The 115343-nt window shown below is 57.8% G+C and carries 82 protein-coding genes and 6 pseudogenes; 57 read left to right on the top strand and 31 right to left on the bottom strand.

All coding sequences use genetic code 11. From position 1 onward, the window contains the following. Positions 1–16 precede the first annotated feature (16 nt). The 12 genes from GH656_RS16060 to GH656_RS16005 all read left to right on the top strand — a co-directional run bounded on the left by GH656_RS16060 (position 17) and on the right by GH656_RS16005 (position 11062). Positions 17–517 carry a hypothetical protein gene (locus tag GH656_RS16060; protein WP_153077049.1) on the top strand — a complete coding sequence of 167 codons (501 nt, stop codon included), beginning with the start codon at positions 17–19 and terminating at the stop codon, positions 515–517. Between the two features lie 48 nt (positions 518–565). After that, entirely contained in the window at positions 566–979 is a 414-nt protein-coding gene (locus GH656_RS16055; RefSeq protein ID WP_153077048.1) for a hypothetical protein, read from the top strand. Next, complete coding sequence (locus GH656_RS16050; protein ID WP_153077047.1) at positions 979–1437, top strand: ApeI family dehydratase; 459 nt, start codon at positions 979–981, stop codon at positions 1435–1437. Before GH656_RS16055 ends, GH656_RS16050 begins: the two co-directional genes overlap by 1 nt. Positions 1438–1445: 8 nt before the next feature. After that, on the top strand, positions 1446–2174 hold the full coding sequence (locus tag GH656_RS16045) for an SDR family NAD(P)-dependent oxidoreductase (RefSeq protein WP_153077046.1): 729 nt from the start codon (positions 1446–1448) through the stop codon (positions 2172–2174). A gap of 15 nt (positions 2175–2189) precedes the next feature. Beyond that, positions 2190–2576 (top strand): phosphopantetheine-binding protein, encoded by a 387-nt coding sequence (locus GH656_RS16040; protein WP_153077045.1) that lies wholly within the window; start codon positions 2190–2192, stop codon positions 2574–2576. Positions 2577–2702: 126 nt separating this feature from the next. After that, positions 2703–3809 carry a beta-ketoacyl synthase N-terminal-like domain-containing protein gene (locus GH656_RS16035; RefSeq protein ID WP_153077044.1) on the top strand — a complete coding sequence of 369 codons (1107 nt, stop codon included), beginning with the start codon at positions 2703–2705 and terminating at the stop codon, positions 3807–3809. Next, positions 3806–5083: a beta-ketoacyl-[acyl-carrier-protein] synthase family protein gene (locus GH656_RS16030; RefSeq protein WP_153077043.1), complete on the top strand. Its 1278-nt coding sequence runs from the start codon at positions 3806–3808 to the stop codon at positions 5081–5083. The genes GH656_RS16035 and GH656_RS16030 overlap by 4 nt, the downstream gene beginning before the upstream one ends. Further along, complete coding sequence (locus GH656_RS16025) at positions 5083–6732, top strand: class I adenylate-forming enzyme family protein (protein WP_153077042.1); 1650 nt, start codon at positions 5083–5085, stop codon at positions 6730–6732. Before GH656_RS16030 ends, GH656_RS16025 begins: the two co-directional genes overlap by 1 nt. After that, positions 6729–8000 (top strand): phenylacetate--CoA ligase family protein, encoded by a 1272-nt coding sequence (locus GH656_RS16020; protein WP_153077041.1) that lies wholly within the window; start codon positions 6729–6731, stop codon positions 7998–8000. Before GH656_RS16025 ends, GH656_RS16020 begins: the two co-directional genes overlap by 4 nt. Further along, positions 7987–9399: an MATE family efflux transporter gene (locus tag GH656_RS16015; RefSeq protein WP_174769806.1), complete on the top strand. Its 1413-nt coding sequence runs from the start codon at positions 7987–7989 to the stop codon at positions 9397–9399. The genes GH656_RS16020 and GH656_RS16015 overlap by 14 nt, the downstream gene beginning before the upstream one ends. A 110-nt stretch (positions 9400–9509) precedes the next feature. Further along, positions 9510–10451: an SAM-dependent methyltransferase gene (locus GH656_RS16010; RefSeq protein ID WP_246184343.1), complete on the top strand. Its 942-nt coding sequence runs from the start codon at positions 9510–9512 to the stop codon at positions 10449–10451. Beyond that, a complete protein-coding gene (locus tag GH656_RS16005; RefSeq protein ID WP_246184342.1) occupies positions 10451–11062 on the top strand; it encodes a GNAT family N-acetyltransferase in 612 nt (203 codons plus the stop codon). Before GH656_RS16010 ends, GH656_RS16005 begins: the two co-directional genes overlap by 1 nt. A 136-nt stretch (positions 11063–11198) precedes the next feature. Here GH656_RS16005 and GH656_RS16000 read toward each other — a convergent pair whose 3' ends face one another. Beyond that, on the bottom strand, positions 11199–13814 hold the full coding sequence (locus GH656_RS16000) for a hypothetical protein (RefSeq protein WP_153077039.1): 2616 nt from the start codon (positions 13812–13814) through the stop codon (positions 11199–11201). Positions 13815–14546: 732 nt separating this feature from the next. On the opposite strand from GH656_RS16000, the gene GH656_RS15995 reads away from it, so the two are divergent. The 3 genes from GH656_RS15995 to GH656_RS15985 all read left to right on the top strand — a co-directional run bounded on the left by GH656_RS15995 (position 14547) and on the right by GH656_RS15985 (position 17682). After that, positions 14547–16328: a hypothetical protein gene (locus GH656_RS15995; RefSeq protein WP_153077038.1), complete on the top strand. Its 1782-nt coding sequence runs from the start codon at positions 14547–14549 to the stop codon at positions 16326–16328. A 101-nt stretch (positions 16329–16429) separates the two neighbouring features. After that, the gene (locus tag GH656_RS15990; RefSeq protein WP_153077037.1) at positions 16430–16912 is read left to right on the top strand and encodes a hypothetical protein; all 483 of its coding nucleotides are present in this window, start codon (positions 16430–16432) and stop codon (positions 16910–16912) included. Positions 16913–17007: 95 nt separating this feature from the next. Next, on the top strand, positions 17008–17682 hold the full coding sequence (locus GH656_RS15985) for a hypothetical protein (RefSeq protein WP_153077036.1): 675 nt from the start codon (positions 17008–17010) through the stop codon (positions 17680–17682). A gap of 22 nt (positions 17683–17704) precedes the next feature. On the opposite strand, the gene GH656_RS15980 is transcribed toward GH656_RS15985, so the two are convergent. Continuing rightward, positions 17705–18724, bottom strand: a complete 1020-nt coding sequence (locus tag GH656_RS15980; protein ID WP_153077035.1) for a GlxA family transcriptional regulator — start codon at positions 18722–18724, stop codon at positions 17705–17707. A gap of 593 nt (positions 18725–19317) precedes the next feature. Here GH656_RS15980 and GH656_RS15975 point away from each other — a divergent pair. The 10 genes and pseudogenes from GH656_RS15975 (at position 19318) to GH656_RS15935 (ending at position 31034) form a co-directional block, all read left to right on the top strand. Continuing rightward, the gene (locus GH656_RS15975) at positions 19318–20289 is read left to right on the top strand and encodes a dipeptidase (RefSeq protein ID WP_153077034.1); all 972 of its coding nucleotides are present in this window, start codon (positions 19318–19320) and stop codon (positions 20287–20289) included. A gap of 98 nt (positions 20290–20387) precedes the next feature. Then, positions 20388–20933 (top strand): 4-vinyl reductase, encoded by a 546-nt coding sequence (locus GH656_RS15970; protein WP_153077033.1) that lies wholly within the window; start codon positions 20388–20390, stop codon positions 20931–20933. Positions 20934–21031: 98 nt separating this feature from the next. Beyond that, a complete protein-coding gene (locus tag GH656_RS15965; protein ID WP_153077032.1) occupies positions 21032–23095 on the top strand; it encodes an NADH:flavin oxidoreductase in 2064 nt (687 codons plus the stop codon). A gap of 2 nt (positions 23096–23097) precedes the next feature. Continuing rightward, a complete protein-coding gene (locus GH656_RS15960; protein WP_153077031.1) occupies positions 23098–25017 on the top strand; it encodes a (Fe-S)-binding protein in 1920 nt (639 codons plus the stop codon). Between the two features lie 3 nt (positions 25018–25020). After that, the gene (locus GH656_RS15955) at positions 25021–26283 is read left to right on the top strand and encodes an electron transfer flavoprotein subunit alpha/FixB family protein (protein ID WP_153077030.1); all 1263 of its coding nucleotides are present in this window, start codon (positions 25021–25023) and stop codon (positions 26281–26283) included. Further along, positions 26280–26621: pseudogene (locus tag GH656_RS18345) on the top strand (electron transfer flavoprotein subunit beta/FixA family protein); the annotation flags it as partial. The gene GH656_RS15955 and the pseudogene GH656_RS18345, both read left to right, overlap by 4 nt. A 138-nt stretch (positions 26622–26759) precedes the next feature. Further along, a pseudogene (locus tag GH656_RS18340) lies at positions 26760–27140 on the top strand (electron transfer flavoprotein subunit beta/FixA family protein); the annotation flags it as partial. 40 nt (positions 27141–27180) lie between these two features. Beyond that, on the top strand, positions 27181–28530 hold the full coding sequence (locus GH656_RS15945) for an aromatic ring-hydroxylating oxygenase subunit alpha (protein ID WP_153077367.1): 1350 nt from the start codon (positions 27181–27183) through the stop codon (positions 28528–28530). A 250-nt stretch (positions 28531–28780) separates the two neighbouring features. After that, on the top strand, positions 28781–30001 hold the full coding sequence (locus GH656_RS15940; protein WP_153077028.1) for an FAD-binding oxidoreductase: 1221 nt from the start codon (positions 28781–28783) through the stop codon (positions 29999–30001). Positions 30002–30143: 142 nt separating this feature from the next. Continuing rightward, positions 30144–31034, top strand: coding sequence for a glycine betaine ABC transporter substrate-binding protein (locus GH656_RS15935; RefSeq protein WP_153077027.1), 891 nt, complete (start codon positions 30144–30146; stop codon positions 31032–31034). Positions 31035–31106: 72 nt separating this feature from the next. Here GH656_RS15935 and purU read toward each other — a convergent pair whose 3' ends face one another. After that, positions 31107–31985, bottom strand: a complete 879-nt coding sequence (gene purU, locus GH656_RS15930) for a formyltetrahydrofolate deformylase (RefSeq protein WP_153077026.1) — start codon at positions 31983–31985, stop codon at positions 31107–31109. Between the two features lie 381 nt (positions 31986–32366). Between purU and GH656_RS15925 the strand changes: the two genes are divergently transcribed. The 9 genes and pseudogenes from GH656_RS15925 (at position 32367) to GH656_RS15890 (ending at position 57173) form a co-directional block, all read left to right on the top strand. Next, positions 32367–33527 carry a porin gene (locus GH656_RS15925; protein ID WP_425495886.1) on the top strand — a complete coding sequence of 387 codons (1161 nt, stop codon included), beginning with the start codon at positions 32367–32369 and terminating at the stop codon, positions 33525–33527. Positions 33528–33833: 306 nt separating this feature from the next. Continuing rightward, positions 33834–34070 (top strand): annotated as a pseudogene (locus GH656_RS18335) (ESPR domain-containing protein); the annotation flags it as partial. Between the two features lie 9 nt (positions 34071–34079). Next, positions 34080–50675 (top strand): YadA-like family protein, encoded by a 16596-nt coding sequence (locus GH656_RS15920; protein WP_246184341.1) that lies wholly within the window; start codon positions 34080–34082, stop codon positions 50673–50675. 513 nt (positions 50676–51188) lie between these two features. Further along, positions 51189–52136 (top strand): choline ABC transporter substrate-binding protein, encoded by a 948-nt coding sequence (locus tag GH656_RS15915; protein ID WP_153077024.1) that lies wholly within the window; start codon positions 51189–51191, stop codon positions 52134–52136. Between the two features lie 86 nt (positions 52137–52222). Next, positions 52223–53152 carry a 3-dehydrocarnitine:acetyl-CoA trimethylamine transferase CdhC gene (cdhC, locus tag GH656_RS15910; RefSeq protein WP_153077023.1) on the top strand — a complete coding sequence of 310 codons (930 nt, stop codon included), beginning with the start codon at positions 52223–52225 and terminating at the stop codon, positions 53150–53152. A gap of 118 nt (positions 53153–53270) precedes the next feature. Beyond that, a complete protein-coding gene (locus GH656_RS15905; protein ID WP_153077022.1) occupies positions 53271–54236 on the top strand; it encodes an L-carnitine dehydrogenase in 966 nt (321 codons plus the stop codon). A 79-nt stretch (positions 54237–54315) separates the two neighbouring features. Continuing rightward, on the top strand, positions 54316–54843 hold the full coding sequence (locus GH656_RS15900; protein ID WP_153077021.1) for a thioesterase family protein: 528 nt from the start codon (positions 54316–54318) through the stop codon (positions 54841–54843). Positions 54844–54943: 100 nt separating this feature from the next. Further along, the gene (locus GH656_RS15895) at positions 54944–55957 is read left to right on the top strand and encodes an alpha/beta hydrolase (RefSeq protein WP_153077020.1); all 1014 of its coding nucleotides are present in this window, start codon (positions 54944–54946) and stop codon (positions 55955–55957) included. Positions 55958–55982: 25 nt separating this feature from the next. After that, the gene (locus GH656_RS15890; RefSeq protein WP_153077019.1) at positions 55983–57173 is read left to right on the top strand and encodes a TauD/TfdA family dioxygenase; all 1191 of its coding nucleotides are present in this window, start codon (positions 55983–55985) and stop codon (positions 57171–57173) included. Positions 57174–57274: 101 nt separating this feature from the next. Here GH656_RS15890 and GH656_RS15885 read toward each other — a convergent pair whose 3' ends face one another. After that, entirely contained in the window at positions 57275–57574 is a 300-nt protein-coding gene (locus GH656_RS15885; protein WP_153077018.1) for a hypothetical protein, read from the bottom strand. A 119-nt stretch (positions 57575–57693) separates the two neighbouring features. Further along, positions 57694–57984, bottom strand: a complete 291-nt coding sequence (locus GH656_RS15880) for a DUF3331 domain-containing protein (protein WP_153077017.1) — start codon at positions 57982–57984, stop codon at positions 57694–57696. 354 nt (positions 57985–58338) lie between these two features. Here GH656_RS15880 and GH656_RS15875 point away from each other — a divergent pair, with 354 nt between their 5' ends. Further along, complete coding sequence (locus GH656_RS15875) at positions 58339–59418, top strand: AI-2E family transporter (RefSeq protein ID WP_153077016.1); 1080 nt, start codon at positions 58339–58341, stop codon at positions 59416–59418. Between the two features lie 40 nt (positions 59419–59458). On the opposite strand, the gene GH656_RS15870 is transcribed toward GH656_RS15875, so the two are convergent. From GH656_RS15870 to GH656_RS18195, 5 genes are all read right to left on the bottom strand, one after another. Beyond that, positions 59459–60322 carry an alpha/beta hydrolase gene (locus GH656_RS15870; protein ID WP_246184358.1) on the bottom strand — a complete coding sequence of 288 codons (864 nt, stop codon included), beginning with the start codon at positions 60320–60322 and terminating at the stop codon, positions 59459–59461. 110 nt (positions 60323–60432) lie between these two features. Continuing rightward, entirely contained in the window at positions 60433–61530 is a 1098-nt protein-coding gene (locus GH656_RS15865) for an OpgC domain-containing protein (RefSeq protein WP_153077015.1), read from the bottom strand. Between the two features lie 574 nt (positions 61531–62104). Beyond that, entirely contained in the window at positions 62105–62503 is a 399-nt protein-coding gene (locus tag GH656_RS15860; RefSeq protein WP_153077014.1) for a hypothetical protein, read from the bottom strand. Between the two features lie 88 nt (positions 62504–62591). Next, positions 62592–63677, bottom strand: coding sequence for a calcium:cation antiporter (locus GH656_RS15855; protein WP_153077013.1), 1086 nt, complete (start codon positions 63675–63677; stop codon positions 62592–62594). Positions 63678–63769: 92 nt separating this feature from the next. Then, on the bottom strand, positions 63770–63901 hold the full coding sequence (locus GH656_RS18195) for a hypothetical protein (RefSeq protein ID WP_281349675.1): 132 nt from the start codon (positions 63899–63901) through the stop codon (positions 63770–63772). A 122-nt stretch (positions 63902–64023) separates the two neighbouring features. Between GH656_RS18195 and GH656_RS15850 the strand changes: the two genes are divergently transcribed. Further along, a complete protein-coding gene (locus GH656_RS15850; RefSeq protein WP_153077012.1) occupies positions 64024–65178 on the top strand; it encodes an acyl-CoA dehydrogenase family protein in 1155 nt (384 codons plus the stop codon). Between the two features lie 288 nt (positions 65179–65466). After that, complete coding sequence (locus tag GH656_RS15845) at positions 65467–65796, top strand: DUF4148 domain-containing protein (RefSeq protein ID WP_153077011.1); 330 nt, start codon at positions 65467–65469, stop codon at positions 65794–65796. A 237-nt stretch (positions 65797–66033) separates the two neighbouring features. On the opposite strand, the gene GH656_RS15840 is transcribed toward GH656_RS15845, so the two are convergent. Continuing rightward, entirely contained in the window at positions 66034–66477 is a 444-nt protein-coding gene (locus GH656_RS15840; protein ID WP_153077010.1) for a CBS domain-containing protein, read from the bottom strand. A 258-nt stretch (positions 66478–66735) separates the two neighbouring features. Between GH656_RS15840 and ribA the strand changes: the two genes are divergently transcribed. Both ribA and GH656_RS15830 read left to right on the top strand, forming a co-directional pair. Continuing rightward, positions 66736–67389, top strand: coding sequence for a GTP cyclohydrolase II (ribA, locus tag GH656_RS15835; protein WP_153077009.1), 654 nt, complete (start codon positions 66736–66738; stop codon positions 67387–67389). Positions 67390–67751: 362 nt separating this feature from the next. Continuing rightward, positions 67752–67955, top strand: coding sequence for a hypothetical protein (locus GH656_RS15830; RefSeq protein WP_174769804.1), 204 nt, complete (start codon positions 67752–67754; stop codon positions 67953–67955). A 101-nt stretch (positions 67956–68056) separates the two neighbouring features. On the opposite strand, the gene GH656_RS15825 is transcribed toward GH656_RS15830, so the two are convergent. The 3 genes from GH656_RS15825 to GH656_RS17935 all read right to left on the bottom strand — a co-directional run bounded on the left by GH656_RS15825 (position 68057) and on the right by GH656_RS17935 (position 70730). Next, on the bottom strand, positions 68057–69487 hold the full coding sequence (locus GH656_RS15825; RefSeq protein WP_153077007.1) for a tetratricopeptide repeat protein: 1431 nt from the start codon (positions 69485–69487) through the stop codon (positions 68057–68059). A 122-nt stretch (positions 69488–69609) separates the two neighbouring features. After that, complete coding sequence (locus GH656_RS15820) at positions 69610–70428, bottom strand: FkbM family methyltransferase (RefSeq protein ID WP_153077006.1); 819 nt, start codon at positions 70426–70428, stop codon at positions 69610–69612. A gap of 107 nt (positions 70429–70535) precedes the next feature. Further along, the gene (locus GH656_RS17935; RefSeq protein WP_217352302.1) at positions 70536–70730 is read right to left on the bottom strand and encodes a hypothetical protein; all 195 of its coding nucleotides are present in this window, start codon (positions 70728–70730) and stop codon (positions 70536–70538) included. 174 nt (positions 70731–70904) lie between these two features. Here GH656_RS17935 and GH656_RS15815 point away from each other — a divergent pair, with 174 nt between their 5' ends. From GH656_RS15815 to GH656_RS15800, 4 genes are all read left to right on the top strand, one after another. Continuing rightward, the gene (locus GH656_RS15815) at positions 70905–72956 is read left to right on the top strand and encodes a glycoside hydrolase family 3 protein (RefSeq protein ID WP_153077005.1); all 2052 of its coding nucleotides are present in this window, start codon (positions 70905–70907) and stop codon (positions 72954–72956) included. Between the two features lie 210 nt (positions 72957–73166). Next, positions 73167–74096, top strand: coding sequence for a class A beta-lactamase (bla, locus tag GH656_RS15810; protein ID WP_153077004.1), 930 nt, complete (start codon positions 73167–73169; stop codon positions 74094–74096). A 220-nt stretch (positions 74097–74316) separates the two neighbouring features. Beyond that, positions 74317–77376: a hypothetical protein gene (locus GH656_RS15805; protein WP_153077003.1), complete on the top strand. Its 3060-nt coding sequence runs from the start codon at positions 74317–74319 to the stop codon at positions 77374–77376. 525 nt (positions 77377–77901) lie between these two features. Next, the gene (locus tag GH656_RS15800) at positions 77902–78663 is read left to right on the top strand and encodes a DUF4397 domain-containing protein (RefSeq protein ID WP_153077002.1); all 762 of its coding nucleotides are present in this window, start codon (positions 77902–77904) and stop codon (positions 78661–78663) included. A 210-nt stretch (positions 78664–78873) separates the two neighbouring features. Here the strand turns inward: GH656_RS15800 and GH656_RS15795 are convergent, their stop codons facing one another. Then, on the bottom strand, positions 78874–81111 hold the full coding sequence (locus tag GH656_RS15795; RefSeq protein WP_153077001.1) for an amylo-alpha-1,6-glucosidase: 2238 nt from the start codon (positions 81109–81111) through the stop codon (positions 78874–78876). A 311-nt stretch (positions 81112–81422) separates the two neighbouring features. On the opposite strand from GH656_RS15795, the gene GH656_RS15790 reads away from it, so the two are divergent. The 4 genes from GH656_RS15790 to GH656_RS15775 all read left to right on the top strand — a co-directional run bounded on the left by GH656_RS15790 (position 81423) and on the right by GH656_RS15775 (position 84898). Continuing rightward, a complete protein-coding gene (locus GH656_RS15790; RefSeq protein WP_153077000.1) occupies positions 81423–81824 on the top strand; it encodes a hypothetical protein in 402 nt (133 codons plus the stop codon). A 583-nt stretch (positions 81825–82407) separates the two neighbouring features. Further along, a complete protein-coding gene (locus GH656_RS15785; RefSeq protein WP_153076999.1) occupies positions 82408–83709 on the top strand; it encodes an NCS2 family permease in 1302 nt (433 codons plus the stop codon). A 75-nt stretch (positions 83710–83784) separates the two neighbouring features. Then, positions 83785–84318: a cytochrome b gene (locus GH656_RS15780; protein WP_153076998.1), complete on the top strand. Its 534-nt coding sequence runs from the start codon at positions 83785–83787 to the stop codon at positions 84316–84318. A 289-nt stretch (positions 84319–84607) separates the two neighbouring features. After that, positions 84608–84898, top strand: coding sequence for a DUF1488 family protein (locus GH656_RS15775; protein WP_153076997.1), 291 nt, complete (start codon positions 84608–84610; stop codon positions 84896–84898). A 304-nt stretch (positions 84899–85202) separates the two neighbouring features. Here the strand turns inward: GH656_RS15775 and GH656_RS15770 are convergent, their stop codons facing one another. Next, positions 85203–86393, bottom strand: a complete 1191-nt coding sequence (locus GH656_RS15770) for an MFS transporter (protein WP_153077364.1) — start codon at positions 86391–86393, stop codon at positions 85203–85205. A 443-nt stretch (positions 86394–86836) separates the two neighbouring features. Further along, complete coding sequence (locus GH656_RS15765; protein WP_153076996.1) at positions 86837–87031, bottom strand: CsbD family protein; 195 nt, start codon at positions 87029–87031, stop codon at positions 86837–86839. Between the two features lie 782 nt (positions 87032–87813). Between GH656_RS15765 and GH656_RS15760 the strand changes: the two genes are divergently transcribed. From GH656_RS15760 to GH656_RS15750, 3 genes are all read left to right on the top strand, one after another. Next, entirely contained in the window at positions 87814–88083 is a 270-nt protein-coding gene (locus GH656_RS15760; RefSeq protein WP_153076995.1) for a hypothetical protein, read from the top strand. Between the two features lie 115 nt (positions 88084–88198). After that, complete coding sequence (gene infA / locus GH656_RS15755) at positions 88199–88480, top strand: translation initiation factor IF-1 (protein WP_153076994.1); 282 nt, start codon at positions 88199–88201, stop codon at positions 88478–88480. A 447-nt stretch (positions 88481–88927) separates the two neighbouring features. Continuing rightward, positions 88928–90187 carry a cyanate transporter gene (locus GH656_RS15750; protein WP_153076993.1) on the top strand — a complete coding sequence of 420 codons (1260 nt, stop codon included), beginning with the start codon at positions 88928–88930 and terminating at the stop codon, positions 90185–90187. Here the strand turns inward: GH656_RS15750 and GH656_RS15745 are convergent. The 5 genes and pseudogenes from GH656_RS15745 to GH656_RS15725 all read right to left on the bottom strand — a co-directional run. Then, a complete protein-coding gene (locus GH656_RS15745) occupies positions 90160–91209 on the bottom strand; it encodes an RHS repeat domain-containing protein (protein WP_153076992.1) in 1050 nt (349 codons plus the stop codon). The two genes, GH656_RS15750 and GH656_RS15745, sit on opposite strands and share 28 nt — an antisense overlap. A gap of 252 nt (positions 91210–91461) precedes the next feature. Then, the gene (locus tag GH656_RS15740) at positions 91462–92115 is read right to left on the bottom strand and encodes a pentapeptide repeat-containing protein (protein ID WP_153076991.1); all 654 of its coding nucleotides are present in this window, start codon (positions 92113–92115) and stop codon (positions 91462–91464) included. Between the two features lie 9 nt (positions 92116–92124). Next, positions 92125–96855, bottom strand: coding sequence for an RHS repeat-associated core domain-containing protein (locus GH656_RS15735; protein ID WP_153076990.1), 4731 nt, complete (start codon positions 96853–96855; stop codon positions 92125–92127). 30 nt (positions 96856–96885) lie between these two features. Further along, a complete protein-coding gene (locus tag GH656_RS15730) occupies positions 96886–97335 on the bottom strand; it encodes a DcrB-related protein (protein ID WP_174769803.1) in 450 nt (149 codons plus the stop codon). Between the two features lie 241 nt (positions 97336–97576). Further along, positions 97577–98581 (bottom strand): annotated as a pseudogene (locus GH656_RS15725) (type VI secretion system Vgr family protein); the annotation flags it as partial. A 163-nt stretch (positions 98582–98744) separates the two neighbouring features. On the opposite strand from GH656_RS15725, the pseudogene tssM reads away from it, so the two are divergent. Next, positions 98745–101069, top strand: a pseudogene (gene tssM, locus GH656_RS15720) (type VI secretion system membrane subunit TssM); the annotation flags it as partial. Positions 101070–101111: 42 nt separating this feature from the next. Here tssM and GH656_RS15715 read toward each other — a convergent pair. The 3 genes from GH656_RS15715 to GH656_RS15705 all read right to left on the bottom strand — a co-directional run bounded on the left by GH656_RS15715 (position 101112) and on the right by GH656_RS15705 (position 104349). Then, positions 101112–102173, bottom strand: a complete 1062-nt coding sequence (locus tag GH656_RS15715) for a GlxA family transcriptional regulator (protein ID WP_153076987.1) — start codon at positions 102171–102173, stop codon at positions 101112–101114. 111 nt (positions 102174–102284) lie between these two features. After that, complete coding sequence (gene choW / locus GH656_RS15710; RefSeq protein ID WP_153076986.1) at positions 102285–103187, bottom strand: choline ABC transporter permease subunit; 903 nt, start codon at positions 103185–103187, stop codon at positions 102285–102287. Then, on the bottom strand, positions 103180–104349 hold the full coding sequence (locus GH656_RS15705; RefSeq protein WP_153076985.1) for a betaine/proline/choline family ABC transporter ATP-binding protein: 1170 nt from the start codon (positions 104347–104349) through the stop codon (positions 103180–103182). The genes choW and GH656_RS15705 overlap by 8 nt, the downstream gene beginning before the upstream one ends. A 135-nt stretch (positions 104350–104484) precedes the next feature. On the opposite strand from GH656_RS15705, the pseudogene GH656_RS15700 reads away from it, so the two are divergent. After that, positions 104485–104649: pseudogene (locus GH656_RS15700) on the top strand (DUF1993 family protein); the annotation flags it as partial. Positions 104650–104686: 37 nt separating this feature from the next. Here GH656_RS15700 and GH656_RS15695 read toward each other — a convergent pair. Beyond that, positions 104687–105316 (bottom strand): LysE family translocator, encoded by a 630-nt coding sequence (locus GH656_RS15695; RefSeq protein WP_153076984.1) that lies wholly within the window; start codon positions 105314–105316, stop codon positions 104687–104689. Positions 105317–105461: 145 nt separating this feature from the next. Between GH656_RS15695 and GH656_RS15690 the strand changes: the two genes are divergently transcribed. The 4 genes from GH656_RS15690 to GH656_RS15675 all read left to right on the top strand — a co-directional run bounded on the left by GH656_RS15690 (position 105462) and on the right by GH656_RS15675 (position 108044). Next, positions 105462–105926: an Lrp/AsnC family transcriptional regulator gene (locus GH656_RS15690; RefSeq protein ID WP_174769802.1), complete on the top strand. Its 465-nt coding sequence runs from the start codon at positions 105462–105464 to the stop codon at positions 105924–105926. 132 nt (positions 105927–106058) lie between these two features. Then, positions 106059–106292, top strand: a complete 234-nt coding sequence (locus tag GH656_RS15685) for a hypothetical protein (RefSeq protein WP_153076982.1) — start codon at positions 106059–106061, stop codon at positions 106290–106292. Positions 106293–106584: 292 nt separating this feature from the next. Further along, positions 106585–106887 carry an ArsR/SmtB family transcription factor gene (locus GH656_RS15680; RefSeq protein WP_153076981.1) on the top strand — a complete coding sequence of 101 codons (303 nt, stop codon included), beginning with the start codon at positions 106585–106587 and terminating at the stop codon, positions 106885–106887. A 95-nt stretch (positions 106888–106982) separates the two neighbouring features. Continuing rightward, positions 106983–108044, top strand: coding sequence for an alkene reductase (locus tag GH656_RS15675; RefSeq protein ID WP_153076980.1), 1062 nt, complete (start codon positions 106983–106985; stop codon positions 108042–108044). Positions 108045–108117: 73 nt separating this feature from the next. On the opposite strand, the gene GH656_RS15670 is transcribed toward GH656_RS15675, so the two are convergent. The 3 genes from GH656_RS15670 to GH656_RS15660 all read right to left on the bottom strand — a co-directional run bounded on the left by GH656_RS15670 (position 108118) and on the right by GH656_RS15660 (position 109935). Next, positions 108118–108543, bottom strand: coding sequence for a bactofilin family protein (locus GH656_RS15670; RefSeq protein ID WP_153076979.1), 426 nt, complete (start codon positions 108541–108543; stop codon positions 108118–108120). An 83-nt stretch (positions 108544–108626) separates the two neighbouring features. Next, positions 108627–108998, bottom strand: coding sequence for a hypothetical protein (locus GH656_RS15665; protein WP_153076978.1), 372 nt, complete (start codon positions 108996–108998; stop codon positions 108627–108629). Then, positions 108991–109935, bottom strand: coding sequence for a M23 family metallopeptidase (locus GH656_RS15660; protein WP_153076977.1), 945 nt, complete (start codon positions 109933–109935; stop codon positions 108991–108993). The genes GH656_RS15665 and GH656_RS15660 overlap by 8 nt, the downstream gene beginning before the upstream one ends. Before the next feature lie 662 nt (positions 109936–110597). Between GH656_RS15660 and GH656_RS15655 the strand changes: the two genes are divergently transcribed. Next, positions 110598–111212 carry a nucleotidyltransferase family protein gene (locus GH656_RS15655; protein WP_153076976.1) on the top strand — a complete coding sequence of 205 codons (615 nt, stop codon included), beginning with the start codon at positions 110598–110600 and terminating at the stop codon, positions 111210–111212. A gap of 739 nt (positions 111213–111951) precedes the next feature. Here the strand turns inward: GH656_RS15655 and GH656_RS17930 are convergent. Together GH656_RS17930 and aepX are read right to left on the bottom strand one after the other, a co-directional pair. Beyond that, the gene (locus tag GH656_RS17930) at positions 111952–113370 is read right to left on the bottom strand and encodes a thiamine pyrophosphate enzyme family protein (protein ID WP_246184339.1); all 1419 of its coding nucleotides are present in this window, start codon (positions 113368–113370) and stop codon (positions 111952–111954) included. After that, on the bottom strand, positions 113367–115130 hold the full coding sequence (gene aepX, locus GH656_RS15640) for a phosphoenolpyruvate mutase (protein ID WP_153076975.1): 1764 nt from the start codon (positions 115128–115130) through the stop codon (positions 113367–113369). Before aepX ends, GH656_RS17930 begins: the two co-directional genes overlap by 4 nt. Positions 115131–115343: the final 213 nt, after the last annotated feature.

Here is a 115343-nt window from a genome sequence, read left to right as displayed (position 1 = left end):
AGTCAGGAGTCCGGTGATGTCGCATATCCCACCCTATGTGGTCGTTCTATTTGGCGTGCTGGTGTATCTCGGCATCAAGCGCTGCTATGCGCGCCTGGTGCGGCCAGCGCAATTGTTTGTGTTGCCGCTGGTGATGCTGGTGCTGGGCGCGCTGAGCTTGCCGCAGCTTTTCCCGGCTGCTGGCTGGCCGCAGGCAGCGTGTCTGCTGCTGGCACTGGCGCTGGGTGTGCTGGGGGGCTGGGCTCACGCCGCCCGCTGGCCGCTGGAGGTAGATGTGGTCAATGGCGTGGTGCGTGTGCCGGGTGACCCGGTGGTGCTGGCGCTGCTGTTGCTGACCTTCGCCGTGGAGTTTTTCATGCATTACCAGATCGACACCCAGGGGCCGTGGGCGAATAGCGCCTGGCTCGCGCCGCTTTCGTTCGCGGCATGGGGCCTGCTCGGCGGTATGTCGGCGGGCCGCGCGCTGAATGTGCTGGTGCGCTACTGCAAAACGAATGCCGCGTTTTCGGAAAGCTGACTGCGTGTTGCGCCAGACAGTCTGTTTATCCCGCTCAGGAGACCTCGCGTGATACGCCCCACCGATTTGACCTTTCCTCCCGGCACGGACTTCCTGAATGTCTGCGACGTCACGCGCCCGGACCCTCATGCAGGCCGCTTCAATGGCCGTGTTGAAGCGGGCCATTACAGCGCGTATGCCCGCAGCGCACCGCTCGTGCTGCTGTTCGAAGCGCTGCATCAGTTCGCGGTGAAAGCCGCGCGGCAAATGCATGGCAGACCGGCGCTGATGGTGCCCGCGCAACTGCGCAATATTTCGGTGCTGGCCGCAGGGGACCCGCTTGCCGCCTTCAACATTCATGGCGAGGTGACGCGCCATGGCAACGCGTACCGGGTGAGCATCCAGGCGCAGAACGATGCCGGGGAGACGCTTGCCAATGGCTATGTGTTTATTTCTGTGCTGATCTCGGGGGTGCAATCGTGATGCCCGCTACCGCACAGGCCGCGCCTGTCGCGCTGGCTTCAACTACGCCTGGGCTGGCCCTGCTGGGCACGATCAGCGTGGCGCAGCACTCGCCGTTGTTCGAGCAGCATTTTCCTGAGTTCGCGGTGTTGCCTGGTTCGTTAGGGTTGGCGCTGGGTTTGCAGTTGCTGTTCGAGCATCTGGCGCGCGTCAGTCATGGCGTGCATGGCGCACCCGAAGGCGGCGCGCTGCCGCCTTCGGCGATCACCTTGCGACGCGTGGCATTTCTCGCGCCGGTGCGCCCTGGTGACCATCTCACGGTGTTGCTGCATGCCCAGCGCAGCAGCGCGAGCGAATCCTTGATGCGGCTCGAATGGTTGCGTGGCAGCGATTGTGTGCTTAACGCCGTGATCGCGTGGCGTCACGATGCCACCACGCCTGCGCCAAAGCCCACGTCAAATGAGGCACACGCGGCATGAACCCAGTCATGAACCCAGTAGCCATCGTGACAGGCGGAACCCGCGGTATTGGCCGCGCGATTGTCGAGGCGCTGCTGGCGCGCGATTTCGATGTGTTCTTCACTTATCAGCACAGCACTGAGCTGGCGCAGCAGATCGAGGCGCAGCACGGCGCGCGGGTGCGCGGCTTTCAGGTGGATGGCGGCGACTGGCAAGCGGTGCGGGCTTTCGCAGAGAACGTGACGGCGACGCGCGCGGTGGAGGTGCTGGTGAACAACGCTGGGGTCAATGAGGACCAGTTGTTTGTCAGCAGCGAGCTGGAGCGTTACTGGCAAGCGGTGCATTTCAATCTCGGCGCGGTGATGGCGTTTTGCCATGCGTTTGCCCAGCCGATGATGCAGCGCCGCCGTGGCCAGATCATCAATTTGTCGTCACTAGCGGCGGTCAAAGCCAAAGTCGGCAACGGCGCTTACGGCGTCTCGAAGGCCGCGATCGAACGCTTTACCCAAACCCTCGCACTCGAAATGGCGCGCTTTAACGTGCGCGTCAATGCCGTAGCCCCGGGCTTTGTCCGCTCGGATTTGCTGACGCGTTATCTGGCGGGCCGGGACAGCACAGCGTTTTATCGCTCGCTGCCGTTGCGCCAGGTGCTGGAACCAGAAGACGTCGCGCGCGTGGTCGCGCTTTTTGCCTGCGGCGAACTGAGCGCGACGGGCAGTGTGCTGGCGCTGGGCAACGGAGAAAACATCAATGGCTGAACAGGGGCTGGCATCTTGAAACAACAGATCAAAAACATCGTCGCGCAAATTCTGTATCTCGACGATAGCGCTGCGATTGCCGATGACGCATCGCTTTTTCTCGACCTGAACATGAGCTCGATTGATTACGTCGACCTGTGCTTCGAATTGAAAGAGCACCTGCGCGACAGCATCACGCTGGACAACCTATGGCCTTTCAACCGGATGCTGCTGGACCCGCAGCTCTATGCCGAGGCCGCATGGACTGCTCAGGGCTGGCAGGAGGTGTGCCGGGTGATGGGCTGGCGTGAGGAGGAAGCGCAAAAGGAGCAGAAGGCATTGCTGACGGATATGAACGCGCTGTACGCGCACTTTTGCGTGAACTACATCGCACGGCGGATCGAACAACTGGAACACGCCTGATGGGACACGCCTGATACGGGCGCGGAACCGGATACGTACACGGCTTCAGCGCACCGCATCGCTGCAGCGCCACCATCCCGCACGGCGTGTTGCCTCGCCGGCCAGACCAGCCACACAGGAGCCGCGATGTCATACATCACTGGGGTGGGGATTGTCACCCGAGCCTTTGCCGATACCGCAGCGTTGCGCGGCATTGATTTTTCGACACAGCCCGCGCTGCCAGCGGCCAGCGCTATCGGCGATTACTTCACGCGCCAGACTACGTTCCGCCATGCGGCTCGCGTGGCCCGTGAAGATCGCGCGTTGTTAAACGACACCAGTCGCCTCGCGCTCGATGCCACCGCCCAGGCGTTCGATTACGCCAGCGCTCGCGTGCCGTATAGCGCGGCTGAGCGCGAAAGCTGTGAAATCTATACCGGGATCGAAGGTGGGGACTATCGCGTCCCGGCACTGCAAACGCATTTACGAGCCCATGCCGGTGAGGTGCTGGCAAGCCTCGCAGCAATGGGCGAGATCCGCCAGCATCTGAATCCACTCGACATGCTGCGTTTGCTGAGTACTAACACGCTGTATCACCTGTCGAAAGTATTCGGCCTGCGCGGCGAAGGTTATCCGCTGCGGCGCATGTCGCTCAGTGGTTTGTGCGCGCTTGAAGTGGCGCATGCGCAGCTTCAGTCGGGTTCGTTGCAACACGCGCTGGTGGCGGCTGTCGGTGACATGACCACACCTGAAAATCTCGGCGCTTTTCACAAGATGGGCCTGGTGCGGCTGGCCTCGCATCCCGATGGCGTGTTGCCCGCCTATGGCGCTGCCGCGTTGATGCTGGAGCGCGCGCCGCCTGCCGGACGCACGCCGCTGGCCCAGGTGCTTACCGTGCTGTCGCGTTACGTGCCTGACACGCTGGTGCGGGTCAGCGAATGGCGCAACTTGCTGGCCCACGTTGCCATGCACCAGCGCGTGCCGATTCAGCATGTGGTGCTGTACCGCAACGGCGTGGCCGCGCTGGAGCAAGCCGAGCGCGAAGCGTTGCATGCGTTCTGGCCGAACTGCACCGTGCATGCGTACAAGCCGTACACCGGCTACACCGGTCAGGCGAACAACCTGATTGACCTGGTGCTGGCGCTGGCCGATCCCGCGATTGAAACCGGTGCGACGGTGCTGGTGAACGGCGTCGGCATCGGTACCGGGCTGGGTGCGATCGTATTGCGCAAGCTCTCGGGAGCGATCTCGTGAGGGCCGCTTCTGAGTCCATCGTGATTAGCGCGTTCGGCGCGGTGACGCCACTCGGCGGTGACTATCACAGCATTCACCAGGCGCTGCGGCATGGCCGCTCAGGGATTCGCGCGATTGAGAAGTTCGATTGCAGCACGCACATCACGCAGCACGCAGGCGTGCCGGAAGAAGGCAACGCGCTGATTCGCTGGCCGCAGGCACGGCGCGAGCCTGCTGAAGTGCTGTACGCCAGGCTCGCCACCAAACGCTTGTTGCGATACGCGCCACATCTGACGCAGGCATATGCGAACGAGCGTCTGGGCTGCGTGGTGGGGGTGGATGTGCCGGGCACCGATATCCAGAGCGCGCTTGAACTGGTGCGGCGGATGGAGGGCGAAAGCTCGCGCGAAGCATTTATGCAGCAGTTGGTACGGCACTTCCGCATGGCGGATTTCTTCAATCTCGAACCCACTGCGGTGCTGGCGGAGATTTACCGCCAGGTGCCTTTTGCGGGTTTTGCGACGACCCATGTCGGGCTTTGTTCCGCCTCACTCCAGACCATCGGCATGGGTCTTCAGGCATTGCGCCAGCAACGTCTCGACGCGGTGATCGTCGGCGGCATTTCGGGCCGGGTCAATCCGCTCAATCTGGCGCGGCTCGAAGCGCTCGATGTGATTTCCACCGATCTGCTGCTCGCGCCTGAGCAGCGTTCGCGTCCGTTTGACCAGCGCCGTTCTGGTTTCGTGTTGGCGGAAGGCGGGGTGCTGTTGCTGCTTGAGCGCGAAGCGGCAGTGCGCCAGCGTGGTGCGACGCCGCTGCTGCGTATCGCGGGGTATGGCGCGAGCCTTGGTGCAGAACACATCGTGATTCCGCATCAAAACTCGCTCGAAATGACGCTGGCCATGCGCCGCGCGCTCGCTGACGCTGGGCGGCACGCGCGCGACATTGATTACGTGAATGCCCACGGCACCTCGACGATTCTTAACGATCGGCACGAGTCTCAGGCTATCCGCGAGGTGTTTGGTGCGGGTACGACCGTGCCGGTGACGGCGAATAAATCGCTGCACGGGCATCTGATCGCAGCGGCGGGCGCGATGGAAGTGCTGAATACCGCGATTGCGCTACGGGAAGGTTTTATTGCGCCGACCATCAATCTCGACGCGCAAGGTGCGGATTGCGACGTCAATGTCGTGCGCCGGATGACGCCGATGCTCACCACCGGTGGCCGGGTGCTGAAGAACTCATTCGGCATGGGCGGGCTGGCGGCTTCGGTCGTGCTGGAGGGGGTGCGCTGATGAGTACGCGTTTTGCTCACACATTGTTGAACGATCCGCACTGGCGTGTTGTGCATCGCGGCTGGTCAGCGGGGGCGGCTGAACTGCGCGCGTGTCTCGCGGCGGTGACTAGCGCGCTGGCTGAATTCACGCCTGACCTGGCCGCTGGGCGCTGCCTGATTGCGGTTGGCCAGGGCGGGCTGGATTATTTTTTCTTCACGCTGGTGGCTTCCGCGCTGCGCTGCCGGGTGGTGCTGTGTGATCCGAAGCTCTTGAGCCATGCGTTGACGTGCCAGCTGGATGCGGTGGCACTCATCTCGACTCGGCCACTGCTGGGCAAAGCGTTACCGGTGCTGGTGTTCAATTGGCAAGCACTGGCGGCGGGCGATGCGGCCGCGCATGGGGTGCTGCGCTTGCCAGTGGGGCCTGGTTTGACGGCCCCCGCGTTGCGTCCGCTGGACAGTCTCAGGCGCTCAGCCGAGCCGCTCGATGCGCACAAGCCTTATGTGCTCGACGCGCTTGATGCGCCTTATATGCTCAAACCACTCGATGCCGCACTGTCGGCGTCGCCAGAAACAACGGCCGATACCCGCCAGGCGCAACTGGTGTTCATGACCTCGGGCACGACCGGCACCCCCAAGCTGGTGCTGTACGACGAAGCCCCGTTGTGGGCCAACGCGCGCCTCGTGGGCGAGTATCTGGCGATCCAGCCGGGCGAGCGTGTGCTGTGTCTGTTTCCGGTGCATTACATGTACGGCTTTTCGACGGTGATGAGCGGCGTTCTGAGTGGCGCGACGGTGCATCTGGAACGCGCTTCGCTGACACCACAGGAAGTGCTGGCGTATCTCACCGGGCGCAAGGTGCGCTACGTGCCGCTGATCCGCAGCTTGATCGAGCGCTTGTGCGATCTGGTGGAGCGCTCGCCAGGCGCGACGCTGGAACATGCGGTGGTGCTCAATGCTTCGGATCGCTTATATGTGACGCAGATGCGGCGCTTGCTCTCGCTGGGCGCGGTGGTCTGGAACAACTTCGGCCAGACCGAATCCGGGCCACGCCTGTTCGCGCTCAAGTTCACGCCAGCGGATCTGCCACGCCTCGCCCAACTCAGTTGCGATGAAGTGATCGCGCCGGGGCGGCCGGTTGATTCACGCATCAGCATCGAGCTGCTCGACCCCTATGGCCAGCCATGCGCGCCGGGGCAGGCCGGCGTGATGCACTACCGCACGCCTTACGCGATGGCGGGTTATTTGCGCGCGGATGGCTCGCTTGAGCCGCGTCCGCTGATCGACTCAGGCGACCTGATGCTGCGTGGTGACGATGGCGTGCTGTATTGGGTCGGTCGCAAGGACGAAACCCTCAAGGCGAACGGCATGTTCATCAACCCTGGTTTGCTGCACCGTCATTTCGATAGGCTGCCCGGGATTGCGCAGAGCTACTTTCTGGCGGATACGCGTTCGTCTGCGCTCAGCGCGTTTATCGCTCCGGCACCGCATGGGCTGATCGACGATGCCGAATTACGCCGGCAAATCATTCATGAGTATCGCCAGGCATTTCCGCTGTATCCGCGCTTGGTGCAGGTGCACATCATCAGCGCGCTGCCGCTGACGCGAACCGGCAAGGTTTGCCTGGCGCGGCTGCGAGCCTATCTCGCAGGCAAGGAAGCGGCATGAGACCGAAGCCATCAGGCACAGCACTCGCCTCGTTGCAGACCACACGTTTTAACGCCGCGTTAGTCAACCAGGCGCTGCGCTATCACGCCGGTTACGCGCAGCGGCTGCCGTCAGGTGTGGCGGATTACGCCACGTTTTGCCAGCAGGTCGCCTGTGAAACGGCTGTCGATTTAAAGCAGCGCGTGCTGCGCCAGATGCGCAGCGGCGCGTTACGCGGCGTGACCCTGCATGCCACGTCAGGCACCAGCGGCGCGGCCAAGCTGCTGCTGCACGCGGGCGCGGACAAAGACCGCCAGGCTAGCTACGGACGCACGCTGTGCGACACGTTGGGCGGCATGATGTTCGCGCCTGGCGACACAGTGGTGAACCTGTTTACAGCAGGCGGTTTCTCGCTGTTGTTCGATGGCTGCAACCGGATGCTGGAAGCCCTGGGCGCGAACATCATCCCGCTCGGCCGCCTTGATACTTACGGCGCGCAACTGCAAGCGCTGCTTGAATGGCTCGCGCTGGCACAGCCGAACGTGCTGCTCGGCACGCCGACCAGCGTGCTGCATTGCCTCGAAGTAACGCGCGCGCATGGGCTGGTGCTGAACATCGAGAAAATCGTGTTCAGCGGCGAAGCATTCAGCCAGGCGCGGCGCGCCCAAGTGCATGAATGCTGGCCGCAAGCGCGCATCTTCGGCCTGTACGGTCAGACTGAAACCGGCTTCATCGGCTATGCCACGCCCGAATGCGACGCGGCGCATTACCACGTGTTCGATGACTGGTTTTTTCTCGAAGCCTGTGAGCAACAGTTGCTGGTGACGAGCTGGGCCAACACGGCTTTGCCCTTGCTGCGCTATCAGTGCAGCGACCGGGTGCGGCTGCATCTGGCCAGCCGTTGCCGCTGCGGCCGCCCGGGGGCCCGGCTGGTGTTGGGCGGCCGCAGCGACACACGTTTTAACTACGCGGGCAATCTGATTAGCACGGAGGTGCTGGCGGCGCGGATTCAGGCCACGCTGGGCCAGCCGGTGGAATGCCAGTTCGTGCTTAGCACGAGCGCCGGAGGCGGCGAGCAACTATGCGTGGTGCTCGATCTGGACGAAGCCGAACTCGCGCCATGGCGGCAGCAGATCACGCATGCGGTGAGCACGCTGGATGAAGTGCGCGAATGTCTCGACAAAGGGCAAGGCACGGTGCGCGTCGATTCGCGTGCGGCGCTGCATGACAGCAGCCGGCAGAAAACCCCGTTGCTACTCGACTTGCGGGAGTCCCATGGCGTCATCTGAAGTGTCTGCGCCACTCAAAGCCAGGAATGCGCCAGACCCCGTGGCCACCATAACTGCCAACGGCTGGCTGGCCGAATTTCGCGGCGTCTGGCGTTTGCTGTACCCGATGCTTGTGTCGACGCTCGCCAGCTACTGCCTGAACCTGTTCGATTACCACTGGATTCGCCATCTCGGCGCAGCCGATCTTGCGTTGCTCGCACTGATGAATGGCAGCGTGATGAGCTTCATGTTTTTGCTCAGCAAGAGTTTCGAAGAATCCTTCGTCGCGCTCTTCGCCCGGGCCGCACCGCTGCAACAAGGGGTGTTGTTGCAGCAAGCGTTGTGGCTCGCGCTCTGCATTGGCGCTGGCGTGGTGGGGTTGCTGCTTTGGGCTCAGGTGCCGCTGGTGCATTTTTTGTCGGGCGGTGTGCTGAGCGGACGCCATGCCGGATTGTTTTACACGGTGATGGTGGCCACTTTTGCGTTGACGCTGGTGAACACCGTGCTCTCAGCTGCGCTGCGGGTGTATGGCGACGCTAAAACGCCCGCGCGCATCAGCGTGAGTTGTGGCGTGCTCAACAACTTGCTGGACCCGCTGATGATCTTCGGCGTGTTTGGCCACGCGCCCGCCTGGCAGATTTTTGGCCTGGCTGCCGCCTCATGGGGCGCGCGCGTGACGTACCTGCTGCTAAGCAGCGTCAGCTTGCGCAAGCGTCTGAGGCGCGAGCAGGTGTGCTGGCCGCGCCTGCGTCCGGTCTGGCCGTTACAACAGCGGCTGTTGCGGCTATTCGTGCCATCCGCATTGCTCGAAGCGCTGACGTTCTGCGCTAGCGTGATGGTCTACGCCGCCATCGCCACCTATGGCGTGCAGGTGATCGGCGGCTATGGCGTGGGGTTCGAATTGCTGGTGGTCGGTTTCATTCTGGTGAAGGGCTTGAGCATGGTGTTCATGATCCGGCTCGGTCACCGGCTACGCCAAGGCCTGGATCTGCACACCTGTGCGCGCTCGGTGCTGGTGCTAGGGACGATATTCGTCATCCTGATTAGTGCGGGGTACTTCGGTTTGCGCGGCTGGGTGCTGCCGTTTCTCGTCTCGGATCCTGCTGCGAGCGCCATTGCCTTGGCGTGGCTGAATTACGCCCCGATTTTTATCGCCAGCTATTTGCTGAGCAATCTGGTGACTGGCTGCTGCCAGTTGCTGGAGCGGCCCGCATGGGCGTTGTGGCTCGGGCTGTTTTTCAGCTGGGTAGTGAACCTCGGCGCGGTGTCGGCGCTGGTGCAGGCAAGGCGGCCAGTGGCTGAGGTGTTTGCCACGATGGCCAGCATCAGCGCGGCGCGGGCGCTGCTGTACCTGGTGATTTTTCCTTGGCTGGTGCGGCGTCTCGCTGCGCGCGCCAATGGCATGCCGTTGCTGAACTGAGGCTGTGCTGATCCGGGTGCCATGCCGGAAAAAGCAGCCAGCACCGGTTAAGCCCGCGCAACCCGCAGGCGGCTTCCCCCAGCGGTTTAACTGCAACAGGAGAGTGAGAAATGTCCACCTTGCCCGAGACGCATGAGCCCCGTTACACGCACCCGATACATGCCTGGAGTGAAGCAGCGGCCGCGCCTGGTGCAGCAGCGGGAGTGAGTTCAGAGAGCCGCATCGCGTTTGTCCGGCAGCAGATTCACGCCTGGCTTGATGAGCTGCTGGCGTTGCCGGCCAGCGTTGGGTTGCAACAGTCATTCGGCAAGATGCTGACGCTGCGCAACTACATCCTCTCGCCAGTGCTCAACGCCAGCGAGACCGCGCGCTATCTGGAAGACCCTGAAGTGCGCGATTACATGGCGCGCTACCAGGCGCTGTGTGCGCTCAACGAAGTCCGCTTCGAGCGCGAGATGAGCGCGATCCTGCGCGGGCAGAACGAGAGCGAGAAAGAGAACGAAGCGCTGGTGCAGATCATTCGCGGCTATTACGCCGATATCTACAAACTGCTGGCGCGCAGCGAGATTTTCCTGAGCGGGATGAATCCCACTTCGAACGTGGTGATGGTGGGTTCGGGCGGCATGCCGCTGTCGCTGCTTTTCATGCAGAGCTTTAGCGGCGCGCGCGTGACCGGCGTAGAGCGCAGCGCAGCTTCGCTGGCGAGCGGCAGCGAGTACATCGCATTTTTAAGCGGGCAACACCCGGCGCTGTTTCGGCGCGCAGCGATCAGCCAGGTTTGTGCTGATGGCGTCAGCTTCGATTACGGCGAGGCGGACATCGTAGTGCTGTCGATCCATCTGGCAGACAAGCTGTCCATCATCGAACGCATCATCGAGACCACGCCGCGTGAGCGTGCAGTGGTGATCGTAGAGCGCCAGGTGCGCGGGCTTGGGCAGTACTTCTACCGCAACCATGGTTTCGAGCCAGCGGGCTTGCCACTACAACGCATGGGCACGCTGTGTTCGTCATTACTAGAGAGCACGGCCTATCGGCTGGTGCCGCGAGGCTGATGATGCGCGCGACAGATCTGACACTGACGGTGTGTGATGCCACCGGCTTCGCTGCCTGGGAGACGCGTTTCATGGCGCTGTATCTCGAAGCGTTTACGAGCGGCAGCTACCACGGCCATTACCTTGATGAAGCGGCGGAGCGCGCATGGCTGCGGCGGCTCTTCGCGCAACATCGCGCGCGTTGTTACCTGCTGCATGAGGGCACGACGCTCGCGGGGTTCTTGCTGATGGCGGACGCGGCCTATGACCGGAAATTGCCAGCCGACATGCGCCAGCAACTGGCCGGGCAGCAAGTGTGGGCGCTGGCTGAACTGGCCGTGGCCCCGGCATATCAGCGTCAAGGGCTAGCGGCACGCCTGCTGGCGCAATGCCTCGCGGACTGCATCGCGCTGCCACGAGATGACGAGGCAGCGTCTTGCGGCACCACGCTCATCGTGCGCACCCAGGCGGATGCGCTGGGTGCGCACCGTTTATATGAGCGCTATGGCTTTGCGTGGTGGGGTGAGGTCCAGGTGCCCGTTGCGGTGTTACAGCCAGAGGGCCTGCGCTGGCGTCAGGTGAGCAAGCATTACTACCGTTGCGCGATGGTGCGGCTTGAGTGTGTGGTGTGACGTTGAGCGCATCTGGGCATTGCCGGCATGTTCCTTGTGAAAATAATCAGTGCGATTAAGGCAGGCGAGGGGCTTCGATTTATATGAAGCATCATTCCAGCCGCAATTCAATTTGATTAAACAAATGAGGCGGAAATTATTCTGCAAGCTTGCGCAGAATGGCATCCCGGCTATCGGTTTTCCCCATCATTTTTAAAAGCGTAATGACTGGATGAAGATACGACCGCATCCATTGTGCGCGGTCAGGTATTTTTGGCAGAATTTTCGCTAAAAATTGCTCCTGTGCAGCGCTCGAACTCAAGTCCGCCAGGCAAGAAATAAAGGTGTGAATTTCTGACTGCTCTGGATGAGCTATCGCATTGATTTTTGAACTAAGTACGTTGAATAAGCCGGTCAGTTCAGAAAGATTTTTTCGTTCTTTCAAGACCTCTTTTAAGGCATTAAGCAACCAGCTGATATCAGCAAGTCTGAATTTTTCCGCTTGCCCCATTTTTTTCTCTATAGCTTGTAACAGCAGCGCACTTTGTACCGGCAATGGCTCCAATGCATTCAACGTGAAAATGAGCGTGACGATTTTATAGGCAGTCCATGGGCCGGAGCCGGCCATTTGGGTTGTCAGTTCTTGCCACAGTGCTTGCAAGCCGGGCGTATCGCCTAATGTGGCCAGCACAGCAAACAAGTTATTCAGATCATCTGCCGCTAGAGGGGCCAGTGCTTTAATCGGCTCCAGCAAGGCGCTCATCAATGCAGTGCGCAGATTATGCAGCGGCAGTTCCGGCATGAACTGAACGCGTTTTGCATAATCCATGACCACTTCTACCGGCCAGTCTAGCGTCGCGCTAATTTTTGCCGCTAGCCGGTTCAGCAGATCTGTCTGGACAGACAAAGACTGGATCTGCTTCAGCCGCGCTGCAATGCTAAAGATTTCTTCGAACTCCAGATGGTTGAAGTTCGAATGATGGATTGCCGCAACGTTGCTGGTTTCGCTTGTTCCGCTTAACTGGTTGAGACGCTTGCGGATGAGCTCTGCTAACTGCGATTGCAGAGCCTCCGTCATGATTTTTCTCAACGCTTCGCTCTGAATGTTTGCCACCTGTTTGACCAGGCAGTCATTGTCAGATTGGGTCCATGAATGGCTATACCGGATCATGGCTGCCAGCGTCTGCGCGAGGGTCATTTGACAGACATCGTCTGTTACGGTGTCCAGCACGACGGTTATGCGGCTAACGTTCTCTCCGTTGAATCCGGAGACGCCGCGCATGACTAGCGCCAGTGTGGATGCCAGCCGATGATGCGGTTCCAGATCAATTCCAGTCTCCTTCAAGAGCGGCAGCACCTCAATCAACTGTGGCAGCGTCCATCCCGCATCAGGTGCGCCGGGGCACTGCTTCACAAGCAGATTAAGCAACTGCAGCTTTAAAGAAGGATGGACTACCGTTTGCCGCACGCGAAATATCTTCAAATAATCGCCAGGGGTCTGGATCTGGATTTTGCTGATGATGTCTGGCAGCACAGCTTCGATTCTGTGCTTGAACAAAGCATTTGTCTTGGGCTCTGCATGGAACTTGATGAACAGGGATGCGCTTTCGGCAGACCACTCAGAGACGGCCTGAATTCTGTTTTTCAGCGTGTTCTGAAGGTGCTCTCGCACGGTGAACTGGCTGATTTCTTCCAGTATCAGGAACAGTGACAGACAGTCAGTCTCCATCAATTTTTCTAGCGCAGCGAGCGGGGTTGCCAGCTCGACCAACATCGCTTCTTGCCCCGGTGAGCCGTTCAATTGAACTAGCAGTTTCAGCATTCTTTTCAGATCGAGAACACTCCAGCTGGCGAGACTTGCCAGTTTTTTTGCCAAGCTGACTTGCAGGCTACAGAGCGCGGCTTCTGAGGTCGATTCTGGTCCTGTCACAGGCACTTGAGGCAGGTTTTGCAGCACCAGAATCATTTGATACACCCGTTCGATATCCCAACTATCGGATTGCGCTATCGCTGAGTTCAGGATGGAAAGCTGAATCACGTTTTTTGCCAGCAATGCTAGCTGAACAACATGCGCGGCACTTAAGCCAGGTGTGGCAACTGCTTTGTTAAATAGCGCTGATACAAGCGGTACCAGTGCTGAACGTGTGGCGTAAGGCAACAAAAAAGAAGTGAACTGGTCGAGATCATGACCATTGCTGAAATCACTTTTTTCTATTTCGAGTGCCAGCACGGACAACATTTTGTTTTTCCCCGCACCCAGCCGGAGCATGTCTTCTATTAGCAACAAAGCGAGTTCGACATTTTGGCTACCGATTTTCAGCGCACCACTATGCATTAGCCTCAGCCGTATGGCGCGGCGAAGGTTGTCTACCCATTCCTTTTTCAGGGAAATTTTGTGTGAGTCGATAACGGTTTCGATAGCCGTAAAAAAAGTCTTGAATTGATCTTTGTGATCCGGATCAAGCTGCTCAAGGATCGAATAAAAAAATCTGACAACCGGATTCTTGATGTTATTCGCTGCTTGCAGCCTGTGACAAAAGGCCCGTGCAAGCTGAAGTTCTTGCGTAGGTGACAAGTTGAGATCTCTTGCCATGAAGTCATTGAGGCGCAGCAAAAAATCTTCTAGCGTTGGGCTATCAAGTACCTGTTGTAGTACTGGATCGTTGATATTTTTCGTTCGTATTTCTGCCAGGGGTACAAGATTCGTGGCCTTTGTGATCTTCTTGGGTGACGTCTGCTGGACAGATGCGGCGGATTGTCCGATAGGGGTCATCAGCCTTATGCATTGCGACTGTCCCGTGGAGGAGCCGCTAATTGAAGATGAACAACTTGATTGATATAACGGTGAGCCGTTATTAATACGCTCTGTCAAAATGAATCTCCATCTTTATTTAAAAATTCAATAATTTTGAATAGCTAAATAAAGTAATAATATAAAAATCGGGTGGCAAACTGATGTATGAGCGGCTACAGCCATGGGGCACTAAGTAACCGGAGGTAACACTTTGGTTCCATATCAGCAGGAAAAAATTTTGCAGCGAGTTGATTCGATTGACAGAACGCTCACACAGCTTGTCTGCTGGCGTCAAACAAGTGCCTGGCGTTGCGGAAATTTCGGCGAAATCATGCTTGCGTCAGACATATATAACGCTATGTTGCTTTAACACTGCCAACTGGAACTTGTGATGCTAGATGGTTACCTAGTTGCCAGTCTTTAGTTGAAGCTGGAATGAGAAAAATGGCTTAAATAAAGATTTTTTCACTGCGTTTCATGTTTTCTGACGATGTCAGGCAATTGATGAAATATTCAATGAAGCTTTGGGTTGGCACTATTTTGTTATGCGATCCATAGAGTGATCTTGGATAAGTAGCTTTGCTGGAGAATTTGCATAGATGATGTGGCAATTTAACACCTCAAGCGACGCTGCGCTTATACCGTGACGGGCTGACATGCAGGCATGTTTTAGCTAGTGTTTTCAAATTTGAATTTTTTAACGAGATTTTTATGTCATTTACTTCATCTTCCAGCCCTTCTATTGTCGGAGTAAATCGCACCAGCCTGGATTTCAATGATATTTCCCGCTCCGGATCTGGTATCAATGGCGAGGTGCAATCTACTGGAGAGCATCCAAGGCATTCGAAACAGAACACCAGCGATTTGCCGCATGCCAGCACGCTGTCGCAACGGAATATGAGTGTCGATCTGCCAGAAAACCAGGTCACACACTTGCCAAGAGAGCACATCCCAACCAGTAATGAACTTGTGGCGTGCTCGCGTGGCGATGAGTCTGCAGTTTCTTATGCACCCATTGAAAGGATGAGGAACCTCGACTCTGGCCAATTTAATGCGTTAGTAAAGTGGCTTCCCGCACTGAGAGAGCAGGGCTTTTCGGATGAAAGCAGTATCAATATGGCTGCGTGTAATGCAGGCGCTAGAATCCTGGAGACGGTAGTTAAAGTGCAACCTAACCTCAATCTTTTGGGCTATGACAACGCCCAGATTGAGGCTATGGCAATGCAGGATGATGGGGTGAATGTGCTGTCCAGCGTATTGCGCCTGCATCTGGATTTGATGGCAAGGGGCCATACAAACCAGAGTATTTTTCTGATCGCCGTGGGGGACAATGCACTTCAACAATTGAAGCATCACTGTTCCAAAGAGGCTCAAGCGCGACTTGTTGACGGTACTTCACTCGAGTCAATGATGAGGCCAGTGATGGAACTGCAGGAGAATGATTTGTCGTTCATTCGGCACAAAGGTCACAGGGCATTAGCTTTTATCTTGGTTCGGGCTTACGGCTATAAACTGACTCAGTCGCCCTTTAATCTAGATAAGGTTTCTATTCTTAGCATGACGAGTAAGCATAACTCTAGAGCAATTTTCGAAAATCTCCTTAAGATGGGGAAGTGCCTGATCGATGCCGAATATTCGGCGAACGATTTGGTTAGTGTTGTGTCTGGTCCAGATGGAATTAATCGTTTTAAATACCTCGTTACCTTTCATGCAGCACTTAAAGAGTTGAATTTCTCTGTCGGCGATATACTGAAGATGGCTAAGTTAGCTAACTGGAAAGAAAAAGTGGTGTATATCCTGGAGAACAGAATTGCTGGCGATTTATCAGATGCCGGGAGTTTAGTTAAATCAACAGAATATTTATGGCGCAATAAATATGACCCAATGTCGCCATCAAATCAATCTATTAAGCATGTTCCGGTTTCTGCGCCGCGTGATTTTTGGGGTTTGCCGAAGCAATTTTCACCTGAGAATCCGACTATCCAGGATCCAGGCACCAATCCGGCGGAGTCAGGTAACGAGGTGGAATTTAATTCCGATTCCGGATCCTATTCCGATAACGAGCCTGATTCGAGTAATGCCACTACACCATCAGAAACACCGAATTCCGATGGTTTGCCTCGGCCTCAGCGTTATAACAACCTTAAACGCAAGCGTGACGAAGAAACACACACGAATTTGAATCACGGCGTTGTCGTGCCAGCAATCCAGTCACCGCAAAATCCGCCGCTGTTGTCTTCAGATGAACTTGACCCGAAAGAAATTTCAACCCAGCAGCGCTCGCGGGTCAAAAATGAGGGAGGCAGTGAACTTTCTGATTTCTGGCAGTCTGGATATAACTCTGCGAATTTCAATATCGATGATCTTGACTGGCCGGAGCAAACCGTTGAATTGAATCCGGTCAAGCGAAAGCAATCGAATATCGTTCCTGAATCCGATTACGAGATTCTTTCTACTTGGGAAAGACTTTTCCCAAATGGCATTACAGGCTGAGTGTATGCGTTAGCGCTTTTAGCGGCACTGCGTTGAGGCCTTGGCGAGTGCGTTCCAGTGAGTGAGCGCTGTTAACTTTAAATTATTGAATAAGATTTTTTATGTCATCCAAGCCATTTTTCGGAAATACCGTTGGTGTGAATTCGCACAATACCGGTATTCGTTTTGAGCCTTATCCCGTGCAAGGCCCGGTAGTCCAGTTGCCCTCTAGCGGGCAGGATCCCCGGCATCTTCAACAGGGCTCCGGTGTTGTCTCGCGGACTAAAAATCTGACGAGATCAGAGCCGAATTGCAGGCAACCACCGCTTAGTTCACGTCGATCCTCAACGGAGCAAGACACGTGTATATCCAGCGATAAAACTCTGACGAAAACACCGTACTCGGGCAGCAAAGAAATCTGCTCTAAAGCAGAGCTTAATGGTCTAGGCTATGACAACTCCATGATTGATGAGATGGCGGCCCAGTATTCAGGAAGAAAAATTCTGCGGAAGGTATTGACTTATCATCCCAAATTCATGGCGATGGGTCATACAAACCAGACGATCTTTCAGATTGCAGTGGGGGCAACGGGCTTTATGAACTAGGTCGGCAGCTTTCTAACGCACGCGTTAACGGTATTTCACGCAAGCCGGTTTTGATACTGGATCAGGATGAGTTTGCGTCAATCCAGAACCATGCTATGAGGGCAACCGTCATCCAGTTAATCCGGGCTTACGGCTATAAGCTGACTCAGGCACCGTTTAACCTGGAAAGAGCGTTGATCTTCAAACTGGCAAGCGAGAAGACGGTTGAAGCTGATTTCGACAATCTCCTCAAGCTGGGTCCCGTGCTAATCGCCGCCAATTTTCCAGCACAAACACTGATTGAAATTCTGTTGGAGAACGATGGTTTGAAGCATTTCCAATATCTCGCGGACTGGCATGTACCACTTGGTAACTTGAACTACTCTTCAGCCGATATGCTGAAAATTCTCAGGTTGCCGAAGTATGAAAATAGGGTAAATCTAATTCTGAATGGAAAATTTGCTGCTGGTAGCGTTCAATCTGAAGCGCTGGTTAATTCACAGAATTTTTTATGGTGCAGTGAAACATTCCTGACAGAAGAGCTGGAAAACGATGCCTCTTTAGTGCCGGTTTCAGCGACTGATTTATCAGATGTGGCGCTGGCGGAGATTTATCTAGATCAGGAGGGGTTACGCTCACTCGCATCTTCAGAACCAGACCTGAGCCATAACAACGCGATGACGGGCAGTGAGGTTCCCCATCTGCCTGCGTTTGAACAATTCAGTGCGTTAGATCTGGATCAAACCACCAGTAACCCGTTCTATATCTTCGACTGGCAAGAGCCAATCTGAGCCCTCACCACATCACACCAGCTTAAGCCGCCGCGTCCAACGTCTCGCCGGGCTGTGGCTGCGGCGTTTCTTCTAGTGGCGCGGCCTGGCGGCGGCGTTCACGAGTTGGCGCGGAGCCGTATGCATCGCGGTAGCTTTTGCTGAAATGGCACGCCGACTGAAAACCACATGCCATCGTGATGTGCATGATCGACATATCGGTTTGCAGCAGCAATTCACGTGAACGGCGCAGGCGCAACGTCAGGTAGTAATGCGTCGGGGTCATCCCAAGATGCTCGCGGAACAGCCGTTGCAATTGCCGCTGCGACATGCCAGCGAGGCGCGCGAGTTCTTCGCGTGAGAGTGGCTCCTCGATATTGTTTTCCATCAACGCAATCACTTCGAACAGCGACTTGTTGGCACAGCCCAGCCGCGCGACGAGCGGCATGCGTTGCTGCGCATTTGGGTCGCGCACATGTTCGACCACGAACTGTTCGGCAATCTGCGTGATGCGCGCGGTCCCCACGCGTGCTGCGATCAGGTTGAGCATCATGTCGAGCGGTGCGATGCCACCGGTGCAGGTCACCCGGTCACGGTCAATCACAAACAGTTCTTTCAGAAAACGCGTGCCAGGAAATTCTTCCCTGAGCGCCGACAGATTTTCCCAGTGGATCGAACAGGCATAGCCGGACAACAAGCCAGCGCGCGCCAGTGCATAGGTGCCGGTACACAGGCTGCCCAGTGTGATGCCGCTGCGCGAGAAGCGGCGCAGCACCGACAGATGCTGTGGCGTCGTGACGCGCTGCACGTCGATGCCGCCGCAGACAAACACGATATCGGCGGCCGTCACGCTATCAGCGGGGAGGGTATCTACGCTCAGGCCATTACTGGTTCGAACTGGTCCTCCTTCAGGGCTGACCAGGGTCCAGCGATACAACGTTTGGCCACTTAAATAATTCGCCATCCGTAGTACTTCGACGGCGTTGCTAAAAGCAATCAGCGTGAAATTTGGCAGTGGCATGAAAACGAAATGAGACAGTGACGCGGTGCGTTCCGGCGACATAGTGCAGGGCTTCCTTCGAGTGGTGGGGAGCTGCATCAAGCTCGCAGCGAGGGCTATTTTGGGTTTAATAACAAGCGTCAGGCCATACGGCTAAACCCTTATTTTTCAAGCTTCTCGCCTAAATTTTAGTTTTTAAAGGATAAATTTATCCTGTGGTTTTCGCGCTGCCTGTAGCGTTTATCTATCGCGCATGAACTGCCTCTAGGCAGATCACAGCTCATGCGCTAAACGATACTTTCCAGTTCATCTAAAGGTATGCATAACGCACTAGTTTTAATTTGGTGTGGATGGCGGAAAAAGTCAGGAAAGTGTCTGAATTCGCCAACTCAGAATGCTGTCCAAAGACAAAAATAGAGCCTTTGCAGCACCGCTTGCGGCAGGGTCTTGCAGCAGGTTCAGGCAAGTCGAATGGTGCCTATAGCAGCTTGCATATAACGGCACACAACGGAGCAAAGTGCGGAACACAGCGCGGCACATAACGCTGGCTTAGATCCCGGCGCGCGGCCAAAACGGCCCAAGCGGCCCAAGCGGCCCAAACAGGCTGACGTAAAACCGCGTGTCCCCACACGCTCACCGAATGACGGAGCAGCGCAATGAGCACCTTGCATCAGGACAGCATCATCATCGACGGGCTGAATATTTCGAAGTTCGACCGTGCGGTGTTCGAGGACATGCGCACGGGTGGCATCACGGCGGCGAATTGCACGGTCTCGGTGTGGGAGGGCTTTGCAAAGACGGTCGACAACATCGCGCAGATGAAGCGGCTGATCCGCGGCAATAGCGAACATCTGAGCCTCGTGCGCACCACCGCCGATATCTTGCAGGCCAAGCAGGAGAGCCGCACCGGCGTGATCCTCGGGTTCCAGAACGCGCATGCTTTCGAAGACAACCTCGGCTATATCGAAGCCTTCGCTGATATGGGTGTGCGGGTGGTCCAGCTTTGCTACAACACGCAGAACCTGGTGGGCACAGGCTGCTATGAACGCGATGGCGGGTTGTCTGATTTTGGCCGCGAGGTCATCACTGAGATGAACCGTGTCGGGATCATGGTCGATCTGTCGCACGTCGGCGGCAACACTTCAGCCGAAGCCATCGCTTACTCGCAAAAACCCGTGTGCTATTCGCACTGTCTGCCCTCCGGCCTAAAGGACCATCCACGCAATAAATCCGATGCCCAGTTACGCGAGATCGCCGACGCCGGTGGTTTTGTTGGCGTGACGATGTTTGCGCCGTTTCTCAAGCGCGGCAGCGAAGCAACGCTTGATGACTATATCGAGGCGATTGATTACGTCGTGAACCTGATTGGCGAGGACGCGGTAGGCATTGGCACCGATTTCACGCAAGGCTATAGCGTCGATTTCTTCGATTGGCTCACACACGACAAAGGGCGTTACCGGCGTCTGACTGATTTCGGCAAGGTGGTGAATCCGCTTGGGATTCGCACGATCGCTGAGTTTCCTAACCTGACCGCTGCGATGCAGCGCGCCGGATGGCGTGAAACGCGCATCCGCAAAATCATGGGCGAGAACTGGGTCCGGGTGTTTCGCTCGGTGTGGGGCGCATAGCGTCCATGCCGCCGCGCATCTCACGCCGCGTACACCTGGTGCACGACGGCCTTGCGTTCTCATCAAAACAAAACAACTTTGCTAGAGGAGTACCCCTGATGCATCCCCAACTTCCAATCGACGTGGACGCCGACACCGGCGTATGGACCACCGATGCGCTTGCGATGCTGTATGTGCCACGGCATTTCTTCACCAATAACCACCTCGCGGTAGAAGACGCGCTGGGTCAGAGCACGTATGCCGCGATCCTGTATCAGGCGGGTTACAAGTCGGCCTGGCACTGGTGCAACAAGGAAGCAGCGTTGCATGGCATGAGCGGCATGGCGGTGTACGAGCATTATTTGCAGCGTCTGTCGCAACGTGGCTGGGGCCGTTTCTCGCTGGCTGAATCTGATCCAGAACACGCCCGCGCGCGCATCGAGCTGCGTCATTCGTCGTTCGTCCTCGCGCAGCCCGACAAGAAAGGCAAGCTTTGCTACATGTTTTCCGGCTGGTTCGCGGGCGCGATGGATTGGGTCAACGACGCTTTTCTCTCCGCCAACGCGGGCGCAGCCCGGCGTCCCCGATCCTATGCAGCAGAGGTGCGCTGCTGCGCGCAAGGCCACGGCCACTGCGTCTTCGAAGTCAAGCCGATCGCGTCCTGAACGCTTAAACCCAACCTGATTGCTTGACTGCCTGACTCAGCGCGCCAGCAGCACTGGCTGCTGCCCCGCCATTTCGCCCCTCGCACAAGGCCGCCGCGATGCGCTACCCGAATCTCTTCAAACCCCTGACGCTGAATCAGTTGACCCTGCGCAACCGCATCGTCAGCACCGCGCATGCGGAGGTTTATGCCGAACCAGGTGGTTTGCCTGGCGAGCGCTACTTGCGCTACTACGAAGAAAAAGCCAAAGGCGGTGTCGGCCTTGCGATCTGTGGCGGTTCCAGCCCGGTGTCGCTGGATAGCCCGCAAGGCTGGTGGAAATCGGTCAATCTTGCGACCGACCAGATCATTGATCCGCTCGCCCGTCTGACTGAAGCGATGCATCGTCATGGCGCGAAGATCATGATCCAGGCCACGCATATGGGACGCCGCTCCGCATTTCATGGCGAGCACTGGCCGCATCTGGTATCACCTTCCGGCGTGCGTGAGCCGGTGCACCGGGGTAACGCGAAGAGCATTGAGGTCGAGGAAATCCGCCGCATCATCAGCGATTTCGCCGCCGCCGCGAAACGGGTGCAGCAAGCTGGGATGGATGGCATCGAAATCTCAGCGGCACACCAGCATCTGATCGACCAGTTCTGGAGCCCGCGCACCAACTTCCGTCACGATGAATGGGGTGGCTCGTTGCGCAACCGTTTGCGCTTTGGCACCGAGGTGCTGCACGCGGTGCGCGAGGCCGTAGGTCCAGATTTCTGCATCGGGCTGCGCATGTGCGGCGACGAGTTTCATGAGGATGGGCTCGATCACGCGCAGCTCAAGGAGATTGCCCAGGCCATGGCCGAAACCGGCCTGGTTGATTACCTCGGCGTGATTGGCTCCGGTGCCGATACGCACAACACGCTGGCCAACTGTATGCCGCCGATGGCGTTGCCACCTGAGCCATTCGTCCATCTCGCCGCGGGGATCAAATCAGTGGTGAAGCTGCCGGTGATGCACGCGCAAAGCATTCGTGATGCGAGCCAGGCGGAACGCTTGCTGGCCAGCGGCATGGTTGATCTGGTTGGCATGACCCGGGCTCAGATGGCGGACCCGCATCTGGTCATCAAGATCCGCGATGGCCGCGAAGACGAGATCAAACAATGCGTCGGCGCTAATTACTGCATCGACCGTCAGTACAACGGGCTCGATGTGCTGTGCGTGCAAAACGCCGCGACCTCGCGCGAAGCCACGATGCCGCATGTGATTGCCCGTTCAGGCGGGCCAAAGCGCAAAGTCGTGGTGGTGGGCGCGGGGCCCGCAGGCCTTGAGGCGGCACGCGTCGCGCGGTTGCGTGGCCATGACGTGGTGCTGTTCGAAAAAGCGCAGACGGTTGGCGGGCAGATCATGCTCGCGGCCAAAGCACCGCAGCGCGAGCAGATGGCAGGCATCGTGCGCTGGTTCGAGATGGAAACGAAACGCCTTGGCGTGGTGCGCCACCTGGGGGTCGAAGCTAACGCCGCGACGATTCTTGCGCAGAAGCCGGACATCGTGGTGCTGGCCACGGGCGGTTCGAGCTTTATGCAGCAAGTGCCGGGCTGGGGCGTCGAGCAAGGTCTTGCCGTTAGCGCGTGGGACGTACTGGCGGGCAACGTCGAGCTGCAGCCGAACGTGCTGGTGTACGACGGCGTGAGCACTCATGCCGGTGCGGGCGTGGCGGATTACATTGCCAGCCGTGGTTCGCAAGTCGAGATCGTCACGCCCGACGTGAAGGTGGCCGATGACGTTGGCGGCACCACCTTCCCGATTTTTTATCGCCGCCTGTATGCACTCGGTGTGATCCATACGCCTAACTATTGGCTGGACCGGGTCTATGAAGAGGGCGGAAAAAAGATCGCGGTGCTGCGCAATGAATACACCGAAGAACAGGAAGAGCGGGTGGTCGATCAGGTGGTGATCGAAAACGGCAGCACACCCAACGACGCGCTGTACTGGGCGCTCAAGCCCGAAGCGCTGAACCATGGCCAGACCGATGTGCAGGCACTGTTTGCCGCGCAGCCGCAGCCCGCGCTGGCCGAACCCCTTGGCGCTGGCCGCTTCCTGCTGTTCCGGGTTGGCGACTGCATCTCGATGCATAACATCCACGGCGCGATTTACGATGCGCTGCGGCTTTGCAAGGATTTTTAACCATGCAGCCTGCGTTTCTCATCACGCTGCTGTTGTGGCTGTCAGTCGCCAGCCTGGCGTGGGCGGTGGCCCGCCGCGCTGCGTACTGGCGGGCTGGCCGCGCGACCGAACCCGGCATGCTCGGCTGGCGTCATCTACTGACCATCCCCAAACGCTACTTTGTCGATCTGCATCACGTGGTCGCGCGCGAGCCGTTTATCGCCCGCACTCACGTGGCCACCGCAGGCGGAGCGATTGCCGCGTTCGCGCTGGTCTGGATCAATTACGGTTTCGCGCTGTATTCGCCCTGGCTCGACCGGCTGATCTTGCTGGCGGTGCTGGTGATGCTGGTGGGCGTGGCTTGCGTCTGGTATCGCCGTCATGGCACAACAGGCGCTCCGGCGCGGCTGTCGCGCGGGCCATGGAATACCTTGCCGCTGTGGCTGGGCGCATTCGCACTTGGGCTCGGCTTGCTGGTGGCGTTGCCAGCGCAGGTGATGTCCGGCGCGCTGGCGCTGCTGTGTGCGCTGCTGCTCGCAACAGGTGCGTATGCGCTGACTTTCGGCGCGGCGCGCGGCGGGCCGATGAAGCATGCGCTGGCGGGCCTGCTGCATCTGGCATTTCATCCACGTCAGGAGCGCTTTGCCCGGTCGGCGTATTGGCCCGCTAGCGCGACGCCGCCCACCGCGCTGAAAACCCCGGCACTCGCGGCAGGTGAATACGGTGTGGGCCAGCCTGCCGAATTTCGCTGGAACCAACTGCTCAGTTTCGATGCGTGCGTGCAGTGCGGCAAATGCGAAGCGGCTTGCCCTGCATTCGCAGCAGGGCAGCCGCTCAATCCCAAGAAGCTGATTCAGGATCTGGTGAGCGGAATGGTGGGCGGCAGCGACGCCGCCTATGCTGGCAGCCCGACCCCCGGCATCGCGCCAGGCCAGCACCAGGGTGGGCCTGATCGTGCGCTGGTGTCCACGCTGATCGAAGCCGACACGATCTGGTCCTGCACCACCTGCCGCGCGTGCGTGCATGAATGCCCGATGCTGATTGAGCATGTGGATGCAATCGTCGATATGCGCCGCAACCAGACGCTCACGCTCGGCGAGGTGCCAGGCAAGGGGCCACAAGTGCTGGCCAACCTGCGCGAGACCGGCACCGCAGGCGGCTACGACAACGCCGCGCGGTACGACTGGGCCGTGGATCTGCAAGCACCCATCGCGCAACCGGGCAAGCCGGTGGATGTGCTGCTGGTGGCGGGCGAAGGTGCATTCGATCTGCGTTACCAACGCAGCTTGCGCGCGTTGCTCAAGGTGCTGAACCACGCGGGAGTGGATTACGCGCTGCTGGGCAGCGTCGAAAGCGATACCGGGGATCTCGCGCGCCGTCTGGGCGATGAAGCGACGTTTCAGCAGCTCGCCAAACGCCTCGCCAGCACGCTGGCCACGCTCGACTTCAAACGCATCGTGACCGCCGACCCGCACGTGCTGCACAGCCTGCGCCATGAATATCGCGGCCTTGGCTCGCGCTTTAGCGTGCTGCATCACAGCAGCCTGCTCGCCGCGCTGGCAGCCGAAGGGCGGCTCACACCAAAAGCGCTTGATGTCTGGCGCGAGCAGCGCATCACGTATCACGACCCCTGTTACCTCGCGCGCTATAACGACGAGACCGAAGCGCCGCGCGCCTTGCTCAGGCATATCGGTATTCAGGTAAGTGAAATGCCTCGACATGGCCAGCGCGGCCGTTGCTGCGGCGGTGGCGGAGGTGCACCGCTAAGCGATATTCCCGGCAAGCAACGCATCCCGGATATCCGCATCGCCGATGCCCGCGCCATCGGTGCCGAAGTCGTCGTAGTGGGCTGCCCGAACTGCACCGCGATGCTTGAAGGCGTGGTTGGGCCTCGCCCGGAAGTCCTCGATCTCGCTGAACTCGTCGCCGCCGCGCTGGAGTGAATCATGAATGCCCCGCTTAAACGTATCAATCCACGCCGGCCTTATGTGCTCACTTCCGGAGGGCTGCGACGCATCACGTTAGGCGCGCTGTCCAGTGCCGGTGAGCCAGGCACGTATCAAGAGAATCAAGCGCATCAAGCGCATCAAACAAGCCACACCGGTCAACACCCCGCAGCGAAACCACGCCGCACATCTACCGCACCACAGCGCGCGCTTCTGGCCGTGGTGCAGAGCGAACGGGGTGGGCTCGACGAGCACGCCCGCCAGGTTTGCGCCGCAGCGGCGCTGATTGCTGACGCCAGCACTCAAGTGGTTCTACTGGTGTTCGGCGAACTGAAAGACGATGCGGCTGCGCTTGGCGCGGACAAAGTCATCGTGCTGCCAGACTTCGACACTCGCGCGTTCAGGCCCGAGCACGCCTTGCAAACGCTTGTTGCCTGCGTTGCGCAGATCGACCCGGCGCATATCCTGATGCCCGATACGCTGACCGGCACAGGCGATCTTGGCCGCCGCTTCGCGGCTTCGGCGGGGGTGAGCATCGCCTGTCATGTGGTTGAACTGGATGCATCGCACGTGAGTGTTTATGTTCAGGCGCAGCAACATCTGGCGAGCCGTGCATTACCGACTCTGATCCTGCTTGAACCGGGCACGGTCGATACACGTTTGCCGTTTGCTGGCGCGGGCGAGCGCATCGAACTCGCTGGCGTCACGCCACGCGGCACACATCACGCGGCCTATCAGGATCACGGCATCGAAGAGGTGGATGTGGCCCAGCTAGCGCTGGCCGAAGCCGATTTCATCGTCTCCGCGGGCCATGGCGTGACCGACATCAGCAGCTTCGAAGCACTCGCAAGCGCATTCGGCGCGGCCATCGGTGCCAGCCGAGTTGCCGTTGATAACGGCCACTTCAGCCGCGAGCGGCAGATTGGCGCGACGGGCACCACGGTCGAAGCCAGCGTGGTGATCGCATTCGGCATCTCTGGCGCAGTCCAGCATTTGCAGGGCATCAAAGATTGCCGTCATGTGATCGCCGTGAATCTCGACAGCAGCGCACCGATGGTCAAGCGCGCGAACCTGACCATCATCGACGATGCCCAGACGCTGATGGCCGCGCTGCTCGACGCGCTCGCCAGCGCCAAGACCAGGGCGCAAAGCGGACCAACGGCACCGCCCTTGCCTGCAAGCGCTGTGCTTACAGCTACAACTACAGCTACGCCCGCATCTGCGCCAGGACAGGCCAGCGTGCTCGAAGGAGCTGCCGCATGAGCCACGCGCTGCAACACATCGCCGTGCTGGTTTCGCTGGGACGTCACCCGCTCAACGGCACGCAGCGCTATAGCCGCAACGACGCCGCTGCCCTTGAGATCGCCCGCCACCTGGCGCAGCAACACGACGCGCATCTGGATGTGCTGCATGCCGGTGACCCAGCGGACACTGCACTAGAAGACTATCTAGCGCTGGGCGCGGCACGAATCGAAGTGCTGGCCTGCGAGCCATCGTGTTGCGATCTCGCGGCACTGTTCGCCGCACGCGTGCAAGGCTACGACCTGGTATTGACCGGCACCTGTGCCGAAGGCGCATTCGATAGCGGCCTGCTGCCATACCAGCTCGCCACCGCACTCGACTATCCATTACTGAGCGCGGTGGTCGACGTCAGCGTCAGCCATGACCCGGCCAGCCTGAGCCAGATGAGTCAGGTGAGTCAGGTGAGTCAGGTGAGCCGAATGAGCCGTTTGCATGCCCGCCAGTTTTTGCCCAAGGGCCGGCGCCGCGCAATCAGTGTCACGCTGCCCGCCGTCGTGGCCATCCATCCGCTTGCCACGGCCCAGCCGCGTTATGCCTATGCCCGTCTGCGCGCCGGGGTGATCGACGATCATTCGCCGGTGCCAGGCATTTCAGCGAGCATTCTCCCCACCAGCGAAAGCGATGCCTGGACACTCGTTACAGCAGGCCAGAAGCCACGAAAACTGGCCGCACCTGAGAAGCGCTCGGGCCACGCCCGCATGCTGTCCGCGACCACGAGCGAAAGCCGTGGCGGCAGTGTCGTAATAGAAGGCAGTTCAAGCGAAAAAGCACAAGTGATCCTTGATTATTTGCGCGAGCATCAGCTCATTGATTATTAAGTGGAGCCCCATGACGGCCCCCGCCCACCCGGAGCAACCGATGAATTTGCCCGCTGAGATTCACTCTCTGGTTGAACGACGCCAGCCTGGTTACAGCCTCGAAGCGCCGTTCTATTTAAGCGAAGCGATTTTCGCGCTAGATATGCAGGCGATCTTCCAGCAGCATTGGATCCAGGTGGCCGTCGAGCCGGATATCCCCGAAGCCGGTGATTACATCACCGTCGAATTAGGCCAGGACTCGATCCTGATCGTGCGCGACGATGACCTGCAAATCCGCGCGTTCCATAACGTCTGCCGCCATCGCGGTGCGCGTCTGTGCAACGAAGAGCGCGGCTCGCTGGGCAATATCGTGTGCCCTTATCACAGCTGGACCTACGGTCTGAACGGCGAGCTGATGTTTGCCGAGCACATGGGCGAACACTTTGAGCGCTGCAAGCACAGCCTGAAAACCGTCCACGTCGAAAACCTCGCTGGGCTGATTTTTGTCTGCCTCGCTGAACACCCCCCAACTGATTTCGCGCAAATGCGCCGTGCGATGGAGCCTTATCTCTTGCCGCACGATCTGGCGAACTGCAAGATCGCCGCCACGGTTGATCTCATCGAAGACGGCAACTGGAAGCTGACGATGGAGAACAACCGCGAGTGCTATCACTGCGTGGCCAATCATCCCGAACTCACGATCTCGCTCTACGAATACGGCTTCGGCTATCAGCCCACCGCAGCGAATGCCGAAGGCCTCGCCGCGTTTAAACGCACTTGTGCTACGCGCAGCGCGCAATGGCATCTGCTGAATCTGCCCTCAGCCGAGATCGAACATCTGTCTGACATCACCGGCTTTCGCACCCAGCGTCTGCCGCTTGACCGCAGCGGCGAATCACAAACGCTCGACGCGAAGATCGCCTCGAAAAAACTGCTGGGCCAGTTCAGCAATGCCGATCTTGGCGGCTTGTCGTTCTGGACGCAGCCAAATTCCTGGCATCACTTCATGAGTGACCACATCGTCTCGTTCTCAGTCTTGCCACTGTCAGCAGGAAAAACGCTGGTGCGCACCAAATGGCTGGTGCACCGCGACGCGAAAGAAGGCATTGATTACGACGTCAAACACTTGACCGCCGTGTGGCATGCAACCAATGACCAGGACCGGACGCTGGTTGAATATTCGCAGCGCGGTGTAGCGAGCAGCGCATATCAACCGGGCCCGTATTCGCCGTACACCGAAGGGCTGGTTGAAAAATTCAGCGCCTGGTATATCGCTCGTCTCGCGGCGTATCTGGAGCAGGGCCCGACGCATCACGCCAATCACGCGCATCACGTGAATCAGCCCCCGCTTGAAGGGCCACCCAGTGCCGCCCGCCACGTGCGGCACCACCTCAGCGTCGTGCCGCAATGACGCGTTGACTGACCCGCGCGGCGCAGTCATGCCGCGCGCGAAGCCATGCTCAATCCGCTCCGCGCAGGTTTAACCCCGGAGCCTGAACGCAACAAGCACCAGCACCAGGACCAGCACCAGGACCAGGACCAGCACCAGGACCAGCACCAGCACCAGCACCCAACCCCCGGCGAGACAGGCTGCCCTGCACCGTGAGCAGGCTGCGAGCCAGCCTCACAACGCGAAGCCATAACGGCAAGTGGAGCAAACGATGATGCGCGATGCGGCAGATGCGGCGAGCTTCGCCGGCCTGTTTGAACCGTTTCATAGCCGCGTGACCCAGGTGCGCTTCTGGGACACGCTGCCCGCACGCTGGAGCAGTGACGACGAAGAAAGCCTGGTGTGCTGCCAGGTGCGGCAGGAAACCCACGACGTCAAAAGTTTCTTTTTCCGCTCGCCGCAAGGCCGGGCGTTTGTGTTCGAACCGGGCCAGTTCATCACGCTTGAGCTTGAAATCGACGGCGTGACCCTCAACCGCTGTTACACGATTTCATCGTCACCGACTCGGCCCCATACGCTCTCGATCACGGTGAAGCGTGTGCCAGGCGGGCGCGTATCGAACTGGCTGCACGACAACTTGCAAACAGGCGTCAGCGTGCGCGTGCTTGGTCCAGCGGGGGATTTCACCTGCGCCCGGCATCCGGCGCGCAAGTATTTGTTTCTCTCGGCGGGCTCTGGCATTACTCCGCTGATGTCGATGAGCCGCGCGCATCACGAACTCAGCGAAGACCGCGACATCGTTTTCGTGCACAGCGCGCGCACGCCCGACGACATCATCTTTGCCCGCGAACTCGACCTGATCGCCGCGAACCAGAGCCAGTTCCGCACCTCATTCGTGTGCGAACGGCTGGGGCAGCGCACCAACTGGCCTGGCGTGACGGGCTTCCTGAGCTTGCCGCTGCTTAAGCTGATCGCCCCGGATTTTGCTGAGCGTGAAGTGTTCGTTTGCGGCCCCGCGCCATACCGGCAAGCCGTGCGTGCGCTGCTGGAGGAGGGCGGGCTCGATACCCGGCAGTATCACGAAGAAAGTTTTTCGTTTGAAACGCTGAGCGCCACCGCGACGGCTTCACCGCTCGCACCTGAGCTAGATAGCACCGCAGGCATTGCGGGCACCACCGAAACCACCACCGCCAGCACGACCGCCAGCACGACCGCCAGCACCACCATCGCCACATTTGCCGTGAGCTTCACCCGCAGCCACCGCGAGATCGTCTGCGCCAGCGGCCAGGCCGTGCTGGACGCCGCACGTCAAGCCGGTCTGCGCTTGCCCGCGTCGTGCACCCAGGGCATGTGCGGCACCTGCAAGGTGAAACTGGTTTCAGGCGAAGTCGAGATGAAGCACCAGGGCGGTATCCGCCAGCGCGAGATAGATCAGGGGATGGTGCTGCTGTGCTGCAGTACGCCACGCTCTGATCTGGTGATCGACAAATAAGCTAAGCATCGCCATCTCAGGAAAGCGTCGGGATTAGACAAACCCGCGTCGCAAAACCAACTCAGCGCCGGATTCTGGCTAGCGATCCTAAGTGCTTACCGTCGCGGCATGAGCCACGAAGGGGTCTTTCAGGAGCGCGATCATGAACCGATGGAGACGCTGGCTTTGCCTTGGCGCAACCGCAAACGCCCTGCTGGCTTCAGCCGCTGCGCTAGCGCAGACGTCTGCTGCAGCACCCGCCCGGCCGACGATCAAGATTGGCTACGTCGAAGGCTGGGACGACAGCGTGGCGACCTCGAACATCGCCGCGCGAGTGATCGAGAAACGTCTGGGCTACCCGGTGCAGCTCGTACCTGTCGCAGCAGGAATCATGTGGCAGGGCGTGGCCCGGGGCGATCTCGATGCCACGCTGTCCGCATGGCTGCCCGTCACCCAGGGCGCGTACTGGGCCCAGTTTCAGCACAAAGTCAAAAACCTCGGCGCGAATTTCCCCAACGCGCGCATCGGCCTGGTTGTCCCCGTCACCGCAACAGAAAAAAGCATCGCTGATCTAGCCGCCAGCAAAGCCGCGTATGGCAGCCGGATCGTCGGCATAGATGCCGGTGCGGGCGTCATGCAAAAAGCCAGCGAAGCCATCAATACCTATCAGCTCGGCTATCAGTTGATGCCTAGCTCAGGCAGCGCAATGACCATCGAACTGGCACGCGCGCTGCAAGCGCACAAGCCGGTAGTGGTCACCGGCTGGGCACCGCACTGGATGTTCGCCAAATGGCAACTGAAGTTTCTCGATGATCCGAAACAGGTGTTTGGCGCAGCGGAGCACGTCGATAACGTGATCCATCCCGGGCTGGAGAACAAGGCACCGCCAGTGGTCGCCTTTCTTAAACGGTTTCAGTGGAAACCCGGCGAGATCGAACAGGTGATGCTCGCCAGCGAGAACGGCGTCAAGCCCGCTGTCGCCGCTGAAGCCTGGCTCACGACACATCCCGAACGGTTAAAAGACTGGCTGGCAGGCGTAACGCCGCGCCCCTGACTGCTGACTTGAGCAGGCCTGGCCGGGTGTCGTGAGGTAACGCACGAGTTACGGCACGAGTCACAGTACGAGTCACAGCACCACGGTACGCTCACCGTTGATAAACACCCGGCGCTCGACAAACGCCTTCACCGCCCGCGCGAGCGTGATGCATTCAACATCGCGCCCCACCGCCAGCAAGCGCTCCGGGCCATACGCATGATCGACCCGCTCGACGGTTTGCTCGATGATTGGCCCCTCATCGAGATCGTCGGTGACGAAATGCGCGGTTGCGCCAATCAGCTTGACGCCTCGCGCATGCGCCTGGTGATAAGGCCTCGCCCCCTTGAAACCTGGCAGGAACGAATGATGGATATTGATCGCGCGCCCCACCAGCTTGCGGCTGGTGGCATCCGACAAGATCTGCATGTAGCGCGCCAGAATCATCAGCTCCGCACCGCTGGATTCGAAGGCATCGAGTAACTGCGCCTCCTGCCGCGCGCGAGTCTCGGCGCTCACAGGCAGATAACAGAACGGCAAGCCATGCTGCTGCGCTAACGGCTCAAGATCCCGGTGATTCGAGCCGATGCCAGCAATCTCCATCTTCAGCTCACCCATACGCCAGCGAAACAATAGATCGGCCAGACAATGCTCCAGCTTCGACACCATGATCCAGACCCTGGGCCGCGCCGCGACGTCGTGCATTGCCCAGTCCATGCTGAACGCAGCCGCGACTGGCGCGAACTCACGGCGCAACACGTCGATTTGCCAAGGCGTATCCGCACCGTGGCTCACACCATGGAACACACAGCGCAGGAAAAAACGCCGGCTGATCTCGTCATCGAACACCGTCAGCTCGGCGATATAGCCATGACGCTCATGCAAAAAGCTCACCACAGCAGCCACCTGGCCCGCAGCGGCAGGGCATGACACGGTCAGGACGAACGGGTGAGGGCGGTCGGTCTCAAGCATGGGCATCGGTCTCGAAGAAGGCGGCCCGCACGGCGGCGGGGCAGAACATAAATGACGTCATGCACGGCGGCTGGCCAGAAAAATAAATCTTCTAGACACACATCAATCGCACAGGAAACCTGAGTAAATCAGGCGAGGGTGCCGCGCGGATAGAACTCACACGCCATCGCGCTGGATGGATTACGACACCACACCACACCACGCCGCACCAAACCCCACCGCACCGCACCACGCCTGGCGATCCAGATGAGCACTGGGTAGCGCCAGCCACGGGTCAGCCAGGATGTCGCAATTCATCCAGCATGCGTCGCATCAGCCAGCGTGAAACTCAATATGGATTTGTACCGTGCCTCCACCGTTGACTAACAGCCTGGAGGCCCAATGATGAAACTGACATTCCCAGCGCTTGTTTTCCCCGGCGCAGCGCGCGCGCTAGCGTTCCTGCTGGCCACATGGCCTGCCAGCAGCGATGCCCAGAGCAGCGTGACGTTCTACGGCGTCCTCGATGCAGGCGTGACGTATGTCAGTAATACCGGCGGCGCATCCGTCGTGAAGTTTGACGATGGCGTGTCGTATGGCAACCGCTGGGGCATCAAAGGCCGCGAAGACCTGGGCGGCGGCATGGCAGCAGTATTCGCGCTGGAAAGCGGCTTTCGCCTCGGCAACGGCAAGCTCGGTTTTGGCGGCGCGCAGTTTGGCCGTCAGGCGTATGCCGGGTTGAGCCACCCATGGGGCACGGTGTCGTTTGGCAACCAGCTCGACATGACACAAGAAATGGTCTCGTCCTACAACATCTCCGCCTGGGCTAGCGGCTACGCGATTCACCAGGGCGACCTCGACCGCTTCAATGGCGACCGGATGCCGCACGCGCTGAAGTTTCTATCGAACGAGTTCGCAGGTTTCAAGTTCGGCGGGATGTTTTCGTTTGGCGGCATCGCTGGCGATTTTCAGCGCAATAGCGCGTATAGCTTTGGCGCGCACTACGCCAACGGGCCGTTCACCGTTGGCGCGGCTTATACCCAGCTAAACCCGCCGCACGGCATCTATGCCTTTGATCCTTACGCGATGCTTGGCACAGCGACATTTTCTGGCAAGCCGGTAATCAGCATTGATCCCGCGAGCGGAACCGTGACTGATCTTTACGCCAGCAAGCCGTTTCCGGTAGAGCGGCAAGCCACATTCGGCGCAGGTTCGAGCTATCAGATCGGGGACGTCACGTTGATGGGCAATTTCTCGTTGACGACGATCCACGCGTTGGATGTGTCATCACAGATGACGGTGCTGGAGGGCGGTGCGCTCTGGCAGATCACACCTGCGTTGAGCGCGATTGGCGGCTATCAGCACAGCCGTTTTGAAGGCCATCACTGGAACCAGGGCTCGCTAGGTCTGCACTATTTGTTATCGAAACGGACAGAGATGTATGTCTCCGGCGATTACCTGAAAGCCTCGGCTGGGGTGAATGCGGTGACCGGCTACAGCTTCACACCGTCATCCACCGCCTCTCAGGCGAATGCGCGGCTCGGTGTACGGCATTCGTTCTAGTAACTATTTAATTCGTATAGCAAGGAGGTCCCCCGGCGAGGTATTTATTCGCCGGGGCGATTTTTATTTTGACAAATAATAAAAAATTTACCCGCAATAAGAATTTTCCTAAATATTCTTCATACGATACAGAAATAAATAAAATTCTTCGTTTTGCCTTTTATCTGTGTGCGACATGCTTAAAATTTGCCAGTCAATAGAAAATAATTTCAAAAATATTATTTTCAGGATGCCACATTCGATCCGTCAAGGAAGTGTTTTTAATTTTTGAACTTAAAATAATAATTTAGTAAGCAAAAATTCTTAATGAATTATCAACAGTTCAAAAATATTAAGAGAAGTCTTATTCATTCTCTTTTAGAGAGAGGCGATATTCGTTCGCACAAGATTAACCTCCTCTTCTGTCTGGAATTAAACATGAACATCGTTTACCGAATTGTCTGGAACACGAGCACTGGAAATTGGGCTGTTGCGTCCGAGCTGGCGCGCGGGAAAGGCAAAAGTAAAAGTAGCCGGACAGGCATTAAGAGAAGGTTATTGATAGCAGCGGTTATGGCCGGGGCGGGGGGCATGGGGCCGGTGAGCGAAGCGCTGGCGGCGGCTCCGGTGAATTCTTTCACGGCTGGGATTTTGAGTCAGTACGCCGGGGAGTCAAGCTGCATTAACAGTGCGAAGCTCACCGGACTCTCAACGGACACGACTAATTGCTATTCAGGTGCTGGTAATCGGCAGGTTGCACTGGTGTCTTATACCGACAAGGGCGCATGGGGTGGGTACATAACGATTACCGATCCTAATACCGTCAGGCTGGGTGCAGCTGGAGCTGACAAGCTGAAAATCACAAGCACCGGGTTGTCCGTGCTTGACACCCTTGACATGGGTAGCAAAAAAATCACGGCGCTGGCGGAGGGCATGGCTGCTACTGATGCGGTGAACAAGGGGCAACTGGATGCCGCGTTTAAATACATCAAGGTTAACAACAATGTTACCGATGCGGAAGCAAGCGCAACTGGTACGCGTGACATTGCGCTAGGCGCGAACGCAGTGGCGGATACGACTGATGCACCGGGCCGTGGGTCGAGCGATTACGGAGTGGCTTTAGGCTCGTCTAGCCAGGCTTACGGTAGCGGTTCGATGGCCTTGGGCAGCGGAGCCTTGGCAGGCACTGTCGCGCTAAAGAAAACTGTGATGAGGGCTACGGCCGTGGGTTCGGGGGCAACGGTAACGGCTGCTAATGCCACGGCTCTGGGATCCGGTGCAGTCGCGGACCGGGCCAACACGGTATCAGTAGGCCGAGCCGAGGTGAAGGACGCCAAGGGCACGGTGACGACCACGGCATTGTTCCGCCAGATTGCAAACCTGGCGGACGGTACAGATGACCATGATGCGGTGAACCTGAGTCAGTTGAAGGCCCTTGGTTTGGCGACGGACACGGATGGCAAGGTAACGAATGCGTTCGTGGCTTATGACGGCACATCGAAAACGAAGGTCACGCTGGGCGGAACAGGCGCGACAACGGCTGTGACGCTGTCGAACGTGGCAGCAGGTGTCTCCAGCACCGATGCAGTGAACAAAGGCCAACTGGATACGGCGCTCAAATACATTGCGGTGAGCCCGGCAGGTGCAGGTGCAGGGGCAACGGCTACTTCTGAAAACGCTATTGCAATCGGATCGGGTGCGAACGCCAATAATTACATCGTGGGTATTCCCAGTGGTGGCATTGCAATTGGTACGAAAGCCGTGGCGAATTATGGAAAGAACATCGCACTTGGTGATGGCGCAGCGGCAAAAGGTGGAGCGTACGAAGGTGGCTATAACATTGCGATCGGGGCGGGTGCATCGGCTGAACAAACTACTTCTGGTTACGGGCATAACACGGCTCTTGGTGCGAACTCATTTTCCAAGGCATACCAGGGAACGGCACTGGGTGCTGGTGCAACGACAACAGCACTTTATTCCACGGCTCTGGGAGCCGGTTCAGTCGCAGACCGAGCCAACACGGTATCAGTAGGCCGAGCCGAGGTAAAAGACGACAAGGGCAAGGTGACGACCACGGCATTGTTCCGCCAGATTGCAAACTTGGCGGACGGTACAGAAGCCCATGATGCTGTGAACAAAAGTCAGCTAGACGCTGTGCGCAGTGCTGTAACGGAAGCGAAGGCAGCGGCTGATACGGCGAACAAATATGTGGTGGTGAATTCGACGGGCGCAGGAGCGACAGCATCGGGTACGGATGCGATAGCGATAGGTCAGTCTGCGACTGCGAATGGTGATAATTCGAATGCGTTTGGCAACTTGAGTGTTGCTAGTTCGATGGGCTCGAATGCCTTTGGTAATGCCGCGAACGCGACGGGTGCTTCAGCGACCGCATTGGGGCATCTTGCTACAGCAAGTGGAAATAATTCGAACGCAGTGGGTGCGGTGAGTTTTGCTGGCGGGACAGGTGCCAATGCCTTTGGTAATGCGGCGAGCGCGACGGGTGCCAAGGCGAGCGCATTGGGGCATCTTGCTACAGCGGGTGGGAACAGTTCGGTAGCGCTGGGCGACAGCTCGACAGCTACGGGTCTGGAGAGCCTTGCATTGGGTCATGGTGCCACCGCCAGTGGCAAATACTCGCTGGCAGTGGGTTCGTCTGCGGTAGCGGACCGTGATGACGTGGTGTCGTTTGGTTCGTCCGCCTATCAGCGAAAACTGATTAACGTAGCGGCGGGTACAGCGGACACCGATGCGGTGAACTTGGGTCAGTTGAGGGCCCTTGGCCTGACGGTGGACACGAGTGGCAAAGCCACGAACGCGTTCGTGGCTTATGACGGCACGTCGAAGGACAAGGTGACGCTGGGCGGAGTAGGCGCGACAACGGTCGTGACGCTGTCGAACGTGGCAGCAGGTACATCTAGCACCGATGCGGTGAACAAGGGGCAACTGGATGCCGCGTTTAAATACATCAAGGTTAACTACGGTGTTACCGATGCGGAAGCAAGCGCAACTGGTACGCGTGACATTGCGCTAGGCGCGAACGCAGTGGCGGATACGACTGATGCACCGGGCCGTGGGTCGAGCGATTACGGAGTGGCTTTAGGCTCGTCTAGCCAGGCTTACGGTAGAGGTTCGATGGCCTTGGGCAGCGGAGCCTTGGCAGGCACTGTCGCGCTAAAGAAAACTGCGATGAGGGCTACGGCCGTGGGTTCGGGGGCAACGGTAACGGCTGCTAATGCCACGGCTCTGGGATCCGGTGCAGTCGCGGACCGGGCCAACACGGTATCAGTAGGCCGAGCCGAGGTGAAGGACGACAAGGGCAAGGTGACGACCACGGCAGTGTTCCGCCAGATTGCAAACCTGGCGGACGGTACAGATGACCATGATGCGGTGAACCTGAGTCAGTTGAAGGCCCTTGGTTTGGCGACGGACACGGATGGCAAGGTAACGAACGCGTTTGTGGCTTATGACAGCACGTCGAAGACAAAAGTGACGCTGGGCGGAACAGGCGCGACAAAGGCCGTGATGCTGTCGAACGTGGCAGATGGTGTATCCACCAGCGATGCAGTGAACGTGGGCCAGTTGAAGGCGCTGGGTCTGACGATGGGTTCGGACGGTAAGGTCACGAACGCGTTCGTGGCTTATGACGACACGTCGAAGACGAAGGTAACGCTGGGCGGAACAGGCGCGACAACAGCAGTGACGCTGTCGAACGTGGCCGCAGGCGTATCGGGCACGGATGCGGTGAACGTGAGCCAGTTGAAGGATCTTGGCCTGACGACAGACACGAGCGGGAAGATAACGAACGCGTTCGTGTCATACGACGGCACATCGAAGGACAAGGTAACGCTGGGCGGCAAGGATGGCACGACGATCACGAATGTGAAGGCTGGAACACTGTCGTCATCGAGCACGGACGCAGTGAATGGCAGCCAGCTGTTTGCCACAAACACGAACGTGACGAAAGCACAGGCAGCAGCAGACGCGGCAGGTACAGCGCTGACAGCACTGTCGGATGTGGCGGTGAAGTACAACGACACGTCGAAGACAAAGGTAACGCTGGGCGGAACAGGCGCGACAACAGCAGTGAAGCTGTCGAACGTGGCCGCAGGCGTATCGGGCACGGATGCGGTGAACGTGAGCCAGTTGAAAGACCTTGGCCTGACGACAGACACGAGCGGGAAGATAACGAACGCGTTCGTGTCATACGACGGCACATCGAAGGACACGGTGACGCTGGGCGGCAAGGATGGCACGACGATCACGAATGTGAAGGCTGGAACACTGTCGTCATCGAGCACGGACGCAGTGAATGGCAGCCAGCTGTTTACTGTGAGCGATATCGCCACGAAAGCGAAGGCAGCGGCCGATACGGCGAATAAATATGTGGTGCTGGGTACGACGACGGGTCCAGGGGCGAAAGCGGAGGGTGCTAACGCCATTGCAATCGGATCGGGCGCGAACGCTGCTCTCGCCACTGGCGGTGGTGATGGCGGCATTGCAATTGGTACGAATGCCGTGGCGAATTATGGAAAAAACCTCGCGCTTGGTGATGGCGCAGCGGCAAAAGGTGGAGCGTACGGCACTGGCTATAACACGGCGATTGGGGCGGAGGCATTCGCTGAAAAGGGTACTGGATATGACTGGGGATTCAATACGGCTATTGGTGGGAAAGCGTACGTCAAGGCAGGAAGTGGAACGGCATTGGGTGCTAGTGCAACGGTAACAGCAAATGGTTCCACTGCGCTGGGAGCCGATACGATTGCAAACCGGGCCGACACAGTATCAGTAGGTCGAGCCGAGGTGAAGGACGCTACAGGCAAGGTGACGACCAAGGCATTGTTCCGCCAGATTGTGAATATGGCGGACGGTAAAGAGGACCATGATGCGGTGAACCTGGGTCAGTTGAAGGCACTGGGCCTGACGACGGACACGAGCGGCAAGGCCACGAACGCGTTCGTGTCATACGACGGCACATCGAAGGACAAGGTAACGCTGGGCGGCAAGGATGGCACGACGATCACGAATGTGAAGGCTGGAACACTGTCGTCATCGAGCACGGATGCAGTGAATGGCAGCCAGCTGTTCGCCACAAACACGAACGTGACGAAAGCACAGGCGACAGCAGACGCGGCAGGTACAGCGCTGACAGCACTGTCGGATGTGGCGGTGAAGTACGACGACACGTCGAAGACAAAGGTAACGCTGGGCGGAACAGGCGCGACAACGGCAGTGACGCTGTCGAACGTGGCCGCAGGCGTATCGGGCACGGATGCGGTGAACGTGAGCCAGTTGAAAGACCTTGGCCTGACGACAGACACGAGCGGGAAGATAACGAACGCGTTCGTGTCATACGACGGCACATCGAAGGACAAGGTGACGCTGGGCGGCAAGGATGGCACGACGATCACGAATGTGAAGGCTGGAACACTGTCGTCATCGAGCATGGACGCGGTGAATGGCAGCCAGTTGTTTACTGTGAGCGATATCGCCACGAAAGCGAAGGCGGCGGCCGATACGGCGAATAAATATGTGGTGGTGAATTCGACGGGTGCAGGGGCAACGGCTTCTTCTACCAATGCTATTGCAATCGGATCGGGTGCGATCTCTAATGGTCCCGGCAGCGATGGTGGTGGCATCGCAATTGGTACGAATGCTGTGTCGACTTATGGAAAGAACCTCGCGCTTGGTGATGCCGCATCGGCAAAAGGTGGTGCGTACTCTGGTGGCTACAACACTTCGATCGGGGCGGAAGCATTTACTGAAACGCTTTCCGGTGGCTCTGGATACAACACGGCTCTTGGTGGGAAAGCGACTGTCAGCGCAGACTTTGGGACGGCATTGGGTGCTGAGGCAAAGGTAATAGGAAATAATTCGAATGCGGTGGGTCGTTTGAGTTTTGCTGGCGCAACAGGCGCAAATGCATTTGGTAATAACGCGACAGTTAGTGGTCTGGAGGGCATTGCATTTGGTCACGGCGCTAAATCGAGCGGCAAGTACTCGGTTGCGGTGGGTTCGTCTGCGGTAGCGGATCGTGATAGCGCGGTGTCGTTTGGCTCGTCAAGTTTTAAGCGCCAACTGATTAACGTAGCGGCGGGTACAGCGGACACCGACGCGGTGAACCTGGGTCAGTTGAAGGCCTATGGCCTGACGACGGATACAAGCGGGAAGGCAACAAACGCGTTCGTGGCATACGACAGCACATCGAAAGACAAGGTAACGCTGGGCGGAGCAGGCGCGACAACAGCAGTGAAGCTGTCGAACGTGGCCGCAGGCGTATCGGGCACGGATGCGGTGAACGTGAGCCAGTTGAAGGACCTTGGCCTGACGACAGACACGAGCGGGAAGATAACGAACGCGTTCGTGTCGTACGACAGCACATCGAAGGACAAGGTGACGCTGGGCGGCAAGGATGGCACGACGATCACGAATGTGAAGGCTGGAACACTGTCGTCATCGAGCACGGATGCAGTGAATGGCAGCCAGCTGTTTGCCACAAACACGAACGTGACGAAAGCACAGGCGACAGCAGACGCGGCAGGTACAGCGCTGACATCACTGTCGGATGTGGCGGTGAAGTACGACGACACGTCGAAGACAAAGGTAACGCTGGGCGGAACAGGCGCGACAACAGCAGTGAAGCTGTCGAACGTGGCCGCAGGCGTATCGGGCACGGATGCGGTGAACGTGAGCCAGTTGAAGGACCTTGGCCTGACGACAGACACGAGCGGGAAGATAACGAACGCGTTCGTGTCATACGACGGCACATCGAAGGACACGGTGACGCTGGGCGGCAAGGATGGCACGACGATCACGAATGTGAAGGCTGGAACACTGTCGTCATCGAGCACGGATGCAGTGAATGGCAGCCAGCTGTTCGCCACAAACACGAACGTGACGAAAGCACAGGCAGCAGCAGACGCAGCGGCCCTGGCGACGACAACGCTGTCAGGCGTGACGGTGAAGTACGACGACACGTCGAAGACAAAGGTAACGCTGGGCGGAACAGGCGCGACAACAGCAGTGAAGCTGTCGAACGTGGCCGCAGGCGTATCGGGCACGGATGCGGTGAACGTGAGCCAGTTGAAGGACCTTGGCCTGACGACAGACACGAGCGGGAAGATAACGAACGCGTTCGTGTCATACGACGGCACATCGAAGGACACGGTGACGCTGGGCGGCAAGGATGGCACGACGATCACGAATGTGAAGGCTGGAACACTGTCGTCATCGAGCACGGATGCAGTGAATGGCAGCCAGCTGTTCGCCACAAACACGAACGTGACGAAAGCACAGGCAGCAGCAGACGCAGCGGCCCTGGCGACGACAACGCTGTCAGGCGTGACGGTGAAGTACGACGACACGTCGAAGACAAAGGTAACGCTGGGCGGAACAGGCGCGACAACAGCAGTGAAGCTGTCGAACGTGGCCGCAGGCGTATCGGGCACGGATGCGGTGAACGTGAGCCAGTTGAAGGACCTTGGCCTGACGACAGACACGAGCGGGAAGATAACGAACGCGTTCGTGTCATACGACGGCACATCGAAGGACACGGTGACGCTGGGCGGCAAGGATGGCACGACGATCACGAATGTGAAGGCTGGAACACTGTCGTCATCGAGCACGGATGCAGTGAATGGCAGCCAGCTGTTTGCCACAAACACGAACGTGACGAAAGCACAGGCAGCAGCAGACGCAGCGGCCCTGGCGACGACAACGCTGTCAGGCGTGACGGTGAAGTACGACGACACGTCGAAGACAAAGGTGACACTGGGCGGAACAGGCGCGACAACGGCAGTGAAGCTGTCGAACGTGGCCGCAGGCGTATCGGGCACGGATGCGGTGAACGTGAGCCAGTTGAAGGACCTTGGCCTGACGACAGACACGAGCGGGAAGATAACAAACGCGTTCGTGTCATACGACGGCACATCGAAGGACACGGTGACGCTGGGCGGCAAGGATGGCACGACGATCACGAATGTGAAGGCCGGAACACTGTCGTCATCGAGCACAGACGCGGTGAATGGCAGCCAGTTGTTTACTGTGAGCGATATCGCCACGAAAGCGAAGGCAGCGGCCGATACGGCGAATAAATATGTGGTGGTGAATTCGACGGGTGCAGGAGCGACAGCACCGGGTTCGAATGCGATCGCGCTGGGTGACAGCACGACTGCTAGTGGTCTGGAGAGCCTTGCATTGGGTCACAACGCTAAATCGAGCGGCAAGTACTCGGTTGCGGTGGGTTCTTCATCAGTGGCGGATCGTGATGATGCGGTGTCGTTTGGCTCGTCCTCCTATCAGCGGAAACTGATTAACGTAGCGGCGGGTACAGCGGACACCGATGCGGTGAACTTGGGTCAGTTGAGGGCCCTTGGCCTGACGGTGGACACGAGTGGCAAGGCCACGAACGCGTTCGTGGCTTATGACGGTGCGTCGAAGGACAAGGTGACGCTGGGCGGAGTAGGCGCGACAACGGTCGTGACGCTGTCGAACGTGGCAGCAGGTACATCTAGCACCGATGCGGTGAACAAGGGGCAACTGGATGCCGCGTTTAAATACATCAAGGTTAACAACAGTGTTGCCGATGCGGGAGCAAGCGCAACTGGTACGCGTGACATTGCGCTAGGCGCGAACGCAGTGGCGGATGCGGCGGATGCACCGGGCCATGGGTTGAGCGATTACGGGATAGCTATAGGCTCGTCTAGCCAGGCTTACGGTAGCGGTTCGATGGCCTTGGGCAGCGGAGCCTTGGCAGGCACTGTCGCGCTAAAGAAAACTGCGATGAGGGCTACGGCCGTGGGTTCGGGGGCAACGGTAACGGCTGCTAATGCCACGGCTCTGGGATCCGGTGCAGTCGCGGACCGGGCCAACACGGTATCAGTAGGCCGAGCCGAGGTGAAGGACGACAAGGGCAAGGTGACGACCACGGCAGTGTTCCGCCAGATTGCAAACCTGGCGGACGGTACAGATGACCATGATGCGGTGAACCTGAGTCAGTTGAAGGCCCTTGGTTTGGCGACGGACACGGATGGCAAGGTAACGAACGCGTTTGTGGCTTATGACAGCACGTCGAAGACAAAAGTGACGCTGGGCGGAACAGGCGCGACAAAGGCCGTGATGCTGTCGAACGTGGCAGATGGTGTATCCACCAGCGATGCAGTGAACGTGGGCCAGTTGAAGGCGCTGGGTCTGACGATGGGTTCGGACGGTAAGGTCACGAACGCGTTCGTGGCTTATGACGACACGTCGAAGACGAAGGTAACGCTGGGCGGAACAGGCGCGACAACAGCAGTGAAGCTGTCGAACGTAGCAGCAGGCGTATCGGGCACGGATGCGGTGAACGTGAGCCAGTTGAAAGACCTTGGCCTGACGACAGACACGAGCGGGAAGATAACGAACGCGTTCGTGTCATACGACGGCACATCGAAGGACACGGTGACGCTGGGCGGCAAGGATGGCACGACGATCACGAATGTGAAGGCCGGAACACTGTCGTCATCGAGCACGGACGCAGTGAATGGCAGCCAGTTGTTTGCCACAAACACGAACGTGACGAAAGCACAGGCAGCAGCAGACGCAGCGGCCCTGGCGACGACAACGCTGTCAGGCGTGACGGTGAAGTACGACGACACGTCGAAGACAAAGGTAACGCTGGGCGGAACAGGCGCGACAACGGCAGTGAAGCTGTCGAACGTAGCAGCAGGCGTATCGGGCACGGATGCGGTGAACGTGAGCCAGTTGAAAGACCTTGGCCTGACGACAGACACGAGCGGGAAGATAACGAACGCGTTCGTGTCATACGACGGCACATCGAAGGACAAGGTGACGCTGGGCGGCAAGGATGGCACGACGATCACGAATGTGAAGGCTGGAACACTGTCGTCATCGAGCACGGACGCAGTGAATGGCAGCCAGCTGTTCGCCACAAACACGAACGTGACGAAAGCACAGGCAGCAGCAGACGCGGCAGGTACAGCGCTGACAGCACTGTCGGATGTGGCGGTGAAGTACGACGACACGTCGAAGACAAAGGTGACGCTGGGCGGAACAGGCGCGACAAAGGCCGTGATGCTGTCGAACGTGGCAGATGGTGTATCCACCAGCGATGCAGTGAACGTGGGCCAGTTGAAGGCGCTGGGTCTGACGATGGGCTCGGACGGCAAGGCCACAAACGCGTTCGTGGCATACGACAGCACATCGAAAGACAAGGTGACGCTGGGCGGAACAGGCGCGACAAAGGCCGTGATGCTGTCGAACGTGGCAGATGGTGTATCCACCAGCGATGCAGTGAACGTGGGCCAGTTGAAGGCGCTGGGTCTGACGATGGGTTCGGACGGTAAGGTCACGAACGCGTTCGTGGCTTATGACGACACGTCGAAGACGAAGGTAACGCTGGGCGGAACAGGCGCGACAACAGCAGTGAAGCTGTCGAACGTAGCAGCAGGCGTATCGGGCACGGATGCGGTGAACGTGAGCCAGTTGAAAGACCTTGGCCTGACGACAGACACGAGCGGGAAGATAACGAACGCGTTCGTGTCATACGACGGCACATCGAAGGACACGGTAACGCTGGGCGGCAAGGATGGCACGACGATCACGAATGTGAAGGCCGGAACACTGTCGTCATCGAGCACGGATGCAGTGAATGGCAGCCAGCTGTTTGCCACAAACACGAACGTGACGAAAGCACAGGCAGCAGCAGACGCAGCGGCCCTGGCGACGACAACGCTGTCAGGCGTGACGGTGAAGTACGACGACACGTCGAAGACAAAGGTGACACTGGGCGGAACAGGCGCGACAACGGCAGTGAAGCTGTCGAACGTGGCCGCAGGCGTATCGGGCACGGATGCGGTGAACGTGAGCCAGTTGAAAGACCTTGGCCTGACGACAGACACGAGCGGGAAGATAACAAACGCGTTCGTGTCATACGACGGCACATCGAAGGACACGGTAACGCTGGGCGGCAAGGATGGCACGACGATCACGAATGTGAAGGCTGGAACACTGTCGTCATCGAGCACGGATGCAGTGAATGGCAGCCAGCTGTTCGCCACAAACACGAACGTGACGAAAGCACAGGCGGCAGCAGACGCAGCGGCCCTGGCGACGACAACGCTGTCAGGCGTGACGGTGAAGTACGACGACACGTCGAAGACAAAGGTAACGCTGGGCGGAACAGGCGCGACAACAGCAGTGAAGCTGTCGAACGTGGCCGCAGGCGTATCGGGCACGGATGCGGTGAACGTGAGCCAGTTGAAAGACCTTGGCCTGACGACAGACACGAGCGGGAAGATAACGAACGCGTTCGTGTCATACGACGGCACATCGAAGGACAAGGTGACGCTGGGCGGCAAGGATGGCACGACGATCACGAATGTGAAGGCTGGAACACTGTCGTCATCGAGCACGGACGCAGTGAATGGCAGCCAGCTGTTCGCCACAAACACGAACGTGACGAAAGCACAGGCAGCAGCAGACGCGGCAGGTACAGCGCTGACAGCACTGTCGGATGTGGCGGTGAAGTACGACGACACGTCGAAGACAAAGGTGACGCTGGGCGGAACAGGCGCGACAAAGGCCGTGATGCTGTCGAACGTGGCAGATGGTGTATCCACCAGCGATGCAGTGAACGTGGGCCAGTTGAAGGCGCTGGGTCTGACGATGGGCTCGGACGGCAAGGCCACAAACGCGTTCGTGGCATACGACAGCACATCGAAAGACAAGGTGACGCTGGGCGGAACAGGCGCGACAAAGGCCGTGATGCTGTCGAACGTGGCAGATGGTGTATCCACCAGCGATGCAGTGAACGTGGGCCAGTTGAAGGCGCTGGGTCTGACGATGGGTTCGGACGGTAAGGTCACGAACGCGTTCGTGGCTTATGACGACACGTCGAAGACGAAGGTAACGCTGGGCGGAACAGGCGCGACAACAGCAGTGAAGCTGTCGAACGTGGCCGCAGGCGTATCGGGCACGGATGCGGTGAACGTGAGCCAGTTGAAAGACCTTGGCCTGACGACAGACACGAGCGGGAAGATAACGAACGCGTTCGTGTCATACGACGGCACATCGAAGGACACGGTGACGCTGGGCGGCAAGGATGGCACGACGATCACGAATGTGAAGGCTGGAACACTGTCGTCATCGAGCACGGACGCAGTGAATGGCAGCCAGCTGTTTGCCACAAACACGAACGTGACGAAAGCACAGGCGGCAGCAGACGCAGCGGCCCTGGCGACGACAACGCTGTCAGGCGTGACGGTGAAGTACGACGACACGTCGAAGACAAAGGTAACGCTGGGCGGAACAGGCGCGACAACAGCAGTGAAGCTGTCGAACGTGGCCGCAGGCGTATCGGGCACGGATGCGGTGAACGTGAGCCAGTTGAAAGACCTTGGCCTGACGACAGACACGAGCGGGAAGATAACGAACGCGTTCGTGTCATACGACGGCACATCGAAGGACAAGGTGACGCTGGGCGGCAAGGATGGCACGACGATCACGAATGTGAAGGCTGGAACACTGTCGTCATCGAGCACGGACGCAGTGAATGGCAGCCAGCTGTTCGCCACAAACACGAACGTGACGAAAGCACAGGCAGCAGCAGACGCGGCAGGTACAGCGCTGACAGCACTGTCGGATGTGGCGGTGAAGTACGACGACACGTCGAAGACAAAGGTGACGCTGGGCGGAACAGGCGCGACAAAGGCCGTGATGCTGTCGAACGTGGCAGATGGTGTATCCACCAGCGATGCAGTGAACGTGGGCCAGTTGAAGGCGCTGGGTCTGACGATGGGCTCGGACGGCAAGGCCACAAACGCGTTCGTGGCATACGACAGCACATCGAAAGACAAGGTGACGCTGGGCGGAACAGGCGCGACAAAGGCCGTGATGCTGTCGAACGTGGCAGATGGTGTATCCACCAGCGATGCAGTGAACGTGGGCCAGTTGAAGGCGCTGGGTCTGACGATGGGCTCGGACGGCAAGGCCACAAACGCGTTCGTGGCATACGACAGCACATCGAAAGACAAGGTGACGCTGGGCGGAACAGGCGCGACAAAGGCCGTGATGCTGTCGAACGTGGCAGATGGTGTATCCACCAGCGATGCAGTGAACGTGGGCCAGTTGAAGGCGCTGGGTCTGACGATGGGTTCGGACGGTAAGGTCACGAACGCGTTCGTGGCTTATGACGACACGTCGAAGACGAAGGTAACGCTGGGCGGAACAGGCGCGACAACAGCAGTGAAGCTGTCGAACGTGGCCGCAGGCGTATCGGGCACGGATGCGGTGAACGTGAGCCAGTTGAAAGACCTTGGCCTGACGACAGACACGAGCGGGAAGATAACGAACGCGTTCGTGTCATACGACGGCACATCGAAGGACACGGTGACGCTGGGCGGCAAGGATGGCACGACGATCACGAATGTGAAGGCTGGAACACTGTCGTCATCGAGCACAGACGCGGTGAATGGCAGCCAGCTGTTTGCCACAAACACGAACGTGACGAAAGCACAGGCGACAGCAGACGCGGCAGGTACAGCGCTGACAGCACTGTCGGATGTGGCGGTGAAGTACGACGACACGTCGAAGACAAAGGTGACGCTGGGCGGAACAGGCGCGACAAAGGCCGTGATGCTGTCGAACGTGGCAGATGGTGTATCCACCAGCGATGCAGTGAACGTGGGCCAGTTGAAGGCGCTGGGTCTGACGATGGGTTCGGACGGTAAGGTCACGAACGCGTTCGTGGCTTATGACGACACGTCGAAGACGAAGGTAACGCTGGGCGGAACAGGCGCGACAACGGCAGTGAAGCTGTCGAACGTGGCCGCAGGCGTATCGGGCACGGATGCGGTGAACGTGAGCCAGTTGAAGGACCTTGGCCTGACGACAGACACGAGCGGGAAGATAACGAACGCGTTCGTGTCATACGACGGCACATCGAAAGACAAGGTGACGCTGGGCGGCAAGGATGGCACGACGATCACGAATGTGAAGGCTGGAACACTGTCGTCATCGAGCACGGACGCAGTGAATGGCAGCCAGCTGTTCGCCACAAACACGAACGTGACGAAAGCACAGGCGACAGCAGACGCGGCAGGTACAGCGCTGACAGCACTGTCGGATGTGGCGGTGAAGTACGACGACACGTCGAAGACAAAAGTGACGCTGGGCGGAACAGGCGCGACAAAGGCCGTGATGCTGTCGAACGTGGCAGATGGTGTATCCACCAGCGATGCAGTGAACGTGGGCCAGTTGAAGGCGCTGGGTCTGACGATGGGTTCGGACGGTAAGGTCACGAACGCGTTCGTGGCTTATGACGACACGTCGAAGACGAAGGTAACGCTGGGCGGAACAGGCGCGACAACGGCAGTGAAACTGTCGAACGTGGCCGCAGGCGTATCGGGCACGGATGCGGTGAACGTGAGCCAGTTGAAAGACCTTGGCCTGACGACAGACACGAGCGGGAAGATAACGAACGCGTTCGTGTCATACGACGGCACATCGAAGGACACGGTGACGCTGGGCGGCAAGGATGGCACGACGATCACGAATGTGAAGGCTGGAACACTGTCGTCATCGAGCACGGATGCAGTGAATGGCAGCCAGCTGTTTGCCACAAACACGAACGTGACGAAAGCACAGGCGACAGCAGACGCGGCAGGTACAGCGCTGACAGCACTGTCGGATGTGGCGGTGAAGTACGACGACACGTCGAAGACAAAGGTGACGCTGGGCGGAACAGGCGCGACAAAGGCCGTGATGCTGTCGAACGTGGCAGATGGTGTATCCACCAGCGATGCAGTGAACGTGGGCCAGTTGAAGGCGCTGGGTCTGACGATGGGTTCGGACGGTAAGGTCACGAACGCGTTCGTGGCTTATGACGACACGTCGAAGACGAAGGTAACGCTGGGCGGAACAGGCGCGACAACGGCAGTGAAACTGTCGAACGTGGCCGCAGGCGTATCGGGCACGGATGCGGTGAACGTGAGCCAGTTGAAGGACCTTGGACTGACGACAGACACGAGCGGGAAGATAACGAACGCGTTCGTGTCATATGACGGCACATCGAAGGACACGGTGACGCTGGGCGGCAAGGATGGCACGACGATCACGAATGTGAAGGCCGGAACACTGTCGTCATCGAGCACGGACGCAGTGAATGGCAGCCAGCTGTTTGCCACAAACACGAACGTGACGAAAGCACAGGCGACAGCAGACGCGGCAGGTAAAGCGCTGACAGCACTGTCGGATGTGGCGGTGAAGTACAACGACACGTCGAAGACAAAGGTAACGCTGGGTGGCTCAGCTTCAGCAAGCGCAGTGATGCTGTCGAACGTGGCCGCAGGCGTATCGGGCACGGATGCGGTGAACGTGAGCCAGTTGAAAGACCTTGGCCTGACGACAGACACGAGCGGGAAGATAACGAACGCGTTCGTGGCATACGACAGCACGTCGAAGGACACGGTGACGCTGGGCGGCAAGGATGGCACGACGATCACGAATGTGAAGGCCGGAACACTGGCGTCATCGAGCACGGACGCGGTGAATGGCAGCCAGTTGTTCGCCACGAACGAGAACGTGAAGCAGAACACCACAGATATCGCCAGGCATGCCGGTGACATCTCCAAAGCACAGGCAACCGCTGACGCAGCAAATACAGCGCTGACAGCACTGTCGGATGTGGCGGTGAAGTACGACGACACGTCGAAGACGAAAGTGACGCTGGGTGGTTCAGCCAGAGCAGGCGCAGTAACGCTGTCGAACGTTGCAGCAGGTGTCGCCGACACGGATGCGGTGAACGTGGAGCAACTGAAGGATCTCGGCCTGACGACGGGGTCGGACGGCAAGGCAACGAACGCATTTGTGTCGTACGACAGCATGACGAAGAACACGGTGACGCTGAGCGGCAAGGATGGCACGACGATCACGAATGTGAAGGCCGGAGAGCTGTCGGCATCAAGCATGGATGCCGTCAATGGCGCGCAGTTGCACAACGTCGCAAGCAGTACGGCCAGCGCGTTGGGTGGCGGCTCTACCGTTAATGCCGATGGCACAGTCAGCATGCCGGTATATACGGTCGATGGTGCCAAAGTGAATGGAGTGGGTGCAGCGATTTCGAAACTGGACGAACGTGCTTCGAATAACTCGACTCAGATCACCCAGATCACCAATGACATCAAGACAGGTGCGTTAGGGCTGGTCACGCAAGACAGCAAGAGCGGCAACATCCTGGTGGCGAGTGCTGTTGGTGGGGGGATGGTCAACATGGCTGGCACGGATGGCCCACGTGTGATCTCGGGTGTAGCAAATGGCACGGCTAATTCAGATGCCGTTACGGTCGCACAGCTGAAAGCGGTGGGCCTGATTGATCCGAGTGGCAAAGCCATGGGTGCGGTGGTCTATGACGACCTCAGCCTGAAACGTGCAACGTTGGGCGGTGCCGGTGGCACGGTACTCGATCACGTTGCCGACGGGCGGATCGCTTCTGGCAGCCTGGAGGCCGTGAACGGTGGCCAGTTGAACACGTTGAAGGAAGATTTCCAGAGCAAGTACGACACGCTTAACGGCAAAGTGGTTGATCTGAATACCCGCGTTGAGAACTCTGCCAGTGGTGGCGGTGGCAGCGGTGGAACGGGGGGTAATAAGGCCGACAACGGTGGCATGATCGCCCCGGGTACAGGCACCAATAGCGTGGTGATCGGACCAAACTCCCAGGCACCTGGCGCAAGCAGCATGGCAATGGGCCCGAACGCAACCGCCAACGGTAACAATTCGATAGCGATTGGCCAGGATTCGGTCGCTGATCGGGATAACACGGTGTCGGTGGGGTCCGAAAACCACGAGCGTCAGATCACCAATGTGGCAGGTGGCACAGCGCCTACCGATGCGGTGAACGTTCAGCAATTGCGTGGTGTACAAGGACAGGTCAACGATGTCGCTCGCCGGGCTTACACAGGTGTTGCCATGGCCATGGCGATGTCGGGCACCTACTTGCCGCAGTTGGCACCGGGTGAGAAAACGCTGGGGGTTGGCGTGGGTGGTTATAAAGGCTACGGCGCGCTTGCCGTGAACTTTAAAGCGCTGACTACTAGCGGCCGTCTCTCGTGGGGTGCGGGTGTGTCATCCAGTGGTCATGACGTTGGCTTTAACGCAGGTGCTGGATGGAAGTGGTAAGAGCAGAACGGGTTTTGCCTTTGTCACGCTAACCATGGCAAACGTGGAACCCCAACTGCCCAGCTACATCAACTGAAGTCGAAGTCGAAGTCGAAGTCGAAGTCGAAGTCGAAGTCGAAGTCGAAGCGCTGAGCGTTTCTTGCATCACCTGAAGCGGAGTGTCCGGGCAACCGGCACTCCGCTTTTTTTTATGCCACCCGGTTGTTGCTTCGCTACTCAACTGCCATAGCGCTAGCCAGAAAATGGCGCTGCCCTAGACGGCGGATATTGGCTGTGATCCGGGCTAAGACTTACGCCAGGATAGAGAAGCAATGGTGGTTTTCCCTTGTGGTCGCCCTAAAGCAAGAACGAGTCGCTAATGGTCGCGTGAGACGGGATCAGAGGTTGTAACTTTGACCCACTGCCAGCCGGATTGAGCAAGCAGTTAACCGGGTCGTCAGGACTGCATCCTGATCGGCCAAGGCCGGCAAAGCAGCAGGCTGTGCTTTGCCTCACGTGTTCGAAGGGGGTGCAATGAAGTTTTCCGTCAAGGCCCAACTGGTTTGTGGTGCGCTGTTGTCGTCCTGGGTATCTGCCCCGATGGCCCAGGAGCCTGCTGCTTGTCAGGCGGTGCGCTTTGCTGATATTGGCTGGGCCGATATCACATCGACCACCGCCATTGCATCGGTCATTCTCGATGGTCTTGGATACAAGCCAACCAGCACGCTGGTGTCGGTGCCTATCTCGTTCGCCGGGCTCAAAAGTCGCCAGATCGACGTCTCGCTGGGCTACTGGTGGCCCATTCAGGAAAAAGCCATTGCGCCATTTCTGGAAGCCAAAACCATCCATCTGATGGAGCCAGCCAATCTAACGGGTGCTAAAGCCACGTTGGCAGTGCCAGCCTATGTGTATCAGGCAGGCCTGCGCTCATTTGCCGATATCGCCAAGCATCGCACTGAACTCGACGGCAAGATTTACGGCATCGAACCCGGCAGCAGCGCTAACGCTGCCATTCAAAAAATGATTGCCACCAACCAGTTTGGTCTGGGCGGTTTCAAGCTGGTTGAATCGAGCGAGGCGGGGATGCTGGTGACGGTCGATCGTGCGATCCGCGACAAAAAATGGGTCTTGTTTCTCGGTTGGGAGCCACACCCGATGAATCTCCAGATCGACATGAAATACCTCTCCGGCAGCGATAACGCTTTCGGCCCTAACGATGGTGAAGCGCGGGTTTATACGCTGACGTCCCAAGGCTATGCAGGGCGTTGCCCTAACGTCGGCAAGCTGCTGGCCAATCTGAAATTCACCACGCAGATCGAAAACCACATGATGCAGTCCGTGATGAAACGGCAAAAACCCACGGATGCCGCCCGCGCCTATCTGAAGAGCAATCCACAGGTTCTGGATGCCTGGCTGGCAGGCGTGAAGACGTATGACGGCGGGGACGGCTTGCCTGCTGTCAGGCGTCAACTCGGCCTTTAATTATCTATAGCGACCCCTAGCCCTGGCTGTGCAAATTTGCCACGGCTCAACTTACTCAAACCAACCAGAAACAGGAATTCGCACACATGAACCACGAAGTGATCGTGACCTGCGCCGTTACTGGGGCAGGCGATACGGTAGGCAAACATCCGTCCATTCCGGTGACTCCCAGGCAGATTGCCGACGCTGCGATCGAAGCGGCGAAAGCGGGTGCGACCGTCGCACACTGTCACGTAAGAGACCCCAAAACCGGGCGTGGCAGCCGTGATCCCAACCTGTACCGTGAAGTCGTAGACCGCATTCGCTCATCAGACACCGACGTCATCATCAATCTCACCGCTGGCATGGGCGGCGATCTTGAGATTGGGCCAGGCGAAGACCCTATGCGCTTTGGTGCCGGAACCGATCTGGTGGGGGGGCTGACACGCCTCGCGCATGTCGAGGAGCTGTTGCCAGAAATTTGCACGCTGGATTGCGGCACGCTCAATTTTGGCGATGGCGACTACATCTATGTCTCCACACCCGCTCAACTCCGGGCTGGCGCTAGGCGTATTCAGGAACTTGGAATCAAACCTGAGCTGGAAATTTTCGATACCGGTCATCTATGGTTTGCCAAACAAATGCTCAAAGAAGGGCTGCTCGATGCCCCCCCGTTGTTTCAGATTTGCCTCGGCATCCCTTGGGGGGCTCCCGCTGACACAACAACGATGAAGGCGATGGCCGATAACCTGCCGCCTGGCGCGCAATGGGCTGGCTTTGGTATTGGCCGGATGCAAATGCCGATGGTGGCGCAAGCGATGCTGCTTGGCGGCCATGTGCGTGTGGGCCTGGAAGACAACCTCTGGCTTGATCGCGGCGTTGCGGCAACCAACGGCACGCTGGTGCAACGTGCGCGCGAAATCATTGAGCGTCTGGGTGGCCGCGTGTTAACGCCCGCCGAAGGCCGCCAGAAGCTGGGCTTGCCCGTGCTGGGCAAACGCTTGCTTGAGCGCCGTGTGCTTGAGCAAATCGCCTGATTGATCCGGCTGACTGCTGATGTCTCATCGCTAACTGCTAATTGCTAATTGCTAATTGCTGATTGCCAGTCCGTTGCAAGACATCGGCTCATTCAAGACTATTTGAGGGCTCTCTGATATGGCGTATCTCGTCGATCTCAAAACATTCGCTGCCATTGGCGTGGGTGTAATCGGTAGTGGCTGGGTCTCACGGGCACTGGCGCATGGGCTGGATGTCGTTGCGTGGGACCCGGCACCAGGCGCTGAAGCGCAATTACGCGCGAACGTCGCAAATGCGTGGCCAGCCCTTGAACGAGTCGGGTTGGCCCCGGGTGCTGACCCGAGCCGGCTGCGCTTTGTCAGCACGATTGAAGCGTGTGTGGAGCATGCCGATTTCATCCAGGAAAGCGCACCAGAGCGCGAAACCCTAAAACGCGCATTGCACGACCAGATCAGTCACGCGGCCAAACCTGAGGCAATCATCGCGTCCTCCACCTCTGGTTTGTTACCGAGTGATTTTTATGCGCAGGCGTTGCATCCGGGGCGGTGCCTGGTCGGGCATCCATTCAACCCGGTTTATCTGCTACCGCTGGTTGAGGTGGTGGGCGGCACTCAGACCGCACCCGCTGCAATCGAGGCCGCGTTGCAGATTTATCGCGCGCTGGATATGCGGCCGTTGCATGTCCGCAAAGAAGTGCCGGGTTTTATCGCGGATCGCCTGCTTGAAGCGCTGTGGCGTGAAGCGTTGCATCTCGTCAACGATGGGGTCGCTACGACGGGCGAAATAGACGACGCGATTCGTTTCGGTGCTGGCATTCGCTGGTCGTTTATGGGGACGTTTCTGACCTATACGCTCGCTGGGGGTGACGCTGGCATGCGACATTTCATGCAGCAGTTTGGTCCGGCGCTCGAATTGCCATGGACCCGGCTCGTCGCGCCCCGGTTGACCGATGAACTGATTAACCGTGTGGTAGAGGGGACGGCTGAGCAGGTTGGGCCACGCACGATCAAGGAACTGGAGCGGTATCGGGACGACTGCATTACCAGCGTGCTGACGGCCATCGAAGAGACCAAAGCACGTCACGGGATGCAAGCCGGCGACTGATACTGTGCCGGGTTAGTGCGCTGGCACGATGGCGCGTTGTGCGTCACTAGCCAATCCGATCTTTTATCCAGGAGTGCCCATGCAATCAGATTCACCGTTTCTGCACTATCACGACACTGTTGCAAGCGAGTGGGTGGACTACAACGGGCACTTGCGCGATGCGTACTACATGCTGCTTTTTAGTTTCGCCACCGATGCGCTTATCGAACATATTGGTCTTGACGCAGTGACGCGCCAGACGCGTAAGCGTTCGATCTACACGCTAGAGGCGCATATCAATTACCTGGATGAGATTAAACAGGGCGCACGGGTTCGAGTTGAAACACGGCTGCTGGCCCACGACAAAAAGCGTTTGCATATTTATCTTGAGATGTTCGCTGACACCCACGAGCAGCCGGTCGCAGCAGGCGAGCAGATGCTGCTGCATGTTGCGACCCGGGGCGCTGATGGTCAAAGCGAATCGGCTCAGTCAGCGATTTTCGATCCAGATGTGTATGAGAAGGTGCAGCAGCTAGCTGCGGCACATGCGGTAGAGGCCTCCGCCACCTATGCTGGCCGGAAGATTGGTTTGCCGCCGCTGCTGTCACTGGTCAAGCATCCAGCGTGAGCTAAGCAGCTTGTCTAAACGCCGCGCCTGGCGTCTTACATAAGGTTGCTACCCAGTCACTTACCTGGGCACTTATCCCAATCTGAGAGATAGCACCGTCATGCTTGAGCCTGAGATCGTGGAATTTATTGCGGCGACATCGGCGGTTTATCCGGCCGATGCCGCGTTGCTGCCGGTGGCGCAGCAACGCCAGCACTACGATCATCTGAGCGCCACGCTGACGTCTTCAGCGTTACCCGCTGGGGTGCGGGCTGAGGATGCGTTATTCACGGCCGAGGCTGGCCACAAGATTGCCTTGCGTGCGTATCGTCGTGGCGATACGACTGATACCACCGGGGTCGTGCTGTACTTTCATGGCGGTGGTTTTGTGCTTGGCTCGCTGGAGAGCCATCAGTTCATCACCGCCCGTCTGGCAGCGGACACGGGCTTATGCATCGTCGCCGTTGCTTACCGTCTCGCACCTGAACACCCGGCACCCGCCGCGCACGAAGACTGCGTTGAAATTACGCTGGCCGCACTCGATGGCCGCTTGTCATTGGTGCCGCCGCTGCACGCCTCGCTGCAACTGGCGGGCGATAGCGCAGGTGGCACGCTGGCCGCGAGCGTCGCGCTGCAATTGCGGGACCTGGGATACGGCGGGGTGCAAGGCCTCGCTTTGATCTATCCGATGCTGGGCGCTGAGCCGCAATTGCCCGCGCGTGAGTCTGAAGCGCATGCACCGTTGCTCACGCTCGCCGATGTCTACGCCTTTCGCCGGTACTACTGGGGCGATACATGGCCACCCGCATGGGCGACCCCCCTGGACACCACCGACCTCAGCAACTTGCCTGCCACGCTGGCGATAGGCGTCGAACACGACCCGTTGCGTGACGATGCGCTGGTATTTGCCCAGCGCATCCAGGCGGCAGGCGGACAAGCTGAGGCGTGGCTGGGCGAAGGGCTGGTGCATGGCTGCTGGCGTGCGCTGCAGACGAGCCCAGGGGTGCAGCGGCTGCACGGCAACGTGTGCCGTTTTTTACGTGAGATCGACGTTGCCGCACGTTCACCTGCTGCGGTGATGGCGGTGCCTCAGCATGAAAACCTGGCTGCACATGCACCATCTGCTGCCACCTGATCCATCTGCCACAAGGAGACTGGCCATGCAACTTGCTGAACCGATGATCGAAGACTGGCGCGCATTTACGACGCACGTTTCGCTAGATGACGCGGTAATTGCTCAGGATGCCGTGACGCTCACGTGGAGCGACCGGCGCGTGTCGCTGTTTCATTTCGCCTGGCTGCGCGACAACTGCGCGTGCAGCCAGTGCGTTCATCCGCTCACGCGCGAGCAGGTGTTTGAGATTGCTGACATGCCCGACGATCTCCGCATTCAGGCGGCATCCATCGACCATAACGGCGCACTGAACACGCAATGGACGGATGGGCACCGTAGTGTCTATGGTCCAGGCTGGCTGCGAGCGCATGCGTACGACGAAACCTCCCGGGCTGAACGGCGTGGCGGCGACCAGGTCCAGCCGTGGTGCTCCGAATATGGCGCGGCGCTGACCGCTTTCGACTGGCACGAGATTCGTCATGACGACACGGCGCTGCTGGCATGGCTCGTCGCGCTGCGCCGCACTGGCCTGACCTTGCTGCGGGGCGTGCCCTCCACGCCTGACACGGTGGCCGAGGTCGCACAGCGTATTTCGTTTATCCGCGAGAGCAACTTTGGCGTGCTGTTCGACGTGGTGTCCAAACCTACGCCCGATAGCAACGCGTACACCTCGATCAATCTGCCGCCGCACACGGATTTACCCACGCGTGAATTGCAGCCGGGTCTGCAGTTTTTGCATTGCCTCATCAACGAGGCATCAGGCGGCGACAGCATTTTTATTGATGGCTTTGCGCTGGCCGCTCATTTGCGGCAGCACGAACCAGAGGTGTTCGCCACGCTGACTTCCGTGCCATTCGAGTTCTGGAACAAGAGTGCGACCAGTGATTACCGTGCTTCGGCTCCCGTGATTGCGCTAGATGGCGCTGGCGAAGTGAGTGAAGTACGTCACGCGAATTTTTTGCGTGGGCCAGTCAGCGCGAGATCTGAGCTTATGCCCGAGATTTATCACGCATACCGGCGTTTTATCCAGCTTGGGCGTGACCCGCGCTTTCGGGTGCAACGCAGGTTGGCTGCGGGCGAGATGTGGGCGTTTGATAACCGCCGGGTGCTGCATGCACGTACCGAATTCGATCCGCAAACTGGCGCACGTCACCTGCAAGGCTGCTATATCGACCGTGACGAACTGCTGTCCCGTATTCGGGTGCTGGAGCGAGCGGTTGGAGCGAAGGCACGCTAGCAAATAAAAAGAGGTGGCGCAGCCGCCGCTGCGTCACCTCTGGTTTGATTTGGGCGTTGAGCTTGACTTGGCAACAAGCCACAACACTTAAACCATGATGCCTATGCCACGATATTCAGGGCTTTGCGGGCCTGGGCATTTCTCTGTTCGTCATCGGCCAGTACATATCCTTTATCTACCAGCATCCGCGTCATGTATTGCCGGTTATACAGAAACGCGACCACCAACTGCCACAGGCCGCAGGTCACCACCGTGAACAGTAAATGAAGCGCGGCGACCATCAGTTCGCCGCGAAAAAAAGGGACCAGAAAACCAAAAAACAAATAAGTCCAGCTGAAACCAAAATAACCTTTGCGTACAACTCCAGACTGGGGGTGCTTGATCATTACAGCAGTGGCCATCGTTTTCTCCTATGAGCAAATTTATTCCGGGGGCTGGAGCATACCAGGAGTTTCGCCACCAGCCGTCAAAAAAATCAGGAGGGCACCTACGGTGCCACGACGGATGTAGAGGAGGGTGCTTAGGTATCGAGTGCGAGGTTGTTAATGATTTCGGCTGAAATCATCGCGGTGGCATTAGATGGAGCGGGGCGCTCAGCAGGTTTGAATACCGCATCTCCACGGCGGATTTTCTGGCGCGATACCGCGCATGTCCCTGATTTATGCGCCGAACGCCGGCGCCAGCGTTGCTCGCCATAATGGCAGCGGCCGGGTTCTACCCAGCGTATGACAAGCGCTGTATCCGAGCGCTCCAGAATCTCGATGCGCACACCGTCGGTGCCATTTAGGGGTAAGGACGCGTTGGCATTCATCGTCAGCTCCATCGGTTGGGTGTGGCGCAATGTAGCCTTACCTCGGCTTTTACACCATTGCAGATCAGGGGAAACAGCGTTCCGGAAATGGCAATAATCAATTTGGATAGCGAAACCGCATTATATCTATGCGGGTTTAAAGTGTTTTTTCGAGATTAACTAGATTTATGCAACAAAACATTTTTTGACAAAAAATCGCCACATCAGTTGCGGCTGATGTTCTTGCGGGTTGTTCATATGGATTTTGGCGCAGGCAATTCTATTAAAATGGCGCATTTTCCAGTCATATTCCGCCATACATTACAGCTCGGCCGGTCCGCCATTGGGCTTGGGCACCTATCTCTCCGAGGTCATATGAGCTTCCGCTTGCCTGCGTTACCGCAAGAGCCAAATTCGCCAAACCGGCGAAAAATGCAGCATGCCGCGCTGGCGGTTTTATATATCGCGCTGGTGCTGCTGGCCTTGTGGGTCGTGCGCGACTTTATTCGTGCCGTCGCATGGGCCGCTGTGATCTCGATTGCGTTATGGCCGCTACTGCGCCTGATCGAAGGGCTGGCCTGGTTCAGAGGGCGGACGACGCTGATTGCCAGTTGCCTCACGCTGGCGATGCTGTTGCTGGTGCTGCTGCCGGTTGGTGTCGTGATTGCCCAGGCGGCCAGCGAAGCGCATGACCTGATGATCTGGTTCAGAACGATCCAGGAAAACGGCATTCCGGTTCCTGAGGTGATTGGGCATTTGCCATTTGGTGCGCAGTCGGTTGGCGCGTGGTGGCAAGCCAATCTGGCGCAGCCATTGCGCGAATCCGCCGCCATGAAAGGCTTGCACAGCGGTGCGGTGATGACCTTTGGCGGTCATTTCGGCATGCGCGCAGTCCATGGCTTGATGTTGTTCGGTTTTATGCTGCTCACGCTGTTCATGATTTTTCAGGCCGGTCCGCGTTTGTCCGGCGCGTTACTCAGGGGTGCGCGCCGGGCGTTTGGCCATGATGGGGCGAAACTAGTCGAGCAGATGGCCGCGGCAGTGCGGGGCACGGTGTCGGGGCTGGTCGTCGTGGGCTTGGGCGAGGGCGCATTGCTGGGCGTGGCTTATATGCTGGCGGGCGTGCCGCATCCAGCGTTACTGGGCCTGATGACAGCGATTGCCGCGATGCTGCCGTTCTGTGCCCCAATCACGTTTTGTGGTGCGGCACTCTGGTTGTTCCTGAATGATTCGCCAGGCAGTGCGATCGCGGTCGCGGTGTTTGGTTTTGTTGTGGTGTTTATTGCCGAACATTTTGTCCGGCCTGTGCTGATTGGCAATTCGGCGCGATTGCCGTTCCTGCTGGTGTTGTTTGGCATTCTTGGCGGGGCGCAGACCTTCGGCTTGCTGGGACTTTTTATTGGCCCCGCATTGATGACGGTGCTGATGATGCTTTGGACTGAATGGGTGCGTTAGGTCATCTCAGGCTGCAGATGCGATACACCCGGGCAACGGGTTAATCACGCAGTGGCGGTTTGAGGCACCCCAGCGTATAGCGCAGCGCTCCCGGCAGCAGCGTGCTCCAGACCTCCCACGTATGCGCGCCATCAATAATTCTGAGCGAGGCCGGATTGCCAGCCTGACGCAGATGGGTATACAACACGGAGGCTTCGGCCTGGATTGCCAGATCGTCGTCACCCGAAGCGACGAATATCGGCAGGCGATACGGTTTGCTCATATAGCGCGTCCAGAGCGCCGGATAATTCAGCGCATGCCAGATGCGCGGATCAAATTGCGGCTCGCCAAACACGCCCACCCGGCGTGCTGAAGAATCGAGCGGAGGTTCGTTGGCATAGATCGCGGGGCTCAACAACAGCGCACCGCAAAAATAAGCCGGATGGCTCAGCGCATACCTCAGCGCACCGAACCCCCCCATGGATACCCCGCCAATCGCCCGCCCGCTGCGTTCAGTTGAAACGGCGTAATGGGTTTCAATTTCTGGCAGCAAATCTTCGAAGAAGGCTGTTTCGATTGGCTCCTTGCGATCAACGTACCAGTCAGTGCCGCCTTGCGGCATCACGATTACCACGGGCGTGATTTCTTTACGCTTGATCAACGCATCAGCCGTGGTTTGCAGATGCCCCTGGGTGATCCAGTCGTTGGCATTGCCGTTATTGCCATGTAACAGGTACAGCACCGGATAACGCGGGTTATCGGCGGAAGTCAGGGCGGAATAACCATCCGGCAGATAAACCGTGTAAGCCCAGTTCCGTCCCAGTGCGGCTGAATGAAACGTGCGGTTGAGCACGTTGCCCGCCAGCGCGGAGGCACTAAGTGAGCCTGTGAGCAGCGCCAGAAGAAGCCGCCGCCATAACCTGATCCGCCCGACCTGCCCGAACCGCCGCCGGTGCCGGCCGAGATACAACCGCCGCATGAAGCCCGCCTTGCTAACCGTAGTCAGGTGCTGAAAAGTTGAAGGCATCGCGTGAGTTAGCCCGAGGTTTTAACGTGCAGCGAAAAAAGCCGTTTCATGGGCTCAGCGGCGCTGGCTACCAGCACCAGTGCGCCGACTGCAATCGCATCGGCCACCAGGCCGAGCGGCAGATTCAGATAACCGCGAGTGGCCGTGTGAAGCAGCGAATCCACCACCAGCGAAATCACCGCGCCCGCAATAAAACACAGCAGGCTTTTACGGCCGATCAACCCGACCCACGGTAGCCAGCGGGCGAGACGGCTGATCCAGCCAAAGCGGATCAGATGGGCTAGCAGCCACGCGATGGCCAGAAAATTGACGACGCGCAGCCACGCCAGGTTTTGTTTCAGGCTGCTCTCAGGCACCCCTTGTTCGAGGAACAGCTTGTAGCTGGCGGCGGCCACCACGATTGCCAGTGCCAGTCCGCTCAGCAGCCAGCCATGGCGCGCTGCGCTCAGGGACGGGTACACCGGCTGGCAGCGCGCGATGATTCCCAGTACAAACAGCAACTGCCACGCAAGCGGGTTGAAATCCCAGTGTGTGCCCGAAGCGGTGGGCAAATAGGCGTAGAGGAAGGGCGCGACAGCCCACAACGCGATACTGCCCGCGACAAGCAGCCACGGACGGTTGCGGGCCAGCGGCAGGAGCACCGGCACCATCAGTGCGAAAGCAGCGTACATCGGTAGCACCGATGCCAGATAAGGCTGACGGCGAAACAGCAGAATGTCGCGCAGCACCGCAGCGGGCGAGGTGGCGAGATCGGTCAGATCGGTGGTAGTGAGATTGGGGGCGTCGATGCTAAAGGCGATCAGCGCAGCGCTGACCAGCAGCATTAACCCGGCAGTTACCAGAAAGGCCCGGTAAATTTCGAGCGCCCGGCGTAAGAAACGCTGTTGGGCAGCGCTCTCGCTGTGCCGTTGCGTCAGCGCGGCATAGGCCGTGGCTGTAGCAAAGCCGCCAAGAAAAACAAAGACCTCAGCCGCATCGCACAGCGCATACGCGTGCAGCGTGATGCGCGACAGAATGCTGCCGCCAATGTGATCGACCACGATGATGAGAAGAACCAGCCCGCGGAAAAAATCGAGTTCAACGAAGCGGGATTGCATTTTATGCATAACGGATCAATAAAGTGCGCCAGTGCAGGCGTATCACGCTGGTTGACTGGGCCGTTTGAGCAAATCACTGTGTGCGCCGGGATGATCGGCGTGAGCTTTGGATAAGCGCAGGACGGGGGATAAGCGGCGAACTGATTGAGCAGGACTACCGCGACTACCGCTAAGGCAGAACTACCGCTAAGGCCAGTGAGCCGTGTGGCATGACCGGCGATGCTGGTCTGGGCCAAACCGCGAATTTTCGCACACTTGAGTGATGGGCTGTTTTACCCGGTGGCTGGGGTGGCCCATCACTGAGCACGGCATTGAACGCAGCGTTATGCGGCGGATTCCCGTAAAGCCTCACCGTTGCAATGAAGCTCACCGCTGGTTTGTTGTGTGTTTTTGACTCGCCGGTGTGACAAAAAGACGCAAAAATCACGCGTTTTTGGCTAATTCAGCTGGATATCTGGCTGATGGTCAGCTGATTCTGAGGTGAATTTCTGGTGTTCTGACAAATTACGCGCGAGCCAACGGTGAGCGGATTCGGGAGCCAGCAGCATTTGGCATGGCGAACCCGCGCACCGTGACTGCTGCCTTATGCGGTCTCGATGCCGCGCAGGATCTGCGCGACCACGCTATGTGCGTGAAGAATCGCGGGGCTTTCCTGCAACAACGCTTGATAACGCTCGATAAACGGATTGTCGGCTGGCGTGGTAGCAAACAGGCGGCGGACCGCATCGACGGAAGCGAGCCGGTCTTCGGGGCTGGCTTTTTTGTCGTCGAGGGTTTCGTCGACATTGGCGATCACGCTCGAAAATGGCGTCAGCCAGCGAAAGCCCGAGCCATTAATCAAGGCCTGCAAAAACGCGGCAGGGGTAACCGGGCCGAACTCCCGTTCATGGGCCGCGCGTTCGTGATCGAGAATGGCCTTATGCAAAACCAGCAGAGGCTTGCGTACCTCATTGAGAAACTGGATAGCGCGTTGTTCGTTCATGGTTTCACTCCTTCAGAGATAAAGCAGCGGGTATGAGCAGCGCTGAAAACACCGCTCATACCCGCACAAAAATCGTCATCGCATGCCATCAAGGCGCGAACGAAAGAAATAGATAAGCCGCGAAGAGCGATAGATGAACCGCGCCTTGCAAGATCGTGGTGCGGCCTGTGCCAAGGGTGAGTGTGCCCACTAGCAAAGTCAGCACCAGCAGCACGGTTTCTTTGCCGTCGATGCCCAGCACGAGCGGCCGCTCGGTCCAGAGAAACACCACGGCGACGGTTGGAATGGTCAAGCCGATACTGGCAAGCGCTGAGCCCAGCGCAAGATTCAAGCTGTTTTGCAAGCGATCGGCACGCGCCGCGCGCACGGCGGCGACGCCCTCAGGCAGCAGCACCAGCGCCGCAATCACGATCCCGACAGCGGAGGCGGGAGCCCCGGCATCGCGCATGGCCGCTTCGACGGCAGGCGAAAGCAGTTTGGCCAGCAGCACCACCGCGACGAGGCAAATCACCAGAAGCACGCCACTGACCAGCGCGACGGTGACGCTGGGCGGTTCAGCGTGAACATCTTCATCAGCGACGGCGGCAAGAAAATAATCCCGATGGCGCACCGTCTGGACAAACACAAAAACGCAATACAGCACGAGCGAGGAAATTCCAGCAAAGGCCAGTTGCGAAGACGACAGCACCGGCCCCGCATGGGTGGTGGTGTAGTTCGGCATGACCAGCGTCAGGACCGATAGCGAAGCGAGCACTGCGAGTGCGGCGTTGGCACCGCGAATCTGGAAGCCCTGCTCAAGATGGCGCAAACCGCCCACCAGCAGGCAAATACCGACGATGCCGTTACACACGATCATCACGGCGGCGAAGACGGTGTCACGGGCCAGCCCGGCTTTTTCTGGGCCAGCGGTCAGCATCACTGAAACGATCAGCGCAACTTCAATCACGGTGACAGCGACTGCCAGTACCAGCGTGCCGAACGGCTCGCCGACGCGGTGTGCGACAACTTCGGCATGGTGCACGGCGGCGAAGACCGAGCCCGCCAGAGACGCACCAATCAGCGCGAGCAGCAGGCCCCCTTGTCCGGGTAGGACGAAGGCTGCGCCGAGCACGATCCAGGCGGCAACAGGCACCCAGATGGTCCAGCGCGCCAACACAGTTGAAGTCGTAGTCATGCGGCAGTTTTCCTGTGAGATCAAGGCAATGAAAAAAAGCGCTAACTGCACGCCGGTGCGTATTCTCGCAGACGCGAGGGGCTTCGGGAACGCTAAGTGCCAGATGACAGGCCACCGCGTCGCCCGCTGTGGCCGGGATAAAGCGGCGGGAGAAACACGCGCACGCGCACGGGTTCGAGCGCTTCGAGCACTAGCCGCTCAGGTAATCCGGCTGCTGACGCCATCACGGAGCATGCGCGCTATCTGAACGGTATCCTCACGTGCTGTGCCGATGCGCCCGCCGTTATTCGCTCCAGCAAGCGCTCCAGCAAAAACCCAATCGACCCAACCTCCAGGAAGGCCCTCCGTGATCCGTTGCGAAGAAACGCTAAACCTGCAGCTAGACAGCATCACGCGCTTTGTGCGCGAACGCCTCGTGCCAAATGAAGCGCTGGTGGCCGAAACTGACCAGATTCCGCCCGCGCTGCTGCAAGAGATGAAAGACCTTGGCCTCTTTGGTCTGTGTTTGCCGGAAGAATACGGTGGCTTGGGCCTGACGATGGAAGAAGAGGTGCTGGCTGCGTTCGAGCTGGGCCAGACCTCGCCGGCATTTCGTTCAGCAATCGGGAGCAATAACGGCATTGGCTCGACCGGCCTTGTGCTCGATGGCACGCCGGAGCAAAAGGCGAAGTATCTGCCACGCCTGGCATCCGGCGAGCTGATCGGCTCGTTTTGCCTGACCGAGCCTGAGGCTGGCTCCGACGCGGCAGCGTTGCGCACCACGGCGTTACGCGACGGCGAGCATTACGTGCTGAATGGCACCAAACGCTTCATCACGAACGCGCCCGAGGCGGGCTTGTTCACCGTCATGGCGCGCACCGATCCAGCGGGCAAGGGCGCGGACGCGATCTCCGCTTTCGTGATCGAAGCGGGCACGCCGGGGCTGTCATTGGGCAAGATCGACGGCAAGATGGGACAAAAGGGCGCGCACACGTGTGATGTGATTTTCGACCAGTGCCGTGTGCCCCTGACGGCCTTGATCGGTGGCAAGGAAGGGGTGGGCTTTCGCACCGCGATGAAGGTGCTCGACAAAGGACGATTGCATATCGCTGCGGTTGCCACTGGCGCGGCCGAACGCATGCTGGCCGACGCCGTGCGCTATGCGCTGGAGCGCAAGCAGTTTGGCCGGCCGATTATTGATTTCGAACTGATTCAAGCGATGCTGGCCGATAGTCAGGCCGATATCTACGCCGCGCGCTGCATGATCCTTGATGCTGCCAGACGCCGCGATGCCGGACAGCGAACCACCAGCGAGGCGTCGTGCGCCAAGATGTTCGCCACTGAAATGTGCGGCCGCGTGGCTGATCGCGCGGTGCAGATTTTTGGCGGAGCGGGGTATATGACCGAGTACGGCATCGAGCGTTTTTATCGTGATGTGCGTCTGTTCCGGATTTACGAAGGAACCACGCAGATTCAGCAGATTGTCATTGCCCGGGAATTACGGCGGCAATTTGAACGCTAGAAAAGCTGGCCGCGGCAGATAGCGTGGGGGGCTTGTTTGCGTTGTTCGCTGCTTCATTGCCTGGATAAGCGGAATTGGGATTGTTTCGCAAATGGGTTTCAATTGTTGCGATTTACAAGAGTTACCCTGTTTATATTCCACGAAATTTTTCTTATTAATTCAATTTTTGAAATTATGTTTCTGTGAACCTTGGGTTTTTCCGGCTAATCCTGCTGACTACACTCCAGTCACTCGCTTCCGGCACGGTGCCGCAAGCCAGGCAAAAACAATCCTTGGAGGTAGATCATCATGAAAGCACTTCTTCACGCTGTGGTTGTTGCCACTGTTCTCGCTACACCGCTTGCCGCACTGGCCCAGACTAACCAGCCGCTTACGCGTGAACAGGTTCGCGCAGAACTGGTGCAGTTGCAAAAGGCGGGCTATAACCCGGCGGGCAGCCACGACAACACTACCTATCCAGCCCAGCTTCAGGCTGCTAGCCAGCGCATCCAGTCATCTGGCCAGATGCAGGCAAATGCGGATACCAGCGGTTACGGTGCACCGGTAAGCGGCACCTCTCAATCGGGTATGGCAACGACGACGGTAGCGCCAGAGCATGGGATTTATTTCGGTCATTAAGCGCGTGGGTGCTGCGCCGCTATCAAGATGTAGGCATCGTGCAATGCGGTGAGTGCGCCAGCAGCCACGGTTGTGGCGCACTCAATCCGTCTCAGGAGCAGTGGCAGTAGCAGGAACAGAAAGCCTCCGGCACCGCAAGGTGGCTTTCAGCCGTTTCGCTTCCTGCCAGCAGGTAGGTTTTGCCGGCTAGCCTGCCAGGCCGGCTTCATCGGGTCGTGGCTGAATCATTGGTGCCATTCAGGGCCGCTCGCCGGTGATGTAGTGCTCAAGCTGCTGAATCGTGAATTGCTGCTCGGCAATGATGTTCTTGACCAGATCCCCAATGGACACCATCCCGACCAGCCGGTCCTGGTCAATCACCGGCAGATGGCGCATGCGCCGCTCGGTCATGAGCGCCATGCAATCCTCGGTGGTTTCATCCAGCCGTACAAAGCGTACCGCCCGGCTCATGATGTCGCGCACCGCAGTGACCTTGGATGCACGGTCAAGCAGCACCACTTTGCGGGCGTAATCGCGCTCAGTGATGATGCCGACGATCGCCTCGTTCTCGATCACGACCAGCGCGCCAATCTGTTTTTCCGCCATTAATTTGACTGCGTCAAACACGGAATCTGACGCAGCAATGGTGTAGACGGTGGCGGCATCGGGTTTTGATTTCAAAACTTGCGCAACGCTTGTCATTAATAAGCTCCCTATAGCAGTGGGCACTGCTGTGGCAGTGCCGCAAACTGGTGACTGGCAGGCCGCGGTTTTAACTCCTGGTGACGGGCTGGCTAGTTTCAGTATAGAGCGGCATGCACCGGTGGCGGCGATCCGGTTAAGTCCGTGAGGCCGTTTCAGACGTCTAAAGCCGATTAGCGCTAGACTCACGGCCTGTATTCTGTCCCTGCAATGCTCTATCGCTGCTGCGGGGTTCTTCCCGTTTTTATGTCCCGTACCATGCCCAGTCTTCCCGATTCGCCGTCCGACTCCGAGGCGTCGCACCACGAATGCGTTGTCCTTGATGCGACTGCACAGTTGCCCACACGGTATGGGACGTTCACGTCTTATGTGTTTCGGGTGGGGGATAGCGGGGCGGAACATCTGGTGCTGGTGATGGGCGATGTCGCACAGCGCAACTCTGTGCTGACGCGGCTGCATTCGGAATGTCTGACGGGTGACGTCTTTGGCTCATACCGCTGTGATTGCGGCGAGCAGCTTGATCTGGCGCTGCGTTATATCGCTGCTGAAGGCTGTGGTGTGTTGCTTTATCTGCGGGGACACGAAGGGCGGGGCATTGGGCTGAGCAACAAGATTCGCGCGTATGCGCTGCAAGAGCAGGGCCGCGATACGGTTGATGCCAATCTCGAACTCGGCTTGCCCGACGATTCACGCGAATATGATTCGGCCGCCGCCATTTTGCGCATGCTCAACGTCACCTCAGTCCGCCTGATGAGCAATAACCCCGATAAATTCGATACGCTGGCGCGGCACGGTATTCCAGTGTGTGAACGAGTGGCGCTGGCGATTCCAACCCGTTCGCAAAACGAGCACTACATCCGGACCAAGCAAGTTCGCTTCGGCCACTATCTCGACGACGAAGAAGACCAGTAACACCACGTCTATTCATTACCGGCATCACCGGCTTTACCGCAATGTCTGACATGAACATGCTCTGACATGTAAAAAGCAGTTGCCCACGTCAGGCGTTCACCCATCTAAGCGCGCGTTTCAAATCTCATCGCACTGGCCATGGTTTTATCTGCGCTAGTCAAATGGCTGTCTGCTATCAGCCTTCGCGCGAAATCATGCTGTGCCTGCGCTATGCCTTTACAGGCTTGGCCGTGAGGGGAGGCGTGTGATGCAGGGGATATGCGGCGCTGCAATTTCATCAATCTGTTTGGATTCCGTACTCTATTGCTTCGGCGAGAGTTTTTCATGCTAAATGCATGGCCACTTTCACCGGAGACAATCACATGCAGAAACCAAAACGTGCCCGCATCCTGAACTGGATCGTTGCAGCGGTGCTAGGCGCTGTCCTGTTCATTGCAGGTTTAGTGATGCTTGCCAGAGAGGTGCGGGCTACGCCTGCAATGATCGTGAAAACCCCTGACGCTTGCGCAGGCGCTTATGCATACGCCGCGCAAAGCGTTACCCGGTCACCCTCGTACCAGGGATAGCCACCGCCACAAGATCAGATGATCACTAGAGGCTGACCACCAGCCAGAGAAGCCGCGCGAGATAGCCCCCTAACCAGCATTACGCGTTGCCTGGTTATTCGTCATGCTGATTGAATTGCGGGAGCGATGAGCCATGCCACCGCTTCTTGCACAACCGGATCCCAGTTGCCTTCGTGTGTTTGCCGCAGCACGGTTGCGTTTTCAATCCACGAGGTCGTGTCTCCCCGAATACCCCAGCGCCAGTCACTGGATGTATTCACCAGCACACACGTGGGCTTGCCCATCATCGCCGCCAGATTAGAGATGGACGCATCCACCGCAAGCACCGCGTCCAGCTCTCCGATGCAAGCGGCTGTATCGTCGAAAAGAGAGATGTCGGACAAGCAGCGGCTGACGTTGCCTACCGGTATGCCCGCTAATGTTTCGATCAATGGATGCTGCAGGTTCACAAAATGGATTCGTCCGGCCACTGCCGGATCTGTCACGATCCGGTCAACTGCCGTGACCGGCATGCTGCGGCGCTTGGCCCAGCAGCGCGCCTCGCTGCTCGCTTCGAATTCATGGCGCTGGAGGCAGTCCCAGAACAGACCGACCAGTTTCTTGCCGGGATGTTGCAGGCGCAGTTGCTGCGCCCACTCTTTTGCCAGTTTCTGCTTCGCAAGCGGGGCTTGCAGATACGCCTGAAAACGGTATCCGGCACCCGCTTGCTTTGCCTTCAGCAGTGGCAGATGAAGCAACGTTGCCTGCAGGTGCGGCGCAAATGCGTCAACGCGTGCTTGCACAGCGTCAGGTAATGCAGTGCTCAATTGCATCGGACGCGCTGCGCTCACGATTTCGCAATCGGGCAGCGATGCTTGCATGAGTGCATGAATTTGCGCGTCGCAAGTCATCATCAGGCTCGCTCCCGCGGCCCGCCAGTCGGCCAGACAGGCTGCCAGCAGGAAGTTGTCGCCGAAACCAAGCTGATGAGTAATCAACACACGCTGCCCATGCAGGTCAGTTTCCCCCGCCCACATCGGGATTCCTGGCGCCAGGTAATTGCCCGCTGAGCCCGATACGTTGCGCATCAACCAGTGCGCAAAACCACGCGGATCACCTGCCTTGAGCATTGCCTCACCCACCAGGTGTTCTGCCTCCGTACGAATCTTTACGGAGCTCGCGTCCATCGTCATGCTTAGCACCTCGTCCAGCAACGGAATCGCTGCTGCGAGATCGCCCGCCATCATCAGGCTGTAGCCTAGCTGCAACCGGCAACGTACCGGGTCGCTCTGCATCCACGGACTATGCAGCAATATGTCGGCCGCCTCGGCATGTTGCCCCGACAGATTCAGGGCAAAAATTGTCAAAGATAAAAAATAAGCCTCGCTGGGATTGAGAGCCAGCGCTCGTTTGGTCCACGCAAGGAGTTCATCTTCGCGTTTGAGCGCGAGCAATATTTCGCAGACTTCGCGCATGATCTCCAGATTGGATGGATCGTTCTCAGCGCATGTGCATGCGACCAGCAATTGCTGTTCCAGTTCTTCAATAGTCATGTTATCTGCCGGGTTAAGCATTGCCACATTGACTAGCCTTTTGGCGCGGGCTAGGTAGTTCGGAAAAATTGAAGGTGAAACAGACGAGGGCTTGTTGTTGGCCTGCGCGTGAAGACGCTGGTTCAGCTTATGTACGTCATGCCATCAATATGACTGAGGTGCTGCAACACCGGATCTTCCGTGTGAACCGCGATGAGATTAATTCCAGCCGGGAAATAGCGGTATCCCAGCTCATCGAGCAATCCTTTGATGACGGCCTGGTCAGATTTGAGAATTTCGATGGTCAGGATTGGTTTGAGATTTTTCAGGGTCTTGCGGGCTCCGCGCAGCACCTCAACTTCCATGCCTTCGACATCGAGCTTGATGAGATCGGCACGTGCCAATTCAAGCGAATCAATGCTTACCAGCGGCACGGTTACGCCACTTGAAGGATCGTAGGAGATACGCTGGCCGATATATTCGGTGCCTTCTTGCTGGCGTAATTCAAGGCTGCCGAAACTGGCGTGAGCGAAATAATCTGGCTGTGGAATGATTAACTCGCCGCGCTGCTCGCCAAGTGCAGCGAGCTTCGCACGCGCATTCAGGCAATTGTTGATGGCGATGTTTCCCGCTAGTGCGTAATAGACGATTTCCTGGGCTTCGAAGCTGAGCACCTGACCCCAGCCATACATATGCCGAGCCCATTCGATCGTATGCACGCCAATGTTGGCGCCGCCATCGATCGCAAAAACGCCGTCGCCGAAATATTCCCGGCGACGGGTGAGCAGGGCAAGCACGAAGCCCACTTCATTCGCGTCGAAGCTCGAATGGTGCAGGATCTGATGGCCAACCCCATAAGCACCTCCAGTGCTAGTGAGGTTGTAGTCGTTACGATTGACGATCATCGTGCCGTGATTCGAGGCTGCGAGTATGAAGGCAATGGGACGGTTCGGGAGTGGCATGGAATAGGTGTCCTTATTTGAGGATTGGGGTTTTTTCTACACAATGGCTGGATGGTGGCGCTAGCCACCGGCCCGGTATTGTAAAGGCTGTGATCGCTATTTGAGCGTCAGCCGTGCACGGGGGGTACTGCCAGATTTCGTCGTCCAGCCGCAGCCCGTTCTGAGCGGGCTGCGGCTGGTTTTGCTACGTGGCTGAGTGATTCTTGCAATACAACATAATGCGAATTATCGAAATTAAAGATGCAGCGGATGTCAGCAATTTTTCCCGGATCAGTGTCAGCGCCACTGACAAAAATCTGCATGTGCATGCTCATGTCAGATAAAAAGGATGATTAATAAAATTATTTATTGAGATAAGTATTGAATGGGAAAATTTTCCAGATTTAAAAGTTTTCTTATGCTCTTTAAAGCAAACAAGTGACAGTTTTTAATTAATCAAATATCTTTGAACATTCCTAATAAAAAGGTAAAGAACCATGCTGAGACACAACATTCCCAAGCTCCTCCCCTTGACTGCTGGCTTGATCTCGTTAGCACTATTGAGCGGATGCTCATCAGATGACAGCGTCGTCTCTGTCGAAGAAAAGGCGGAGAAGATCGTTAACTCGATGACCACCCGCGAGAAAGTTGGCCAGAAAATCATGATGGCCTTTCGCTACTGGTGCGCTCCCAGCCAGCCTGCATGCACCGATGGCCTGACCGAGCTGCCCCCAGCCGTGGTGAGTGCGGTCAAGCAGAACAGTATCGGCGGCGTGATCTTGTACGCGGACAACCTCGTCGATGCTAACCAGACAAAGCAACTAACCAGCCAGTACAAGAGCGCGGTGCGCCAGGATGCCCCAGTGGGCCTGCTGATTGGCGTGGATGAGGAAGGTGGCAATGTGTTTCGTCTGCCACGCACTACGGCTACGTCATTTCCAGGAAACATGGCGCTTGGTGCCGCCTATGAGGCAACCAAAGATGGGCAACTGGCGTTTAACCAGGGCCGCGTTCTTGCTACGGAAATCGCGGCCGTGGGCTTCAATGTCAATTTCGCCCCTGATGTAGACGTGAATAGCAATCCGCTTAATCCCGTGATCAACGTTCGTTCATATGGTGATGATCCGGCCACCGTCGGCTTGCTTGGAGGCCTTTCGGCTCAGGGCATGGCTAGCCAGGGAGTGATCGCAACCTTCAAACATTTCCCCGGCCACGGTGACACCGCCACTGATTCCCACTACGGCTTGCCGATCGTCAACAAATCACGTGCTGATGCCTATGCCGTCGATTTGGCACCGTACCGGCAGGCCATTCAGTCGGGACAAATTCCCGACATGGTCATGACCGCGCATATTCAGTATCCCGCGCTCGATAACACCCAGATCGTGACGCGCACTGGCGAACAGATGATTGCGCCCGCCACCATGTCCAGAAAAATTCAGCACGATATCTTGCGTGGCGAATTGGGTTTTCGTGGCGTAACGATTACCGATGCGCTGGACATGCAAGGGATCTCCAGCTTTTTCGAACAAAGCGATGCCGTGCTCAAAGTGTTTCAGGCGGATGTCGATATCGCGCTGATGCCAGTTGAGTTCCGCACAGAGGCTGATTCAGGCCGGCTGGCCGCGTTGATCGACCGTGTGAGCGCAGCCATCGACGCAGGTCAGGTTGACCGGGCGGAGCTCGATCGCTCGGTACGCCGGATTGTGCAGATGAAACTGCTGCGCGGCATCACGGCAAATGGCCCTGCCCAGCCGATGCCGGATCTCTCGGTGATTGGCAGCCAGGCACACCGGGCCATTGAACAGGACATTACGCAAAAATCCATCACGCTGGTTCATAACGCGAAGGGTGTTTTACCGCTGCAGGCACAAGGCACACAAGGCAAAAGAATTTTTATTCTGACGCCATGGGGTGAGCAGGCTGAAGCCATGCGCCGCCGCTTTGATGAGCTGGGCTATCCGCTGGTGTCGGGCAAGAAACTAGGCGATACGCCATGGCCTGAGCAAAAGCAGGCCATTGATGCCGCAGACATCGTCATTGTTGGCACGCTATCAAGCAGCGTGACGCCCGTCGAGCGCGATGGAGATCCAGACGCCCAGCCACCAGCGGCAAAATCCTTCGCGGTGCAGCCATCGTTGGCCGTCGCTAACGGGATGAACGGCTCGCTGGTCTTCAACGTCGATGAAAACCCCTTGTCCCGTTCAAGCCTGGGCCGCAGTCTGGCAGCCGCTGAGCCCAGCGAAGCCCAGCAGATGCGGTACGCGATGGAGTACGCCAAGGCTGAGCACAAAACGGTGCTGCATGTGTCGATGCGAGCACCGTATGACGTCATCGCCTACGACGACATTGCCGATGCCGCATTGGCAACCTACTCGTACTACGGCTATGAAGCTGGCTTGCGTGGCCCGTCGATGCCAGCTGTGGTCGATGTGATGCTGGGAATCCAGCGTCCAGTAGGCAAGCTGCCGGTGATGATCTGGGCTCAGAATCCGGATGGAACGCCAGGTGCCCTGCGTTATCCGCGTGGTTTCGGCCTGCAGTATTAATGAATTAATTGAATGAAATGCCGCCCGCAGCGTCTGAGCAGAAATGCGATGGCGCTGCGGGTTGGGTGCCATTCGCGTAGATGCATCCCGGTTTTTGCCTTGATTCACTTTTGACTTGCCGGCTAATGGATCAGCGGACAAGCGGACAGGCAATGCGGCAAGCACCGGGATTAATTTATTTTTCCGCGAATTCAACCACCCATGGCAACCATGAACCACTCCCCTACCCGGCGAAAATTGTTATGCGCCACGGCATCCTGGTCGTTTGCCAGCCTGTGTGCGGCACAGCAAGCGCCCGCCTCTCAACCGGATCATCCCGCCAGCCCTGTCTCCGCTAGCATTGCAGGCAACGCGAAGGCTTTGACACAGTTGCAAGAACTCGAACGCAGCTCAGGCGGCCGTCTTGGTGTGCTGGCACTCGATCTCACCGGCCATGTGCCATTGAGTTATCGCGCCGATGAGCGTTTTCCGCTGTGCAGCACCTTCAAAACGATGCTCGCAGCGGCCATTTTGCAACGCAGCCGGAGTGCTCCCAGCCTGCTCGCGCAACAGGTTCAGTACCGTTCCGGCGAACTGGCTTCGTATTCACCAGTCACCCGGCAGCATGTCGAAGATGGGATGAGCGTCGGCGCGTTGTGTGCCGCCGCGCTCCAGTACAGCGACAACACCGCAGCTAACCTGCTGCTGAAAATCCTTGGCGGACCAGCGGCTGTCACCGCGTTTGCGCGCTCGCTGGGCGACAACCTGTTTCGCCTGGACCGCTGGGAGCCCGAACTGAATAGCGCGACGCCTGGCGACCCACGCGACACGTCCACTCCCGCCGCGATGGCGCACAGCCTGCAACGGCTGCTCCTCGGGGATGCGCTGGGTGCGGCGCAGCGTACCCAGTTGCGCGACTGGATGCAGGCAAATACGACCGGCGCGGCACGGATTCACGCTGGCGTGCCGCCCACCTGGCAAGTAGCCGACAAGACCGGCACAGGTGATTACGGCACCACCGGTGATATCGCGGTGCTCTGGCCTCCGGGCATGCCGCCCGTGACGCTTGCGCTGTATTTCACCCAGCCGGGCAAGGATGCAAAAGCACGTGATGACGTGCTAGCAGCCGCTACCAGGGTGCTGGTAAGCGCCATGGGCTAGCGCCGGCTGCCTTTGTTTTTTGTCGGATGGAACCCACCTGACCGAAGGTGTTACTTAGTAGCTGAATCAGTAAGGAACGAGCGGCCAGATTTGTAATGGATGTCGTTAGCCGCCTGGTTGGGCTGCTTTTGGGGAAAGATTTTCTGATGCGATGTGTCTGATCCAGAAATTGCTAGATTAAATATTTTGTTTTGCAAGTTTAAATTTATTTGAGGTTGGTATGGTGGATATTTTGAATAAAAGTAATGCAATGAATTTGTGTTCCAATACAAATCTTTATGCCAATTTTGAAACCAGTGACGCAAGTATTTCTACATCTCCCCAGCAGACTTTTGCTTACTCGACAACATCATCGTCATCTGAAACTCCTCAATTAAATTTTAAAAAATCTGATTTACAGTCTACGCATAAAAAATCGGTACCGCCGAGTGCCCCACGCGCTTCTGAATATAAAAATACTTCTAGCACTTCAGTGTCGCACGCCAATATGAGTGCCGATCATTTCGAGGCCCAGCTAAAGTCCTATGGCAATCAATGGCTCGAAAAAATCAGTAATGAGTTACCGCGTATTTGTAAAAACAAGGTGTTACTCAATATTGTTTTAGAAAAATGGAATGATCAATATTCGTCGCAAAGATCCAAAAAAGCCCAGGCTCCAGTTTCTCTAGATAAGAATCAGGAGCAAAAAACTCCTGCTGTTCCGCTCAAAACCACTTCGCCGTCGGTGAATCGGACTACGCATGTAACCCCTCCTCCTTCTCCATCTATTAAAAAAGCGGTTGCGCCCAAACAGCCCATGTCTGCGGGTGTAGCGCAAACGCAGAACCAGCAACAACTTCAAACCCGGCATCAAGCGCGAGTTCAGACACAACCGAAAGCATCAGCACAAGCGCCAGCGCTGGCAAAAGCTCAAACGCCTCCGCAGACCCGGCCCCTGCAGCCAGTTCCGGCACAGGTGCGGCCACAAGCACCGGCTCAAGCGCAGCCTCAGACGCGCAATCAGACGCCGCAAATACAGACACAAACGCCGGTAAAAGCTCAAATGCCGTCGCAAACCTGGTCTGCGCAGTCAACTCAGTTGCCAGTTCCGGTACAGGTGCAGCCACAAACTCAAGCCCACGTACAAGTCCTCCAATCGCTACCGCAAATCCAGCATCAGACGATATCGCATGACGCAACTGCGCCGTCATCCGCTTGGTCATTCATGCCAGAAGCCAAGTATGACCCCGTGGTTTCGCTGGAGCAACGCATCGACTTCTGGACCCGGTCTATTTCGAAAAAAGGAGATTCGGTACTCGGGCTAGTGCTGGACAGTGCTAGTGCGGGCTGCATCACGCCAGCCGTGCTTGGAGAATTTCTCTCGACCTTTTCAGGGCAGGATCTGACAAATATTTTTCTGGCCGAGAGAACCTCAGTATCGGTCAATCTCGCCAATAGAATAATTAGAATTGAAAATGGAAAGCTGCTTTTTGCAATTTATAGTGCTTTTAAAAATAAAGGCGTTTTTGAAGAAAATAATTTTTGGCAGAATTTTAATTATATGTCGGCAACAAGTTGGGAGATGAATGAGAGTCTATTTGAATCCGCAATGCGTTTTCAGAATATTTTGAGTAACGGAAATTCCGATTGTATTAGTAGCGGAAGGTTTGGTCATACGAAAAAAATTCTATCCTTGCTTGACCAAAATCAATTTAAATATCGTTACCCAGAAATTGAAAATGTTTTCTGTGTGCAAATGATGGCATTGACAGTGCAGCAGGATTCCGGGAATGAAGAAAAATCCGCCGCGTGGGATTCTATTTTTGAAAAATTAAATTGGCTGAAAATTAATGCGGGAAAAGCGATAGTTTTTGAAGATTTGCATGAATTTAATGGATTTTTTGAAAAATCTATGCCACCTGAAAATAAATCTAACTCTTGGGACGATTTAGATTTTTTATCGCCTATTAAAAATAGGCCGCACAATAGAAATGGCATTGCCCAATTCAATGACGACTCAGATCAGCTTTCATCGGCCGAAAACTCAGAAGAAGAAAATTCGGAGAAAAGCAATCCATTTAATTATAATCAAAAATCGTATTATTATAATGATGACTCAACGGAAAATTATTATTCCACTATGGAAAATAATTTCACGCAAGAACAAAAAATCGATTCCGATGCAAGCAAGGGCAATCAATCCATTAACGATGCATTGAGCAATGGTGATAGTGATTCCTGTTCCGACGCAAGTGAAAATGATCACTCCATTAACAGCGGCTCGATGGATGATAAAAGCAACTTCGATAGCGAATCCCTGTCAACTTACCCTCATCGATTTCTTGCTCTGAATAATGAAATTTTCGGTCTTAAATTAATTAATGCAGATCTCGAAGAAAAAATTGGAAAAAATCAGTTTGAAATAATTGATAAAAATAACTATATAGATGAACTTTCAAACAAAATTTCCATGCTTGAACAGGACCTTAAAGACGCAAAACAAATTGCCGAAAACGCCAGTAAAAAAGGCTTTTCAGCGGATGATTTTTCTAGTGTTCAGAACTTGGTCGACAAATTAACTTCGACCATTTCTTCTCTTCGGAAAGAAATTGAGGAAAAAGATTTGCTGATACAGCAAGCGAGCAGTGATTATGAGATAACTCGTCTTAATAAAGGAGAATCAGCTCGCATTGCTAGCCTTATGGCTGATTTAGAAGCGGCGAAAAATCTTGCTAACGGTTTTCAGAAGGAAGCTAATGACGTAAGTGACGAAAAATCGATTCTTCAGAAAAAATTCAATGACCTTAAAAAAAATATGCAGGAAATTTTGGACCAGAAATCAAAAGAGCAGAAATATTACGATGCTGAATCTGCAGCATCGATAGAAAGGAATAAACTTTATGGCGATCAAATTGCCCTTTATAAAGAAGAAATTTTAAATTTAACATCCAAGCTGGAAGATAAAGATAAGGATATAGATAAAGAAAAGACCAATATCGATCAACTCGAAAATGACCTTAGGTCCGCGAAAAATAAATTGGAAGAAAAAGAAGATCTTCTTAATGAAAGCTTTGCCCAAGAGGGTTTATTGAAAGACGCTTTAAACATTTCGGCCCAACTATTTAATTCTATTAACCACGCCCTGGATTCATATGGAAACAATACAATTGATGCGAATCATGCATTGAGTGAAATTAAAGAAAAATTTGAAGAAATTGCTAATGAAGTAAGTAAATTCAACGAAGACACCTCCGACGACGAAGATGCCCCTGGCCCATTTTTCAACAACGATTCACAGTGATTCGCGCTTCAATCAAGGCACGAGTCATCGCCTGTGCGGGCTAATGCCCGCCCATCCCATTACCCGCCACCCAGTCTCCACGTAAAAATTACACGCTGACGAGAAAAATCACCCGCATGAACTCAGCGGCTGCCCCTTACAGCAGGTGCCAGACATCTATTCACGGGCATCCACAAGCCTCCTCAAACGGGTATCCCAGCGGCCTCGCCTAACGAGAACCAAGTCACCAGGTCCACACGTGTTTGGCGTAGCCGTCCTGGCACACTTTCTGCTTTTCTCTGGTTTGGCTTCAGGTGGCTTCAAGCCGCTTGACCAGAACAGGCGACAGGCGACCAACAAACCATTCGCTTCTCCGGTCAAGCTCGTCAAGCCCGTTAATCCCAGTGCCCGGCGCAGCCCTGATGTGGCCAGGCATCGCGTCGCTGCACAAGCTCAACCGCGTGTCGCCACCCAACCGGTGCCTGACTCGCAGTAGCAAGTAGTGGGACAGCGGGCATCTCACACTCAAACAGACAAGGGACTTTTATGAAGACAATTCGAACCATTGTGGCGATTGTTTCTACTGTGTCGGCGCTAACAGCATGCGGCGGTGGCAATGATCTGGGCACGATACTGGGCGTGTCGAGTCCTCAGGCCCGCTTCATTAATGCGGTGACTGCAGGCCCTAATCTGGACTATTACCTGAACAGCAAAAGCTACGCGAGCGGGGTTCAGTACAAGGGTGTGACGCGCTATACCGACGTCGACACAGGCAACCAGACTGCCAGCTACAACCTTGCCGGAACCAGTGTCGCTATCGCTTCGCAAGCCTTTAGCGCGGCCAAAGGCCATCACTACACGACGATTGCTGTAGCCAGCCTGCCATCCGCGATCTCGGTGATCGACGACCCCTATGACAAAGGCTTGCTATCGGACAAAGCCCGGGTGCGGGCATTTAACGCGTCGCTCAACGCACAAAACGTCGACTTATACGTAGTGCCACCGGGCACGGATATTTCGACGCAAACGCCAACCCTCGCCAGCACTGCATACCAAGCGGCGGTGCCACCTTCAGGACAGGATTCGGTGTATCTGGATGGCGGTAGCTACCAGGTGATCGTGACCAACGCGGGTTCGAAAACACCGATTCTGACCACCCCGCCGGTCAATCTGGCGAAGAACGCCGACTGGCTCTTGCTGACCATTCCAGCGGGCGGTGTCGGTGATGTGATTCCAGGCAATATTCACGTGCTGGTCGCGCAAGGCAACGATGCGGATTCCTCAGCGCAGGAACTGGCACCGCAATGAAACCAGCGCCGCCGATGTCGCGCTGGCCAGCAAGCCGGCCAGACGGTATCGGCAGCGCTTTTAAAAACCGCATGAAAACGATGGCCCTTGAACATGTTGTTGCGCCCGCCTAGGCCCTGAGCTTTTAACCCAGGCGGGAGTCAACACGGAATAAACACGAATAAAGCGTAAAAGGTGCAGTCCTAGTTCTATAGCAGCCCTATAGCAGCCCTATAGCAACGCGACCACCCTCACATCGCCTTTTTCCGCCGACGCAACTACCTTGCCATCGACCCGGCGGAAAGTAATCGACACTGACGCGTCACCAACTCGCAGATCATCTATCGTCAGCCAGTCGATCCCTTCCGGCAGCATCGGTTGTTCGATCAACACTTCGCGTTTGGCGGCATCGACGGTCATCCCCAGGCACGCTTCGAGCATCATGAAGGGTGCTCCAGCGGCCCAGGCTTGCGGCAGGCAGGCCACGGGATAAGCGGTTGGCGGCTCGCCGCGCCGACGCGGAAAACCGCAGAAGAGTTCTGGCAGACGCATGTCGAAATTGACTGCGGCCTGGAACAGCGCCTGCAACAAACGGACGGCCGCTGCCTTACCGCCGTAATGCGCAAGGCCTCGGGCACACAGCGCATTGTCGTGTGGCCAGACCGAGCCATTGTGATACGCCATCGGGTTAAAGCGCGCCTGGCCCGCTGCGAGCGTCCGCACGCCCCAGCCGGTATGAAACAGCGCGGATTCCAGCACGCGCGCGACGGCTTCACCGCGCTCTGGCGCGGGCAAGCCGAAAGCGAGCAAATGCCCCGCATTGGATGCCAGCACCCGGCACAGCTCGCCATGGCCATCTAGCGCAATGCCATAGAAGCCAGCCTCTTCCATCCAGTATTTTTCTTCGACGCAAGCGCGAATGGATTGGGCCCGCGACGCGTAGTGCGCGGCTTCATCGCTTTGGCCACGCAACGTGGAGAAATGCGCCATGGTGTCGAAAGCTGCGCTGGCGTAGGCCTGCACTTCGACCAGCGCAATCGGGCCATCGGGAAAGCGGCCATCTGCATGAAATACCGAGTCATGGCTGTCTTTCCAGCCCTGGTTGGCCAGACCGCCATCGGAGGCGCGCTGATAGTCGAGCAGGCCAAAGCGATTTTTGTCGCACACGCCTGCGACCCATTGGGCCGCGCGTTCAAGCGCGGGCCATAGCTCATCGACCAGCGCCAGATCCCCGGTGCGAGCGGCATACGCACCAGCCAGCACGATGAATAACGGCGTGGTGTCGACCCCGCCGTAATACAGCGCGAACGGGACTTCGCCGGTAGCTGCCATCTCGCTCTTGCGCATCTCGTGCATGATTTTGCCGACCGCGGCATCGCGGAACGCCGAATTTTCACGCGCTTGATGCTGCGCCAAAAAGCGCAGTACGCCACGGGCTAGCGCGGGTTGCAGCCATAGGGTCTGGAGCGAGGTGATCACCGCATCCCGGCCAAACGGCGTTGAAAACCATGGGATGCCCGCATACGGATACGGGCCACTGGCCAGATCGGTGGTAAGCAGATCGAGATCGGCAAATGAGCGATCAATCCATGCATTAAACAGCGGATTGCTGGAGCGCAAGCGGGCCGTGCCACGACGGCGGCCACGCATTCTCAAGTGGGCCTCAACCAGCCCGGAGCGCACCGCCGCACGGCCCACACGCGGACGGGCAGGCGTTGCCGCTGCAGCCTCAGCAGAAATCTCGGCGGCTTCGACCAGCACCGTTACCGACAGGTAAATCGACACGCAGGTCTGGGCGGGCAACTGCACCGAATAATCAGCCCGGTCCGCCAGCAACTGCTGGGGTTCAGGCGAAAACGCTATCTGTACCCGGCGTGCGATTTGGTCGAGTCCGATGTAGCCCAGTTGCACTTCGCCGTTTTCGACTTGCACCGCCTCGATCTCGCCACGCCGGGTCCGCTTCAGTCCACGCACTTCGAACATGTCGCGGAAATCGCTGGCAAATGAAATCGACAACGGCACGATGGCGTCGCTAGTGCCGTAGTTGGTCAGTTCGATGGCTTCGTTGAGCACTGAGCCTGATAGCACCCGCACACGCTGGACGTGGATCACGCCTTCAGGCGTGCTGACACCGCCAAGCGGCGGCAACGGATGGTTGGTCAGGTGCGCGGTGAAGGCCGTGTTATCGCTGCTCACACTGCCAGATAACAAGGACGGCGCGCGGCCGCCGAAAGTCAGGCGCAGTTGTGACAGCACGCGCGTGTCATTGACAAACAAGCCATCGTCCTTGCCCGTGATATCCCCGAGGGGATCATTCACGATGAACGTGTTGTCGGATTTCAGCACGTACTGTTTTGCGCTGGCGAGGTTCTGGTTCTCTGCTGGGATAAAGGCGTCGTCGGCTGTTTGTGCCACGTGATCGACGCCACCTGAATGGCTCAGGCCGCCGAGTGCTTCTGGATCTTGCATCAACCCGCTCCTGTGCGATTAGCTTCGGAGCGATTGTAGACGCTCCACGTGCGCTGCACGGCGTGTTTATCACGCGTATGACGTGGCGCATCGGGCAAATATCGGGCAAATATTGGGCAAATGAAAGACCGGTTCTCTGGCTTTTCGCGCAACAATCTTTTGCATCCACCATCTGGCGCAACCTGCGAGCCTTCTGCGATACTCCGGGCCACGATAGCTAGTGCAGCAAACCAGTGCAGCTGTCGCTGCCCGCCGCGAGTTATTTCAAGGCGGGCATTGTTCTCCAGTCCGAAACAAAATAGGTAAGCCTGATGACTTTTACCCTCGAAACACTTTTCCCTTGCGACGCTCAAGCTGAAGACACCGTCGTCACGGCGCTCAATCATCAGGACATCGTGACCGCGCTGTCGGCCACGCTGGCGGCTCAGAATGTCGCCGTTCTGCACATGCTGTATCCGCGCACCGATGCGCGCACGCACCGCAGTCTCGATGCGCTGGTGAATGTGCTGCATGGTCATGGGCTGCATCAGGTGGCTAGCCTGATTGCACAAGAAGCGCACTATCTGCTGTTCCGCGAACCCGCCAAAGCCTGGAAAGCCTTCCAGGAAATTCGCAACGACTCGCTCGCCATTGGCGTGCATCTTTACTACAACGGCCTGGTTGGCGAAGCTGCCGAGCAGGCATTGGATGCCGATGCACACCGCAAGGCGTAACACTGAGGCGATGCGCGGTTCTCGTTCTCGGCTAAGACGATCTACGTTCTGATCGCTAGTTTTGTCTTGCCGTGCCGCTCAGCTTGTTCAGCTTGTTCAAACGGCGAGCGGCACCGGCAGTAGGCATAGACGAGATCTCATAACGCAGCGAGACGTCATGAGACGCTGCGAAACCAAACCGTTGCTGGCCTGATCGCGCGCGCTCCTCAAACCACCGCCATAACCCCGTTCAGATTTAGCGCCGCTGCCTGGGGTTAATTCCGTCATCGCGGCTTATTTGTGGCCGATGCCATTTGCTATTCACCACATCATTCGCCGCACTAGCACACGCCCCTTGCCCTCGCTAGCCGCAGCTTGTCCCAAAGCTCAGCACTGTACTCAGCAAACAACACCTTTGAACTTTCTCGATGCACGTTTGCACCGAGTGATTTTTTTCGCCTGATCCTGATTACAATTCGCGCGTAGCACGGCGCATGCGAGCGCATCTGCCAGTGCTCAGCCACCCGCATGCCGGGCACGGCAATCCTGTTTTTGCTTCCCCCTCCTCTTCACTTCGACGAGAGACACGAGAGACCTTACGCTCATGGAATTCGTAAAACGGTACTTCGGCTTTGACGAAGCAGGCACGAATCTGCGCACAGAAATACTCGCTGGGCTGACTACTTTTCTTACGATGGCTTACATCATTGTCGTGAATCCGGCGATTCTCGGCGATGCGGGCATGCCCAAAGATGCAGTGTTTGTCGCCACCTGCCTCGTTGCCGCCATTGCCTCGCTCATCATGGGGCTGTACGCGAACTACCCCATCGCACTAGCACCAGGCATGGGGCTTAACGCGTATTTCGCCTATACCGTGGTCAAGGGGATGGGTTTCACCTGGCAAGCTGCGCTGGGCGCGGTGTTTATTTCCGGCTGCCTGTTTTTTGTTGTGACTCTGCTTCGTGTGCGCGAGGTGATTGTCAATGGCATTCCCCATTCGATCCGGATTGCGATCACCGGCGGGATTGGTCTATTTCTGGCGATTATTTCGCTCAAATCCGCTGGGGTGGTAGTGGGCAATCAAGCCACGCTGGTCACGCTGGGCAATTTGCATGAGCCGCACGTGGTGCTGGCCATCATGGGATTTTTCATGATCGTCGCGCTCGATTTTCTGCGTGTACGCGGAGCCATCCTGATTGGCATTCTGGCCGTGACCGCGCTCAGTTTTTTCTTTGGCGGCAACCAGTTTCACGGCATTGTGTCCGCCCCTCCATCTATCGACGCCACACTGTTCCAGCTTGATATCCGGGGTGCGCTGTCGGCTGGCATCCTGAACGTGATCCTGGTGTTTTTTCTGGTGGAGCTCTTCGATGCAACCGGCACGCTGATGGGTGTAGCCAACCGCGCTGGCCTGCTGGTCCAAGGCAAAATGCATCGCCTAAACCGTGCGTTGCTGGCGGATAGCACCGCGATTCTGGCGGGCTCAGTGCTTGGCACCTCGTCGACCACCGCCTTCGTTGAAAGTGCCTCTGGGGTTCAGGCGGGCGGCCGGACCGGCGTCACCGCTATCACCGTGGCGGTGCTCTTTCTTGCCGCACTTTTTTTCGCGCCGCTGGCGAGCGTGGTGCCTGCCTATGCCACCGCTCCGGCGCTGCTGTATGTGTCCTGCCTGATGCTGCGGGAAATGGTCGAACTACCGTGGGACGACGCCACCGAGGTCGTGCCCGCTGTGTTGACTGCGGTATTGATGCCCTTTACTTATTCGATTGCCAATGGTGTCGCATTCGGCTTCATCTCTTACGCTGGGCTGAAACTGCTGACTGGCCAGGCGCGCAAAGTGAAGCTGGTCGTGTGGATCATTGCTGGCATATTTTTGTTTCGGTTTTTCTATCTTGGCGCTGAGTGATCCAGTAATGTCACTTCGCGCCCCAGGACACGTTTTTTACTTTAACCCACTAGCGATAACAACAGGATCTCTCCCATGTCCTCTTCCTCTTCTTCGGTCGAACGCTATTCGCGGCCCGCGATTTTTTTTCACTGGGCGATTGCGTTGCTGGTTGCGCTGGCCTATCTGTCCATCGAAATCCGTGGCCCAAAAGACAGCGATAGCCGTGAATTCTGGAGCAGCATCCATTTTTGGGCAGGGGTACTGGTTCTGGCGCTGGCGGTGTGCCGTGTGCTTTGGCGCTTGTGGCAAAGCCCTCCGCCTGAGCGCGAGAGCAATGCGTTACTGGTGTTTCTGGCGCGCCTGGCACATCTTGCACTGTATGTTTTTATCTTCGTGCAACCGCTGCTTGGCATCTTGCTAAGCAATACCGCCGGGTATCCCGTCAATCTGGCATGGCTGAACCTGAATTTCACGCTGGTTGGCGCCGATGCAATCGCATCTCCCGCGCTGCAGGCCGCGCATGTCTGGCTAGGCAATGCGTTCTACTGGATCATTGGGCTGCATGCGTTGGCCGCGATTGGCCATCACGTGATCTTCAAAGACCGCACGCTCAGACGCATGCTCTAAGCCATCGCCCCCGCGTGCTGGCCTCCCCTGCGTTTTCCCACAGAACTTGCGCATGAGCGCTCATAGGCTCCTGGGCGCAGATCTTGCTGTCATCTTTTTCATGCGCCGATGGCGTGTTTCACCTTGGAACCTGGCACAAGCTCGCCTAGAGTAAGTAGCATCAGCCGCGCGGTGGGGGCATCGTTTATCCGTGCGGCGGGTGGACTCCGTGCCAGCCTATGTCTACTGCACCACGATAAGGCGCAGGTGCACGGCTCAGTTAATTGCTGTTCAACCAGGGAAGACCGCCATGCAAATCCTTTTTCTCAACGAATCTCCCGAGTATTCAGGGCGAGAACTGACGCTGGCGTTCCACGCCATGGTGGATGGCGAACGAGTGCAATGCGAAATCACGGCGGAGGCACTGGAAGATCATTTTGGTGCAGCGTCCCCTCGGGCTGAAGACATGCTGGGGGCATTCGACCAGCACCGCACCCGGATTGAAGCGGCCACGCGCCGGTTGCTCTCGGAAACCCGCGCGCAATGCCTGTTATTGCGTAGCGGTTATGTGCGTTTTTATGAGGCGAACTGGCGTAGCTAAATGTAAATGAATCGCTCTTCAGGAATGTGAAAAGGCAACCCATGAGGTTGCCTTTTTATTGTGCTGATTTTTGGCCCAGGCGAAGAAGAATTCTTTTGCCGCTTCCCAAGGGATAACCGGATGAACTGGCTGAGTTTTTAACTGAAATCTGCTTTGCAGCAAAATTCGATTGATCGGTTTTATTTATTGCTGGCGAGCAGAAAAAAGACCATTTATTAATTTAATAATATTTTTAACGCATTGGAATAATAAAAATTATTCAACAAACTTTGAGGGAAACTGCCGTTCCGCCAGCCGCCCTCGCTTATTTTTCCATCTGCCTCACCCGGGTCAGTTGGGGAAAGATCCTCATCCACAGCAACGCGACCGTGATCGTGGCGACGCCACCGGCCAGCACCGCTGTTTCAGCGCCCCACCATCCTGCGGTCAGACCTGATTCGAATTCGCCAAGCTGGTTTGACGTCCCAACAAAAAGCGAATTGATTGCGCTAACCCGGCCGAGCATTTCGTCCGGTGTGCGCAACTGCACCAATGTCAGGCGCACCACGACGCTAATTACGTCAGCCGCGCCCAGCATGGTGAGCGCACCTAACGAAAGTACGAAATGATGAGAAATAGCGAACACGATAGTCGCTGCGCCAAACGCGATCACACCGCCAAACATCGCAATGCCAGGACGCTTGCGCAACGGAAACCAGCTAATCCAGAGCGTGCCCGCCAGCGCCCCTACTGCCGGGGCCGAACGCAATAATCCGAGCCCAAGCGGACCGGTGCGCAACACGTCTTGGGCAAAAATGGGCAGCAATGCGGTTGCGCCGCCAAACAGCACAGCGAGCAAATCTAGTGACAACGCGCCAAGCATGTCTGGTTCGTTCCAGATAAACGCCATCCCTGAAAAGATCGAGGCAAATGTCACCGCTGAGGCTTGCACCGGAGCAGCGCGCACTCGTAATGACTGAATCAGCGCGGCGGCACAGGCAAAAACCAGCAACGCAACGGCGTAGACCGAACTGGCACCATGCGCATACAGCAAGCCGCCTAATGCGGGTCCGAGAATTTGTGAGGTTTGTTTGGCTGAGGTCGACAGCGTGGTCGCACGAGGCAAGTTTTCACGCCGCACGACGCCGGACAGCAATGCCGTCAAGCAAGGCGCTTCAAACGCGCGCGCGGCACCGAGCAGCACGGCCAGCACAAAAATAAGCGGCACGCTCAGCCAGCCACCCAGCGCGCCGAGGAAAAAAATCAGCGCGAGCAGCGCTTCGAGCGCCAGACAGACTACGGCGATGCGTTTGCGGTTATAGCGGTCAGCGACATGACCGACCAGCAGCGTCAGCGCAAACATCGGCAGAAACTGCGACAGCCCGATCAGCCCGAGTGTGAATACATCGTGCGTGAGGGCATACACATGCCAGCCCATCGCTACGGTGAGCATCTGGAAAGCAACCGACGCCAGAACGCGCGCGCACCAAAAGCGCTGAAAAGCCGTGCCCATCATCACGCGTCGAAGCGTGCTGGCGGGACGGGCCACGACGGTTGCCGTAGCGCTATTCAAGCGTTCAACCCAATAGAACGGAGGCCTGTCAACAGAGGAGTTCCTGGTGTCATGAAAAGGTTCAGCATGTCATGTCGCCTTAGTCGATTTAAACGCCACATCATCTCTTGGTGCCGTGTATGGAAGCTGCGCGGCGAGACGCTTGGCTAATTCGCGTTTAAGTGACATTTCCAGCCAATGCGTCCCAAAAATTAGTAGAAGGACGGCTCTATTTACTGCGGCTAGCCCTGCCCGGTGGGCAATCCCTCGCGGAGAGAGACAAAAAAAAGCCAGTAGCCATTTGCATGGCACTGGCTTTTTCCAGATGAAATATCAGGCGGACGGTGCCGCCCGGCAATAATTTAATCTGGCCCTTGAAGAGGGGGCATTAGGACACTGGGACGTGCTTAATCTTTGCGAATTTTGTCGGCGGTATCTTTAATCGTGCCCTGCACTTTGCCGACGCCTTCCTGAACCTTGCCACTGATTTTTTCAGCGGTCCCTTCAGCTTCCAGACCAGCATTACCGGTTACCTTGCCAACTATTTCCTTAACCGATCCCTTTACCTGCTTGAATGCGCCATCGACCTGGTTCTTGTTCATTTTCAACTCCATAAACATGAGATTGAGCGGGACCATCTAAAAATTAAATTGGCACTGAGATTGAAAATATACGCGCCTTCATCCGTTATCGCAATATTATATTTTCCTTGTCTGATTCAATATTTTATGTGGCGCATCGGGAAATAATGATTTTATCTGGCTAATTTATGCCTCATCCGGCATATAAATCGCACTGCTTTTTGAATGCAAATAGCATTTATCGCAGTAAAGCTGGCCTGCAATAGCGCTTTATTTCTCGTTTTTATTCGTGCTTCAATCGCACATCGTGGCAAGGTTCATCTGACCCTGGGCGCTGGGTCAGGCATCAGTCGCTTTTCTGCCCCCTTTTTTGCTCCCGACATCGGCACATCGTCAGAAAAAGGCCCACGCGCCAAGGCCGGCACGCGGCACTATCCAGTTGGCTAGATTTAGTGCATCATATTGGAATAACTGCGCTCTGCATTTTCAGCGTCGGCACTATCAATCAGCATCTCCGCATCGCCCTGGCTGTTTTTTCGCCGGTGTCCCGTCTTTGCGCCAATGCGTCTACGCATCCGCTACCGCGAGTTTGCTGCCGTCATACGGCCGATGTCAGCAAGCGGTGTCCGCGTGTTTCTTTTTCCGTCAAATCCGCGATTTGTGTGCGGCAGTGCCCGTGCCCACAATTGAGCGCTGCGGCGATTTTTTCACAGATTGGCATGCTCTTCGAACCAGGAGCTGCCGGGTGCTGGCGTTGAGTCATAGATGTGACGCAGCGTCACGTATTACAGGACATAAGTTGCATGAATCAGACTGTCAGGATTTACAAAGATTTTGAAATTCACCCGCTGGTTTACCCGCATCGTCCGGCTGGTGGCCAGACAGGCCGTAATCCAAGGGCAGGCTATGACGCTTCGGTGCGTATTTGCCGCGCGGGCACCAACGGCGAAGTTTATCGCTTGCCACGCCTGGCACCTTTTGAACAAACTGGAGAAGCACGCCTTGCGTGCATCTCCCACGCAGAACAAGTGATTGATGGCCAGGTGAGCGGCCAGTCAGTCAAAGGGCTTTAAGCGGCAGCCAGCATGCTGGCTGCCAGAACCGCTGCAAGACTCGAACACTGCATCACTGAACACCCTGCTTTGCCCAGCGAGCAAAGCCAATTTATCCCTTGACCAGGAGCCATGCATGGCGAAAGAAGAATTGCTGGAACTAGACGGTATCGTTGACGAAGTCCTTCCGGACAGCCGTTATCGCGTTACGCTGGACAACGGTGTAGTCGTAGGCGCTTACGCGTCTGGACGTATGCGCAAGAATCACATCCGTATTCTCGCGGGCGACCGCGTAACGCTTGAACTGTCGGTTTATGACCTGACAAAAGGCCGCATCAATTTCCGCCATAAGGACGAACGTGCGTCCAGCGGTGGCGGCGCTGGCGGCAATCGCAATTCACAGTTCCGTCGTCGCTAGGATTTTTCCGGTCCGGTAGATGTTTCAAGCGCTAAACGCGGCCGGACAACATAAGTATTTCGCGCCGTTTTCATGACGGCGTAATTTCGCATTCAGCTTTCGCGCACCGCTGTCAGGTTGAGTCCTGCCTAAGCGGTGCGTGATGCTTTGTGCTGTTCGCCTGCCTTGCTGTTCGCCTTTGTGCTGTTCGCCTTTGTGCTGCTCGCAATTATCTATTCATCGTGATACCGGCCATAAAAAACAGGCAGCACGTTTAAAGCTACCATGGCCAGCCCAGCCATCGCGGGCCGTGCTTGTGCGCTTTGCCCGCGCGTCTGCTCCTGGTTTTAGCCGTTTGACGTTTGACTCGACATTCCGACGCGACTTGCATTCTGTTTCGGTTGATCCCCGTCTTCCCGTCTGACACCTGCGGCTTGAAACAGCGCAGCGTTCAAACGAAGGTCTTTCGTGAACTCGTCTTCTCACGCCACACCACACACGCTTTCCCCCACCGTTGTCCAACCTGCCGCGCTGACCTGGCGCGATGGTGTATGGCTGGCGGTTGTCGTTGCAATCGGGATCAACCTGCGTCCGCTGCTGACCTCGATTAGTCCATTACTGGAAAGCATCCGCCATACCACTGGCCTGAGTTTTTATGGTGCATCCCTTCTGACCAGCTTGCCGGTTATCGCCATGGGAATCGGTGCTTTTGGCGCGAGCACGCTAGCTCGCCTCCTCGGTGAAACCCGCGGCGTTGCACTTGGGCTGATAGCGATTGCATTTGCATGCGCCGCGCGCTGGATCACCTCAAGCGGTTTTGCGCTGATGTTCAGCGCAGTGATAGCCGGCATCGGTGTCGCGGCGATTCAGGCGTTGTTGCCAGGCGTCATGAAACGGCATTTTGGCGTTCGTGTGACCCTGGCGATGGGAGTGTTTTCGGCGTCGATTATGGGCGGCGGTGGCTTGGGTGCGAGTCTCAGCCCATGGGTGGCCCATCTGGCCGGAACATGGCACGCCGGGTTGGCATTCTGGGCGTTGCCCGCGCTGCTTGGGATGGCACTCTGGCTTGTGCTGAATCGTGCGCTGCCACTGCCTGTCCCGTCGAATCACACGCAATCTGCACAATCCACTGCTCAGCTTCCATCGATGTGGCGCAATCGTCGAGCCTGGGCGTTAGGTTTGTATTTCGGCGTGGTCAATGGCGGCTATACCAGTCTGGTCGCATGGCTGCCAGCGTATTACCAGCAACATGGCATGAGCGTCACTGCCAGCGGCTCGCTGCTGGCGATGATGACGCTATTTCAGGCCGCTGCCGCCCTGTTGCTGCCACTTGCAGCGCAGTCCTCGCATGACCGGCGGCCATGGTTGCTCGTGGGTCTGTTAGCCCAACTGGCCGGTATCGCAGGCCTGCTGGCATGGCCGCTTGCCGCACCACTGCCGTGGGTGGCACTGGCCGGCATAGGGCTTGGTGGCTCGTTTTCATTGACCCTGGTCACCGCGCTCGATCATACGGAAAACCATGCAGTTGCAGCCCGGCTGGTCGCGTTTATGCAAGGCGTCGGGTTCCTCATTGCGGCCATCGCGCCTATCGTTGCAGGCATGGTGCGCGACGCAACGGGTAGCTTTTCTGCTGCATGGGTCATGCTCGTAATAGGCGTGCTGGCGATGATCGCGCTAACTTTTGTGTTCTCGCCTCGTAGTTATGCGCGGGTGTGGTCGGGATCGTGATGTGTGCGACTTCGTGCGATGGTGAGGCGTAGCGCGCAGTCGGTGTAGGCAATGAGCTGGCCTGCGATGTTCCAGGTCAGGTGGCTGGTGCGGCCATGTGGGTCGGTGCGGCTGATCTCCTGACCGTGGTGGTCGTAACCCAGCAGGTTGCCTGCGGGGTCGTAGCTGTAGCGCCAGGTGTGGTTGTGTTCGGTTTCGCTGGCGGGCCAGGGCATGTCGGCCCGCCATTGCTGCTGTCGCTCCTGGCCCAGTGGATCTCGCTGGCGGATCAGCTGGCCTTGTTCGTTGTAGCTGAAGTGCCAGCGGCCTCCATGTGCCAGGGTGGCGCTCAACAGTTGCGCTTGCGCGTCTTCGTCCCATTCCAGGGTCGTGCGGCCTCCCAGCGCGTCTTCGTGCAATAGCGGCGCGTAGCGCGAATTCCATTGCCAGCGCTGCCTGCGCTTCAGATGATCGGTGACTTCCGTTTGCCCTGGCTGTCCTGCGCTGGGCAGCGTGTAGTGGCTGTGCCAGCGCTCTCCGCTGTCGCTCCACTGCTCCACTACGCGGGGGTGGTCTGCAAAGGCTTCCCAGCGGTAATAACTGCTTAGTCCTTCCGGCAGCGTGTGGCTGGCCATCAGCCCCGCACCCGGGCCATCGTCGTGCCAGCTGAAACGACGCGTCTCTTCGCCAAGGGCGTTGTGCACGCCAGTCAGCCGGCCATGATGGTCGTAATCGTAGCTAGCGAGCGTGCGCGGCAGCACGCTCGCTTCGCTCAGGCTGGCATCCGCCTGCACCAGTACCACGGCGCTCACGCGCGCGCTGTGCTGCGGATGGTAGTCCAGCCGGTATAGCCGCTGTGCGCAATCGGCTAATTCCACCAGCCTGTCATCCTGGTCACGGTGCAATGCAATCCAGTTGCCGTTGTAGTCTTCCATCCGCTGCAAACACAACTGCTGTGCGCCGTGAGCCCGTGCCGGACCGAAGTCGTAACAGTGGCCGTCATCTCTTTGCACGGCATAGTGATTATTATTAAGGCGTGCCAACCGGTAACCTTCAGCAGCATTCGTGAAAAATAATTGCTATGCACGTGTGATAAATCAGGGGCTTTTCTGCCCAACCCGCACTTCAATTACCATTAATCCAGTGCATCTTTATTAGCAAGTCGAGCGGAAAGTCATCATTATTCAGTAATAGTTTACTTTCCTGTCGTGCGAAATCCATCCATTAATCACCAGGATAATTTGCGTTGCTAGCTTCCGAGGCTGAATATTATTTTATAATAAATCTGATACTGCTTATTCTGAAGCATTTCCCAGCGCCCACTCAGGAATTCCACCGGACACATCTTCCATATTTTTAAAGGAAACAGATTCAACATGCAGGCAATTTTCAAGTTTTGTGCCTCGCATATCTGAATTAATAAATTCAACTCCTTGAAAATTACAGTTTATAAATTTCACTGCCCTCAGTATTGTATTTTTGAATGTAACCAAAGAGAAATCGCAATTAATGAACTTGGCTCTTATCCCACTATGACCACTTCTTCCTCCGCCAGAAAATTTTGTCCTCGAAAAATCGCAGCTCTCAAAGACAGCATCCGCAAAAAATGCTGCAATTTTACAATCAGAAAGATCGCACTCGAATAATTTTGATGCCAGCATATTACTGCCATTAAATATCGAACCATGAAAATTAGAATTGCGTATTTCCACTTTTCCCATTTCACCATCTAGAATGGAAAAAGCAAAATTGCAATTACTTATCTGCGCTCTACTCAATGATGCAGGAGGACAAGGTAACGTCATACCTGCAAGGTCTTCATTATTAAGCACAAGAATCCGAGAGAAACCACCCCCAATCTTATTACCCTCTATTTTCGAGATAACATCCGTCTTTTCTTTAAGAAAAAACGGATCTTTCCATCGTGCCTGCATGATTTTCTTTTCCATTTTCGATGCCTAGTAAATAATTGCCGTTACCTGATCTGCCAGTCCGCTATATTTTTGAATATCAGCTGCCTTGGATGGCCCACCAATATCAAATATCACTGATTTTCCGTCCAGATCCGAGAAGTATGCATCTGGACGCAACCTTCCAGACCCTAGAATTGTCCGATCATATGATCCCAATTCTTCGTATTTTAATATCATCCATGAATTCATCCTTCGATCAATCACTCTGCCTTTTATAAGTTTTGCAAAATTGGGAGAGCTCTTCTCATATCCCTGATACGCTTTCGCCAGTTTTTTGTCGCTAGTTTTGACCCATCTGTCGAATGCCCTGGAGACAGATTTGGCCTTCGCCGTCAATTGCCCCTCAATTTCCGTTGCTTTACAAAAGGAAAGCCCCCACGGATCAATCCAGCTCACCGGATTAGGCGCGTACTGATAAAGATTAATCCCCCCCGCAATCCCAATCGGATCCGGCGAAATAAACCGTTCGGTCTGGGGGTCGTAATAGCGGAACGTATTGTAATGCAGCCCGGTGCCCCGGTCGTGCCACTGACCCGGCATGCGCAGATCCTGCGGCAGCGCTGCGGGCAGACCAGACCAGGCGCGCTCGCGTTGCTCTTCGGGATCGTCGATTTCGTGTTCCAGCTCGCCCCACGCCCGTGTGTAACCGCGCCACACCACACGCCCAGCAGCGTTGCTCAGTGCCTCGGGCGTGCCGTTGGGGCTGGTGTGATAGTGGTACACCACCGGCTGGAATGGCTGTCCGGTTTGCTGCCGGTATTGCTCATGCACCTGCTCGCCGAGGCTGCCACTGAAGGTTTCGATCCGCGCCAGCGGGGTGTAGCTGCCGGGGGCGTACACGTAGGTGGCGATGTGCTGGCCAGTGTGCCCGCTGAGCTCGCTGCCTTCGATGCGCCTTTGTTGCAGCACCTGCATGCCCTGCCACACAGTGAGGGTCGCGCGCCCGCCGTCGTGGCTGTCCTGCCGGGCGATGCGGCGGCCGAGCGCGTCGTAGGCGTAGCGGCTCTGCCTCGGACCGCTGTCGCTGTGGGTATCGACGCCGGTGAGCTGGTGTTCGCGGTTCCAGTGGTAGTGCTGTTGCTGGAGCTGGCCGTGGCGCGGCTGGACCCGGCGGATAAGACGGCCCAGCAGGTCGCTGCCTTGTCTCAGTTCGCCGTGCCGGGTCAACTGGTTGGCGCGCAGGGGCTCGTCTTGCCGGGGGTTGCTGGCGGGGTCCCAGTGGAAGCGTTCGTCGGGTAGCGTCACGGCGGGAGGCTGCGGGGTCTGTGAAAGCTGGCCAGAACGGCGCTGGGGGCTTTGTTTGCGCTGGGTCAGGCGGCCGAGTGCGTCGTAGTGGTAGCTGAGCTGGCCAATGTCCGGGCCGCACTGGGCGATGCCTTCGCCGTTGGCGCTGTAGTCCCAGTGGCGGGTGTGGACTGCCGGGCCGGTGTCGTCGTAGCACGCGTGGGTGTGACTGATCTGCCCGCCAGGCGCATAGCGGGTGTGGGTGCGCAGCGCCCCCTGGCTGCGCTGGGTTTCGCGGTGCAGCGGGTCACGTTCGATATCCGTCAGAATCTGCAGCCCGCCTGCGCCCTGCAGGCTGATCTGGTGCAGGTGGCCGCTGCCGTAGTACTGCTGGCCGAGGGTTTCGCCGTCGGGCAGTTCGGTGCTCAGCCGGTTGCCCAGCGCGTCGTAGGTGTGGTGCAGCGTGTGGGTGATGGGCTGCTGCGCGGTGATGCCCGCCTGGGCCAGTAGCGCGGGGTACCACGTGGTGGTCTCGCGGGTGAGGCGGCCGTGGGCGTCGTAGTCGTATGCGATCTGGTCTAGCGCGGGGCCTTCGTGAAGATCGTCGCCGGGGGCTTGGCTACGGTCATAGCCGGGGTGGCTCTGGTAACGCTGGTAACGCTCGATAGCACTAAGCTGGCCATCCCTGTAGTGGTAGCAAGTATCAGTTTCGGGAGTGCGTTTGCGGCTCAGGCGGCCGAGCAGGTCACGCTGGAGTTCGATGGGGATGGCTTCGGGTGTGCCTGCGGCCTGCTGGATCTGCAGCGGCTGGCCGAGCGCGTCGTGGGTGTAGTGGGTTTCGCTGCCGTCCAGCCCGGTCTGGCTGATGAGGCGGTCGGCGGCGTCGTGGCGGAAGTGGTAGCGCTCTTGGTTAGGCGTGCTCAGTTCTGCGAGGTTGCCTGCTGCGTCATAGCGGTAGCCGGTGGTATGGCCGAGGGCGTCGATGCGGGCCGTCAGGCGGCCGTGGGCGTCCCACTGGTAGCGGGTCGTCGCTCCCTGGGCGTCGGTGTGTCGCTGGAGCCGCCCGGCCTGGTTCCACTGGTAGCGCTGGAGGCTGCCGTCGCTCGCGCGGTGCCCGGTGATACGCCCGGCAGCGTCGCTGTAGAGGGTCTGGGTCTGGCCTGCGGCGTCGCGGATCTGGGCTAACTCGCCATAGGGGCCGTAGTCGTAATGCGTGCTCTGCTGGCTGCAGTCGGTGTAGGCAATGAGCTGGCCTGCGATGTTCCACGCCTGGTGGCGGGTGCGGCCATGCGCGTCGGTGCGGCTGATTTCCTGGCCGTGGCTGTCGTAACCCAGCAGGGTCTCTGTGCCGTCGGGCCCGGTGATGCGGTAGAGGTTGCCTGCGGGGTCGTAGCTGTAGCGCCAGGTGTGGTTGTGTTCGGTTTCGCTGGCGAGCCAGGGCATGTCGGCCCGCCATTGCTGCTGTCGCTCCTGGCCCAGTGGATCTCGCTGGCGGATCAGCTGGCCTTGTTCGTTGTAGCTGAAGTGCCAGCGGCCTCCATGTGCCAGGGTGGCGCTCAACAGTTGCGCTTGCGCGTCTTCGTCCCATTCCAGGGTCGTGCGGCCTCCCAGCGCGTCTTCGTGCAATAGCGGCGCGTAGCGCGAATTCCATTGCCAGCGCTGCCTGCGCTTCAGATGATCGGTGACTTCCGTTTGCCCTGGCTGTCCTGCGCTGGGCAGCATGTAGTCGCTGTGCCAGCGCTCTCCGCTGTCGCTCCACTGCTCCACTACGCGGGGGTGGTCTGCAAAGGCTTCCCAGCGGTAATAACTGCTTAGTCCTTCCGGCAGCGTGTGGCTGGCCATCAGCCCCGCACCCGGGCCATCGTCGTGCCAGCTAAAACGACGGGTCTCTTCGCCAAGGGCGTTGTGCACGCCAGTCAGCCGGCCATGATGGTCGTAATCGTAGCTAGCGAGCGTGCGCGGCAGCACGCTCGCTTCGCTCAGGCTGGCATCCGCCTGCACCAGTACCACGGCGCTCACGCGCGCGCTGTGCTGCGGATGGTAGTCCAGCCGGTATAGCCGCTGTGCGCAATCGGCTAATTCCACCAGCCTGTCATCCTGGTCACGGTGCAATGCAATCCAGTTGCCGTTGTAGTCTTCCATCCGCTGCAAACACAACTGCTGTGCGCCGTGAGCCCGTGCCGGACCGAAGTCGTAACAGTGGCCGTCATCTCTTTGCACGGCATAGTGATTATTATTAAGGCATGCCAACCGGTAACCTTCAGCAGCATTCCAGTGACTTTCCCCTGGCAGTACATTCGGAAAGGGTATGTCGCGGCCCTGTTCATCAGTGAAGCTATGGGGATACTCACCCGGCTGGTGTAGTTTCAAACCTACTTCGAGCGGAACGCTAAACCCCCGGCCAAACAATCCCTCGCGCTGGTCCAGGCTGCTATAGCTGCGCTGCCACACTAGCGGTAATCGTGACGGCAAGACGAAATCCAGATCCTCCTCTCCTTGCAGGATCTTCGCGCCCGTCGGAGCATGGACAGGATGGCCCGTTACCAGGTTCATGACATAGTCCTGAGCTAGGCCTGCCGCCTTCATGATCGCCAGTTGCGAGCCAATACAGGCCAGTTTTGCAAGCGGTTTCGACCAGCCCCCGCCTCGGCACAGCGCTATCGCGGCCGCGATCAGGTCGAGGTTTTTAATCCACCAGGGGGCTTCACTACTGATCTCCCTCACCTGCAGGGTTTCTCCACCCATCTTGACGTTGTTTGAACCACCACTGGTTTTGGCTTCACAGGTGGTCTTGTCGCCCTTGCGATGAGCGGGCTGGCCGTTGACCAGTACGTTGCTGGACCCTTCAGCCAGCCATTGCGGTGGGGGATGCTTGCTGCACAACGCCTTGTCGTCATCAACTGGCTTACCTGGCAAACTGGGGTCTGGCGTGGCCATTGCCGCACCGATGGCGGCCCCGGCCAGCGCCCCCAGTGGTCCCAGCAACATGCCGCCGATTGCCGCGCCCAAACCACCAAACAATGCACGCCGAGCTAGCGAAACAGCCGGGGAATCGGGTGCTTTCTCCAGCAGGCTGGCTGCTGCACGGGCGGCCAGATGGCCATTGATCTTGACGTTGGCGGAGCCCTGAATAATTGACCCCGAAACCTCTGGTGGAAACCACTCATCCATCTTGCTGTCAATCCAGTTATTCAAATCCGTAACTGGATTACTGTTTAGCACCAGTGCTGTGCCGATTGCGGCAACAATTGATCCCCCCACGCCAAGTACTGCCGTGCCAGTGATACAGCCCGCCGCAGCAGAGCCCGCAACACTTGCTGCAGCCGCCAGCCCTCCCCCTCCCAGGATAACTGGAGCAGCCGCCACTGCGCCGGCCACGACGGCTGCCACCACCAGGCCCTCTCCTATAAGAGCGAGCGATTTGCCTAGCATGGCTAGATTGCTGGTATGAGCAATGGGATCGCCGAAACGGGCAGCTTCAAGTGCGGTCATGGTTTATGTAGACACTGTATTCAGGATGTCTTATTTGATGACTGCCGTCATGGAGTTCATAAAAGAGCTCACTACAGTGGCGTGATGTGCGCGCTGCGCCTCGTTGAAGGGGGCGCTACTGCCAAGAGTAAAAATGATGACGCCACTTTCATCGGCAAGCCGGATCGCACACTGGATCTGATGAACCGGTGTGCCGCTCTGCCTGAAGCGGCTTGCGAATGTCGCGTATGGGTGCACGCTCTCTCTCGCGTGCAGTACCAGCTCTTGTTCTACCGTGTACTCATCAAACTGGCGGCCTAGTGTCTTGATCTGGCGCTGGCAATAACGCTCTACGGTTTCCCCCGCGTTCATCCGGTCGCGGTTGATGACGATGGTGTAATTTGCCCGGCTTTCAGGTTCCTGAAAAACCAGCACGTTCATCGACTGATCCAGTACAGGAGCAGGCGTCTCGATTAGGCCCTCAGGCAACGGGTATTGCATCAAAATTTCCTCGCTGAATATGTGCATGTGCGCTTGAACATTTGGCACGGCCCGGAAGAATCAGGATGCCTTATTTGTTCAACAGGATCATTTCAGGACCAAGCACCGTAATGTGGCCATCGCTGTCCATCGTGATCGAACTTTTTCCCACGGTCAGGGTGATGGTTTTGCTAGCGCTCAAATGGATGCTGCCGTCCTTTGCTTCCATCGAAATATCGCCCCGGATAACCGTAATGTTCATAGCCGGTGGAGCATCTTGTCCGGCCGGCACTGCGGCATCGCCTTCTGACGCGCCTTGCACGGTCAGCATCATCGTGCCCTTGATGTTTTCCCCATGAGAGCCGCTGATCGTTTCATCGCGGTTGCCAGTGATCCGGGTCGTATCATTCGCGCCGATGGTCGTGTCCCGGTCGTTTTCGACCTCTGTCCGCATATTTCTCTCTGCCTGCAGCCATAGCTCTTCTGCCCCTTGCCGATCGTCAAACCGGATCGCACTAGCCTTTCCGTGGTGCCCCTTCATCGAGCGTGAAAGCATTCCGCTTTGTGTCGCGTTATCTGGCAATTTCCACGGCGGCATCGTCATCGCGTTAAACACTCGCCCGGTCACAATCGGACGGTTTGGATCGCCATTTTCAAAGTCGACGATCACCTCGCTGCCAACGCGCGGAATGTTGACTCCACCAAAGTTGCTTCCCGCCCACGGATACGACACCCGTACCCAGCAACTCGAATTCTGGTCGCGCTCCGGTGAACGGTCCCAGTGGAATTTCAGCTTCACCCTTCCATACTGGTCAGTCCAGATCTCCTGTCCCTTTGGCCCCGTCACCATGGCAGTCTGTGGCCCATTCGTGCGTGGCTTGGCCACCGTGCGCGGTGGGCGGTACACCGTCGTCGCCGGTTGCACCACAAAATCCGTCTCGATTCTGAAGCGGCCCGAACCGCTTGCTTCCCCTACTTCCGTGGCCGTGAACTGCGCCCCCAACACCAGATATTCCTGGTTCGCCTGCTGCTGCGCATAGCCCGCCAGCCTGAACGTCGTGCCGCATACCACCGCCCGCACATAACCGCTACCCTGCGCCCGCTCGCCTCGTGCCCGAACCTCTTCCATTCGCACCCGGGCCACCTGTTCGCCACGCGCCCTCGCCTGCGCCGATCTCACTGGCTGGCCCGTAGCGGGCCTCGCTTCCGTGTAATCCCCCGGCCATTCGTAACGCTCGAAATCGTTATGCGCGGTCTGCTGCTCCAGCAGCATCGCGTCGGGCGGCGTCAGAAAATCCAGCGTGTACGTGTAGATCTCCGATAGCGATTCTTCGCCGTTAATCGCGCTGAGCTGCAGTAGTGGCTCGCCGCTGGGTGATAGCGGCAAGGCCGCACCGCTGGCCGTCACTGTGCGTGGCGTGGTGGTTACGCTCGCATTAGTGCTTTTCGCCTGGTTGGCATTCGGGCTATACACCAGCTTCGGCCACAACAGCAACTATCTGACAGCGGTGAGCCATAAAGTAGAACTGCTCACAAAACACGTGGAACAGTTGTATAAAACTCCACGTTCTGAGGCAGTCTCCGATACGCTCAACGAGACCCGTTCTCTAGCAAGCCACACGAGTCTCGACCTCGCCCATCCGGATAGCACTTATCGCTACGGCCTGTATGCAGCACCTGCTGTGGTTGAAGCAAGCAATCAGGCCTATAACGCACTTGAAGACAACCTGTTGTTGCCGCAGATCGTTCGGCGCATTGAAAGTGTTCTATCCCAGGCCATTGCCAGTAAAAATACCAAAGCGACTTACGACGCGCTTCTCATCTATCTGATGCTCCACGACAAGACCCGCTACAACGCGGCAGAAATCAAGGCATGGGTGCTAAACGACTGGGCGCATACCGATAGCGCAGCCGCGCTCGGTGGACGGGTATCAATGGCTGAGCATGTGCAGCAGCTGTTCTCTGGAGAACGAGTGGTGCAATCACCATTCGTCCGCAACGAAACGTTGATCCAGCAAGCACGTGCCTTGCTCGACGGCAGCAATGCAACCCAGCGTCTGTATGAGCGTGCCAAGGCTGCCATGCAAAAAGAAGCCCCTGATGAATTTACGCTGCTACGGGCAGTAGGCCCTCAGGCTGGCACAGTTTTTACGCGTGCCAGCGACTCACCACTTTCACGCGGCGTGCCAGGGCTATTTACCTTCGACGGTTATCACAACTTGTTTGACAAGCGTCTAAGCGAATTTGTCCATGTCGCCCAGAATGAAGATGCATGGGTGATGGGTCTTCGGTTATCAAGCCAGGCTCAAAAAAAAACAGCAGTTGGCATGGCGGCTGTCACAGGACGTGATGATCCACTAACGGAAGCTATTCGCCGGCTGTACCTGAGCGAGTATGCCCAGCAATGGGATATTTTCCTGGGCGATATCCGCACGGTGAATGGCACCAGTCTTGCGTTTAATCTGCAGGTGCTGCGCCGTTTCGCCGCGCCCGATTCACCTTTGACACGACTCGCTCGAGCAGTCGTCAAGGAGGTTACGCTCTCCCAGCCCACAGGTTCTGTTGAACAGTCGCTGATACAAAAAGCATCTGCACAGATCGGCCACTATGCAGACAAAGCGCTAGCTATTCGGAGCGAAGAACGTATTGAGCGCGAACTGGTTGATCAGCATTTTTCTGCATTGCGCGAAGTAGTAACAGGAAGTCCTGATAGCACACCGGATACAGAAAAATCCGTGGCACCAAGCCGGGTTACCGGGCTCGATGGCATCACCAGCTTGTTGAACGATTACTACACCACCCTCGCTGTTGCCGATAACGCGCTCAGTAACAACAGCATGCCGCCACCTGGTGATACAGCAGCAAAACTCAAAATGACCGCCAATACACTGCCAGCGCCCTTGCGCGAAGTGCTCCAGACACTGGCAATACAAGGCTCGGCGAACGTCAATCAGGGAATAGGTCAACTCTTGTCGCGGCAAATGCAAGTTGTCACCGGTGATGTCTGCCGCTTGACGATTGCCGGGAATTATCCGTTTAACCCTGACAGCACACGTGACGTGAGCATTGAAGATTTCACGCGTCTTTTTGCCAAAGGTGGTGTGATGGATGATTTCTTTTCCAGCACGCTCGCACCATTCGTCGATACGTCAGCCAGGCCCTGGCGCTACCGCACCCTGCCCGGTGCCACCGAGCCGGTGCGAGGCCCGAGCCTTGAACCATTCGAGCAGGCACAGGCTGTGCGTGACGTATTTTTTGGTGAACCAGGTCAAAAACAGATGGCGTGGAAAACCTCGTTCAAGGTTGCGGAGCTTGATCCGAGTATTACCAGCCTGACAATCAGTATCGACGGACAAACGCTGCTTTATCAGCATGGCCCCGTGGTGCCATTCGTCATCAACTGGCCTAGGCCGCGTGGCGGCGCAGAAGCCGAAATCACGGCGAATCCGCGAATTCGGCCTGAGACATCTACGCTCAATGCCAGCGGACCATGGGCGCTAATGCGCTTGCTACAGAAAGGTCATGTGACAGAAACCGCAACGCGTGGCCGCACCCGAGTCGCGTTTGATTTTGACCAGCGCCGGACGGTGCTGGATATCACTGCAACGAGCAGCGTCGCCAATCCACTGACTAGCGATGTGCTAAAAACTTTCCGCTGCCCAAGCTCGATGAGCATGTTTAACTTGCCCGATAGCGGCCCACCGCCGGGACTGCCACCGGGAATGCCGGGCACGTCACATGCACGCCAGCCATGAAGTAACGGGGAAATAATGGGAAATGACGGCTTGCAATCACGCCTAACTCCCAGCATCTCTTCCATCATCCACCCCACCCCCCATCGCCCGGATCACCTCTGATTGACGCCGCTCCGTACTCGGCGCATGGCCAAATTGCGTCCGGTATGCCTTGCTGAAATGACACGCCGAATGAAACCCGCAAGCAGCCGTAACATCGGCAATCGACGTCCCCGTCGTGCGCAACAAGTCGCGCGCCCGGCGCAGCCTGAGCGCCAGGTAATAGTGCGTCGGTGAAACCCCTAGATAGAGTTTGAACATCCGCTGCAAATGCCGTTGCGATAGCTGCACCAGGCGTGCGAGTTCTTCGAGCGATAGCGGCTCATCAATATTCGCCTCCATCAGCCGGACTACTTCGATCAGCTCGGCACGGGAAAAACCCACTCGGGCATCAATCGGAATCGGTTGTGAATCGTTCGCGCCGCGGATCCGTTCAACGATAAACTGCTCCGACACCTGTGTGGCAATCCCTTTGCCAAGACGCTCGGTAACCAAATACAACATCAAGTCCAGTGGCGCGGTGCCACCGGTGCAGGTCATCCGGTCGCGGTCAATCACGAACAGTTCTTCGGCAAACATGACCTGCGGAAACTCTCGATGCAGCGCCGAGAGATTCTCCCAGTGCACGGTGCAGCGGTAACCGCTCAACAATCCGGCTGCCATCAGCGCATAAGCACCGGTGCAAATCCCGCCAAGCGGCACGCCCCAGCCAGCGGCATGATTCAGTTGACGGATCAAACGGGCATCCACCACCTGACGGATATTCATGCCACCACACACGATCAGAACGTCAGGCAAATCTGCGGTTGCGGCCGCTTCACCCAATGACCGGGCAGGCTTCAAGGTAATGCCATTACTGGCAACAGCTGGCGCACCATCGGGCGTAAAAATGGACCATCGGTAATGCTGGGCCCGGCCAACATAATTAGCCATGCGTAGCACCTCGATTGCGCTGCTAAGCGCAATCAGCGAAAACGCTGGCAAGGCGAGAAAGCCAAAATGAGCCATGCCTGGCACCGGAGATTCGGCTGCGATTGCGGCAATAGAAGCCAATTCAGTTTCCATCGGATACGTACCGGTTATGCATCACCCTGACTGGACTGGACGATGCCTGGATAAAGGTGAAAAAAACTCGACGTGAGGTACTTAACTCGACCCCGATGATGATCCGGGTGATTAACCTGGCGCGGTGACGGGCTGACGCCGCACGCGCAACACATTGCGCAGCCCAGCGAAGCGGGATACGGCCGCGCTGCCTGGCTCACGGCCAAAACTCTCGGTAATGCGATCGAGAATAATCGCCAGCAGCACCACCGATAGCCCGCTTTCAAAGCCAAGCCCGATATCGAGCCGCTGGATGCTGGCCAGCACATCGTTACCAAGGCCGCCCGCGCCCACCATCGAAGCAATGATGACCATCGACAGCGCCATCATGATGGTCTGGTTCACGCCCTGCATGATCGATGGCAGCGCGTTGGGGAACTGCACCTTGTAAAGCAACTGCCATGGCGTGCAGCCAAACGCCTGCCCTGCTTCGACAATTTCCCGATTCACATGGCGAATGCCGAGGCTGGTCAAACGCACCGCTGGCGGCATGGCAAAAATAACGGTTGAGAGAATGCCTGGCACTCGCCCGAGGCCAAACAGCATCGCGGCAGGAATCAGATAGACGAAGGCCGGCATGGTCTGCATCAAATCCAGCACCGGCCGCACGATCAACGCCACGGTTTTGTTGCGTGCCGCCCAGATGCCCAGCGGAATCCCCAGCACAAGGCTGATGACCGTGGCCGACAGCGTCAGGCCAAGCGTCACGATGGTCTGATCCCAGAACCCGGTTCCGTAAATCAGCAGCAGCGCCAGCAACGCAAAGAGTGCAAAGCGCCAGCTCACACGCCAAATACCAATACCCACCACCAAGACTATGAACACCCACATCGGCACCGCCTGCAAGCCGTGTTCGATCATCGCGGCGAAGCCTTCAATGGCTTTGCCGATTGCATCAAAAGTGCTGGCGTCATGCTCCAGCAGGTAATGCACCGACTGGTCGACCCAGCGGCCAAGAGGAATGATTTCAGACATGGGCACCTCGCTGACGTGACAACGCTTTCAATACGAGGGTCCGGTCAACCGAGCCACAGTAGCGGTTGTTTTCATCGACCACCGCCAGCGGTGCGGGGTTCGCGCAGACCCGCTCGACCACCTGTTCAAGCAAGGCCCCTCGTGCAATGCCCTCGATGCGTTGCATCGGCGACGGCGGCGAGCCGGGAGCACCCCGTGTGACGAGGCCGCGCAAGCGGCGTTCAGCATCGAGCACAAAGGTGTACTGGGCGTTGCCATTGAGTGAGGTCACAAGCCCGGCTACATCCAGGCTATGCACGACGGGCACGGCCTGGGTTTGCATCAAGTCGCCCGCGCTGAGATAGCGGCTGGTATCGACGCCCTCAAAAAATGCGCGCACGTAATCGCTGGCCGGGTTGTTGATGATGTCCTGCGGCGTGCCGATCTGCACCACCCGGCCACCTTCCATAATCGCAATCCGGTTGCCAATGCGTAGTGCTTCGTCAAGATCGTGCGACACGAACATGATGGTGCGGCGCTGCATTTTTTGCAGATCCAGCAACACGTTTTGCATTTCCTTGCGCTTGAGCGGATCGAGTGCGGAAAAAGCCTCGTCCATAATCATCAGCGACGGATTGACCGCTAGCGCCCGTGCCAACCCCACGCGTTGCTGCATGCCACCGGAAAGCTCGGCTGGCAGTTTGTGGGCAAAGGGGGTAAGTCCAACCTGTTCGAGCACTTCGAATGCCCGCGCTTCACGTGCCTTGCGTTTGATACCGGCCACTTCGAGACCGAAAGCAGCATTGGAGAGCACGGTGCGATGCGGCATCAACGCGAATGACTGGAACACCATGCTCATATCGGTGCGGCGCAATCCGATCAGATCCTGGTGCCGCATTGCAGCGATATCGCGCCCATCAACGCAAACCGTGCCCGTAGTAGGTTCCACCAGACGGTTAATCAGGCGTATCAGGGTTGACTTGCCTGATCCAGACAAACCCATCAGAACAAATATTTCGCCTTCCTCTACTTCAAATGAAACGTTGTGGATGCCAGCCATGCTTCCAGTTCTGGCGAATACTTCATCCCTGGTGACGCCCTCATCAAGCAGAGCTAATGCCCGCTTTGGGTTAAGACCAAATACTTTGGATAACCCTTTAACGACAACTTTGGGGGAATTCATTGACTTCGTCTCCTCTGGCGCAAGTGTTGGCTTACACCGTGCATACATGGTTGCGATAAAAATGCCTAGCGAGCCGACTAATTACGACAGACCCTTGGTGAAATACGACATGAATCACCAGAAAAAATCTGATTTAAATCGCGCCAATATTTTTATCGCCAGAGAACGAAAGTCATTAAGGAATTCGCCCTGCCCAATTTTTTTTTCCATATCACAACGAGCTACGACATCCTGCGGCACAACGGCGTCGAACTAGGCAAGCTCGACTACCTGGGGGCGGCCAGCAAGCCAGCCGCATAAGCCTCATCAATAAACCTGGCGGCACAGCCCAAAGCACCTAATCGAGCGACAACCGCAACGCGAAGCCAAGCAGCACCGCAGAAAAGGTCCAGCGTTGCGCTGCCTGCGCCAGCGGATGACGCCGCAACCAGTGCGCGATACGCACCGCGCCCAGGGTGAAAACAAGATCAAAGCAGGCTCCTGTCGCCACCAGCAGCACGCCGAGCAGCAGCATCTGCCATGCCACCGGCCCAAGGCCGGGCTGCACGAATTGCGGTAGCAAGACCGAGCAGAACAGCAATGCTTTGGGATTAAGCAAATTGGTCAAAAGCCCTTTGATAAACACCGCTCGCAGCGGCTTTTGCATCACCGGCGCGGTGCCCGCCATGGGCAGCGCAAATACCGGCGAGCGGAAAACCTGCAACGCGATCCACGCCAGATAAACCGCTCCGCCATAGCGCAGCGCGTCATACAACCAGGGCGCGCCGCGCAACAGCGCCGCGACCCCGCATGCCGACAACGTGACATGCACCGCCCGCGCCAGCGCCAGGCCACCCGCTGCGGCAAAACCGCCGCGCCGCCCCCGGCCGATGCTGGTCTGCAAAATCAATGCCATATCAGGGCCGGGGACCGCATACACCACCGCGAGTGCGGCGATAAACATGGCCATCCAGTGTGCGGAAATCATCGTATTTCCAGAAAAAATGAAGACTCTATATTGCAATTAGCAAACTGGAATATTCCGGCTATTTTCATAAAAGAGAGTTTTTAATTTAGCGAATTCCACTATTATTTTTAACTTTTGTAGGGAATTTCATTCAGCGAGATTGTTCATGACTGAACTAGATAAAGTTGACCGCGCGATTTTATCCGCGCTTCAGGCGGATGCCCGCATGTCCAATGCACGTCTAGCCGAAACCGTGGGCCTGAGCGAAACGCCCTGCGCCCGGAGGCTGCGGCGGCTCGAAAGCGAGGGGTATATCGAGCGTTATCGGGCGATGTTGTCGCGTTCAGCGCTTGGGTTTGGGGTGGTGGCGTTTGTTTACGTGCGCTTCGCGGTTCATGACCGTGCGGTGGCGATGCGCTTCGAGCGCGAAGTGCTGGCCATCAGCCGCATCCTGTCGTGCCATAACGTTTCGGGCAGCGCTGATTACGTCTTGCAGGTGGTTGCCCGGGATCTGGACGACTATGGCGCGTTTATGCGCGATGAACTGCGTAGTTTGCCTGGGGTGACCTCGGTTGAATCATCGCTGTCGTTGCGTGAGGTGAAGGCAAACGGAGGTTTGCCGCTGGGATAAACCGGGGAGACCCGTGTCAAGCGGCAAAACTTGTATGGGAAGATCTGCCGCAGATTTTCGTTGCAACCTGCTTTGCTGCTAAGCGGCTTTGCTGCATTAGCAGCGCTTAACCCGATCAATCAAGGAGCGTTCATGGATCACAAACAGGCACGAGACGAAGAAAGCCGTGCGATGACACGGGTGGTCACAGCCACGCAACGGGTACAAAGTGCGTTTTCTGCGCTGCAAGCCCGCTTCCCTCCTACCGGCGACGGCGAACTGTCGCAAATGACACTGCAAACGTTTGATGCAGCGCTTCAGGAGCTGGAGGATGCCCAAGCGGATTTCGATGCGCTACTTGGCGCGTTGCTGGACGGCAAGCGCTAATTTTTCCTCCAGTCATCTGTATCTGTCGTCCAGGCCTATGCCCCCTGCTTCTGCTCGCAGGAAGGCATAGGCACCAGGTGTTTAGCACGTTGGGTTCGCCCGGTTTCGGGCTGCTCAAATTACTAGACCGTTAGTTGCATTTAACAAGGATCAGGCGTCACGTTCAGTCCCGCCTGATACGTCATCACCCTTCTGGTAGTAGTGCCATCACAAATATCGCAAAAACACGATATATGATTCGCCATCTGACGATTTGTCTTTCTCGACGCCTCCCAAGGCTCAACCGCTGCTTATGACGCTCGATATCAACGCCATCCTCAAAGCCCTGGCTCATCCGGTCAGGCGGGAAATTCTCACCTGCCTGCGCGAGCCCGAAAAGCATTTCGCCGATCAGGAATTACCGCTCGAACACGGTGTCTGCGCGGGCAAGCTTGAGGCGCGTTGCGGTCTGTCGCAATCCACCGTGTCGGCTCATCTCGCCACCTTGCAGCGCACCGGCTTGCTGACTTCAAAGCGCATCGGCCAATGGGTTTTCTTCAAGCGCAATGAGCCGCTGATTCAGGCGTTCGTGGACTACATGACGCACGCTTTATGACGTATCCGAGGTAGGCCCAACCGGGCTTTGCAGGCGCTTCACGCTGTTGTTCTTTTTGCCAGGGTTCAACGCCCACCCACAAAAGGTAACTTCTTATGCCAACACTTCACGACCCACTCCAGATCGGTGACCTCACGCTCCCGAACCGCATCATCATGGCGCCGCTCACGCGGCAGCGCGCGGGAGATAGCCGGGTGGCCAATGCGCTAATGGCGCAGTACTACGCAGAACGGGCATCGGCCGGGCTGATCTTGAGCGAGGCTACGGCGGTCACCCCACAAGGGGTTGGTTACGCGGCGACGCCTGGCATCTGGTCAGACGCGCAAGTCGAGGGCTGGAAGCTCGTCACCGAGGCGGTGCATCAGGCTGGTGGACGGATCTTTCTGCAGCTTTGGCATGTCGGCCGTATTTCCGATCCCGTCTTTCTGAATGGCGGCCTGCCCGTGGCACCAAGCGCGATTGCCGCACAAGGACATGTCAGCCTGGTGCGGCCGCTGCGTAACTACGTCACCCCCCGAGCGCTCGATCTGGCGGAAATCCCCGGCGTGGTCGAGGCTTACCGCAAGGGTGCGGAGAACGCCAAAGCGGCCGGGTTCGATGGGGTGGAGGTGCATGGCGCGAACGGCTATCTGCTCGATCAGTTCTTGCAGGACAGCACCAACCTGCGCACCGATGCCTATGGTGGCCCAATCGAAAACCGCGCCCGCCTGATGCTCGAAGTCACGGATGCCTGTATTTCAGTGTGGGGCGCGAACCGGGTTGGCATGCATCTGTCACCGCGAGGTGATTCGCATGCGATGGGCGATTCCGCTCCAGCCGCTACCTTCGGTTATGTCGCGCGCGAACTCGGCCGGCGCAAGCTGGCTTTTCTTTGTGTGCGTGAATCGCTCGGCGAAAACCGGCTTGGCCCGATGCTGAAGGATGCCTTCGGCGGGCCTTATATCGCCAATGAAAAATTCACTCTGGAAAGCGCGCAACGCACGCTGGATGCGGGTGAAGCCGATGCAGTCGCTTGGGGGCAGCTCTTTATTGCGAACCCGGACCTGCCGCGCCGTTTCGCACTGGGCTCACCGCTGAATGCCCCGAATCCGGCCACGTATTACGCTGAAGGTGAAACCGGCTATACCGACTATCCGGCGCTAGAGAGCGCCAGCTAATACACGGTCAAGCGGCTATCTATAACCGCTAAAGGGGATAGCGAGCGCGGGGCACGATGCCCGCGTTCGCCGTTTAGCCTGCGTGTTCCTGAGCAAACATATCGGCCGCAGCAGCGTTTGCCACGGGCGCTGCTCCCTCGCGCCGCGCCAGCTTGCCATCGACCGAGGCACCGCAATCCATGCGCAGTTGCTGATAAAAAATATTGCCGGTGACATGGGCGTTCGCCTGCAGCTCAACAAAATGATCCGCAATCACGTCACCGACAATCCGCCCGTTCACCACCACGTCATAGCCATGCACGTTGCCGGTAATGGAGCCGCGATCACTGAGCACCAGCAACGTCTGGCTGCCGGGCTTGCCCGAGACATTGCCTTCGACGTGGCCATCCATGCGCAGACCATCGCTAAATTCGAGGTCACCCCGTAACTGCACGTCATGCGCGATCAGGGTCGCAATTTTGGTCTGATGGATGCCTGTCTGTTTCTTCTTGCTAAACATGATTGTTTTCACCTGGATAAATCGGTTGGTCAGGAGAGGGCTTGGCCCTCGCGGCAAACCTGCGCGGCGGCAGCCTTGCCAGGCTAGCGTGGTGCCTGCTTCTGGCCACGCAGGAAAAGCAGCTCGGTCGTCAGGCGGCTAGCATCTGCTGCCGATGCATCGGCCACTTTTTGCACCGCCGCACGCGAGGCCCGTTCCTGCGTGAGCGCCAACTGGGTGCGGGCGAGTTCAGCCTGAAGATCAGCTTCACTAGCGGAGGGCTCACATAACTCGAACGGCACCGTCCCGCTGTGCTGAAAATACGCCCCGGCCACTGCTGCGCCGAGGATGAGACAGCTCACACATGCAGTGCCCCACAGCACGAGTTGACGCGTCCGCGAACGGACTGGTTGCAGTGCATAACGGGTGCGTGTCAGTTGATCTGACGCTTTGCGCGAACCCCGTGGATTAGCCATGGAAACCTGCGTCGAACAGCGCCAGATAGGCGGTGGGATCGGTTGGCGTGCCATTCACCAGCACTTCGAAATGCAGATGCGGCCCGGTGGAGCGCCCTGTCGAGCCCACATCGGCAATGTGCTGCCGTGGCAGCACCAGATCTCCGGCGCGGGCAATCAGCTTCGCAGCATGGCCATAGCGCGTGACCAGGCCATTGCCGTGATCGATGTCAACGGTGTTGCCATATCCCGCACGGTGGCCTGAAAAAATCACGCGGCCACCGGCTGCGGCCAGGATCGGCGTGCCAGACGGCGCGGCCAGATCAATGCCCGAATGAAAGTGGAGATTGCGGTTGAACGGATCGAGACGGTTGCCAAACGGTGAACCAAAGCGCGCCCCAGCCACCGGTGTGCGGCCCGGAAACGCCGCATAAGCAACCGCATGCGAGGCGGTGGCCTGCTCCAGCGCGGACAACGTCGCGGCGAGGCAGGCGAGCTGCTCACGCGTAGTTCTGGCATCAGTCTGAGCATTCTGCGGGGCAAGATCGGCACAACGCTGGGGTGGCAACGACGGGCCGCCCTCATTTTCGAACGCGGCATCACCCGCCGCGCCAGTCGCAGCGCGCGCCACGGGTTTGGGTGTTTTCAGGCGAGCTTCGAAATCTTGTAACGCCCCAACCTGGGTAGCGAGCCGGGTAATACGTGGCTCGATTTGCGCCACGGTGGCATTGAGCTTGCCGAGTTGTTTGATCGCGTAATCGCGTTCCATCTGGCTGGCTTCATGATCGCCAGCGCCGTTCTGCGCAGGCAGATACCGGCCAATGGCCACGCCCGCAGCCAGTGCCACGATGGCCGTGCCCAACGCCGCGCTCACCGCGATGACACACGCGGTGCGCTGCGTGACAAAGCGCATGGAGCCACTGCTGAGGCGCTCGCCCCGATTAAAAATCGACAACATCAGCACCTCCCGCTGTGCAGATAACTGAAGCCAGCGGCATAACAGCGGGACATCAACATGGATAGGCAGGGAATAAAAAGGAGGGAATCCGGCATACCGTACGCGCCGGAATCAAGCCGACAATGAGTAGGAAGGAAGCCGCGCATTATCACTTGGGCTCCCAATGCAACATCTCAAATTCGAAAAAAATGCAAGCGGTACAAGACATCTATTTCAACCTTTTAGATTGTTGATCTTTCTCTGCGAATTCAAGGCTGCAGACCGGAGTACAGCCTGCGTGGCGTGCTACAGGCCAAGCCTATTCGCCGCATGATTCAAGCACCGCCCAGCCAGCCAAAGCTGCAACAGGGCGAAGTTTGCAAGGATGAAGAAAATTTCGACAGAAATATTTCAACTTCTTGAATACCCGGAAAAACCAACGGGTTATGTCACGCTTTGATAACCGGGAAAATTTAACTCGATTTAACGCGCTAAAGCAGTTGAAAACCGCTGACAGCGCGCGGGCCGGAACTCGTTGACCCCAATGGATTCATTACGTCTGCAGCCTTGCCAGCCCAAGCCTTGCCCGACACAATGCGTCAACTTTTACGGGGTATCGCGGCATCGCATCAGTCCCTATACAAGCCCCCGCTCACGTTCGTTCGCTGCTCTCCTTTGCGCTTATGTCCTATCAATCAGTTGCACGCGGCATCCTGCTCGCCGCAGGGCAAGGTTCTCGCTTCGATCCATCCGGCTTGAACAACAAGCTGCTGGCACCGCTGCCGCATGGCCGCTGTGTCGCGCAGGAGGCCGCTGAGCGCTTGCTGCAAAGCGTGCCGCGCGTGCTTGCCGTGGTTCGGCCAGATGCCGAGCCGCTCGCCCGTTTGCTAAGCGAGGCAGGCTGCGACGTGATGATTTCCGCTCAAGCGGCGCGCGGAATGGGGGCCAGCCTGGCAGCCGCTGTCAAGGCAAGCCACGACGAAACAGGATGGATCATCGCCCTCGCCGATATGCCCGCGATCGCGCCCGCCAGCATCGAAGCCGTGGCCAGAGCGCTCGATCAGGGCGCAGCCCTGGTCGCGCCGTTTTATCGCGCTCAGCGCGGCCATCCGGTTGGGGTCAGCGCGCAACATCGCGCCAGCCTGGCCGCACTGGAGGGCGACAGCGGCGCGCGAGCGCTGTTTGCGCAGCGCGACTACCTGCGGCTAGAACTCGATGACCCTGGCATCCTGCTGGATATCGACACCGCCAGCGATCTGGGCAGCGTTATCACGTCCGGCAGCCTTGCAGCACGCTGAAGGAGGCCGAGGCCACACAGGCGGGCAAGATCTCCTACTCTGGTTCTCATGCACCAACCCGCAATTTCTGACGGAGGTCAATCATGAAGCACTGCATGCATACCAGTCCGCTGCCTGGGCCCCTGTCTGATCCAACCGGGGATCCTCAAGGCGATCCGTTAATTCCACCCGCGCCCGGTCGTCATCATGACGAGCCGCAGCAGCCCGATGGGCCACCCGATAAAGATCCTGTGCTCTGGCTCGCGTAGTAAGCGCTGTGGCGAAGAAAAGCGGGAAGCGGGGGAAACGTAATCAGGCGCGGGTGGGCCCTGCTTTCCTGCTTTCCTGCTTTCCTGCTTTCCTGCTTTCCTGCTTTCCATCTGACAGGGTCACAACGCCGGGTTCCGGGTTCCGGGTTCCGGGTTCCGGGTTCCGGGTTCCGGGTGCCGGGTGCCGGGTGCCGGGTGCCGGGTGCCGGGTGCCGGGTGCCGGGTGCCGGGTGCCGGGTGCCGGGTGCCGGGCTCCCAACAGGATCAAGCCCCTCGTTCAGCTCTCGCCGCTACACCGCTGGCTAACGCTCCAGCGCCTTCACCACCCTCTGCGCAGTAACCTCGCAAACATCGTCAGTCGCCGCTCGATATCCACCGCCTGCAGCGCGCCTATCGTCGAGATCCGGAACCACTGCGCCGACAAACCACCTTGAGCGCGTCATGCAACTGCACATACGTGACCCTGACGCGCAGCTTGAGTAACAGCATCGTCATTGCACGCCGTGGCGCTGACCTTGATTCAGATGACGCATCAGACGCGCCGCCACCTCGGGCGGAGTAATCGTGGGACGCGGCAAACCGTCAGGCGTGCCACAAGCAATGGCGAGGCGGAGAAAGCGCGGCCCCTTGAAAGGCTCATCGAGTGGTTCTTCATCAAGCGCTGCCACGGCCAGCAGCGCATCGAGCGCATCGAGCGTATTGCTGTCTTGTGCCAGCGTGTAACCGCAGGCGGCAGCTATCGCGGCAAACGACACTTGAGGTGAAACCGTGCTCTGGCCACCGGTCGAATCGTGTGCGCCGTTATCCAGCAGCACATGCGTGAGATTGGCTGGCCCATAAGCGCCCAAAGTCGCAAACACCCCCATACGCATCAGCGCCGCACCGTCGCCATCAAGCGCGACTACGTGCCAGTCAGGACGCGCCAATGCCAGCCCAAGTGCCAGCGGTGTCACGCAGCCCATTGAACCGACCATGTACAACTGGTTCGGACGGTCCTCAAGCGCATACAGCTCGCGGCCGCAAAATCCCGTCGAGGCCAGCACCACTGTCGTCGCCACTGGCGTGTGCGCCATCACGCGCTGTAAAGCCGCCTGACGTGTTGGCAAGGCTGCGGTAGCTGTGGTGGCTGTGGTGGCTGCGGTAGCTGTGGTGGCTGCAGTGGCTGTGGTGGCTGTGGTGGCTGCGGTAGCTGTGGTGGCTGCAGTGGCTGTGGTGGCTGCGGTAGCTGTGGTGGCTGCAGTGGCTGTGGTGGCTGCGGTAGCTGTGGTGGCTGCAGTGGCTGTGGTGGCTGCGGTAGCCGTAGCAACAGCCATCGCCCCCCCCAACGTAGCAACACGTTCTACCGCTAGCCCCCGCGCAGCCCGAGGCGGCAACGCACTCACACCTGGCTGTAACGGATACGGCGCGACACTGCCTTTTTGCATCAGCAACGCGTAAGGCCGGCCACTAGCCTCCATATGCGCGAGCGCACGATCCAGCGCTGGGCCAATCGCCTCAGCATCCTGCGGAAAGAGCTCCCAGGGAATCTCCATCAAATCGAGCAGCGCCGGCGTCACCGGGCCCATCAACGCATGCTGCGGCTCATCAGGCACGCCTGGCTGACCACGCCAGGTCACGATCAGCAGTTGCGGCAAGCGAAAGGTCCAGGTCAGCGAAGTTAGCGGGCTCACCGCATTTCCCAAGCCGGAGTTCTGCATCATCGTCACGCCGCGCCGCCCAGGAGCGGCCCCAAGCGTGACCCCGGCCATCAGCGCCACCGCATCGCCCTCGTTCGCTGCTGAGAGGTAATGCAGTGCCGGGTCTTGCAGCACGTAATTGATGAACGGCGTCAGATACGAACACGGCACCCCGGCATACCAGTCGAAGCCGCGCGCCCGAGCGGCCTCGACAAACTGTACGGCCTCGATCATCGCGCGGCCCCCGGGGCCGCATTGAGCGCCTTCCCATGGTGAGCAGAAGCGCCGGATTCAGCGGATTCATCCCGTTCAGCAGGTTCACCACTGGCCAGCGGGGATTGCGCATGTGCGAAGTCGCCCGCGCGGCGGAAATCTTCCAGATCATTCACCCCGCGCCAGTGCCCATGCACGTACTGCACCTCAATCGCTTCGCCCGCGTCGATCAGTGCATTCAGCAACGCAGGCATATCGAGCGCAGCAAAATCGGCTCGCTCACGCAAGCTCGCCAGTACCGTGCGCAAGCGTTCGCGGCCCGCGCCGCGCACGTTCAACAGCCCCACCCAGCGGCCATGTGGCGCTTGCGCTCCGGTGTCCTGCTCGCCTGCCACTCGCAGCAACTGCACCTTGTTGCCGAACAACGCACGCTCATCCGGCGTGGAACACCAGGCAAAATCACGCACACTTGAATTCGCCGCCTGGGTCGGAGTGGAATCAACCACCACGCTGAACGCCGCTTCGCTTTCCACCAGATCGCGCAGGATGTAGCTGCGAAACAGCAGGTCGCCATAAGAAATCACCGTATCGGCCTGCAAGCCCAAGCCATCCATCGCGCAGGCGAGGGACGCCAGCTCGCCGGTCTGCGCGTACTGCTGATTAACCACCAGACGAATCCCCGCAGTATCAATCGCATCGGCACGGTAACCACCCACCACGGTGATGTCGTTCACCCCTTCGCGCTTGAACGCATCGACCAGCCAGCGCAGCAGCGGCTTGCCCGCCACCGGCAGCATCACCTTGGGCCGCTCGGCAGTAACCGCCTCCAGCCCTGCGCCCCGGCTGGCAGCCAGCACCAGAGCAGCTCCTGAAGCACGTGCCACCGACAGATAGCGCTGCTCTGCCGCCGAGTATTCATCCGCATCCTGCAAGCGGAAAATCTCGTTGACCGGGGCTACCCGGTCTTCGACATCCACCAGCGTCTGGTTCTCGTGAATTTCGTGTGCCACCGCCTGCATTGCCGAAGCCGATGCGCGAATCAAGTGGTTGGCCCAGATCACCGTGCTGATCCCCGCCTGGCGAAACGCCTCGGTGGGCGTGCTGTAGTACTTGGTCGGCACGATCACCAACGGGCCACGCCCGGCCCATTCGCGGGCAAACGCCAGAATTTCGTCCGGCCGCGACAGCTTGCTGTGAATCAGAATCGCATCGGCCCCCGCCTGACGATAGGCCTCAGCACGGCGCAAGGCTTCGTCCATGCCCCAGCCAGCGATCAGCGCTTCGACGCGGGCCACGATGGAAAAACTCGCGTCAGTCTGCGAATCTTTACCGGCCTTGATCTTGCCGCAGAACTCGTCGATTTCGGCCAGCGGCTGGCGCTCGCCATTGATAAAGCTGTTGGTCTTGGGAAACTGCTTGTCCTCGATACAGACCCCGGCAATACCGCGCTGTTCGAGCTTGCGCACCAGACGCCGCACATTGTTGAAGTTGCCATAGCCAGTGTCGCCGTCCAGCAAGATCGGCAAATCGCTCGCGTCGGCCATGAACTCCAGCATATCCACCACTTGGGTCCAGCTCGCTTCGTTGTTGTCGCGCACGCCGTATTGCGCTGAAATCGCCAGCCCCGAAGCCCAGATCGCGCGAAACCCCGCTTCACGCACAATGCGCGCGGAAAGGCCGTTATGCGCTTCCATCATGAATTCAAGCTGCGGGCTGGTCAGCATCTCGCGCAAGCGCTGGCTGCGTGACTGCAAAGAAAAATCAGGTTCGCGTGCATTCATCGTGTCACTCCGGCAAAACGCCACGGCTCGCACAGGGCAGACCAACTGGCCTGCCGGCCTGTCGAAATCGTCGCGGGGGAAAGTGGATGTTGTTCAGATGGCATTCAGATGGCAGTCACCGGTTGACTGATGCGGGCGTTAACGCCTGCTTAACGCCTGCTCAGCTCAGCGGCAAACACGCCTAGGTTTTCCAGAAAAATGGACTTGTGGACT

It is taken from the genome of Paraburkholderia bonniea, from assembly GCF_009455625.1.
Taxonomy (GTDB): Bacteria; Pseudomonadota; Gammaproteobacteria; order Burkholderiales; family Burkholderiaceae; genus Paraburkholderia; species Paraburkholderia bonniea.
This window is presented reverse-complemented; position numbering and strand designations above follow the sequence as displayed.

Excerpts from the sequence above, each read along its gene's own strand:
- GH656_RS16060 (WP_153077049.1), top strand. The coding sequence starts at position 17 with ATGTCGCATATCCCACCCTATGTGGTCGTTCTATTTGGCGTGCTGGTG.
- GH656_RS16050 (WP_153077047.1), top strand. The coding sequence starts at position 979 with ATGCCCGCTACCGCACAGGCCGCGCCTGTCGCGCTGGCTTCAACTACG.
- GH656_RS16045 (WP_153077046.1), top strand. The coding sequence starts at position 1,446 with ATGAACCCAGTAGCCATCGTGACAGGCGGAACCCGCGGTATTGGCCGC.
- GH656_RS16035 (WP_153077044.1), top strand. The coding sequence starts at position 2,703 with ATGTCATACATCACTGGGGTGGGGATTGTCACCCGAGCCTTTGCCGAT.
- GH656_RS16025 (WP_153077042.1), top strand. The coding sequence starts at position 5,083 with ATGAGTACGCGTTTTGCTCACACATTGTTGAACGATCCGCACTGGCGT.
- GH656_RS16020 (WP_153077041.1), top strand. The coding sequence starts at position 6,729 with ATGAGACCGAAGCCATCAGGCACAGCACTCGCCTCGTTGCAGACCACA.
- GH656_RS16015 (WP_174769806.1), top strand. The coding sequence starts at position 7,987 with ATGGCGTCATCTGAAGTGTCTGCGCCACTCAAAGCCAGGAATGCGCCA.
- GH656_RS16010 (WP_246184343.1), top strand. The coding sequence starts at position 9,510 with ATGTCCACCTTGCCCGAGACGCATGAGCCCCGTTACACGCACCCGATA.
- GH656_RS16005 (WP_246184342.1), top strand. The coding sequence starts at position 10,451 with ATGATGCGCGCGACAGATCTGACACTGACGGTGTGTGATGCCACCGGC.
- GH656_RS16000 (WP_153077039.1), bottom strand. The coding sequence starts at position 13,814 with ATGACCCCTATCGGACAATCCGCCGCATCTGTCCAGCAGACGTCACCC.
- GH656_RS15995 (WP_153077038.1), top strand. The coding sequence starts at position 14,547 with ATGTCATTTACTTCATCTTCCAGCCCTTCTATTGTCGGAGTAAATCGC.
- GH656_RS15990 (WP_153077037.1), top strand. The coding sequence starts at position 16,430 with ATGTCATCCAAGCCATTTTTCGGAAATACCGTTGGTGTGAATTCGCAC.
- GH656_RS15985 (WP_153077036.1), top strand. The coding sequence starts at position 17,008 with ATGAGGGCAACCGTCATCCAGTTAATCCGGGCTTACGGCTATAAGCTG.
- GH656_RS15980 (WP_153077035.1), bottom strand. The coding sequence starts at position 18,724 with ATGTCGCCGGAACGCACCGCGTCACTGTCTCATTTCGTTTTCATGCCA.
- GH656_RS15975 (WP_153077034.1), top strand. The coding sequence starts at position 19,318 with ATGAGCACCTTGCATCAGGACAGCATCATCATCGACGGGCTGAATATT.
- GH656_RS15970 (WP_153077033.1), top strand. The coding sequence starts at position 20,388 with ATGCATCCCCAACTTCCAATCGACGTGGACGCCGACACCGGCGTATGG.
- GH656_RS15965 (WP_153077032.1), top strand. The coding sequence starts at position 21,032 with ATGCGCTACCCGAATCTCTTCAAACCCCTGACGCTGAATCAGTTGACC.
- GH656_RS15960 (WP_153077031.1), top strand. The coding sequence starts at position 23,098 with ATGCAGCCTGCGTTTCTCATCACGCTGCTGTTGTGGCTGTCAGTCGCC.
- GH656_RS15955 (WP_153077030.1), top strand. The coding sequence starts at position 25,021 with ATGAATGCCCCGCTTAAACGTATCAATCCACGCCGGCCTTATGTGCTC.
- GH656_RS15945 (WP_153077367.1), top strand. The coding sequence starts at position 27,181 with ATGAATTTGCCCGCTGAGATTCACTCTCTGGTTGAACGACGCCAGCCT.
- GH656_RS15940 (WP_153077028.1), top strand. The coding sequence starts at position 28,781 with ATGATGCGCGATGCGGCAGATGCGGCGAGCTTCGCCGGCCTGTTTGAA.
- GH656_RS15935 (WP_153077027.1), top strand. The coding sequence starts at position 30,144 with ATGAACCGATGGAGACGCTGGCTTTGCCTTGGCGCAACCGCAAACGCC.
- purU (WP_153077026.1), bottom strand. The coding sequence starts at position 31,985 with ATGCTTGAGACCGACCGCCCTCACCCGTTCGTCCTGACCGTGTCATGC.
- GH656_RS15925 (WP_425495886.1), top strand. The coding sequence starts at position 32,367 with ATGATGAAACTGACATTCCCAGCGCTTGTTTTCCCCGGCGCAGCGCGC.
- GH656_RS15920 (WP_246184341.1), top strand. The coding sequence starts at position 34,080 with ATGGCCGGGGCGGGGGGCATGGGGCCGGTGAGCGAAGCGCTGGCGGCG.
- GH656_RS15915 (WP_153077024.1), top strand. The coding sequence starts at position 51,189 with ATGAAGTTTTCCGTCAAGGCCCAACTGGTTTGTGGTGCGCTGTTGTCG.
- cdhC (WP_153077023.1), top strand. The coding sequence starts at position 52,223 with ATGAACCACGAAGTGATCGTGACCTGCGCCGTTACTGGGGCAGGCGAT.
- GH656_RS15905 (WP_153077022.1), top strand. The coding sequence starts at position 53,271 with ATGGCGTATCTCGTCGATCTCAAAACATTCGCTGCCATTGGCGTGGGT.
- GH656_RS15900 (WP_153077021.1), top strand. The coding sequence starts at position 54,316 with ATGCAATCAGATTCACCGTTTCTGCACTATCACGACACTGTTGCAAGC.
- GH656_RS15895 (WP_153077020.1), top strand. The coding sequence starts at position 54,944 with ATGCTTGAGCCTGAGATCGTGGAATTTATTGCGGCGACATCGGCGGTT.
- GH656_RS15890 (WP_153077019.1), top strand. The coding sequence starts at position 55,983 with ATGCAACTTGCTGAACCGATGATCGAAGACTGGCGCGCATTTACGACG.
- GH656_RS15885 (WP_153077018.1), bottom strand. The coding sequence starts at position 57,574 with ATGGCCACTGCTGTAATGATCAAGCACCCCCAGTCTGGAGTTGTACGC.
- GH656_RS15880 (WP_153077017.1), bottom strand. The coding sequence starts at position 57,984 with ATGAATGCCAACGCGTCCTTACCCCTAAATGGCACCGACGGTGTGCGC.
- GH656_RS15875 (WP_153077016.1), top strand. The coding sequence starts at position 58,339 with ATGAGCTTCCGCTTGCCTGCGTTACCGCAAGAGCCAAATTCGCCAAAC.
- GH656_RS15865 (WP_153077015.1), bottom strand. The coding sequence starts at position 61,530 with ATGCATAAAATGCAATCCCGCTTCGTTGAACTCGATTTTTTCCGCGGG.
- GH656_RS15860 (WP_153077014.1), bottom strand. The coding sequence starts at position 62,503 with ATGAACGAACAACGCGCTATCCAGTTTCTCAATGAGGTACGCAAGCCT.
- GH656_RS15855 (WP_153077013.1), bottom strand. The coding sequence starts at position 63,677 with ATGACTACGACTTCAACTGTGTTGGCGCGCTGGACCATCTGGGTGCCT.
- GH656_RS18195 (WP_281349675.1), bottom strand. The coding sequence starts at position 63,901 with ATGGCGTCAGCAGCCGGATTACCTGAGCGGCTAGTGCTCGAAGCGCTC.
- GH656_RS15845 (WP_153077011.1), top strand. The coding sequence starts at position 65,467 with ATGAAAGCACTTCTTCACGCTGTGGTTGTTGCCACTGTTCTCGCTACA.
- GH656_RS15840 (WP_153077010.1), bottom strand. The coding sequence starts at position 66,477 with ATGACAAGCGTTGCGCAAGTTTTGAAATCAAAACCCGATGCCGCCACC.
- ribA (WP_153077009.1), top strand. The coding sequence starts at position 66,736 with ATGCCCAGTCTTCCCGATTCGCCGTCCGACTCCGAGGCGTCGCACCAC.
- GH656_RS15830 (WP_174769804.1), top strand. The coding sequence starts at position 67,752 with ATGCAGAAACCAAAACGTGCCCGCATCCTGAACTGGATCGTTGCAGCG.
- GH656_RS15825 (WP_153077007.1), bottom strand. The coding sequence starts at position 69,487 with ATGACTATTGAAGAACTGGAACAGCAATTGCTGGTCGCATGCACATGC.
- GH656_RS15820 (WP_153077006.1), bottom strand. The coding sequence starts at position 70,428 with ATGCCACTCCCGAACCGTCCCATTGCCTTCATACTCGCAGCCTCGAAT.
- GH656_RS17935 (WP_217352302.1), bottom strand. The coding sequence starts at position 70,730 with ATGCAGATTTTTGTCAGTGGCGCTGACACTGATCCGGGAAAAATTGCT.
- GH656_RS15815 (WP_153077005.1), top strand. The coding sequence starts at position 70,905 with ATGCTGAGACACAACATTCCCAAGCTCCTCCCCTTGACTGCTGGCTTG.
- bla (WP_153077004.1), top strand. The coding sequence starts at position 73,167 with ATGAACCACTCCCCTACCCGGCGAAAATTGTTATGCGCCACGGCATCC.
- GH656_RS15805 (WP_153077003.1), top strand. The coding sequence starts at position 74,317 with ATGGTGGATATTTTGAATAAAAGTAATGCAATGAATTTGTGTTCCAAT.
- GH656_RS15800 (WP_153077002.1), top strand. The coding sequence starts at position 77,902 with ATGAAGACAATTCGAACCATTGTGGCGATTGTTTCTACTGTGTCGGCG.
- GH656_RS15795 (WP_153077001.1), bottom strand. The coding sequence starts at position 81,111 with ATGCAAGATCCAGAAGCACTCGGCGGCCTGAGCCATTCAGGTGGCGTC.
- GH656_RS15790 (WP_153077000.1), top strand. The coding sequence starts at position 81,423 with ATGACTTTTACCCTCGAAACACTTTTCCCTTGCGACGCTCAAGCTGAA.
- GH656_RS15785 (WP_153076999.1), top strand. The coding sequence starts at position 82,408 with ATGGAATTCGTAAAACGGTACTTCGGCTTTGACGAAGCAGGCACGAAT.
- GH656_RS15780 (WP_153076998.1), top strand. The coding sequence starts at position 83,785 with ATGTCCTCTTCCTCTTCTTCGGTCGAACGCTATTCGCGGCCCGCGATT.
- GH656_RS15775 (WP_153076997.1), top strand. The coding sequence starts at position 84,608 with ATGCAAATCCTTTTTCTCAACGAATCTCCCGAGTATTCAGGGCGAGAA.
- GH656_RS15770 (WP_153077364.1), bottom strand. The coding sequence starts at position 86,393 with ATGATGGGCACGGCTTTTCAGCGCTTTTGGTGCGCGCGCGTTCTGGCG.
- GH656_RS15765 (WP_153076996.1), bottom strand. The coding sequence starts at position 87,031 with ATGAACAAGAACCAGGTCGATGGCGCATTCAAGCAGGTAAAGGGATCG.
- GH656_RS15760 (WP_153076995.1), top strand. The coding sequence starts at position 87,814 with ATGAATCAGACTGTCAGGATTTACAAAGATTTTGAAATTCACCCGCTG.
- infA (WP_153076994.1), top strand. The coding sequence starts at position 88,199 with ATGGCGAAAGAAGAATTGCTGGAACTAGACGGTATCGTTGACGAAGTC.
- GH656_RS15740 (WP_153076991.1), bottom strand. The coding sequence starts at position 92,115 with ATGGAAAAGAAAATCATGCAGGCACGATGGAAAGATCCGTTTTTTCTT.
- GH656_RS15735 (WP_153076990.1), bottom strand. The coding sequence starts at position 96,855 with ATGACCGCACTTGAAGCTGCCCGTTTCGGCGATCCCATTGCTCATACC.
- GH656_RS15730 (WP_174769803.1), bottom strand. The coding sequence starts at position 97,335 with ATGCAATACCCGTTGCCTGAGGGCCTAATCGAGACGCCTGCTCCTGTA.
- GH656_RS15715 (WP_153076987.1), bottom strand. The coding sequence starts at position 102,173 with ATGGAAACTGAATTGGCTTCTATTGCCGCAATCGCAGCCGAATCTCCG.
- choW (WP_153076986.1), bottom strand. The coding sequence starts at position 103,187 with ATGTCTGAAATCATTCCTCTTGGCCGCTGGGTCGACCAGTCGGTGCAT.
- GH656_RS15705 (WP_153076985.1), bottom strand. The coding sequence starts at position 104,349 with ATGAATTCCCCCAAAGTTGTCGTTAAAGGGTTATCCAAAGTATTTGGT.
- GH656_RS15695 (WP_153076984.1), bottom strand. The coding sequence starts at position 105,316 with ATGATTTCCGCACACTGGATGGCCATGTTTATCGCCGCACTCGCGGTG.
- GH656_RS15690 (WP_174769802.1), top strand. The coding sequence starts at position 105,462 with ATGACTGAACTAGATAAAGTTGACCGCGCGATTTTATCCGCGCTTCAG.
- GH656_RS15685 (WP_153076982.1), top strand. The coding sequence starts at position 106,059 with ATGGATCACAAACAGGCACGAGACGAAGAAAGCCGTGCGATGACACGG.
- GH656_RS15680 (WP_153076981.1), top strand. The coding sequence starts at position 106,585 with ATGACGCTCGATATCAACGCCATCCTCAAAGCCCTGGCTCATCCGGTC.
- GH656_RS15675 (WP_153076980.1), top strand. The coding sequence starts at position 106,983 with ATGCCAACACTTCACGACCCACTCCAGATCGGTGACCTCACGCTCCCG.
- GH656_RS15670 (WP_153076979.1), bottom strand. The coding sequence starts at position 108,543 with ATGTTTAGCAAGAAGAAACAGACAGGCATCCATCAGACCAAAATTGCG.
- GH656_RS15665 (WP_153076978.1), bottom strand. The coding sequence starts at position 108,998 with ATGGCTAATCCACGGGGTTCGCGCAAAGCGTCAGATCAACTGACACGC.
- GH656_RS15660 (WP_153076977.1), bottom strand. The coding sequence starts at position 109,935 with ATGTTGTCGATTTTTAATCGGGGCGAGCGCCTCAGCAGTGGCTCCATG.
- GH656_RS15655 (WP_153076976.1), top strand. The coding sequence starts at position 110,598 with ATGTCCTATCAATCAGTTGCACGCGGCATCCTGCTCGCCGCAGGGCAA.
- GH656_RS17930 (WP_246184339.1), bottom strand. The coding sequence starts at position 113,370 with ATGATCGAGGCCGTACAGTTTGTCGAGGCCGCTCGGGCGCGCGGCTTC.
- aepX (WP_153076975.1), bottom strand. The coding sequence starts at position 115,130 with ATGAATGCACGCGAACCTGATTTTTCTTTGCAGTCACGCAGCCAGCGC.